110 protein-coding genes, 4 tRNA genes and 1 other RNA gene are annotated in these 107,384 nt (G+C 66.1%); 64 read left to right on the top strand and 51 right to left on the bottom strand.

Annotated elements, in window-relative coordinates; all coding sequences use genetic code 11:
* The 4 genes from ACU5AP_RS11070 to ACU5AP_RS11055 all read left to right on the top strand — a co-directional run.
* On the top strand, positions 1-512 hold a 512-nt coding region (locus ACU5AP_RS11070; RefSeq protein WP_446681245.1), incomplete at its 5' end, for a S26 family signal peptidase.
* A gap of 29 nt (positions 513-541) precedes the next feature.
* Positions 542-1,165, top strand: coding sequence for a lytic transglycosylase domain-containing protein (locus tag ACU5AP_RS11065; RefSeq protein ID WP_446681244.1), 624 nt, complete (start codon positions 542-544; stop codon positions 1,163-1,165).
* Positions 1,166-1,464: 299 nt separating this feature from the next.
* Entirely contained in the window at positions 1,465-1,701 is a 237-nt protein-coding gene (locus tag ACU5AP_RS11060) for a hypothetical protein (RefSeq protein ID WP_446681243.1), read from the top strand.
* A gap of 260 nt (positions 1,702-1,961) precedes the next feature.
* Positions 1,962-2,120 carry a hypothetical protein gene (locus ACU5AP_RS11055; protein ID WP_446681242.1) on the top strand — a complete coding sequence of 53 codons (159 nt, stop codon included), beginning with the start codon at positions 1,962-1,964 and terminating at the stop codon, positions 2,118-2,120.
* 53 nt (positions 2,121-2,173) lie between these two features.
* Here ACU5AP_RS11055 and ACU5AP_RS11050 read toward each other — a convergent pair whose 3' ends face one another.
* On the bottom strand, positions 2,174-3,394 hold the full coding sequence (locus tag ACU5AP_RS11050) for an erythromycin esterase family protein (RefSeq protein ID WP_446681241.1): 1,221 nt from the start codon (positions 3,392-3,394) through the stop codon (positions 2,174-2,176).
* Positions 3,395-3,847: 453 nt separating this feature from the next.
* Between ACU5AP_RS11050 and rlxS the strand changes: the two genes are divergently transcribed.
* The 17 genes from rlxS (at position 3,848) to ACU5AP_RS10965 (ending at position 21,126) form a co-directional block, all read left to right on the top strand.
* Positions 3,848-5,827: a relaxase/mobilization nuclease RlxS gene (rlxS, locus tag ACU5AP_RS11045; RefSeq protein WP_446681240.1), complete on the top strand. Its 1,980-nt coding sequence runs from the start codon at positions 3,848-3,850 to the stop codon at positions 5,825-5,827.
* A gap of 547 nt (positions 5,828-6,374) precedes the next feature.
* Complete coding sequence (locus ACU5AP_RS11040) at positions 6,375-8,408, top strand: conjugal transfer protein TraG (protein WP_446681239.1); 2,034 nt, start codon at positions 6,375-6,377, stop codon at positions 8,406-8,408.
* 76 nt (positions 8,409-8,484) lie between these two features.
* Complete coding sequence (locus ACU5AP_RS11035) at positions 8,485-8,760, top strand: HU family DNA-binding protein (protein WP_269297203.1); 276 nt, start codon at positions 8,485-8,487, stop codon at positions 8,758-8,760.
* 265 nt (positions 8,761-9,025) lie between these two features.
* Positions 9,026-9,427, top strand: a complete 402-nt coding sequence (locus ACU5AP_RS11030; protein ID WP_269297205.1) for a ribbon-helix-helix domain-containing protein — start codon at positions 9,026-9,028, stop codon at positions 9,425-9,427.
* A 38-nt stretch (positions 9,428-9,465) separates the two neighbouring features.
* Positions 9,466-10,431: a P-type conjugative transfer ATPase TrbB gene (trbB, locus tag ACU5AP_RS11025; RefSeq protein WP_253108930.1), complete on the top strand. Its 966-nt coding sequence runs from the start codon at positions 9,466-9,468 to the stop codon at positions 10,429-10,431.
* A complete protein-coding gene (locus ACU5AP_RS11020; RefSeq protein ID WP_253107886.1) occupies positions 10,428-10,748 on the top strand; it encodes a TrbC/VirB2 family protein in 321 nt (106 codons plus the stop codon). The genes trbB and ACU5AP_RS11020 overlap by 4 nt, the downstream gene beginning before the upstream one ends.
* Entirely contained in the window at positions 10,745-11,002 is a 258-nt protein-coding gene (locus ACU5AP_RS11015) for a VirB3 family type IV secretion system protein (RefSeq protein WP_253107885.1), read from the top strand. Before ACU5AP_RS11020 ends, ACU5AP_RS11015 begins: the two co-directional genes overlap by 4 nt.
* A complete protein-coding gene (trbE, locus tag ACU5AP_RS11010) occupies positions 10,996-13,470 on the top strand; it encodes a conjugal transfer protein TrbE (RefSeq protein ID WP_446681247.1) in 2,475 nt (824 codons plus the stop codon). The genes ACU5AP_RS11015 and trbE overlap by 7 nt, the downstream gene beginning before the upstream one ends.
* Positions 13,467-14,195 (top strand): P-type conjugative transfer protein TrbJ, encoded by a 729-nt coding sequence (trbJ, locus tag ACU5AP_RS11005; RefSeq protein WP_446681238.1) that lies wholly within the window; start codon positions 13,467-13,469, stop codon positions 14,193-14,195. Before trbE ends, trbJ begins: the two co-directional genes overlap by 4 nt.
* Positions 14,196-14,205: 10 nt before the next feature.
* A complete protein-coding gene (gene trbL / locus ACU5AP_RS11000; protein ID WP_446681237.1) occupies positions 14,206-15,561 on the top strand; it encodes a P-type conjugative transfer protein TrbL in 1,356 nt (451 codons plus the stop codon).
* Position 15,562: 1 nt separating this feature from the next.
* Complete coding sequence (trbF, locus tag ACU5AP_RS10995; RefSeq protein WP_253107881.1) at positions 15,563-16,327, top strand: conjugal transfer protein TrbF; 765 nt, start codon at positions 15,563-15,565, stop codon at positions 16,325-16,327.
* Complete coding sequence (trbG, locus tag ACU5AP_RS10990; protein ID WP_446681236.1) at positions 16,324-17,310, top strand: P-type conjugative transfer protein TrbG; 987 nt, start codon at positions 16,324-16,326, stop codon at positions 17,308-17,310. Before trbF ends, trbG begins: the two co-directional genes overlap by 4 nt.
* The gene (locus ACU5AP_RS10985) at positions 17,307-18,542 is read left to right on the top strand and encodes a TrbI/VirB10 family protein (RefSeq protein ID WP_269297217.1); all 1,236 of its coding nucleotides are present in this window, start codon (positions 17,307-17,309) and stop codon (positions 18,540-18,542) included. Before trbG ends, ACU5AP_RS10985 begins: the two co-directional genes overlap by 4 nt.
* Before the next feature lie 13 nt (positions 18,543-18,555).
* Positions 18,556-18,771, top strand: coding sequence for a DUF2274 domain-containing protein (locus tag ACU5AP_RS10980; RefSeq protein WP_200165115.1), 216 nt, complete (start codon positions 18,556-18,558; stop codon positions 18,769-18,771).
* A 1-nt stretch (position 18,772) separates the two neighbouring features.
* On the top strand, positions 18,773-19,111 hold the full coding sequence (locus ACU5AP_RS10975; protein ID WP_253107877.1) for a DUF736 domain-containing protein: 339 nt from the start codon (positions 18,773-18,775) through the stop codon (positions 19,109-19,111).
* Positions 19,101-19,361 carry a hypothetical protein gene (locus ACU5AP_RS10970; RefSeq protein ID WP_253107876.1) on the top strand — a complete coding sequence of 87 codons (261 nt, stop codon included), beginning with the start codon at positions 19,101-19,103 and terminating at the stop codon, positions 19,359-19,361. Before ACU5AP_RS10975 ends, ACU5AP_RS10970 begins: the two co-directional genes overlap by 11 nt.
* Before the next feature lie 211 nt (positions 19,362-19,572).
* Positions 19,573-21,126 (top strand): recombinase family protein, encoded by a 1,554-nt coding sequence (locus tag ACU5AP_RS10965; protein ID WP_269297222.1) that lies wholly within the window; start codon positions 19,573-19,575, stop codon positions 21,124-21,126.
* On the opposite strand, the gene ACU5AP_RS10960 is transcribed toward ACU5AP_RS10965, so the two are convergent.
* A tRNA-Asn gene (locus tag ACU5AP_RS10960) sits at positions 21,112-21,186 on the bottom strand. The genes ACU5AP_RS10965 and ACU5AP_RS10960 overlap by 15 nt on opposite strands.
* 111 nt (positions 21,187-21,297) lie before the next feature.
* Between ACU5AP_RS10960 and ACU5AP_RS10955 the strand changes: the two genes are divergently transcribed.
* The gene (locus ACU5AP_RS10955) at positions 21,298-22,107 is read left to right on the top strand and encodes a TrmH family RNA methyltransferase (RefSeq protein ID WP_088409771.1); all 810 of its coding nucleotides are present in this window, start codon (positions 21,298-21,300) and stop codon (positions 22,105-22,107) included.
* A 54-nt stretch (positions 22,108-22,161) separates the two neighbouring features.
* On the opposite strand, the gene ACU5AP_RS10950 is transcribed toward ACU5AP_RS10955, so the two are convergent.
* Positions 22,162-22,235, bottom strand: a tRNA-Cys gene (locus ACU5AP_RS10950).
* Positions 22,236-22,366: 131 nt separating this feature from the next.
* On the opposite strand from ACU5AP_RS10950, the gene ACU5AP_RS10945 reads away from it, so the two are divergent.
* From ACU5AP_RS10945 to ACU5AP_RS10935, 3 genes are all read left to right on the top strand, one after another.
* Positions 22,367-22,996, top strand: a complete 630-nt coding sequence (locus ACU5AP_RS10945) for a protein-L-isoaspartate O-methyltransferase family protein (RefSeq protein WP_088409770.1) — start codon at positions 22,367-22,369, stop codon at positions 22,994-22,996.
* 137 nt (positions 22,997-23,133) lie between these two features.
* Positions 23,134-24,708, top strand: a complete 1,575-nt coding sequence (locus ACU5AP_RS10940) for a TolC family outer membrane protein (RefSeq protein WP_003165133.1) — start codon at positions 23,134-23,136, stop codon at positions 24,706-24,708.
* A gap of 159 nt (positions 24,709-24,867) precedes the next feature.
* Positions 24,868-25,440, top strand: a complete 573-nt coding sequence (locus tag ACU5AP_RS10935) for a DUF2497 domain-containing protein (protein ID WP_446681235.1) — start codon at positions 24,868-24,870, stop codon at positions 25,438-25,440.
* Positions 25,441-25,475: 35 nt separating this feature from the next.
* Here ACU5AP_RS10935 and recG read toward each other — a convergent pair whose 3' ends face one another.
* On the bottom strand, positions 25,476-27,566 hold the full coding sequence (gene recG / locus ACU5AP_RS10930) for an ATP-dependent DNA helicase RecG (RefSeq protein ID WP_446681246.1): 2,091 nt from the start codon (positions 27,564-27,566) through the stop codon (positions 25,476-25,478).
* An 87-nt stretch (positions 27,567-27,653) separates the two neighbouring features.
* On the opposite strand from recG, the gene ACU5AP_RS10925 reads away from it, so the two are divergent.
* Positions 27,654-27,983: an FAD assembly factor SdhE gene (locus tag ACU5AP_RS10925; protein ID WP_446681234.1), complete on the top strand. Its 330-nt coding sequence runs from the start codon at positions 27,654-27,656 to the stop codon at positions 27,981-27,983.
* The gene (gene mfd, locus ACU5AP_RS10920; RefSeq protein ID WP_446681233.1) at positions 27,983-31,432 is read left to right on the top strand and encodes a transcription-repair coupling factor; all 3,450 of its coding nucleotides are present in this window, start codon (positions 27,983-27,985) and stop codon (positions 31,430-31,432) included. The genes ACU5AP_RS10925 and mfd overlap by 1 nt, the downstream gene beginning before the upstream one ends.
* A gap of 10 nt (positions 31,433-31,442) precedes the next feature.
* On the opposite strand, the gene ACU5AP_RS10915 is transcribed toward mfd, so the two are convergent.
* Positions 31,443-33,719 carry a spermidine synthase gene (locus ACU5AP_RS10915; RefSeq protein ID WP_128720126.1) on the bottom strand — a complete coding sequence of 759 codons (2,277 nt, stop codon included), beginning with the start codon at positions 33,717-33,719 and terminating at the stop codon, positions 31,443-31,445.
* Positions 33,720-33,792: 73 nt separating this feature from the next.
* On the opposite strand from ACU5AP_RS10915, the gene ACU5AP_RS10910 reads away from it, so the two are divergent.
* Together ACU5AP_RS10910 and ACU5AP_RS10905 are read left to right on the top strand one after the other, a co-directional pair.
* Positions 33,793-34,287 carry a CinA family protein gene (locus ACU5AP_RS10910; protein WP_198478703.1) on the top strand — a complete coding sequence of 165 codons (495 nt, stop codon included), beginning with the start codon at positions 33,793-33,795 and terminating at the stop codon, positions 34,285-34,287.
* Positions 34,284-34,529, top strand: a complete 246-nt coding sequence (locus ACU5AP_RS10905; protein ID WP_128720124.1) for a sulfurtransferase TusA family protein — start codon at positions 34,284-34,286, stop codon at positions 34,527-34,529. The genes ACU5AP_RS10910 and ACU5AP_RS10905 overlap by 4 nt, the downstream gene beginning before the upstream one ends.
* Here the strand turns inward: ACU5AP_RS10905 and ACU5AP_RS10900 are convergent.
* Positions 34,495-35,424 carry a YihY/virulence factor BrkB family protein gene (locus ACU5AP_RS10900; protein WP_312120892.1) on the bottom strand — a complete coding sequence of 310 codons (930 nt, stop codon included), beginning with the start codon at positions 35,422-35,424 and terminating at the stop codon, positions 34,495-34,497. The two genes, ACU5AP_RS10905 and ACU5AP_RS10900, sit on opposite strands and share 35 nt — an antisense overlap.
* 177 nt (positions 35,425-35,601) lie before the next feature.
* Here ACU5AP_RS10900 and ACU5AP_RS10895 point away from each other — a divergent pair, with 177 nt between their 5' ends.
* Positions 35,602-36,900: a diguanylate cyclase domain-containing protein gene (locus ACU5AP_RS10895; RefSeq protein WP_446681232.1), complete on the top strand. Its 1,299-nt coding sequence runs from the start codon at positions 35,602-35,604 to the stop codon at positions 36,898-36,900.
* 4 nt (positions 36,901-36,904) lie between these two features.
* Here the strand turns inward: ACU5AP_RS10895 and ACU5AP_RS10890 are convergent, their stop codons facing one another.
* Complete coding sequence (locus ACU5AP_RS10890) at positions 36,905-37,093, bottom strand: DUF4169 family protein (RefSeq protein ID WP_046652937.1); 189 nt, start codon at positions 37,091-37,093, stop codon at positions 36,905-36,907.
* Positions 37,093-37,686, bottom strand: a complete 594-nt coding sequence (locus tag ACU5AP_RS10885; RefSeq protein ID WP_128720121.1) for a glutathione S-transferase family protein — start codon at positions 37,684-37,686, stop codon at positions 37,093-37,095. The genes ACU5AP_RS10890 and ACU5AP_RS10885 overlap by 1 nt, the downstream gene beginning before the upstream one ends.
* Before the next feature lie 85 nt (positions 37,687-37,771).
* Between ACU5AP_RS10885 and ACU5AP_RS10880 the strand changes: the two genes are divergently transcribed.
* Both ACU5AP_RS10880 and ACU5AP_RS10875 read left to right on the top strand, forming a co-directional pair.
* Positions 37,772-38,005 (top strand): DUF2171 domain-containing protein, encoded by a 234-nt coding sequence (locus ACU5AP_RS10880; protein ID WP_003165122.1) that lies wholly within the window; start codon positions 37,772-37,774, stop codon positions 38,003-38,005.
* Between the two features lie 97 nt (positions 38,006-38,102).
* Positions 38,103-38,498, top strand: coding sequence for a YccF domain-containing protein (locus ACU5AP_RS10875; protein WP_046652936.1), 396 nt, complete (start codon positions 38,103-38,105; stop codon positions 38,496-38,498).
* Positions 38,499-38,561: 63 nt separating this feature from the next.
* Here ACU5AP_RS10875 and fumC read toward each other — a convergent pair whose 3' ends face one another.
* Positions 38,562-39,953, bottom strand: coding sequence for a class II fumarate hydratase (fumC, locus tag ACU5AP_RS10870; protein ID WP_128720120.1), 1,392 nt, complete (start codon positions 39,951-39,953; stop codon positions 38,562-38,564).
* A 105-nt stretch (positions 39,954-40,058) separates the two neighbouring features.
* Between fumC and ACU5AP_RS10865 the strand changes: the two genes are divergently transcribed.
* Positions 40,059-40,409 (top strand): RusA family crossover junction endodeoxyribonuclease, encoded by a 351-nt coding sequence (locus tag ACU5AP_RS10865; protein WP_125900891.1) that lies wholly within the window; start codon positions 40,059-40,061, stop codon positions 40,407-40,409.
* A 61-nt stretch (positions 40,410-40,470) separates the two neighbouring features.
* Here ACU5AP_RS10865 and ACU5AP_RS10860 read toward each other — a convergent pair whose 3' ends face one another.
* From ACU5AP_RS10860 to miaA, 4 genes are all read right to left on the bottom strand, one after another.
* A complete protein-coding gene (locus ACU5AP_RS10860; RefSeq protein WP_128720119.1) occupies positions 40,471-40,962 on the bottom strand; it encodes a hypothetical protein in 492 nt (163 codons plus the stop codon).
* 87 nt (positions 40,963-41,049) lie between these two features.
* On the bottom strand, positions 41,050-41,547 hold the full coding sequence (locus tag ACU5AP_RS10855; RefSeq protein WP_046652932.1) for an SspB family protein: 498 nt from the start codon (positions 41,545-41,547) through the stop codon (positions 41,050-41,052).
* Between the two features lie 133 nt (positions 41,548-41,680).
* Positions 41,681-42,049: a transfer-messenger RNA gene (gene ssrA / locus ACU5AP_RS10850) on the bottom strand.
* Between the two features lie 13 nt (positions 42,050-42,062).
* Positions 42,063-42,944: a tRNA (adenosine(37)-N6)-dimethylallyltransferase MiaA gene (gene miaA, locus ACU5AP_RS10845; RefSeq protein ID WP_128720118.1), complete on the bottom strand. Its 882-nt coding sequence runs from the start codon at positions 42,942-42,944 to the stop codon at positions 42,063-42,065.
* Positions 42,945-43,030: 86 nt separating this feature from the next.
* Between miaA and ACU5AP_RS10840 the strand changes: the two genes are divergently transcribed.
* Positions 43,031-44,098, top strand: coding sequence for an Mrp/NBP35 family ATP-binding protein (locus ACU5AP_RS10840; protein WP_003165115.1), 1,068 nt, complete (start codon positions 43,031-43,033; stop codon positions 44,096-44,098).
* Between the two features lie 11 nt (positions 44,099-44,109).
* A complete protein-coding gene (locus ACU5AP_RS10835) occupies positions 44,110-44,532 on the top strand; it encodes a universal stress protein (protein ID WP_446681231.1) in 423 nt (140 codons plus the stop codon).
* A gap of 2 nt (positions 44,533-44,534) precedes the next feature.
* Here the strand turns inward: ACU5AP_RS10835 and ACU5AP_RS10830 are convergent, their stop codons facing one another.
* Positions 44,535-44,855 carry a YbjQ family protein gene (locus ACU5AP_RS10830; protein ID WP_003165113.1) on the bottom strand — a complete coding sequence of 107 codons (321 nt, stop codon included), beginning with the start codon at positions 44,853-44,855 and terminating at the stop codon, positions 44,535-44,537.
* A 15-nt stretch (positions 44,856-44,870) separates the two neighbouring features.
* Entirely contained in the window at positions 44,871-45,398 is a 528-nt protein-coding gene (locus ACU5AP_RS10825; protein WP_128720116.1) for a dihydrofolate reductase, read from the bottom strand.
* Positions 45,399-45,453: 55 nt separating this feature from the next.
* Between ACU5AP_RS10825 and ACU5AP_RS10820 the strand changes: the two genes are divergently transcribed.
* The gene (locus ACU5AP_RS10820) at positions 45,454-46,053 is read left to right on the top strand and encodes a hypothetical protein (protein WP_128720115.1); all 600 of its coding nucleotides are present in this window, start codon (positions 45,454-45,456) and stop codon (positions 46,051-46,053) included.
* Here ACU5AP_RS10820 and ACU5AP_RS10815 read toward each other — a convergent pair whose 3' ends face one another.
* From ACU5AP_RS10815 to ACU5AP_RS10790, 6 genes are all read right to left on the bottom strand, one after another.
* The gene (locus tag ACU5AP_RS10815; protein ID WP_128720114.1) at positions 46,054-46,725 is read right to left on the bottom strand and encodes an aquaporin; all 672 of its coding nucleotides are present in this window, start codon (positions 46,723-46,725) and stop codon (positions 46,054-46,056) included.
* Between the two features lie 91 nt (positions 46,726-46,816).
* Positions 46,817-47,116, bottom strand: a complete 300-nt coding sequence (locus ACU5AP_RS10810; RefSeq protein WP_128720113.1) for a phosphoribosyl-ATP pyrophosphohydrolase — start codon at positions 47,114-47,116, stop codon at positions 46,817-46,819.
* A 15-nt stretch (positions 47,117-47,131) separates the two neighbouring features.
* A complete protein-coding gene (locus ACU5AP_RS10805) occupies positions 47,132-47,989 on the bottom strand; it encodes a thymidylate synthase (RefSeq protein ID WP_128720112.1) in 858 nt (285 codons plus the stop codon).
* Between the two features lie 124 nt (positions 47,990-48,113).
* Complete coding sequence (locus ACU5AP_RS10800) at positions 48,114-49,421, bottom strand: SH3 domain-containing protein (protein ID WP_128720111.1); 1,308 nt, start codon at positions 49,419-49,421, stop codon at positions 48,114-48,116.
* 78 nt (positions 49,422-49,499) lie between these two features.
* Complete coding sequence (locus ACU5AP_RS10795) at positions 49,500-50,048, bottom strand: DUF924 family protein (protein WP_128720110.1); 549 nt, start codon at positions 50,046-50,048, stop codon at positions 49,500-49,502.
* A 73-nt stretch (positions 50,049-50,121) separates the two neighbouring features.
* A tRNA-Pro gene (locus ACU5AP_RS10790) sits at positions 50,122-50,198 on the bottom strand.
* A gap of 219 nt (positions 50,199-50,417) precedes the next feature.
* Here ACU5AP_RS10790 and ACU5AP_RS10785 point away from each other — a divergent pair.
* From ACU5AP_RS10785 to ACU5AP_RS10770, 4 genes are all read left to right on the top strand, one after another.
* Positions 50,418-50,491: transfer RNA gene (locus tag ACU5AP_RS10785), tRNA-Gln, on the top strand.
* 203 nt (positions 50,492-50,694) lie between these two features.
* Positions 50,695-52,152, top strand: a complete 1,458-nt coding sequence (locus tag ACU5AP_RS10780; RefSeq protein WP_446681230.1) for an amidohydrolase family protein — start codon at positions 50,695-50,697, stop codon at positions 52,150-52,152.
* Positions 52,153-52,394: 242 nt separating this feature from the next.
* Positions 52,395-54,638, top strand: a complete 2,244-nt coding sequence (locus ACU5AP_RS10775) for a TonB-dependent receptor (RefSeq protein WP_164918022.1) — start codon at positions 52,395-52,397, stop codon at positions 54,636-54,638.
* Positions 54,639-54,736: 98 nt separating this feature from the next.
* Positions 54,737-55,471 carry a TetR/AcrR family transcriptional regulator gene (locus tag ACU5AP_RS10770; protein ID WP_003165040.1) on the top strand — a complete coding sequence of 245 codons (735 nt, stop codon included), beginning with the start codon at positions 54,737-54,739 and terminating at the stop codon, positions 55,469-55,471.
* Here the strand turns inward: ACU5AP_RS10770 and ACU5AP_RS10765 are convergent.
* The 3 genes from ACU5AP_RS10765 to ACU5AP_RS10755 are packed head-to-tail and all read right to left on the bottom strand — an operon-like array spanning position 55,468 to position 58,945.
* The gene (locus ACU5AP_RS10765; protein ID WP_128720107.1) at positions 55,468-56,838 is read right to left on the bottom strand and encodes an MFS transporter; all 1,371 of its coding nucleotides are present in this window, start codon (positions 56,836-56,838) and stop codon (positions 55,468-55,470) included. The two genes, ACU5AP_RS10770 and ACU5AP_RS10765, sit on opposite strands and share 4 nt — an antisense overlap.
* Positions 56,838-58,472 carry a class I adenylate-forming enzyme family protein gene (locus ACU5AP_RS10760; RefSeq protein WP_128720106.1) on the bottom strand — a complete coding sequence of 545 codons (1,635 nt, stop codon included), beginning with the start codon at positions 58,470-58,472 and terminating at the stop codon, positions 56,838-56,840. Before ACU5AP_RS10760 ends, ACU5AP_RS10765 begins: the two co-directional genes overlap by 1 nt.
* On the bottom strand, positions 58,472-58,945 hold the full coding sequence (locus tag ACU5AP_RS10755; protein WP_003165035.1) for a MaoC/PaaZ C-terminal domain-containing protein: 474 nt from the start codon (positions 58,943-58,945) through the stop codon (positions 58,472-58,474). Before ACU5AP_RS10755 ends, ACU5AP_RS10760 begins: the two co-directional genes overlap by 1 nt.
* 309 nt (positions 58,946-59,254) lie before the next feature.
* Between ACU5AP_RS10755 and ACU5AP_RS10750 the strand changes: the two genes are divergently transcribed.
* From ACU5AP_RS10750 to ACU5AP_RS10720, 7 genes are read left to right on the top strand one after another with little or no spacing between them, the layout of a single operon-like run.
* On the top strand, positions 59,255-59,347 hold the full coding sequence (locus tag ACU5AP_RS10750) for a potassium-transporting ATPase subunit F (RefSeq protein ID WP_157677928.1): 93 nt from the start codon (positions 59,255-59,257) through the stop codon (positions 59,345-59,347).
* A 16-nt stretch (positions 59,348-59,363) separates the two neighbouring features.
* Positions 59,364-61,076 carry a potassium-transporting ATPase subunit KdpA gene (gene kdpA, locus ACU5AP_RS10745; protein ID WP_128720104.1) on the top strand — a complete coding sequence of 571 codons (1,713 nt, stop codon included), beginning with the start codon at positions 59,364-59,366 and terminating at the stop codon, positions 61,074-61,076.
* A 13-nt stretch (positions 61,077-61,089) separates the two neighbouring features.
* Positions 61,090-63,156, top strand: a complete 2,067-nt coding sequence (kdpB, locus tag ACU5AP_RS10740; RefSeq protein ID WP_128720103.1) for a potassium-transporting ATPase subunit KdpB — start codon at positions 61,090-61,092, stop codon at positions 63,154-63,156.
* Positions 63,157-63,186: 30 nt separating this feature from the next.
* Positions 63,187-63,945, top strand: a complete 759-nt coding sequence (locus ACU5AP_RS10735; RefSeq protein WP_128720102.1) for a TorF family putative porin — start codon at positions 63,187-63,189, stop codon at positions 63,943-63,945.
* On the top strand, positions 63,945-64,535 hold the full coding sequence (gene kdpC / locus ACU5AP_RS10730) for a potassium-transporting ATPase subunit KdpC (RefSeq protein ID WP_128720101.1): 591 nt from the start codon (positions 63,945-63,947) through the stop codon (positions 64,533-64,535). The genes ACU5AP_RS10735 and kdpC overlap by 1 nt, the downstream gene beginning before the upstream one ends.
* A complete protein-coding gene (locus ACU5AP_RS10725) occupies positions 64,532-67,201 on the top strand; it encodes a sensor histidine kinase (protein ID WP_128720100.1) in 2,670 nt (889 codons plus the stop codon). Before kdpC ends, ACU5AP_RS10725 begins: the two co-directional genes overlap by 4 nt.
* Before the next feature lie 10 nt (positions 67,202-67,211).
* Positions 67,212-67,898: a winged helix-turn-helix domain-containing protein gene (locus tag ACU5AP_RS10720; RefSeq protein ID WP_003165028.1), complete on the top strand. Its 687-nt coding sequence runs from the start codon at positions 67,212-67,214 to the stop codon at positions 67,896-67,898.
* A 66-nt stretch (positions 67,899-67,964) separates the two neighbouring features.
* Here the strand turns inward: ACU5AP_RS10720 and ACU5AP_RS10715 are convergent, their stop codons facing one another.
* The 9 genes from ACU5AP_RS10715 to ACU5AP_RS10675 all read right to left on the bottom strand — a co-directional run bounded on the left by ACU5AP_RS10715 (position 67,965) and on the right by ACU5AP_RS10675 (position 74,981).
* Positions 67,965-68,351, bottom strand: a complete 387-nt coding sequence (locus ACU5AP_RS10715) for a copper resistance CopC family protein (RefSeq protein WP_128720099.1) — start codon at positions 68,349-68,351, stop codon at positions 67,965-67,967.
* 21 nt (positions 68,352-68,372) lie between these two features.
* Positions 68,373-69,773 (bottom strand): copper resistance protein B, encoded by a 1,401-nt coding sequence (locus ACU5AP_RS10710; protein WP_232623934.1) that lies wholly within the window; start codon positions 69,771-69,773, stop codon positions 68,373-68,375.
* Complete coding sequence (locus ACU5AP_RS10705; protein ID WP_128720098.1) at positions 69,770-71,554, bottom strand: copper resistance system multicopper oxidase; 1,785 nt, start codon at positions 71,552-71,554, stop codon at positions 69,770-69,772. Before ACU5AP_RS10705 ends, ACU5AP_RS10710 begins: the two co-directional genes overlap by 4 nt.
* 128 nt (positions 71,555-71,682) lie before the next feature.
* Positions 71,683-72,237, bottom strand: a complete 555-nt coding sequence (locus ACU5AP_RS10700) for an RNA polymerase sigma factor (RefSeq protein ID WP_003165025.1) — start codon at positions 72,235-72,237, stop codon at positions 71,683-71,685.
* Positions 72,238-72,244: 7 nt separating this feature from the next.
* Positions 72,245-72,685 carry a Spy/CpxP family protein refolding chaperone gene (locus ACU5AP_RS10695; RefSeq protein WP_003165023.1) on the bottom strand — a complete coding sequence of 147 codons (441 nt, stop codon included), beginning with the start codon at positions 72,683-72,685 and terminating at the stop codon, positions 72,245-72,247.
* Complete coding sequence (locus ACU5AP_RS10690) at positions 72,682-72,963, bottom strand: hypothetical protein (RefSeq protein ID WP_046652911.1); 282 nt, start codon at positions 72,961-72,963, stop codon at positions 72,682-72,684. The genes ACU5AP_RS10695 and ACU5AP_RS10690 overlap by 4 nt, the downstream gene beginning before the upstream one ends.
* Positions 72,964-73,114: 151 nt before the next feature.
* Positions 73,115-74,020 carry a copper homeostasis membrane protein CopD gene (gene copD, locus ACU5AP_RS10685; RefSeq protein ID WP_128720097.1) on the bottom strand — a complete coding sequence of 302 codons (906 nt, stop codon included), beginning with the start codon at positions 74,018-74,020 and terminating at the stop codon, positions 73,115-73,117.
* Between the two features lies 1 nt (position 74,021).
* Positions 74,022-74,384 (bottom strand): copper homeostasis periplasmic binding protein CopC, encoded by a 363-nt coding sequence (gene copC / locus ACU5AP_RS10680; protein WP_046652909.1) that lies wholly within the window; start codon positions 74,382-74,384, stop codon positions 74,022-74,024.
* Between the two features lie 291 nt (positions 74,385-74,675).
* A complete protein-coding gene (locus ACU5AP_RS10675; protein WP_433947327.1) occupies positions 74,676-74,981 on the bottom strand; it encodes a hypothetical protein in 306 nt (101 codons plus the stop codon).
* A gap of 186 nt (positions 74,982-75,167) precedes the next feature.
* Between ACU5AP_RS10675 and ACU5AP_RS10670 the strand changes: the two genes are divergently transcribed.
* The 4 genes from ACU5AP_RS10670 to ACU5AP_RS10655 all read left to right on the top strand — a co-directional run bounded on the left by ACU5AP_RS10670 (position 75,168) and on the right by ACU5AP_RS10655 (position 79,263).
* Positions 75,168-76,685 (top strand): recombinase family protein, encoded by a 1,518-nt coding sequence (locus ACU5AP_RS10670; RefSeq protein ID WP_446681229.1) that lies wholly within the window; start codon positions 75,168-75,170, stop codon positions 76,683-76,685.
* Positions 76,682-77,560 (top strand): plasmid partitioning protein RepB C-terminal domain-containing protein, encoded by an 879-nt coding sequence (locus ACU5AP_RS10665; protein WP_433942276.1) that lies wholly within the window; start codon positions 76,682-76,684, stop codon positions 77,558-77,560. Before ACU5AP_RS10670 ends, ACU5AP_RS10665 begins: the two co-directional genes overlap by 4 nt.
* The gene (locus ACU5AP_RS10660) at positions 77,561-78,454 is read left to right on the top strand and encodes a plasmid partitioning protein RepB C-terminal domain-containing protein (protein WP_433942277.1); all 894 of its coding nucleotides are present in this window, start codon (positions 77,561-77,563) and stop codon (positions 78,452-78,454) included.
* 350 nt (positions 78,455-78,804) lie between these two features.
* Positions 78,805-79,263 carry a hypothetical protein gene (locus tag ACU5AP_RS10655; RefSeq protein WP_433942278.1) on the top strand — a complete coding sequence of 153 codons (459 nt, stop codon included), beginning with the start codon at positions 78,805-78,807 and terminating at the stop codon, positions 79,261-79,263.
* Positions 79,264-79,315: 52 nt separating this feature from the next.
* Here the strand turns inward: ACU5AP_RS10655 and ACU5AP_RS10650 are convergent, their stop codons facing one another.
* On the bottom strand, positions 79,316-80,017 hold the full coding sequence (locus ACU5AP_RS10650) for a hypothetical protein (protein ID WP_433942279.1): 702 nt from the start codon (positions 80,015-80,017) through the stop codon (positions 79,316-79,318).
* Positions 80,018-80,174: 157 nt separating this feature from the next.
* On the opposite strand from ACU5AP_RS10650, the gene ACU5AP_RS10645 reads away from it, so the two are divergent.
* From ACU5AP_RS10645 to ACU5AP_RS10620, 6 genes are all read left to right on the top strand, one after another.
* On the top strand, positions 80,175-81,746 hold the full coding sequence (locus tag ACU5AP_RS10645) for a DUF2779 domain-containing protein (RefSeq protein ID WP_433942280.1): 1,572 nt from the start codon (positions 80,175-80,177) through the stop codon (positions 81,744-81,746).
* Between the two features lie 83 nt (positions 81,747-81,829).
* Positions 81,830-82,768, top strand: a complete 939-nt coding sequence (locus ACU5AP_RS10640; RefSeq protein ID WP_433942281.1) for a CsgG/HfaB family protein — start codon at positions 81,830-81,832, stop codon at positions 82,766-82,768.
* Positions 82,769-83,074 carry a hypothetical protein gene (locus tag ACU5AP_RS10635; protein ID WP_178823760.1) on the top strand — a complete coding sequence of 102 codons (306 nt, stop codon included), beginning with the start codon at positions 82,769-82,771 and terminating at the stop codon, positions 83,072-83,074. It begins immediately after the preceding gene.
* Positions 83,071-83,436, top strand: a complete 366-nt coding sequence (locus tag ACU5AP_RS10630) for a DUF4810 domain-containing protein (protein WP_178823757.1) — start codon at positions 83,071-83,073, stop codon at positions 83,434-83,436. Before ACU5AP_RS10635 ends, ACU5AP_RS10630 begins: the two co-directional genes overlap by 4 nt.
* Positions 83,436-84,116: a GNA1162 family protein gene (locus ACU5AP_RS10625; RefSeq protein ID WP_292033642.1), complete on the top strand. Its 681-nt coding sequence runs from the start codon at positions 83,436-83,438 to the stop codon at positions 84,114-84,116. The genes ACU5AP_RS10630 and ACU5AP_RS10625 overlap by 1 nt, the downstream gene beginning before the upstream one ends.
* Before the next feature lie 281 nt (positions 84,117-84,397).
* Complete coding sequence (locus tag ACU5AP_RS10620; protein WP_433942282.1) at positions 84,398-85,123, top strand: thermonuclease family protein; 726 nt, start codon at positions 84,398-84,400, stop codon at positions 85,121-85,123.
* Positions 85,124-85,264: 141 nt separating this feature from the next.
* On the opposite strand, the gene ACU5AP_RS10615 is transcribed toward ACU5AP_RS10620, so the two are convergent.
* The 8 genes from ACU5AP_RS10615 to ACU5AP_RS10580 form a co-directional block, all read right to left on the bottom strand.
* Entirely contained in the window at positions 85,265-85,933 is a 669-nt protein-coding gene (locus ACU5AP_RS10615) for a hypothetical protein (protein ID WP_178823753.1), read from the bottom strand.
* A gap of 25 nt (positions 85,934-85,958) precedes the next feature.
* Positions 85,959-87,962, bottom strand: coding sequence for a hypothetical protein (locus ACU5AP_RS10610; RefSeq protein ID WP_433942283.1), 2,004 nt, complete (start codon positions 87,960-87,962; stop codon positions 85,959-85,961).
* A 23-nt stretch (positions 87,963-87,985) separates the two neighbouring features.
* Entirely contained in the window at positions 87,986-89,521 is a 1,536-nt protein-coding gene (locus ACU5AP_RS10605) for a hypothetical protein (RefSeq protein WP_433942284.1), read from the bottom strand.
* Between the two features lie 9 nt (positions 89,522-89,530).
* A complete protein-coding gene (locus tag ACU5AP_RS10600; protein ID WP_433942285.1) occupies positions 89,531-89,989 on the bottom strand; it encodes a hypothetical protein in 459 nt (152 codons plus the stop codon).
* A gap of 550 nt (positions 89,990-90,539) precedes the next feature.
* Complete coding sequence (locus tag ACU5AP_RS10595) at positions 90,540-91,571, bottom strand: hypothetical protein (protein ID WP_446681228.1); 1,032 nt, start codon at positions 91,569-91,571, stop codon at positions 90,540-90,542.
* Entirely contained in the window at positions 91,568-92,221 is a 654-nt protein-coding gene (locus ACU5AP_RS10590; protein ID WP_446681226.1) for a hypothetical protein, read from the bottom strand. The genes ACU5AP_RS10595 and ACU5AP_RS10590 overlap by 4 nt, the downstream gene beginning before the upstream one ends.
* Positions 92,222-92,364: 143 nt before the next feature.
* On the bottom strand, positions 92,365-92,835 hold the full coding sequence (locus tag ACU5AP_RS10585) for a hypothetical protein (protein WP_446681225.1): 471 nt from the start codon (positions 92,833-92,835) through the stop codon (positions 92,365-92,367).
* 209 nt (positions 92,836-93,044) lie between these two features.
* Complete coding sequence (locus ACU5AP_RS10580; protein ID WP_446681224.1) at positions 93,045-93,449, bottom strand: hypothetical protein; 405 nt, start codon at positions 93,447-93,449, stop codon at positions 93,045-93,047.
* Between the two features lie 66 nt (positions 93,450-93,515).
* Between ACU5AP_RS10580 and ACU5AP_RS10575 the strand changes: the two genes are divergently transcribed.
* Positions 93,516-94,475: an HNH endonuclease gene (locus tag ACU5AP_RS10575; RefSeq protein ID WP_446681223.1), complete on the top strand. Its 960-nt coding sequence runs from the start codon at positions 93,516-93,518 to the stop codon at positions 94,473-94,475.
* A gap of 49 nt (positions 94,476-94,524) precedes the next feature.
* On the opposite strand, the gene ACU5AP_RS10570 is transcribed toward ACU5AP_RS10575, so the two are convergent.
* On the bottom strand, positions 94,525-95,499 hold the full coding sequence (locus ACU5AP_RS10570; protein ID WP_446681222.1) for an HNH endonuclease: 975 nt from the start codon (positions 95,497-95,499) through the stop codon (positions 94,525-94,527).
* A gap of 109 nt (positions 95,500-95,608) precedes the next feature.
* On the opposite strand from ACU5AP_RS10570, the gene ACU5AP_RS10565 reads away from it, so the two are divergent.
* Positions 95,609-96,301 carry an IS6 family transposase gene (locus ACU5AP_RS10565; protein ID WP_433942286.1) on the top strand — a complete coding sequence of 231 codons (693 nt, stop codon included), beginning with the start codon at positions 95,609-95,611 and terminating at the stop codon, positions 96,299-96,301.
* A 76-nt stretch (positions 96,302-96,377) separates the two neighbouring features.
* On the opposite strand, the gene ACU5AP_RS10560 is transcribed toward ACU5AP_RS10565, so the two are convergent.
* The 8 genes from ACU5AP_RS10560 to ACU5AP_RS10525 are packed head-to-tail and all read right to left on the bottom strand — an operon-like array spanning position 96,378 to position 103,343.
* Positions 96,378-98,066, bottom strand: coding sequence for a complex I subunit 5 family protein (locus tag ACU5AP_RS10560; RefSeq protein WP_165456313.1), 1,689 nt, complete (start codon positions 98,064-98,066; stop codon positions 96,378-96,380).
* Complete coding sequence (locus ACU5AP_RS10555; RefSeq protein WP_433942287.1) at positions 98,063-99,541, bottom strand: complex I subunit 5 family protein; 1,479 nt, start codon at positions 99,539-99,541, stop codon at positions 98,063-98,065. The genes ACU5AP_RS10560 and ACU5AP_RS10555 overlap by 4 nt, the downstream gene beginning before the upstream one ends.
* Positions 99,538-100,995: a complex I subunit 5 family protein gene (locus ACU5AP_RS10550; protein WP_089389411.1), complete on the bottom strand. Its 1,458-nt coding sequence runs from the start codon at positions 100,993-100,995 to the stop codon at positions 99,538-99,540. Before ACU5AP_RS10550 ends, ACU5AP_RS10555 begins: the two co-directional genes overlap by 4 nt.
* Entirely contained in the window at positions 100,992-101,300 is a 309-nt protein-coding gene (locus ACU5AP_RS10545; protein WP_198398662.1) for an NADH-quinone oxidoreductase subunit K, read from the bottom strand. The genes ACU5AP_RS10550 and ACU5AP_RS10545 overlap by 4 nt, the downstream gene beginning before the upstream one ends.
* Before the next feature lie 19 nt (positions 101,301-101,319).
* Positions 101,320-102,264, bottom strand: coding sequence for an MnhB domain-containing protein (locus tag ACU5AP_RS10540; RefSeq protein ID WP_088411790.1), 945 nt, complete (start codon positions 102,262-102,264; stop codon positions 101,320-101,322).
* A complete protein-coding gene (locus tag ACU5AP_RS10535) occupies positions 102,261-102,560 on the bottom strand; it encodes a cation:proton antiporter (RefSeq protein WP_088411788.1) in 300 nt (99 codons plus the stop codon). Before ACU5AP_RS10535 ends, ACU5AP_RS10540 begins: the two co-directional genes overlap by 4 nt.
* Entirely contained in the window at positions 102,557-102,844 is a 288-nt protein-coding gene (locus tag ACU5AP_RS10530; RefSeq protein ID WP_433942290.1) for a hypothetical protein, read from the bottom strand. The genes ACU5AP_RS10535 and ACU5AP_RS10530 overlap by 4 nt, the downstream gene beginning before the upstream one ends.
* On the bottom strand, positions 102,831-103,343 hold the full coding sequence (locus ACU5AP_RS10525; RefSeq protein ID WP_088411786.1) for a Na+/H+ antiporter subunit E: 513 nt from the start codon (positions 103,341-103,343) through the stop codon (positions 102,831-102,833). The genes ACU5AP_RS10530 and ACU5AP_RS10525 overlap by 14 nt, the downstream gene beginning before the upstream one ends.
* A gap of 176 nt (positions 103,344-103,519) precedes the next feature.
* Between ACU5AP_RS10525 and ACU5AP_RS10520 the strand changes: the two genes are divergently transcribed.
* From ACU5AP_RS10520 to ACU5AP_RS10500, 5 genes are all read left to right on the top strand, one after another.
* Positions 103,520-104,212 carry an IS6 family transposase gene (locus tag ACU5AP_RS10520; RefSeq protein ID WP_088411784.1) on the top strand — a complete coding sequence of 231 codons (693 nt, stop codon included), beginning with the start codon at positions 103,520-103,522 and terminating at the stop codon, positions 104,210-104,212.
* Positions 104,213-104,398: 186 nt separating this feature from the next.
* On the top strand, positions 104,399-105,382 hold the full coding sequence (locus tag ACU5AP_RS10515; protein WP_088411776.1) for a calcium/sodium antiporter: 984 nt from the start codon (positions 104,399-104,401) through the stop codon (positions 105,380-105,382).
* Positions 105,383-105,622: 240 nt separating this feature from the next.
* A complete protein-coding gene (locus tag ACU5AP_RS10510; RefSeq protein ID WP_433942291.1) occupies positions 105,623-106,315 on the top strand; it encodes an IS6 family transposase in 693 nt (230 codons plus the stop codon).
* Between the two features lie 58 nt (positions 106,316-106,373).
* Positions 106,374-106,817, top strand: a complete 444-nt coding sequence (locus ACU5AP_RS10505; protein WP_433942605.1) for a copper resistance protein B — start codon at positions 106,374-106,376, stop codon at positions 106,815-106,817.
* 20 nt (positions 106,818-106,837) lie between these two features.
* On the top strand, positions 106,838-107,218 hold the full coding sequence (locus ACU5AP_RS10500; RefSeq protein ID WP_242915554.1) for a copper resistance CopC family protein: 381 nt from the start codon (positions 106,838-106,840) through the stop codon (positions 107,216-107,218).
* Positions 107,219-107,384: the final 166 nt, after the last annotated feature.

The raw sequence follows: 107,384 nt of genomic DNA, 5'->3' as shown, positions 1-107,384 counted from the left end.
GCCGCGCGCGTCGCTGGCTCGGTGCGGCCGCCGCCGGGGCGGCGCTCATCGGCGTCGCCGCCGCGTTCGACTTCGGCGTCCGCCCCGCGCCGCGCCTCGTCTGGAACGCCTCAGCCAGCGCGCCGATCGGCTTATGGCGCATCGATCCGCACGCCGCCTACGGCGTCGGCGACATGGTGCTGGCGGCGACGCCCGCGAGCGTCCGCCGCCTCGCCGCCGAGCGCCGCTACCTGCCGACGAACGTGCCGCTGCTCAAGCGCGTCGCCGCCGCCGAAGGCGACCTCGTCTGCGCGCTCGGGCCGTGGATCTACGTGAACGCCCGTCTCGTCGCGAAGCGGCGCGAGGCGGACCGGCTCGGCCGACCGCTGCCCTGGTGGCGCGGATGTCGCCGCCTGAAAGACGGGGCGGTCCTCCTGCTGATGGACGCGCCGGACTCCTTCGACGGCCGATATTTCGGACCCGTCTCGCGCGCCGCCGTGATCGGAAAGGCGACCCCGCTGTGGCTGCGCTGAGGCTCGCCGCGCTCGCGCTCGCTCTCGGAATGACGCGTGCGCCCGCCGTCGCTGACCCGGCGCCCGACGTCCCCCCGGCCACGGCTGTCGCGACACCGCCCGCCGTCGCGCGCTGGACGCCGCTGATCCGCGAAGCCTCGCGCCGGTTCGGCGTCCCCGAGGCGTGGATCGCCGCTGTGATGCGCGCCGAAAGCGGCGGCCGGACCCATCTCGACGGGCGTCCGATCACCTCGCGCGCGGGCGCGATGGGCCTGATGCAGGTCATGCCCGGCACCTACGCCGCGATGCGCCGCCGCTACAGACTCGGGTCCGATCCGCACGATCCGCGCGACAACATCATGGCGGGGACCGCCTATCTGAAACTGATGCACGACCGCTTCGGCTATCCCGGTCTGTTCGCCGCCTACAACGCCGGTCCTGGCCGCTACGCCGAGCATCTGGCCACGGGGCGGCCGCTTCCGGGCGAGACGCGCGCCTATATCGCCCAGCTCGCCCGCGCGCCTGCGACACGCGAGATGCCGCCCGCCGTCCTGTCCGGCGAGAGCCTGTTCTTCGCGCTCGTCCGGCCTGAGGCGTCGACCTCCGCCCCGCCGGAGGCGACGGCGTCCGACAGTCTGTTCGCGGTGCGACGGCCGCTAGGCGACCGTCCGTAAGGGGAGGGTCGCGGTGGCGCGCGAATTTAACTGCGACGCCATTCGCGTCGGTCGGCGCGCCTCGTCGCTATCGGGTTGTCGACAATGGGATGCAGCCTCCGGCGCGGGGCGAGCCGACTCAAGGACGACGGGGCCCCACCATTTTTCCCGGCGGGCAGGCGTCGGCGCGCATCCGTAGAGCGCGGAGCGCGCCGGAAAAAATCGTTTCCCCCATCGCCGCTTCGCGGCCGCTGCGCGGTCCCTGACCCGGCCCTTCCGCTCCGGTCGCTGCATCCGTCAATCGGCGAAGGGAGACGGAGATGCCGAAGTCTGAAGAATATTTCTATGCCGACGAAGAGGGTCCGGTCGATCGCTTCGAGGTGCTTTCAACCGTGATCGACGAGCCGGGCGAGGTGGTGATGTGGTGCTGCACCGGCGCCTTCGAGAAGGCGCTCGCCGTCTTCGAGCTGCTCCAGCCGCATTGTCATCGGCTCGGCTACGAGAACCTCGCGCTGCTGGATGGCTGGAGGGACACGGTGGTTCGGCGCGGCGCATAAAGCAGGGCGGCGGCGCCCGTACTGGAGAGGGGGATGTCCGCTCAGACTCCCCCATCATCCGGCGCGGAGCGGGCCGCCTCAAGGACGACGGGGCCCCACCATTTTTCCCGGCGGACAGACGTCAGCCTTCCCGATCGAACGCCGGGCGCGCCGGGAAAAATCGTTTCCCCCATCGCCGCTGCGCGGCCGCTTCGCGGTCCCTGACCCGGCCCGCCCCGCGCCGGAAACCGCACCTGTCTTTCACTCGACAGGAGGTTCAAATGACCTTGGAACAGCATATCGAAGAACTGCGCGCCGAGCTTAGGGGCGTGCTTGATCCGCGCGAACTGCGTCAGATCGCGGCTGAACTGGAGGCCGCCGAGGCCCAGCGGGCGATGCTCGAAACGGCGTCGCTCAAGCTTCTGGAGCAGGGGCGATGACCCCTGCGACCGCGCCAGCGACCGGCGCGATCCTTGGGTCGGGAATGCGCCGGTCAGGCGAGCCCGCGCCCATCTCTTAGATAGATGGCGGCGTCATAGCCGCGCCCAAATGGCGCGTCGGCGGGATAGTTCAGATCGATCAGGCGCGATCGGAAGAAGTCCTCGTGCGACAGGTCGCGCAGGTCTAGGAGGGCCGCCTCCGCGTTCTTCTCCAAAAGCATGGCCTCTATCGAATCCGACGCATGGGCGGGCACGGGGCGGGTCACGGTGAAATCGATCTTCGAGCCTTCCAGCGCCTTGTAGAACAGGGCGCTGGTTTCACCTCGTCCCAAGGTGGTGGCGATGGCGCAAACCCGGTCAGGAAAGGTTCGGGAAGAGACGCTGCCGACGTAGGAGAGGGCGGCTTTCTGCGCCTCGCTCATCGTCGCGATCTGTTGAGCGGGGCCGGGGTCGCGAATGTCCAGATAGACCGTGGGGTCCTTGAGGATATGGTTGTTGTGCGCCCAGACAATGATTTTGCGGCCGGGGAATTTCTGCGTGACCAGCCATTCCAGGTTGGCGGCCATCGCCTCGTCTCTCGAGCGGCCCTCCCAAGCCACCCGGGCCCAGGCCGCCAGACTGAGCAGCTCGGCTTGGGCCTGTTCAACCGCATCGGTCGAGACGTTTTCCTGCTGAAGCGCAGCGATCATCTGATCGATCGAGGCGAAATAGCCCTCCTGCAATTCCTTTGGCGGAGGGACGGCGAACTCGGCGGTTTGCAGCGCCGCGTAGCCGTCGGCGAAGGCCTTGAACTGTTCGTCGGAGAGGTTCGCCCCGACGGTGGAACGGAGAGCCGCCGTCAGGTTTTCGCGGGCCATTTCGCCTTTCAAGCGGCAGTCGAAACCGCACACATCGAGGTGGCCGCCCTTGGCGAATACGGCTTCCACATAGGTCCAAAGGCCGTCGACGGCCGGGGCGCGGCCCCAGAAATCGTAGAGGTTGCCGTCCGCGAACGGCCGGATTTGCGCCGGCTCGCTTATCGCTTCCCAGCCGCGGGTGAGCGACCAGAAGTCGGCCTCGAATGCGAGGACGTCGAAGCCGAACCGACGATGCAGGAGCTCAACCAGACGGCCCCGCAGCCGGATCGAACTGCCGTCGCCATGGCTTGGCTCCCCCAGCATGACGATATCGCGATCCCCGATGACCGCAGCGAGAGCCTCTACAAGCTTCGCATCCTGCCCGAGATCTTGGGCCGCATCGAAGGGCAGGGCGGCTTCCGCAAGCCGGGACGCCACTCCGCCGTCGTGAGCTGATGCAGGCCAGGCCAGCGAAGCGATGCCCGCCGCCAGGAACCCAAGGGATGTCTCGCGTCGCGTAAAAATGGACTACCCTCCTAGGATGCTGCAACCCTCGTAGGGGCGAAGGCCGGATTCGGGCAAGCGGCCGCAACCGCCCGGAATTTCAGTCTGACGGCACGGGGCGGGGCATCGGCCTTCATCGGCGCGGGTGCATCAAGGCGTGCAAGGCAAGATAAAACAACAGCGCCATCTTTTCGGGATGGCGCTGCAAGTGATTGTCTGCACATCGTTTTTTCGAGGGCCGAATAGCGCCATGCCCGGCGCGATGGCGCCATTGGGCGCTGAAAGCCCGCAAATCCGGGCTTTGCGATGGCGCCAATAGGCAAAGGCGTTCGGCCGCGCCATGTCGGGGGTTCGGGCGAGGTTTCGCGCCCGCCGAAAGGAGCCGCCATGTCGAACGACGACGATCTTGAACCGCGCCTCGGCCGCATCCGCTCGCTTGGGAAGGCGCGGGCGCGAAGCTATGTCGGCCGCGTCGTGAAGGCGGCGAACCTGGCGCGCGGCGGCGCAGCGTCAGGGCGGGGCAGGCGCGGTTTCTCCGGCGCGCGGATCGGGCGCGGCGCAGGCGTCGGCCGCGTCCTCGCCTCACGCGACCGCTTTTCGGCGCTGCGTCAGCGCCGGGTGATCATCAAGTCGCGCATCGTGCGCCTCGACGGTCCCAAGGGACTCGCTCCGGCGCTCGCGCACCTGCGCTACGTCGAACGCGACGGAACCACGCGGGACGGGGGACCGGGCCGTCTCTATTCGGCGGACGCGGACAGTGTCGACCGCCGGGCCTTTCTCGACCGTCAGGACGGCGACCGCCACCACGTGCGCTTCATCGTCTCGCCAGAGGACGGCGCATCCTACGACGATCTCAAGTCCCTGACGCGCCGCCTGATGGCGCAGGTCGAGATGGATCTCGGGACGAAGCTCGATTGGGCCGCGGTCGATCACTTCAACACCGCCCATCCGCACACCCACATCATCGTGCGCGGGAAGGACGATCGCGGGAAGGACCTCGTCATCGCGCGCGACTATCTCTCGCAGGGAATGCGCGAGCGCGCCGCCGAACTCGTCTCGTTCGACCTGGGTCCGCGCAGCGACATCGAGATCGCCGACCGGCTTCGTGCGGAGGTGTCGCAGGAGCGGCTGACGAGCCTCGACCGGCGGCTCCTTCGCGATCCCGACGCCGGGGGCGTCGTCGTCGCGTTCGAGCGCGATCCGTTCCAGCAGACCTTGCGGGCGGGCCGATTGCAGACGCTCGGTCGGCTGGGCCTGGCGCGCGAGCTGGGGGCAGGACGCTGGACGCTCGCGCCGGACAGCGAGGAGACCTTGCGGCGAATGGGCGAACGCGGCGACATCATCCGCACGATGCAGCGCGCCTTCACCGTCCATGGCGTCGAACGTCCGGGCCTGGACGCCGTGATCGCCGAGCCGTCTTCGATGCAGCCGATCGTCGGACGGGTGATCGAACGCGGCCTGTCCGACGAACTCAATGATCGTCACTACCTGATCATCGACGCCGCCGACGGCCGCATCCACTATGTCGACATCGGACGGGGCGAGACGACGGAGAGACTTCCAGCGGGCGCGGTCGTACGCATCCGAGCGACGCCCACGGACGCCCGCGCCGCCGACCGCACCGTCGCCGAGATCGCCGCGGCGAACGGAGGCCGCTACAGCGTCGACCTTCATCTCCGTCACGACGCGTCCGCGACGCAGGATTTCGCCGAGACGCATGTTCGCCGGCTCGAAGCCATGCGCAAGGCCGGCGCCGGAGTCGCGCGCGAACCCGACGGCCGCTGGTCGATCGCGCCCGATCATGTCGCGCGGGCGGCGGCGTTCGAAGCCGAGCGCGCCAAGGCGGCGCCGGTGGTCGTCGACACGCTTTCCAGAATCCCGCTCGAACGACAGGCCGGTTTCGAAGGCGTGACTTGGCTCGACCGCGAACTGGTCGCGTCCGCGCCAGAGGCGACGCGCGACGCGGGGTTCGGGCGGGAGATCGCAGCGGCGAAGGCCCGCCGGATGCGTTGGCTCGTAAGGCAGCAGTTGGCCGAGGAGGATCAGGGCAAGATCGTCTATCGCCGCGACATGCTCGCCCAGCTCAGGCGGCGCGAGATGAGCCGCGTCGCCGGGACCCTCTCGGACGAACTCGGTCTCGGCTATGTCGAGAGCCGGTCGGGCGACTGGATCGAGGGCGTCTACCGTCGTCCGGTCGACCTGGCGTCGGGGCGCGTCGCGCTGATCGAAAAGTCCCGCGAGTTCACCCTCGTGCCCTGGCGGCCGGTTCTCGACCGCCATGTCGGCCGCATGGTGTCGGGCGTGATGAAGGGCGATGGCGTCAACTGGACGATCGGGCGCGGGCGCGGCGGGCCGTCGATCACCTAGACGGGAGGTTATGCGCTGATGAGTGACTGCAAGAGGGCGGGCGCCTACCTCGCCTTGGCGCGCGACTATGCCGAGGCAGCGGGTGTCGTCGTGGCGAAGCGGTCTGATCTGCGCTCCTGCTGGCACCTCGTCGCCCATGCCCTTGAGTTGGCGCTCAAGGCCCAGATTTTGCGCAGCGACTGCGACGAGGCGTGGCTGATGTCGTCGGTCGGCCATAATCTGGAGAAGGCCATGCGGACAGTCTTGCGAAGCGGAGCGTCGTCTCCGATTCCGCGAAGTCGCTCGCTTGATCGAGGCGCTCGACGTTCCCCATTCCAGACAGGAACTGCGCTATCCCTCTCTGCTTGCGTCTCCCGTTCCTGCCGCGCCGGCGGCCGCCCACGCGGCGCTTGCCGGGCTTTTGGAGATCGTAGCGGTTCATGACCGGATGGGCAGCCGGGCGCGTCCGTGCGCTTGAATGCGGATAAACGGCCTAACGATCCGATCCGCATGATGGGAGTCTCGCCTCGCCGCCCGCGCGCGCGTTCGCCGGCGGCGGAGAAACGCCGTGACCCCTACCAAACTTCTCGTCGGCCAAATCCTCGTCTGCTTCGGCATGGTGATCCTGGGCGTCTGGGCGGCGACGCAATGGGCCGCCGCGATGCTCGGCTATCAGCCGCAGCTCGGTCCGCCGATGCTCACCCTGCTCGATGTTCCGGTCTATCGTCCCTGGGCGCTGTTCGGCTGGTGGTTCCACTACGAGGCCTATGCGCCCGACGTCTTCGACAAGGCGGGGTTGCTGGCGGGGGCCTCAGGCTTCCTCGCTTGCGCCGCTGCTGTCGCTGGCTCGCTCTGGCGCGCCCGGCAGAACCGGAAGGTCACGACCTACGGCTCCTCCCGCTGGGCCACGCACAGCGAGATCGCGCGCGCCGGATTGATGCGGCCGTCCGGCGTCTTCCTCGGCGTCAAGGACGGCGACTATCTGCGCCACGACGGTCCTGAGCATGTGATGGCCTTTGCGCCCACCCGTTCGGGCAAGGGCGTCGGCCTGGTCGTGCCCACCCTGCTATCGTGGACGGGTTCGGCGGTCATCCATGACATCAAAGGCGAGAACTGGACGCTCACCGCGGGATGGCGGGCTCAATTCTCGCATTGCCTGATGTTCAACCCGACCGATCCCCGCTCGGCGCGCTACAATCCGCTGCTGGAAGTCCGCAAAGGTCCCGACGAGGTGCGGGACGTTCAAAACATCGCCGACATCCTCGTCGATCCGGAAGGAGCGCTCGAACGGCGCAGCCACTGGGAGAAAACCAGCCACTCCCTGCTGGTCGGGGCGATCCTCCACGTCCTCTATGCGGAGGAGGAGAAGACCCTCGCGCGTGTCGCCAGCTTCCTGTCCGATCCTCAGCGCAGCTTCGCTCACACCCTGCGCCGGATGATGGAGACCAACCATCTCGGCGTCCCTGAAAATCCGATGGTTCATCCCGTCGTCGCGTCGGCGGCGCGGGAGGTGCTGAACAAGTCGGAGAACGAACGCTCGGGCGTCCTGTCCACGGCGATGTCGTTCCTCGGCCTCTACCGCGATCCGGTCGTGGCGGAGACGACCTCTGCCTGTGATTGGCGCATCGCCGACCTTGTGGACGCAGCTGCGCCGGTCTCGCTCTACCTCGTCATACCGCCGTCGGACATCAGCCGCACCAAGCCCCTCGTCCGTCTGATCCTCAACCAGATCGGACGGCGTCTGACCGAACGGCTCGAGGGCGATCCGAAGAAGAGCCGGCGGCACGACCTGCTGATGATGCTCGATGAGTTTCCCGCTCTTGGGCGGCTGGACTTCTTCGAGACGGCGCTCGCCTTCATGGCCGGCTACGGCATTCGCGCCTATCTGATCGCGCAGAGCCTCAATCAGATCTCCAAGGCCTATGGCGAAAACAACGCCATCCTCGACAACTGCCACGTCCGCATCGCCTTCAGCTCAAACGATGAGCGGACCGCCAAGCGGATATCCGACGCGCTCGGCACCGCCACCGAGCTGCGCGCCCAGCGCAATTACGCCGGCCACCGCCTCGCACCCTGGCTCAGCCATGTCATGGTCAGCCGGCAGGAGACAGCCCGTCCGCTGTTGACGCCCGGCGAAATCATGCAGCTTCCGCCCGCCGACGAGTTGGTGATGGTGTCCGGGCTCGCGCCGATCCGGGCAAAGAAGCTCCGCTACTATGAGGACCGGAATTTCAAGTCACGGGTTCTGCGCCCTCCCGAACTCGCGGACGATGGATATGCCGACCGCCCCGCTGCGCGTTCCGACGATTGGGGCGGTCAGGTGCGTGAACCGCATGTCGCGCTTGTCGCTCCCGATGAGGACGAACTGATCGCAGCGATCGCAGGAGAGGGGGGTCTTCAACAGCAACGGCATCCGGGCCTTGCCGAGGAAGGCGCCGACGCGACGCGGGAGCCCGAGATTCACGACGCGGCTGCGACCGGCGAGGACGACGGCGACCCGGCGCTGGATCGGCGCGCGATGACGGCGCTGAGCAATGTCGCTCGCGCTCACGCGATGAATGAGGCGACAGGCAAAGGAAACGACCTGCTGCCCGATTTCTAGAACGCCGTATTTCACGCGTGACGATGACCGGAGGTCACGCTACGCGAAGCGTCTCAACAATCCTCTGGAGACACCAATGAACAACAGCGACCTGGCCGACAAGATCGCGGCCGAGCACGGGACCTCGAAAGCCGACGCCCGGAAAATCGTCGACGCGGTTTTCGCCGCGATCGCCGATGCGGCGGCTGGCGGCAGCGAGATTGCATTGAACGGCTTTGGCAAGTTCAAGGTGAAGGACAGCCCGGCGCGCGAAGGCCGCAATCCGGCGACGGGTGAAACGATCAAGATCGCCGCGTCGAAGAAGCTGACTTTCGCGCCCGCGAAAGCGGTCAAGGACAAGCTGAACGGCTGACCTCAACGGAGCGCGCGCCATGTGCGCGCGTTCCGTCAAAGATGATTGCGTGAGCTGAAAAACCCGTTGCTAGAGTTGATCCCGCGCGCTGTCATCGACTGCGTCCGTGCATTTGAGTGAGAATAACGGGGGTAACGGCCTGAGCCGCCTCGCCTGATCTTCGCTGTCGACCCGTCGCGCGTCGCGACGGCCGACGGACGAGGCTCATGATCAATCGTGCCAAAGGCGCCCAAGTCAGCCGGTTTCCGACCCCGGTGGAACGGGCATGAAGCCGCGCCACCACGTTTATCTCGACGCCGAACTCACTGCCGAACTCGATCGGTTGGCGAAGGCCCCCGGAACCTCGAAATCGGCCATCGTCGCGGGCGCGTTGCGCGAGCATTTCCGCCGCCGTGGAATGCGCGAGGTCGACGACCTGCTGAAGGCGCGCCTCGACCGGATGTCGGCCGATCAACGACGTGTCGCCCGCGACATGAACGTGCTGCTGGAAAGCGTCTCGCTCTTCCTCAGCTTCCAGTTCAGCCTTACCGCGCAGATTCCCGAGCCGGACGCGGCCGCCCGCGCGGTCGGGCGCGAACGCTTCCAGAAATTCATCGATCAGGTTGGGCGACGGATCGCCGGGACTGAGACTAGCGACATGCCGACCGTCCAGGAGGACGCGGCGTGACCGGCGCCAATCCCGTCACCTTCGGCCGACGCCGCGCCATGCTGCGTACCGCGATGGGGCCAGCGATCGCCGAAGCACTGGCCGATCCTGTGGTCATAGAGATCATGGTCAATCCAGACGGCGCGTTGCGGCTGGATCGGCTGGGCGAAGGCCGCACCGACACCGGCGTGAGGATGACGCCGCAGGACGTCGAACGGATTGTCCGTCTCGTCGCCGATCACGTCCGTGCGGAGGTCCATCCGAACGCGCCCATCGTCTCGGCCGAACTTCCGACGTCGCCCGACGGGAGTGGCGGCGAACGGTTCGAAGGTCTTCTCCCTCCGATCGCCCCGGCGCCCTGTTTCGCGATCCGCAAGCCCGCCGTGAAGGTCCATCGCCTCATCGACTATATCGCTGACGGGATGCTCGCGCCGGTCCAGGCCGACGTCCTTCGGCGCGCGGTCGTGGACCGCAAGAACATTCTGATCGCCGGCGGCACCTCGTCAGGAAAGACGACCTTCGCGAACGCGCTGCTCGCCGAAATGGCCGGGCTCGACGAACGGATCATCCTCATCGAGGACACCCGCGAGCTGCAATGCGCGGCGGCGGACACCGTCCCGCTGCGCACGCGACCTGGCGTCGTCGGCATGGCCGAACTCGTGCGCTCGACCCTTCGCCTTCGGCCCGACCGGATCGTAGTCGGGGAGGTGCGGGGCGCCGAAGCGCTCGACATGCTCAAGGCCTGGAACACAGGCCATCCCGGCGGGATCGCCACGCTGCACGCCAACTCGGCGCACGCCGCGCTTTACCGGCTCGAACAGCTCGTCGCCGAAGGCGTCGTCACGGTGCCGCGCCGTCTGATCGCCGAAGCGATCGATCTCGTCGTCTTCATCCGCGGTCGCGGCGTCGGACGGCGGATCGAGACCGTCGCCGAGGTGACCGGCCTCGACGGCGACGGGGCCTACGCCGTGACCGACCTCAATCCCCCTCAGCTCAAAGCCCTTCTCAGAGGAGAACTCCCATGACGCCTACCGTGCATCCGCGCCTGTCCGCCTCGGTCGTCCTGGCCGGGGTCCTGATCCCGGTCGTCGCTCTCGCGGCAGGCTCCGGCATGCCCTGGGAAGAACCGCTCCAGAAGGTGCTGGAGTCGGTTCAGGGCCCGGTCGCCAAGATCGTCGCGGTCCTCATCATCATCACGACCGGGCTCGCCCTAGCGTTCGGAGAAACCTCAGGCGGTTTCCGCAAGCTGATCCAGATCGTGTTCGGCCTGTCGATCGCCTTCGCCGCCTCGAGCTTCTTCCTGTCCTTCTTCTCTTTCGGCGGCGGAGCGCTCATCGCATGAGCGTCGAGGGCTTTGAGGTTCCGCTGCATCGCGCGCTGACCGAACCGATCCTGCTCGGCGGCGCGCCGCGCGGCGTGGCGATCCTCAATGGAACGCTCGCCGCCGCGATCGGGCTCGGTCTCCAGCAGTGGATCGCCGGCCTCATCATCTGGCTCGTCGGACACAGCCTCGCAGTTTTCGCCGCCAAGCGGGACCCGGACTTCGCCGCCGTCGGCGTCCGCCACCTTCGGCAGAAGGGGTGGTGGTCATGCTGAACCTAGGAGAATACCGCCGCACCGCCGACCTTCTCGCCGATCATCTGCCCTGGGCGGCCCTGGTCGCGCCCGGCGTGGTCCTCAACAAGGATGGGGCGTTCCAGCGCACCTTTCGCTTTCGAGGTCCCGATCTCGAATCCGCGACGGAGGCCGAACTGGTTTCGGTCTGTGCACGGGCGAACAACGCCTTGCGCCGGCTTGGCTCGGGCTGGGCGCTGTTCTTCGATGCGGTCCGCGTCGAAGCGCTCGGCTACCCCGACAGCGCCTTTCCCGATGCGGCGTCCTGGCTGGTGGATGAAGAGCGGCGGGCGCATTTCGATGGACGGCGCGGGCAGCATTTCGAGAGCCGCTTTCATCTCACGCTCTGCTACTTGCCGCCCGCCGATCAGGTCAATCGCGCGGAGCGCGCGCTTCTGGAGCGGGACACCCCGGACGTCGGCCGCGATTGGCTTCAAGAGCTGCGGGCGTTCGTCGCCGAGACCGATCGCGTCCTCGATCTCCTCTCCGGTTTCATGCCGATGGTGCGTGGCCTTGATGACGCAGAAACGCTGTCATTTCTCCACGCGACGATCTCGACGCGGCGGCATCCGATCGCCGCACCGTCGACACCGATGCATCTGGACGGTCTTCTCGTCGACACCCCTCTGTCGGGCGGCATCAAGCCGATGCTGGGCGACGAGCATCTGCGGACCGTCACGATCCTGGGCTTTCCCAACGCGACCCGTCCCGGCCTGCTCGACGCGCTCAATCATCAGGACTTCGCCTATCGTTGGGCGACCCGCTTCATCTGTCTCGACAAGACCGAGGCGAACAAGGCGCTGACCAAGATCCGGCGCCAATGGTTCAACAAGCGCAAGTCGATCGCGCAGTTGATGCGCGAGGTGATGACCAACGAGCCGGTCCCGCTGACCGACACCGACGCCGACAATAAGGTGGTCGATGCGGACCTTGCCTTGCAGGCGCTTGGCGGCGACCATGTCGCCTTCGGCTATCTGACCACGACCGTCACCGTGTCCGACGTCGATCGCGGCGCGGTCGAAAATAAGGTCCGCATCATCGAGCGGATCGTCAACGGGCTCGGCTTCACCTGCATCCGCGAGTCCGTCAATGCGGTCGAAGCCTGGCTCGGAAGCCTCCCCGGCCATGTCTATGCCAACGTCCGTCAGCCGCTCGTCCACACGTTGAACCTCGCCCACCTCATGCCGTTGTCCGCGGTCTGGGCCGGGCCCGTTCGAAACGTCCACCTCGACGGTCCGCCGCTTCTCTATGCGGAGACCCGCGGAGCGACGCCGTTCAGGCTGTCGACCCATATCGGCGACGTCGGCCACATGCTCATCGTCGGGCCGACCGGCGCGGGCAAGTCGGTGCTGTTGGCGCTGCTCGCCCTACAGTTTCGCCGCTACGCCGGATCGCAGGTCTACATCTTCGATAAGGGGCTGTCGGCGCGGGCGGCGACGCTGGCGATGGGCGGCGACCATATCGCGCTCGGGGAGGGGGACGCGCTGGCCTTCCAGCCGCTCTGCAACATCGACGACGACGCTGAACGCTCGTGGGCCGCCGACTGGATCGCCGAACTTCTCAGCCATGAGAAACTGATCGTGACGCCCGAGCTGAAGGAAATGCTCTGGTCGGCGTTGACGAGCCTTTCCAGCGCGCCGCCGGAAGAGCGGACGCTGACAGGGTTGTCCGTCCTGCTGCAATCGCAGGCGCTGAAATCTGCGCTCGCGCCGTGGACGTTGGAAGGGCCGTTCGGACGACTGCTCGACGCCGCCGAAAACCGGCTGACCCTCGCCGACGTCCTGTGTTTCGAGACCGAAACCCTGATGGACACGCCCAGCCTTGTCCTGCCGGTGCTGAGCTATCTCTTCCACCGCCTGGAAGCCCGGTTCGACGGTCGTCCGACCCTGCTCATCCTCGACGAAGCCTGGGTCTATCTCGATAATCCGACCTTCGCCCAACGCATCCGCGAATGGCTGAAGACGCTCCGAAAGAAGAACGTCAGCGTCGTCTTCGCCACGCAGTCTCTGGCTGACATCGCCGACAGCAGCATTGCGCCGGCCATCATCGAAAGCTGCCCGCAACGCATTTTCCTGGCGAACGACCGGGCCGTCGAGCCGCAGTCCCACGCCGCCTATGAACGCTTCGGCCTGAACGAGCGTCAGGTCGAACTCATCGCCCGGGCGACGCCCAAGCGGCACTATTATCTCCAGTCGCGCGGCGGAAACCGGCTGTTCGAACTCGCGCTCGGCCCGGTCGCGCTCGCGCTTTGCGGCGCGTCCGACCCCGCGACCCAGGCCTTGATCGACGCTCTAGTAAGCGACGCGGCCCTGAAAGACGCGGGACCCGAGGCATTCGGCGCGGCCTTCCTGCGCGAGCGCGGCCTTCCGTGGGCCGCCGACCTCCTCAGCGATTATCCCGGCGCGGCGTCTGCCGAGCCATTCAACCAGCAGAAGGAGCCGACCTCATGAATTCCCGCCCCCTCATCGCCGCCGTTCTGGCCTCGACCGTCGCCGCCGGCGGCGCGCTCGCGCCGGTTTCGCCGGCCCACGCCCAGCTCAAGGTCTTCGACGTCACCAACTACAGCCAGAACGTTCTGACGGCCGCGCGCACCCTCCAGCAGATCAACAACCAGATCACCGCGCTTCAGAACCAGGCGACCATGTTGCAGAACCAGGCGCGCCAGCTCCAGCGTCTGGACTTCTCTTCGCTGGACCAGCTCACGCGTTCCATCGAGCGCATCGACGGCCTGATGGCTCGCGCCGAAGGCATCGCCTTCGACGTCGCCGCCACCGACGCGACGCTGCGCGAACAGTTTCCGCAGACATTCGATCGAAGCCTCAGCACCGACCAGATCGTCCAGCAGGCGCGCGCCCGGCTCCAGTCGTCCTTGCAGGGCTATCGTCAGACGATGCGCGTTCAGGCCCAGGTCGTCGAGAACGTCCGGGCCGACGGCGCCTTGCTCACCGATCTCGTCGCGCAAAGCCAGGCCGCGACCGGCGGCTTGCAGGCGCAGCAGGCCGGCAATCAACTGACGGCGCTCGTCGCCCGTCAGCAGCTTCAGCTTCAGTCGATGATGGCTGCGCAGTATCGCGCCGACGCCATCGAACAAGCGCGCCAGCGACAGGTCATGGAAGCGGCCCACGAGCGGACCCGGCGGTTCATCGGAACCTGCCCCGCCTATACGCCGCAATAGGCCGCGCACTATGGACCCGGCTCCGGACCTCAACATCATCGACCGCTTCCTGGCGGCCTTCTCGCAATACATCGACAGCGGGTTCGGCTTGCTCGGCGGCGACGTCGCCTTTCTCACCACCATCCTGATCGGGCTCGACATCACGCTGGCCGGCCTGTGGTGGGCGATGGACGCGGACAAGGACGTCCTGGGCCGGTTCCTGAAGAAGATTCTCTATGTCGGAATCTTCGCCTTCATTCTCGGCAACTTCCAGCAACTCGGCGACATCGTCTTTCGTAGTTTCGCCGGGCTCGGCCTCACCGCGGGCGGCGGGACGATCGGCCCCGACGACTTGCTGAAGCCGGGTAAGCTCGCTGCCGTAGGCTTCGACGCCGCCAAGCCGATGCTGACCGCGATCAAGGACATGCTCGGCTTCCCCGCCTTCTTCGGCAACGCCCTGTCGATCCTCGTGCTGTTCGTCGCTTGGCTGGTGGTGGTGCTGGCCTTCTTCATCCTCGCGATCCAGCTCTTCCTCACGATCATCGAGTTCAAGCTGACGACGCTGGCGGGTTTCGTGCTCGTGCCGTTCGCCCTGTTCAACAAGACGAGTTTTCTCGCCGAGCGGGTGCTCGGCAACGTCGTCTCGTCGGGCCTTAAGGTCATGGTGCTTGCCGTCATCGTCGGCATCGGCGGCGGCTTCTTTGAAATGTTTCTCTCCGCCGGGACGGACGAGCCGGACGTGGCTTCGGCGATGACGCTTGTTCTCGCCGCTCTTTCGCTGCTCGGTCTCGCCATCTTCGGACCGGGCGTCGCCTCCGGCCTCGTGTCCGGCGCGCCGCAACTCGGGGCGGGCGCGGCGGTCGGCACGGTCGCGGGCGCCGCTCTCCTCGGAGCCGGCGGCGCCGCGCTCGGCGCACGGGCGCTCGGCGCTGCGGCGTCCGGCGGCATGGCGAGCCTTCGCGCGGGAACCGCAATGGGCTCGGCGGCTCGCGCCTCTTACCAACTCGGTCAGAACGCCGCCGGAAAGTCCACCATCGGAGCGGGCGCGTCAGGCGTCGCTCGCGCCGCGGCGGGAGCGCTGAGGCAGGGCGCCCGGAACGCCGGATCGCGCCTTTCGCAGCCGTTTCGCGAGAGCGCCCAGAGGGGGCAGGACGCGGCGTGGAACGCGATGAACAGCGCGCGGCCCGCTGGCTCCGCCTCCGGCGCAGCCGTCCCAGGCGGGAGCGCCGGCGCTCATGCCGACACATCCAGCGCTCCGGCCTGGGCGCAGCGCATGCGTAGCGAACAGGCGTCCCGTCACCGAAGGCACATGATCGCGCAGGCCGTGAAGGACGGCGACCGTCCGGGCGCGCCCGCCAATCCCGACCTCAGTCAGAAGGACGATTAGCATGAAATTCAAGCGCCCCATCCAACGCTATGGCCGGACACCGCAGCCGGAAACGCCCTACCAACGGGCCGGTCAGATGTGGGACGACCGGATCGGCTCCGCCCGCGTTCAGGCCCGCAACTGGAGGCTGATGGCCTTCGGCTGCCTCGTGATCAGCGGCGGCCTCGCGGCCGGCAATGTCTGGCAGTCGACCCAGAGCCGCGTAGCGCCCTATGTGGTGGAAGTCGATCGGCTGGGCGAGGCGCGGTCGGTCGCGCCCGCCGTCCAGAACTATCGTCCGACCGATGGCCAGATCATCTGGCACCTCGCGCGCTTCGTCGCCAACGTCCGTTCCGTCTCGACCGATCCGGTGTTGGTCAAGCAGAACTGGTTGGAGGCGTACGACTTCGCCACGGACCGCGGGGCGCGGTTTCTCAATGAATACGCCCGCACCAACGACCCGTTCGCCATGATCGGCGAGCGCAGCGTGTCGGTGCAGGTCACGAGCGTCGTGCGCGCATCGGATTCGTCGTTCCAGGTGAAATGGGTCGAGCAGACCTATGAGCGGGGCAGTCTTGCCAGGACCGAGCGCTGGACGGCGATCCTGACGACGGTCTTTCGCGCGCCGAAGACAGCGGACGCGCTTCGCAAGAACCCTCTTGGTCTGTTCGTCAACGCGATCGACTGGTCCCGCGAACTCGACACGACCGCGGCGACGCAGTCGCCGGTCGGAGCGGCGCCGTTTCCCAACCCTTCCATCGCCGCCCCTGAAGGAGATACGCCGTGATCCGTTTGCCGCTTGCAGGGGTCTCCGCCCTGGCGCTCGCCGCGTGCGCGGGGAAGACCCCGCCGCCCGCCATCGCCTACGACCCCGTCGACTTCCAGCCCGCCGTCGTCGCGGCGGAACCGCCGACCCCGGTCGAGATCGTAGAAACCCCGGTTCCGTTGCCGCTGCCGGGCCAACTACAGCCTGCGCCTTCCGCGCGCCGCGAGACCGGCTCGCCCACGGCCAGCGTCGAGGCCGCAAACCGCGCCGCGACGCAGGAGCCGTCGCGCGCGGGCTACGTCAACGCCGTGCAAGTCTACCCTTGGACCGAGGGGGCGCTCTACCGGCTCTACGCCGCGCCGGAGCGAGTCAGCGACATTGCGCTTCAGCCGGGCGAGGAGCTGATCGCGGTCTCCGCCGGCGACACTGTGCGCTGGGTCATCGGCGATACGGTGAGCGGGGCCGGCGACCGTCGGCGGGTGCATGTTCTGGTCAAGCCCTTCGCGGCAGGGCTGCACACCAACATGGTCATCACCACGACGCGTCGCGCCTATCACCTCGCGCTCGAAAGCACCGATGCGACCGCGATGGCGGCGATCTCCTGGACCTATCCGCAGGACCGGTTGTTGGCGCTGCAACGGCGAAATGATGCGGCCGCGGCGGCGCAGACTATCGCGCCCGCTGTCGCCGTCGAGAACCTGCACTTCCGCTATGCAATCACCGGCGATGCGCCGCCGTGGCGGCCGCTCCGCGCCTGGGACGACGGGGCGAAGGTTTATATCGAATTTCCGGCCCGACTCGATCAGGGCGAGGCGCCGCCGCTGTTCGTCGTCGGCCCGCTCGGCGACGCCCAACTCGTGAATTACCGGGTCAGCGGACACCATTACATCGTCGACCGGCTGTTCGCTGCGGCGGAACTGCGCATGGGCGAAGCGCCGCAGGAGGTCGTGCGGATTACCCGAACCGATGGCGATCAGCGGCGTGGCCGGAGGGCGTCGCGATGATCGACGAGCCCGACACGCCCCGGGCGACCCCGCCTCGTGAAGGTGCGCCCAAGTCGTCACCCGACGCCTTTACCTTGCGCGCCGCGCCGCGCCGCATCGTCCGGTTCAAACGCAGCGTCGTAATCGGCGGCGCCGCGGCCGGGGCGGCGGTGATCGCCGGCGTTGCCTGGCTCGCGCTGGGGCCAGCGACGCTTCGGGTCGCAGAGCCCGTTGACGAGCCGGTCGTGACGGATCGCCGCGCAACCGCCGACGCCGTCGCGGACCTCCCAGGCGACTACGGCTCCATACCGCAACTCGGGCCGCCGCTTCCGGGCGACCTCGGACGGGCGATCCTTGATGACGAGCGCGTGGGAGGCCGCGCGTCCCTCGATGAGGAAGCGCCGCCGCTATCGGCGGAGGAACAGGCGCTGGAGGCGGAGCGTCAGCGTCAGGCGGCGCAGGCGGGCCAGGCCCGCGAGTCCGGCGTGATGGTGCAACTCGCGCGTCAGGCTCCCGCCACGGCAGAAGCCGCCCAGATGGGGGCGGTCACGGCGGTCGCCCCCGCCGGGGCAGGGGAGGGACAGCCTGGCATCGATCCCCAACGCGATCCGAACGGCCAGCAGCGCAAGATCGATTTCGTGGCGCAAGGGCCGTCCTCGACGATTAACCCGCATCGCATTCAGGAGCCGGCTTCGCCCTATCAGATCATGGCCGGCAGCGTCATCGCGGCCAGTCTTGTCACGGGTCTGCGCTCCGATCTCCCTGGCTTCGTCACCGCCCAGGTCACGGAGAACGTCTATGACACCGCGACAGGCCGCATCCTGCTTATCCCACAAGGCGCGCGGCTGATCGGCGCCTATGACAGCGTCGTGGCCTTCGGTCAGAGCCGGGCGCTTCTGGTCTGGCAGCGCATCATCCTGCCTGACGGCGCTTCGATTCAGCTCGACAACTTCCCTGCGACGGATGCCGCGGGCTACGCCGGGCTCGCCGACAAGGTGGATTTCCATACATGGCGACTCCTCAAGGGCGTCGCGCTTTCCACCCTGCTCGGGGTCGGAACGGAGCTGACCATCGACGGCGAGAGCGACCTCGTCCGGGCCATCCGCGAGTCGACCCAGCAGTCCAGCAGTCAGGCCGGGCAACAGATCGTCACCCGGAATCTCGACGTCCAACCCACCATCACCATCCGCCCCGGATTTCCACTGCGCGTGATCGTCCACAAGGATCTCGTGCTGCGTCCGTGGGCCCGCTGAGAGGAGAGACCCAATGCTGAAGCTCGGCAAACTGCCTGATCGGACGCCGATCAAGCTCACCATCACCGTGACGCCGGACCTTCATCGGTCGCTGGCCGACTACGCCGCCGTTTATCGCGAGGCATACGGCGACAAAGCCGAAACCGCGGACCTTATCCCGGCGATGCTCGAAGTCTTCCTCGCCGGCGACAGGGAGTTCGCCAAGGCGCTGAAGGCGAAGGGAGGCTGAGATGGGCGTCATCGGAAAGTTCAAGCCGACCAAGCAGGGCGGCTGGGAAGGCCGCATCGAAACCCTCCTCATCGACCGGAAAATCAGGTTCGTTCCGAACGACGACCGTCGAAACGACAACTCGCCGGACTATGTCGTCATGCTCGGCTGGTCGCGCGTCGGCGAGGCCTGGAAAGCGACGTCGCGGGGAGAGAATCCGCGAGACTATCTCCGCGTTCGGTTGAACGACCCCTGGTCGGAGCCGAAGCGTGCGACCCTGTTTCCAGCGCCGGACGGCGCCACCGCCGAGCTGGTCTGCAGCCGCCAGCACCGGATGCGGGATTGGGACGATGAACCCTGACCGCCGCTCTGTGTCGTCCATCCCGAAGAAAGACGTTCGTCCGTCGCGGCGCGGCGGCCACTTTTCCGCGGATCTCGCGCGTGACGCGCAAGCGCACTTCCAGAAGCAGTCGATAGGGGAAGTTTCAGAAGTCGAGGCGCGGGCGATGCTCGCCGATCTGACGGACTTCTTTCGTATCCTGATCGAATGGGATTCGAAGCGTAGAGCAAAGCCTGGACGGTCTATTCCAAAGTCACGCAAGAAGGAGTGATGAGACGGATCACGCCCTGGTGTCGCGTTGCAGTAAATTTTCGCATGTAATTGAAATGTATAGCAACATTCTTAGGTTTGTGAGTTATTTGCTTGATTGGTTCTGCTGGGTCGCTAGGATTCTGCGTCCGGCGTTGTTGATGCTCCTTTCTGGATTGAGCCGTTGCCGCGCCGTTATCGCCTTTGCTCGGCGACCTTAGCGGGAGACAGATATGGCCAGTCGGAAAGTCGCGCGTTCTGCACCAGTTATCGAGATAAGACGGGCTGTTATGTATGCTCGTGTTTCATCGAAGGAGCAGGATCGGGAAGGATTTTCCATCCCGGCTCAAACCAAGCTGATGAAAGACTACGCCGATGCCAACGATATTCAGGTGGCGCGGGAATTTGTCGACGTTGAAACCGCCAAGAAGAGCGGGCGCACCAGCTTCAACGAAATGCTGCAATACGTTCGCCGGCACCCTACAGTTCGGACGCTTCTGGTCGAAAAGACCGACCGACTCTATCGCAATCTCAAGGATTGGGTGACGGTCGACGACCTCGACATCGAAATTCATTTCGTAAAAGAGGGCGTCGTCCTCTCGCAGGACTCCCGCTCTTCAGAAAAGTTCATGCACGGCATCAAGGTGCTGATGGCGAAAAACTATATCGACAATCTGTCGGAAGAAACCCGAAAGGGCATGTTGGAGAAGGCCGAACAGGGCCTGTGGCCGACAGTCGCACCGATCGGCTACCTGAACGTCGAAGGTCCGAACGGTAAGAAGATCATCACCATCGATCCGGCGCTCGGTCCGCTCGTTCAGCGCCTATATGAGTGGTATTCTACGGGCCAATACTCGCTAAAGGACGTTTCCAAGAAGGCTCGGCAGGCTGGCCTGACCTACCGGAAGAGTGGCGCTCCCATAGGCGTAAGCACGGTCCATACGATCCTGCGGAACCGAATTTATACCGGCGCCTTCGAATGGCTGGACAAGGTCTATCAGGGCTCCCACGCGCCGTTGGTTTCCGAGGACCTTTGGGGCGCGGTCCAGGATGTCCTAGATGGGCGCAAGGCGGCCAACATTCGCGCCAGCGTAAACGACTTTCCGTTCACCGGCATGATGACGTGCGGTCATTGTGGTTGCGCGATGGTCGCTGAGATCAAAAAGCAGCGATACATTTATTACCACTGCACGGGCTTCAAAGGAAAATGCGGCGAGCCGTATGTCCGCGAGGAGGTGCTGGAGCAGCGATTCGCCGGACTGTTGCGGCAACTGCGATTCGATGATGCTGCTTTTGAACTGATCCAACGCGCCTTGCGCGAAAGTCTCCAGGATGAAACCCGCGAGCGTAGGGCGGCGATTGAGCGGCTCCGCGGCGAGGCCGATCGGCTACAGGCTCGCATCGAGCGAATGTACGAAGACAAACTCGACGGGGTGATCTCCGACGACTTCTATCGCCGGATGCAAATCGTATGGCGCGAGGAGCGGGATCGTTGCCTGAAGGACATTGAGCGGCACCATAGCGCTGATGACGAGTATATCGATAACGGGATTGCGCTGATCCGTCTCGGACGGGAAGCACACGATCTCTTCGAGCGGGCCTCCGCTTCAGAGAAGCGAAGGGTGCTGAATCTCGTACTTTCGAACTGCTCCTGGGCCCATGGAGAGCTTACGGCAAAGTTCCGTCAACCATTTGATTTGTTGTCGGAAACCATCGCCCAATCCACCCTCCCAAAGAAGGGGGAAACGGGCGATTTGCCCGAAAATGAGAAATGGCTCCGCGGGTAGGATTCGAACCTACGACCAGCCGATTAACAGTCGGCTGCTCTACCACTGAGCTACCGCGGAACATCCCCTCGGGGGAGGCCGGCGTATAGCAGCGCCTTTTCGATTCACGCAACTGGTAAAAGACAGAAATCGCCAAATTTTTTCGCAAAGCCCTGCGCTACAAGGCTCCGCATGACTCCAATCCATGTGAACGACCCTGATGATCCGCGCATCGCCGCCTTTCGCGATGTGAAGGAGCGCGATCTGACCGGGCGGCACGGTCTGTTCATCGCTGAGGGCGAGGTGGTGTTGCGCGTGCTGGCGTCCGAGGCGTCGCGCTGCACGCCCGTATCCATTCTGATCGCCGAGAAGCGCCTGGAGAAGCTGCGGGAGGTGCTGGAGCGTCTGCCGGGCGACGTGCCGGTTCATGTGGCGTCGCAGGCGGTACTGAACGCCGTGGCGGGGTTTGATCTGCATCGAGGCGTCCTCGCCCTGGGACGCAAGCCTGAGCCCGTCGAACCGGACGTTCTGCTGGACAACCTGCTGGAGCAGGCCGTGGTGGTCGTGGCGTGTGGAATCGGCAATCACGACAACATGGGCGGGCTGTTCCGCAACGCCGCCGCCTTTGGGGTCGGAGCGGTGCTGCTGGATCGGACCTGCTGCGATCCTTTCTATCGCAAGGCGATCCGGGTCTCGGTCGGCGCCGTGCTGCGGACGCCGATGGCGACGGGGCTGGATGCCGAAGCCATGGTCGACCTGTTGCAGGGCAAGGGGTTCGAGGTGCTGGCTCTGGCGCCCTCTGCGGAACAGACGCTGGCGGAACTGAAGCCGGGCAGGCGCACGGCCCTTCTGTTGGGCAGCGAAGGGCCGGGGCTGCCGCGGGACATCATCGCGCGCTGTCGTCCGGTGGGCATCCGGATGGCGGGGGGATTCGATTCGCTGAACGTGGCTGCGACCAGCGCTGTCGCCCTGCATCATCTGACGACTGCGGGAGCGGATTAGGTCCGAAAACAAGAAAGCCGCCCCGAAGGGCGGCTTTCTCGATGTTCATCGCGATGGAGGCCTGACCGGGAATCGAACCCGGGTGCAAGGATTTGCAGTCCTCTGCGTCACCACTCCGCCATCAGGCCGTGACCCCGTATCGGTGGGGCCCCGCCATCGCGAGGGCCGTCAGCTATCAGATCGGATTGTCCGCTGCAACGCACGGACCTATAAGCGCGTCACATTTCTTCGCCTGAGCCGACCTGAAGGACTTCGGATTATGGATTTCGCCGCCGCCCGCAAGGTGATGCTGGACTCGCAGGTCCGCGTGAACGACGTCACCGACCGCCAACTGCACGCCGCCATCGGCGCTGTGGAGCGCGAGCGATTCTGCGCCGCCGACCGCGCTTTCTCGGCCTATGCCGACGTTGAGCCGGAAATCGCGGGCGACCGTCGTCTGATGTTGCCGCGCGATGTGGCCAAGCTGTTGCAGGGCCTGGACGCCCGCGCCGGTGAAAGGGCCCTGGCGATCGCCGCGCCGTACGCCGCCGCCGTTCTGGCGCACATGGGCCTGTCGGTGACGGCTCAGGAATCCGACGCGGCCGTGTTCGATGTGGTCGGCGCCGCCTTGGCCGAGGCTGGGGTCGAGACCGTGGTTGCGCCTCTGAGCCAGCCGCAGGGTGAGGGCTATGACCTGATCGTCAGCGAGGGCGCCGTGATCGAGCGTCCCGAATCCTGGATCGCGGCCCTGCGTCCCGGCGGTCGTCTGGCTGTGGTGGAGCGCGACGGCGCCAGCGGCGCGGCTGTGCTCTATGTTCGCGGTCGTGAAGGCGTTTCGCGGCGCGAGCTGTTCGACGCTGCGCCTGAGTTGCTGGCGGAAATGGTCCCGGCGCCTGCGTTTGCGCTCTAAGGCCATTCGTGGCGACGGAAGGGGCGTCGCGCTGCGTGAAAAAAACTTAACTGGCGTCGGGCGGGCCTAGCCTCCAACTACGCGGATACAAGGCACTACAGGCGCGCCGGATGGGGGCGTCAGGCAGGGACAGGTTCATGTTGAAACGCTCGCGCGCGCTCGCTTCGGTCGCACTGGTCGCATTGACGATGGGGGCGACGCCGGTCTTCGCCGAGTCGTTGCAGGAGGCCATCGGTCTGGCCTATCGCACCAACCCGACCCTGCTGGCGCAGCGGGCGAATCAACGGGCTCTGGATGAGAGCATCGTCCAGGCGCGCGCCGGCCTGCGGCCGACCATCAACGCTTCGGCGGGTGTCGATTACAGCCGCACCCGCACCGATCGTGTGACGACGACGATCCCTGGTCAGACCTTCCCGATCGACACCAACGGCGACGGCGTGCCTGACGCCACCGGCACGCTGCCGGGCAGCAGCAGCACCAGCGGCGGGACGATCGAAAGCGACGGCGCCAGCGCCAGCGTCAGTCTGACGCAGAACATCTGGACGGCCGGACGCGTGTCGCACGGCATTTCTGCGGCCGAAGCCAATGTCCTGGCCGGCCGTGAGAATCTGCGTCAGGTCGAGCAGCAGGTCATGGTGACGGTCATTCAGGCCTATGCCGATGTCACCCGCGATCTGGAGATTTTGCGCATCCGCCAGGAGAACCTGAAGGTGTTACGTCGCCAACTGGATGAATCGAACGCTCGATTCGAGGTCGGCGAAATCACCCGCACTGACGTCGCGCAGTCCGAAGCTCGTCTGGCGCAGTCGGAATCCGATCTGGCCAGCGCTCAGGCGCAACTGTCCGTGTCGCGCGCGGCCTACGCCGCCGTCGTGGGACAGGCGCCGTCCAACCTGCAGACGCTGCCGACGCTGCCGGGCCTGCCGACCGATTTCGACGCAGCGATGGACGTCGGCCTGGCCGAAAACCCCGGCGTGCTCGCCGCTGTTCACGCCCAGCGCGCGGCCGAGGCCAATGTGGCGGCGGCGCGGGCGGAGTATCTGCCTTCGGCGCGCCTGAACGCCTCCTATGGCGGGACGGCCAATGATCTGTCGGGCTTGGACCTGGGCGATCGCACCAGCTTTACGGCCGGCGCAACCGTCTCCGTGCCCTTGTTCACCGGGGGGCTGAACCGTTCGCGCGTCGCCCAGGCCCTGGAGCGCGCCAACGCCGCCCAGATCAACGTCGAGGGTGAACGTCGTACGGTTCTGCAATCGGTGAGCTCGGCCTATGCCCAGAGCGCTTCGGCGCGTTCCAGCGTTCAGGCTGGCGAACAGGCGGTGCGCGCCGCTTCGGTGGCGGCCGAGGGTGTGCGCCAGGAGGCTCAGGTCGGCCTGCGCACCACCCTGGACGTGCTGAACCAGGAGCTTGAACTGCGCAGCGCGGAAGTCGCCCTGACCAGCGCCCGTCGTAATGAGTATGTCGCCCAGGCCCAGCTTCTGGCGGCCATGGGCCGTCTGGGCGGCCCCAACCTGGATCCGACGATCGAAGCCTATGATCCGTCTGACAACTATCGGGCGGTACGCAATCGCGGCGCCCTGCCTTGGGATGGCGTGATCGAGGCCATCGACCGCGTCGCCGCCCCGGCGACGACGCCCGCCGTCGATGTGGAAGATGCGCCTGTTGATCGTCAGTTGAAGGGTGAAGTCGTTCGCACTGCTCCCCAGGGCTGAAGGCTGATCGACAAAACGTCCGTTGATTCCGACGGGCGTTGATGCGACGACAGGATTCAAGGGGGAGGCGAGTCTGACGGCTCGGTCCCCATCGTCGCCTGCCTAGTCCGCATCGGTTGGCGAGTGTCCCCGTTCGAGCGCCCAGGTTGAGGTTCCGACATGACCGAACAAGCCGCCCAGGAACCGACGATGGAAGAGATTCTGGCGTCGATCCGCCGGATTATCTCTGAAGACGACGCTCCGGCCGAAACCGCCCCTGTGGCGGAAGCGGCTCCCGAGCCCGCGCCGGAACCAGAACCCGTCGTCCCCGCGCCCGAGCCCGCGCCGATCGAAGACGAGGTGCTGGAACTGACCGAGCCCTATGAGGCGCCGGCAACCGAAGCCATCGGCGATCTGGACGTGGCGGACGCTGCGCCGTTCCCAACCGAACCCGCGCCGGCGGCGACGCAACCCGCGGCCGTTGCGGCGGAGGCCGAAACCCTGGTCGGCGAAACCGCCGCAGCCAGCGCGGCCTCGGCCTTCGCCGGTCTGGCCGCCAGCTTCCAGAAGCCCGAGCCTGCGCCGGTCGCTTCGGCCGCCGACATGAACTTCATGAGCGGCAATACGGTCGAGGCCATGGTCCGCGAAATGCTGCGCCCGATGCTGAAGGACTGGCTGGACGCGAACCTGCCCGCCATCGTAGAGGCGCAGGTCCGAAAGGAAGTCGAACGCATCGCCCGCAATGCAGGCTGATCGCTTCGAAACCTCGCTGAGTTTTACGACGCCCCTCAGTCCGCTGAGGGGCGTTCGTTTTTCCAGTCGAACAGGGCCTCCAGCAGACGCACGGCCTGCCCGCGCTCGCTGGTCAGATCAGGGTCGCGGCCCAGCAACAGACGCGCATCGTCCGCTGCCGCCAGCAACAGCGAGCGATGCCGGATCGGGTCGGCGAAACGATAGGCCGGAAAACCGCTCTGTTTCAGGCCCAGCGGGTCGCCGCCGCCGCGCAGGCGGAAGTCTTCTTCCGCGATGACAAAGCCGTCCTCGGTGCGGCGCAGGGTCTCCAGCCGTTCCTTCGCCGTCTCGCCCAGAGCGCCATCCTCGCCGCCGTACAGCAGGATGCAGGAGCTGGCCTTGGCCCCGCGCCCCACGCGCCCGCGAAGCTGATGAAGCTGCGCCAGACCGAAGCGGTCGGCGTGTTCGATCACCATGATCGAGGCGTTGGGCACGTCGACGCCGACCTCGACCACGGTCGTTGCGACCAGGACAGGCAGGCGGCCGTCCGCGAACTCGGCCATCACCGCTTCGCGCTCGGCGCCCGGCATCTGGCCGTGAGCCAGACCGACCTCGGTCCCCAGAAGTTTACGCAGGTCTTCCGCCCGATCCTCGGCGGCGGCCAGGTCGATGGCTTCGGATTCCGCCACCAGAGGACAGATCCAATAGGCCTGGGCGCCTGCCTGAACCGCCGCCTTCAGACGCTTCGCCACCTCGCCGATGCGCGCCAGCGGCAGGACGGCCGTGGTGACGGGCGTGCGGCCCGGCGGTTTCTCCATCAGGCGGCTGACTTCCAGCTCGCCATATTGGGTCAGTTCCAGCGTGCGCGGGATCGGCGTCGCCGACATGGTCAGCAGATGGACGCCGCCCAGAGCCGGATCGCCCTTGGCCTGCAACCGCTGGCGCTCGCGCACGCCGAAACGGTGCTGTTCGTCGATGACGGCCAGCGCCAGCCGGTGAAACTGCACCGCGTCCTGGAACAGGGCGTGGGTGCCGATGGCGACCTGCGCCTCGCCGGACGAGAGGGCCGCCAGCTTGCCGCGCCGTTCGGCCGTGGTATCGCGTCCGGTCAGAAGCAGGCTGCGGACGCCGGCCTGGTTCAGCAAAGGCGACAGCTTGTCGTAGTGCTGGCGCGCCAGGATTTCGGTCGGCGCCATCAGGGCGGCCTGGAACCCATTGGACGCCGCATCGGCGAGGGCCAGGGCCGCGACGGCGGTCTTGCCCGACCCGACATCACCCTGCAGCAGCCGCCCCATCTGCTCGCCGGAAGTCAGGTCGGCGCGGATTTCCGCGACGGCCTGCTCCTGCGCGCCGGTCAGAGTGAAGGGTAGGGCGGCCAGCAACAGGGCGGACGCATCGCCCGGCATGATGCGGGCGGCGGGCGTGATCTGGCGAGCGCGGCGGCGACGGGCCAAGGCCAGCTGGTGCGCGAACAGTTCGTCATAGGCCAGACGCTGGCGCACGGGCGTATCCGGCGTCAGATCGGCCTCGTTCGTCGGGGCGTGCAGGGCCTCCAGCGCCGCGCGCCAGCCGACCCAGCGCCGCGCCGCCAGCCAGTTCGGCTCCTGCCATTCCGGCAGTTCGGGGGCGAGCGCCAGCGCGCCCTGCGCCAGCTTGCGGATCTGCCGCGAGGTTAGTCCCTGCGTCGCCGGATAGACGGGTTCGGACAGCGGAATCTCATCCGCCTTCTCGATGGGCAGGATGTAGTCGGGGTGGGCGATCTGGACTTCGCTGTTGAAGCGCTCGACCTTGCCCGTCACCAGACGGCGCGACCCGCGAGGGGCCAGGCTCTCGATATGGCGCGGCGATCCGGCGAACCAGATCAGGTGGATGAAGCCGGTGTCGTCGATGGCGCGCACCTTGATCGGCGCGCCGTGCTTGTGCGGCGGGATCAGGCGGTCGATCGTCACCTCGAAGACGCCGATCTCGCTGTCGACGGCCTCCATCGCCGTGGTGCGGCGGCGCTGGATCACGCCGCTGGGCGACAGGAACAGCACGTCGCGCACGAGCGGACCCGCCACCTTCTGCACCAGAGGCGCGCTGCGCGGCCCTACGCCTTTCAGCGTGGAGACGTCGGCGAACAGGGGAAAGAGAATCTCGGGCCTCATCATTGGACAGCATAGCTGGCGAAGCGGCGTCTGGAACGCTATCTGATCGGCCTCTTACCGAAGTGAACGGACAGGCAAGGAAACCGCGTGGCCGATATCGACGCACGTCCCGAGGACGCCCTGAACTCTGACGACCGCAAGACGCGCCTGGGCCGCATCGCTTTCCGCGCCTGGCGCCGGGGCTTCCGCGAGGCGGACATGGTGCTGGGGCCCTTCGCCGATCAGATCGCGCCGACGCTGGAAGACGACGAACTGACCGAGTTCGAGCGCCTGCTGGATGAAGAAGATCAGTATCTCTACGCCTGGATCATCGAGCGCGAACCGACCCCGCCTGAGTTCGACGGCCCGATGATGGCCCGCATCCGCGCCTTCATGCGCGCCCATGTCGCCGCCGAAGTGGCCAAGGGCATCGGTTGATGGACGCGGCGCTGGCGCGGACTGACGCAGAACTGGGCGGCGCGCCGGAAGGGCTGGACGCCCTGATCGTCGCCGAGCGGATCAAGGCCCAGGGCGGGACCGCTTTGTTTATCGCGCGCGATTATCAGCGCACAGGCAATTTCATCCAGGCATTCCGCTTCTTCGCCAAGGATATTGAAGTTCTTGAATATCCTTCGTGGGATTGCCTGCCTTACGACCGGCTGAGCCCGACGGCCTCGGTCGCCGCCCAGCGCATGGCGACTCTGACCCGATTGGCGACGCGCGATCCAGCGGACCGAACGCCGCTGCTGGTGGTCGCCACGGTCGCGGCCGCCGCCCAGCGCACGCCGCCGCGCAGCGCCGTGACCGGCGCCGGTTTCGCGGCCAAGGTCGGCGCAGATCTCGATACGGCCGCTCTCGAGCGCTACGTTGCGGCCAACGGCTATGTACGCGCCTCGACCGTGTCGGAGCGCGGCGAATACGCCATTCGCGGCGGGGTGATCGATGTCTTCCCGCCGGGATTCGAGGAGCCGGTGCGCCTCGACATGTTCGGGTCCGAGCTGGAATCGATCCGCGCCTTCGACCCCGAGACCCAGCGCTCGACGCGCCAGTTGAAGGCTGTCTCTCTATCGCCCGTGTCCGAAGTGCTGATGGATGCAGATTCGATCTCGCGCTTCCGCAGCGGCTATCTGAACCTGTTCGGCGCGCCGGGCGATGAGCCCATGTACGCCGCCGTCAGCGAGGGTGCGCGCCGTCAGGGCGTCGAGCACTGGCTGCCGCTGTTCTACGACCGGCTGGATACGCTGTTCGACTATCTGCCGGATGCGGCGCCGGTCTTCCTCGACAGCCAGACGGACCAGGCGCGCGCAGAACGCTGGAATCTGACCGTCGACGCCTATGAGGCGCGCAAGGAGGCGGCGCGCGGCAAGGGCGGGGCGGCCTATCGCGCCCTGCCGCCCGCGCGGCTCTATCTGGATGAGGGCGACTGGAACAGCGCCCTGGCCGGTCGCGCCGTGCGCCGCCTGTCGCCCCTGGTTGCCGGTTCCGGCGAAGACGCAGGCGGTCGACTAGGCCGCAGCTTCGCCGCCGAGCGGTCGCAGGATAGCGTCAACCTGTTCGCCGCCGTCGCTCAGCACGCCGAGGCGCTGAAGGGGCAGGGCAAGCGCGTCCTGTTCGCTTCATGGTCCGAAGGCTCGGCCGAACGCCTAACCGCCATGCTGGGCGATCACGGCCTGACGCACGTCGTGGCGGTGCGCGACTGGGATGATGTGCAGGGCGCGCCGGACGGCATCTATCTGCGCGCGGTGCTGCCGGTCGAGCATGGCTTCGTCACTGACGATCTGGCCGTCATCTCCGAGACCGACATTCTGGGCGACCGCCTAGCACGGCCTAAGCGCAAGCGGCGGGCGTCCAACTTCCTGGCCGAGGCTTCGGCCCTGACGGCGGGCGATCTGGTGGTTCACCTGGATCACGGCATCGGCCGCTATGAGGGCCTGCGGACGCTGGAGATCCAGGAGGCGCCGCACGACTGCCTCGAACTCCTCTATGCGGGTGAGAGCAAGCTCTACCTGCCGGTTGAAAACATTGACCTTCTGACCCGCTACGGCACGGACGCCGAAGGGGTTCAGCTGGACCGTCTGGGCGGCGCGGGCTGGCAGGCGCGCAAGGCCAAGGCCAAAGAGCGCCTGCGCGCCATGGCTGAGGGGCTTATCGCCCTGGCCGCCAAGCGGGCGCTGCGCGTGTCCGACGCCATCACGCCGCCCGCCGGCCTGTTCGACGAGTTCTGCGCCCGCTTCCCGTATGAGGAGACGGACGACCAGTTGAACGCCATCGGCGACGTGCTGGAAGATCTGGGCAAGGGCACGCCGATGGATCGTCTGATCTGCGGCGACGTCGGCTTTGGCAAGACGGAGGTCGCCCTGCGCGCCGCCTTCGTTGTGGCGATGACTGGCCAACAGGTCGCCATTGTCTGCCCGACGACCCTGCTGGCGCGTCAGCACTTCAAGACCTTCTCAGAGCGCTTCGCCGGCTGGCCGATCAAGGTGCGCCACCTGTCGCGCATGGTCACGGCCAAGGACGCCAACGAGACGCGCGCGGGGCTGAAGGACGGCAGTTTCGAGATCGTCGTCGGCACCCACGCGGTTCTGGCCGATCAGGTCGGCTTCAAGGATCTGGGCCTCGTCATCGTCGACGAGGAGCAGCACTTCGGCGTCAAGCACAAGGAGAAGCTGAAGTCCCTGCGGGCCGATGTTCACCTGCTGACCCTGACGGCCACGCCGATCCCGCGCACGCTGCAGATGGCGCTGTCCGGCATCCGCGAGATGTCGATCATCGCCACGCCGCCGGTCGATCGTCTGGCGGTGCGGACCTATGTCACGCCGTGGGATCCGGTGCTGGTGCGCGAGGCCCTGCTGCGCGAGAAATATCGCGGCGGTCAGGCCTATTACGTCGCGCCGCGCCTGAAGGATCTACCCGACATCGAGCGGTTCCTGCGTGAACAGGTGCCTGAGGTGAAGTTCGTCGTCGGCCACGGCCAGATGAGCCCGACCCAGCTGGAAGCGGTCATGAGCGCCTTCTATGATGGCGAATATGACGTGCTGGTCTCGACCACCATCGTCGAGAGCGGCATCGACATTCCGACAGCCAATACGCTTGTCGTGCATCGCGCGGACATGTTCGGTCTGGCCCAACTTCACCAGATCAGGGGCCGGATCGGCCGGTCCAAGGCGCGGGCCTTCGCCTATCTGACGACCGATCCGACCAAGCCGCTGAGCCTGTCGGCGGAACGCCGTCTGCAGGTGTTGCAGTCGCTGGACAATCTGGGCGCGGGCTTCCAACTGGCCAGCCACGACCTGGACCAGCGCGGCGGCGGCAACCTGCTGGGCGACGAACAGTCGGGCCACATCCGCGAGGTTGGCGTCGAACTGTATCAGCAGATGCTGGAAGACGCCGTCGCCGAACTGCGCGAGCAGGGCGAGGCGGCGCCGGATCGTGGCTGGTCGCCTTCGATCAACGTCGGCGCGGCCGTATTGATTCCAGAGGATTATGTCCCAGACCTGAACGTCCGCCTGAGCCTGTATCGCCGCCTATCCGACGCCGAGAAGATGGAGGACCGCGAGGCCATGGCCGCCGAGCTGATCGACCGGTTCGGCCCCCTGCCGGACGAGGCGCAGCAGCTTCTGCGGATCGTGGGGATCAAGGCCAACTGCCGCACGGCCATGATCGAAAAGATCGACATCGGGCCTAAGGGCGCAGTGCTGACTCTGCGAAACAACACCTTCCCCAACCCGATGGGGCTGGTGGGCCTGATCCAGAAGAATCACGCCTTCTGGAAGATCCGGCCGGATCAGAAGATCGTGGTGAAGGGCGATTGGCCCACGCCGGAGGATCGACTGAAGGTCGCCGAGCGAATCACCGCCGACCTGGCGCGGGTGGCGGGGGCGGCCTAGCCCCCGCGCCTCAGCCGACGCGGGCCTTCATGCTGCGTATCAGGGCGTCGAACAGGTTGACGTAGTCGTCGGTCCACGGCCGCACCTTGGTCGGCTCCAGCTTGCGCCAGCGGCCGTCAGCCTTGAAGTCAGCCAGCCCCTCGGCGGTTGGCGAGATGACCAGGGCCTCGGTCGAGGCTTCGGCCATCAGGGCGGCCTCTGGGTTCTCAATATAGACCTGATGCAGTTCGGCTGCGCCCAGTTCGCGTGCGGCCGCGACGGCAGGCAGGGTGATCTCCAGATTGCGGTTGGACAGGTGCAGCACAACGACGCCTGTGGGCTTCAGCAGCTTCAGATAGCCTTCGATCGCTTCGCGGGTCAGCAGATGGGTCGGCACGGCGTCGGACGAGAAGGCGTCGATGACCAGGAGGTCATACGTGCGGCGAGGCTCCTTGTTCAGCGTCAGCCGCGCATCGCCCAGCACCGTGCGGATCGGCCCGTCGGCGCAGTCCGAGATGAAGGTGAACCAGTTCGGATCGCGCGAAATGCGGTCGACCATGGGGTCGATCTCGAAGAAGGACATCTGATCCGTGGCGCGCTTGTAGGCGGCCATGGCGCCGGAGCCCTGGCCCACCACGCCGATGACTGCGGCCGGGCCGCGGGCCTGGATCAGTTCGGCCGCCTGGCCCAGGGGCGTGGTGCGGGCGTAATACATGGTCGGGGCGCAGGCGAAGTCCGGATGGCGGGCCTGGGCGCCGTGCAAGGTGGTGCCGTGCATCAGCACATGGATGTCGCCGCCCAGCTTGGGGTCGGGCGTGACCGCCACACGCATGACGCCGAAGAAACTGCGCTCGGACAGGCTCCAGTCATAGCCGCGGCCGATGTAGTGGGCGGACAGGGTCATGGCCGCGACGACAGCCGTGAACATGAGCACTCGATCCCGAACCACGAAGGCGAGAATGGCGGCGACGCCCAGAATGATCTGCGCCGTCGTGGTCAGGCCGAAATCGCTGAAGGCCGTTCTCAGAGACGGGTTGTAGCGCAGCATCTCGAACAGCAGGGGGACGAAGACGGCGGTCGCCAAACCGGCGGCCATCAGCCAGATTTCATGTTTGGCGGGACGATCGCCCAGCCAGGGACGGGCCAGGCAGACCAACACCATGACCAGCGGATATTCCAACACCGTCTCGAACACGACCGGCGCGATCAGGGCGGTGAAGGCGCCGCCCAACACGCCGCCCAGCGACAGCAACAGGTAGAATTCCGTCAAGCGGTCCGGCGCTGGCCGTCGCGCCGCCATCTGTTGGTGGCACATCAGGGCGGTGAAGAAGAAACCCAGAAGGTGAAGGCCCAGCAGCGCCAGCCACTGGCCGGTCGTCATCCCGACCAGGGCGGCGATCAGCACCGTGAGGAAGGCCTGCAGCATCAGGGTGATGTGCAGGGGAATCCACGGCTTCGCCTGGAAGGCGATGACGAAGGTCAGCAGATAGAGGGCTAGGGGCGCGACCCAGAGGAAGGGAGCGGAGGCCACGTCCGTCGAAAGGTGAGCGGTGACGCCCAGCATTAGGCTGGATGGAGCGGCCGCGAGCAGGACCAGCACCACCTTCCGACGCCAGGGAATGGGCGGGCTGCGTTCAGCCGCCTTCTGGGGCTGAGTGATGCTCGCCGCGCGCGGCATGAGGATCGCAAGGCCCACCAGCATGATGGCGAAGACGCCATAGCCCACGGTCCAGCCCCATCTCTGTCCCGACAGGGAGGCCAGCGGCTCGATCAGGGCGGGATAGGCCAACAGGGCCAGGAAGCTTCCCAGATTGGAGGCGGCGTACAGGACATAGGGGTTGGCGCCGTCGGGGCGTCCTGCACGGACGCGCGCATACCAGGCCTGCAACAGGGGCGCCGTGGCTGACAGAACGGCGAACGGGGCGCCGACCGACAACGCCAGCGCGCCGAGCAGCCAGCCGATCGGCGCGGCCGGGTCAGGATCGCCCAGGGCCTGGGTGATGCTGAGCGGCAGGAAGAGGGCTGCGGCCGCCAACAGCACCAGGTGGATCACCGCCTGCGCCCGTATCGACGGGATGCGTTGCAGCAGGTGGGCGTAGAGATAGCCCGCCAGCAGGGCCGCCTGGAAGAAGACCATGGCGGTGTTCCACACCGACGGCGACCCGCCCAGCAGCGGCAGCACCAGCTTGGTCGTCATCGGTTGAACGACGAATACCAGGCTGGCCGAGGTGAAGACGGCGACGGCGAAGGCCGCAGGTGTTATCGCATCGACCTTGCGATGCGCCGTCGTCAGAGTTTGATCGGTCATTCGCTGCTTTCGACGTCGGGCGGCTGATTCCGTCCGGTGAGGCTATGACGACTCGTGGACGGAGCGAATTCCTATGTTGCCGCAGGATATCGAGGCGATCGCCGAGGCTGTGATCCGTCGGGCGGAGGCGAAGGGCCTGATGATCGCCACGGCTGAAAGCTGCACGGGCGGGCTGGTGTCGGGCGCGCTGACGGCGATTGCAGGCTCGTCCGCCGTGCTGGACCGCGGGTTCGTCACCTACAGCAACGAGGCCAAGGTCGAGATGCTGGGCGTGGGCAGCGATCTGTTGGCGAGCTTCGGCGCCGTGTCCGAATCGACGGCCCGCGCCATGGCTGAAGGCGCCGTGGCGCGCTCGCGGGCCTCCATCGCCGTGTCTGTGACGGGCATCGCGGGCCCTGGGGGCGGTTCGCCGCAGAAGCCGGTAGGGCTGGTGCATTTCGCTGCGCACGGCCCCAACGGCCGCACCGTGCATCTGGAGAAGCGTTTCGGCGACATCGGCCGCGACGCGATCCGGCTGGAAAGCGTGCGGACGGCCCTGGGGCTGCTGACGGACGCCGTGTCGGAATGAGCGAGGCTGTGATGACGGTGGACGCGCGTGGCCACAAATGCCCGGTGCCCAGCCTGCGCCTACGCAAGGCGCTGGAGGGACGAGAGGCGGGCGTCCGGCTGACCCTGCTGGCCACGGACGCCATGGCGCGGATCGACGTGCCGTTCCTGATGCAGGACCTGGGCGGCCGCGTGGTTCAGATCGACGAGACGGACGGCGTCCTGAGCATCACTGTCGAGACTGGCGCCGCTCTGACAGATTGACGACGGTCTCGGGCAGGGCGGCTGGCTCGGGCGGAACCGCGCGGGTCTCCCATTCGATCTCCAGTTCCGTGGCGAAGGCCCCGCCGTAGAAGACGGCGTTGACGTTCCATGACAGCCAGATCAGCAGCACCACCACGGCGCCGACCGAGCCGTAGGTCGCGCCCAGGTGGACGATCTGCTCGACATAGATGGTGCACAGCCAGGAGAAGAAGGTGGACATGACCGTGGCCACCAGGCCGCCGATGATCGCCGCCTTCCAGGCGACGCGCTTGGCGTGGGCCATGGCGTAGCGGTAGAGCATGGTCAGCCCCAGCCATAGACCCAGGGCGGGCCACAGGCCGTCCAGCGGCAGGGCCAGCCAGCCGACGGGCTGATCGGCATAGGCGTGCTCCATCAGGCGTGACGTCACCACGGCGCCCGACACGATGGTGAACAGCACGAAGGCGGCCAGCGCGACCAGGAAGGCCAGCATGTTGAACTTGAAGAAGCCGAGCGGGTTGGTCTCGTCGTGGATCAGGTTCAATCCGGCCAGCAGGGCCTTGAACCCACGGTGCGCCGCATAGGCGCCGATCACCAGGGCGATGGCGCTCTGGGCCGAGACGGTGCGCGCCGAGGCGTTCGCCAGGCGATCGATCTCATTCAGAAACAGGGTGCGCGCGGCCGAAGGGATGACGTCCGCCAGGGCGGCGGCCTGCTCGCTGACCTGTCCGATGGTCAGAACGGCCTTGTAGAAGCCGATCAGGATGGCGATGGCCGGGAACAACGCCAGCAGGGCGAAGAAGGACACGCCGCCCGTATAGAGCATGACGTCGCGACCCCAACTGCGGCTGAAAGCCCGAGTCATCAGGCGCAGCCAGAGCCGGGGTTGGGCCGTGATCGGCTTGGAAAAGGTCAATCGGCAGTCTCGATCGTCAACGAAGGGGGCGGATTAACCCCATTCGCAGCAAGGTGAGAAGTCCCAATGTCGTCATCGGATGATCAGCCTTGCCCATTGCGGGCCTCGTCGGCGCCGGTATCATGGCGGTTCTGGAGCGGTCGCGGGGGCGAGCCGCCCAGGCCAAGGAGACAGTGTTTGGAATCTGATCCGCGCGTTCTGGTCGTCGCCGACGCTGACGATCAGCTTGGCTCGCTTTGCGAAGGACTGGACCGACTAGGATGGCGTACCGTGACGGCGCGCTCGCTGAATGCAGCGCTTCTGGCGGTGTCGGACCTGCCTGTGGATGCGGCCGTGGTCGAGTTGAAGAGCCTGGCTGAAGGCGGGCTGGAGCGCCTGCGCAGCGCCGCCGCCCCGCGTTATCTGTCGATCCTGGGTCTGGGCGCTGCGTCAGATCCTGGAGGCGATGGATGCGATCTGGTTGTGTCGACCCATCCGCATCCTTTGCAGACGGCCTTCCGGTTGGAGCAGTTGACGCGCGCGGCGGTGGCCGAGGAAGAATTCAGGCTGCGTCGTGCGACGTTTGCAGGGCACGGCGTCGACCTGCCTGAGCCGACGATGGGCGACACGCCGTTGCAGGTTCTGACGGCGGGTGCGGCCGACCGCCGTTTCCTGGCCCTGTCCAACGCCCTTGCGGCGGCGGGCGCAGAGGCTGTGGCGGCGCCGACTCCCTACACGGCCTTCGACTATCTGCATGAGCGAGCGTTCGACGCCGCTGTGCTGTGGGGCGATCGGGACCATGCGCCGGCCTTGTCGATCGCGGCGGGCATGCGTCGCAACACGCGCCTCTATCATATCCCCCTGACCCTCTATCTGCGCGAGAAGGTCGAGCCTGATCTGGCTGCCTTGTTTGAACGAGGCTTCGCAGACGTCGCCGCCGCAGAGACTTCAGAGGAGGAAGCGGCCGAGCGGGTGCTGGCCCTGGCGCGCAATCATCGCCGTCGGCAGGGCTTGAGACGGGCCCTGGACGCCGTACGCGGTTGCGACCTGATGGACCCTGAGACCGGACTGTTCAGTCGCGACCTGTTCGCGGCGCATTTGGCGCGCATCGCCAAGGGCGCGCGTGAGCGGAACCGACGCCTGTCCGTGTGCGTCCTGCGCGTGCCGAATAGCGAAACCATGGCGGCGGTCCGTGCGGGCGGCTGGCTGGAGCGGGCCATGCCCCAGATCGGCGCCATGGTGTCGCGCCTGGTGCGGGTGGAGGACACGGCCGCCCGTCTGTCGTCGGAAACCTTCGCCCTGGCCTTGCCCGCGACGGATCACGCTGCGGCGCGGCTGACGGCGGAACGGATCGCGGCGGTGATCGCCTGCACCGCCTTCGACGCGGGGCCGAACCGCTCGCCCTTCGTGGTGGAGCTCGACGTCGGCGTCGCCGAGATGCAGCCGGATGAAACGCCGGCCGCCTTGCTGGAGCGCGCTTCGGCCCAGGTGTCGTGACGGTCTAGGCGTCGGCGTCGTCGTCCAGTTTGTGACCGTCCAGGCGGGCTGCGTCGCGGTCGCGTTCGGCCTTGGCTGCATCACGTTCGGCGCGGGTGCGTCCAAAGGTCAGGCGGTTGGCTTCGGCCGTCCGCTTGGCGGCGGCCTTGTCGCGGGCCTTTCGCGCCTTGTTCAGGTTGACGATCTCACCCATCAGATATGACCGTCCGGGCTGTCCTTGGCCCAGGCGCGCTTCAGCGCCGGGCGGGCGCCGATGCGCTGGACATAGGCGTCATAAGGCTCGCCCGCAGGCATGGCGGCGCGGAACCACTGCAGCAGGCTGCCGAACAGGATGTCGAGGGCCGAGAAGTCGCCCAGGATGTAGTCGCCGCCCTGGATCGCCGTGCGCCAGCGCCGGTCCAGTTCGGCATAGGCGGCCTTCTGCGTCTCGTTCCAACCGGCGGGCGGACTGGACGTCAGCACCGTCTCCAGCACATTGTTGTAGAGGCCCAGCCACGACAGATATTCCGCCCGGCGCGGATCGGCCGGTCCCGGCGCCAGGCCTGCCTCGGGGTGGCGATCGGTCATGAACAGGAAGATCAGCACGGATTCGATCAGCACCTGGCCGTCGATCTCGAGCGCCGGGGCCTGCTTCAGCGGATGGGGGTTGGCCGGATCGGTTCGGCCCTGGCCCTCTCGCCGCAGAATGTCGACGTAGTGGATGCGATAATCGGCGCCCAGTTCCTCCAGCAGCCACAGAAGGCGGGTCGAGCGGGACTGCGGCGCGTGGTGAATGATCATCGACATTGTGAACTTCCTCGCCTGGCTTTGCGGTGAACCCTCTAGCGGCCAGGCCGTTCCGAGGCGGTCCCCATAGTAACGGAGAGCGTCAATGATAAACGCCTCGATGATCAAGGAACATCAGGAAGTCGTCGGTTCGGACGGCCGCCATGTCGGCCGCGTCGATCATGTGATGGGCGACCAGATCGAGTTGGCGAAGCTGGATCTCGGTTCAGGCTTCAAGCACCATATGATCCCTGTCAGTTGGGTCACGCACGTGGACGAGCACGTCCATCTGAACATGACCCAGGACGAAGCCAAGGCGCGCTGGACCGAGAAACACTAAGGCGTCGCCTTACCGCGATTTCATCCCGGGCCCCGCTGCAATCAGCGGGGCCTTTCGCCATATGAAGAGGGTTGATTGACGCTAAGGAGCGACCGATTTGATCCGACTGATCCTGAACCTGCTGTGGTTCTTCCTGGGCGGGTTCGCCTCAGGCCTGGCCTGGCTGTTCGGCGGGCTGTTGCTGGCCTTGACGGTCGTAGGCCTGCCGTGGGCGTTTTCGGCGTGGCGGATCGCCAGCTATTCCTTCTGGCCGTTTGGGCGCGAGATCGTCTGGCGCGATCCGAACCCGGCCGATCTGGGCGCAGGCTGTCTGGGCGTCGGGCTGAATGTGATCTGGCTGGTGCTGGCGGGCTGGTACATCGCCTTGGCGCATATCCTGATCGCCGTCCCGCAGTTCGTCAGCCTGATCGGCATTCCGTTCGCGTTGAAGAACGTCGAATTGGCTAAGCTGTCGCTGGCGCCCGTGGGGCGGACCATTCGCGACAAGGACTGAGCATGAAAAACGCCGGCCGGGGCGAACCCGGCCGGCGTCTTCATGTCTGGCGATAAACGCGGCTTACTGCGGCGAGATCATCTTCTCGGGACGAACGTATTCGTCGAACTCGGCGTCTGTCAGATAACCGCCGCCGACGGCTTCCTGGCGCAGGGTGGTGCCGTTCTTGTGCGCCGTCTTGGCGATCTTGGCGCAGGTGTCGTAGCCGAGCTTGGCGTTCAGGGCCGTGACCAGCATCAGGCTGTTTTCCAGGCCGTGCTTGATGTTGTCCTCGCGCGGCTCGATGCCGACGACGCAGTTGTCAGTGAAGCTGATGGCCGCGTCGGCGACCAGGCGCACGGACTGCAGGAAGTTGTAGGCCATCACCGGGTTGTAGACGTTCAGCTCGAAGTGGCCCTGCGAACCGGCGAAGGAGATTGCGGCGTTGTTGCCGAACACCTGGGCGCAGACCTGGGTCAGGGCTTCGCTCTGGGTCGGGTTGACCTTGCCCGGCATGATGGACGAGCCCGGCTCGTTTTCCGGCAGCGACAGTTCGCCCAGACCCGCGCGCGGGCCCGAGCCCAGGAAGCGGATGTCGTTGGCGATCTTGAACAGCGAGGCGGCGACCGTGTTGATCGCGCCGTGGGTGAAGACCATGGCGTCGTGCGCGGCCAGGGCCTCGAACTTGTTCGGCGCCGTGGTGAAGGGCAGGCCGGTGATGCCCGCGATCTGGGCCGCGACCTTTTCAGCGAAGCCGATCGGAGCGTTCAGGCCGGTGCCGACGGCGGTGCCGCCCTGGGCCAGCTCCATCAGGCGCGGCAGGGTCAGTTCGATGCGCTCGATGCCCATGGCGACCTGATGGGCGTAGCCGCCGAACTCCTGGCCCAGCGTCAGCGGCGTGGCGTCCTGGGTGTGGGTGCGGCCGATCTTGATGATGTGGGCCCAGGCCTTGGCCTTGGCGTCCAGGGCGGCGTGCAGATGCTTCAGGGCGGGGATCAGGTCGTTGACCACCTGCTCGGCGCAGGCCACGTGCATGGCCGTCGGATAGGTGTCGTTCGACGACTGGCTCATGTTGACGTGGTCGTTGGGGTGGACCGGCTTCTTGGAGCCCATCTCGCCGCCCAGCATCTCGATGGCGCGGTTCGAGATCACCTCATTGGCGTTCATGTTCGACTGGGTGCCCGAACCTGTCTGCCAGACGACCAGGGGGAAGTGGTCGTTCAGCTTGCCTTCGATCACTTCATTGGCGGCGGCGATGATGGCGTCGGCCAGCTTGGGATCCAGCTTGCCCAGGTCGCGGTTGGTCTCGGCGGCGGCGCGCTTGACGATGCCCAGGGCGCGCACGACCGGCAGGGGCTGCTTTTCCCAGCCGATCTTGAAGTTGCCGAGCGAACGCTGGGCTTGGGCGCCCCAATAGCGATCGGCGGCGACCTCGATGGGGCCGAAGGTGTCGGTTTCGATACGAACGTTGCTCATGTGCGCGGGACTCGTCTCTCAGGCGTGGCGGGAAGATGCCGGGCGGTGTAGCACGCAGGCGCGGCGGGGCAAGGCGAGCCGCACTTCACGAAAGGCGGACGGCGCGTGGACGGCTGGATCGGAACCGGAAAGGTCAGGGCGCGCGAGCAGGGCGAGGCGGTCGAGATCGCCATCGACGGCCTGACCACCCAGGCCAAATACTACAAGCCGCTGGTCTATGAGTTCATGCGCAAGGAATGGACTTCGCGACCATCGTGGGGCGACTATGTCGTCGAGATCGTGATGGAGCACGTCGGCGACCCGCCATGGATGGACCTGGACAACCTGGCCAAGGCCCTTCTGGACGCCATCAAGGGCTATCTGTTCCACGACGACAGCCAGGTCGCCCGCCTGCTGGTCGAGCGCCGCGAAGGCGAGCGCGAGCGCATCACCATTCGAGTCTTTCCCCGCAAATAGAGCCACGAAAATAGGGGCCGCGCCGGGCGCGACCCCTATCTAAGGTCAGTCTAGAAGCGGTTCAGCCTGCCGCGTTCGAGATCAGCGTCTGTACGTCTTTCGGCTTGGCGATGTTCGAGCCGGCGGTCTTGTAGGTGGTCAGCTTGCCGCCTTCCCACAGGCCGACTTCCAGCGCCTTGGTCGCCGGGTCGATCAGCAGATAGGCCGCGTTGACGCCGCCCTCATGCTGCTTGTTGCCCGAAGTGAACAGGACGGCGCCGTCTTTTTGCAGCGGCGCTTGGGTCTGCATATTGGTCGTCAGGACGTCGAACTTGTCGCCCAGCAGCGTCTTCAAATCAGCCGTGATCGCGCTGTCTTCTAGAAGCTTGGTCTCGTTGGGATACTTGCCGATCTGGGTGTTCAGGGCGTTCCAGTCAGCAGCGGCGGTTTCAACGGTTGCGGGCGCGGCCTCGGTCGAGGCGGTCGGGGTTTCCGCCGGCGGCGTCGCTTCAGGCTGGCTGCAGGCGGCCAGCGTCAGGGAGACGGCGGCGGCGGACATGAGAGACAGACGCATGGAAGCGACCTCGCTTAGGTAAGGAAGGGGAGGTTACGGCAACGCTTATCTGCAGCCAAAGGTTGCGCGCCCTTTGGCGCGAAGACGTTATTTCTTGCGGAACTGGTCCAGCGAAACGACCTTCGGGCCGTCGTCGTCCGAGGGTGGAGGCGGGGCGGCGTCCGGGTCGCGCGCCGGCGGCGACAGGGGCGCGATCTCGGCCTCGACGATTTCCGGCTCGTCGAACTGCAGCAGGAACTGCACGCTGGGGTCGTAGAAGCGGACCACGGCGCTGTAGGGCACGGTCAGCACCTTGGGCGCGCCGCCGAACTTCAGCATCACCGAAAACAGGTCAGGCTCTACCGCCAGATCCCAATATTGGTGTTGCAGCACCACCGTCATCTCGTCCGGGTATTTGGCCAGGACGTCCGGCGGGACGCTGACGCCGGCGCCGCGGGTCTTGAAGGTGATGTAGAAGTGGTGGGCGCCGGGAATGCCCTCGGGCTCAGCCGCGCGCTCAAGCGCCAGGCGGATCACGCCGCGCAGGGCGTCCTGGGCGAGTTGCTCATAATGCATCTCGTCGACAGGGGGAGTTTGATCCGTCATCGGCGCCTCAAGAAAGGGGAACGCGCGACTGTTACCCGCCCAAGGCGAGCGACGGAAGACGCAGAGTCGCCTGCGGCAAAGGAATTTCGATGTCGGGACAAGCGCCGGGATTCTGTCGCCAGACTCCTAAGGAAGTGGGGGGCTTCTGTTGCCAGGCGCCCCCCGGGCCCCGCCTAAGGATCTGAACCCCTAGGACTTAAGTGTTCGAAATCAACCGAACCGCATTACGCGGCGAGGCGGACTTCTCCAGCGAAGTTATCGTTCGCAGTTAGATAAAGGCCCGATACGGTGGGCCAGGACGAGCGAAAGCAATCCTCTTTACACGTCCGTCGATGCTAGTCGGCCCCATGCTGCCTCCGCCGATAACGCGGGGAAGAAGTTGGTGGAGCCGCCGGGAATCGCACCCGGGTCCGGTCCGCTTATTACAGGCGCGTTTATCGCCATAGCTCGGGCGAACCCGAGCAGGATCAATATAGTATGGGCGACGCGGCCTTCCAAGGGGCTGGCGAAGAAGTTCAGGCGAAACCGGGGTGGCGGGGCCAATCCCTCTGCTGGTTGCGGAACCAGGTCAACTGACGCTTGGCGTAGTTGCGGGTGGACTGCTTCACGGCGTCGACGGCGTCGCCCAGCGACAGTTCGCCCCTTAGATGCGCCGCCAGTTCGCGCACGCCGACCGCCTTCATGGCGGGTAGGTCCGGGTCCAGATCGCGGGCGACGAGGGCGCGCACCTCGTTCAGCGCGCAGTGCGCCATCATCAGATCCACCCGAGCGTCACATGAGGCGTAAAGACGATCGCGCGACGGCTCCACGACGAGGGTATCGTAGCTGTCGGGAGGCAATAGCGGTCGGGTGTCGGCCTTCCAGGCGCTGAGCGCGCGGCCGCTGGCGCGATGCACGCTGAGGGCGCGAACCAGACGCTGCCGATCGCCGGGAAAGACGGCGGCTTCGGCGACGGGGTCGACTTCGGCCAGGCGGCGACGGAAGGCGGTTTCGCCTTCAGCGTCGAACTCGGCCTGAACGGCGTCGCGAGTTTCGACCGGTATGGGCGGAATATCGGCCAGCCCCTTCGTCAGGGCGTTGAAATAGAGGCCGGTGCCGCCGACCAGCAGGGCGGGGCGACCCTCAGACGCCAGTTCGGCCAGCAGGTCCATGACAGCCCGATTCCACCGACCGACTGACCAGGCGTCGGCGGCGTCAGCGACGCCGTAGAGGCGATGCGAGACCGCAGCTTCATCCTCAGCCGACGGGCGGGCGCTCAGCACGCGCAGGTCGGCGTACAGCTGTTGGCTGTCGGCGTTGATGATGACGGCATTCGTTTCGCGCGCGCGCTCCATCGCCAAGCGCGACTTGCCTGAGGCGGTGGGGCCGGCGATCAGGGTGACGAGGGGCTGGGACAAAGGATCAACTCGCGAACGGACGCTTAGGGCGATAGAACGCCCGTCACCGGCCCGGCAAGTCCGTCGAGCCACAAGGAGTCTCCATCGTGACCGACCGCGCCGCCGTTCTCGCCGCCCTCGACGCCGTGACCGACCCGAAGTCGGGCCAGGGGCTGGCGACGGCCGGGCTGGTGCAGGGGCTGGTTGTGGCCGACGGCCGCGCGGGCTTCGTCATGGAAGTTCCAGCCAAGGAAACGGCGCTGTACGCCCCCGTGCGCGACGCGGCCGAAACGGCGCTGAAGGCGATACCGGGCATGGAGCGCGTGTCGGTCGTCCTGACCGCCGAGGCTGTGGCCGCCGCGCCGCGCCGTACGGCGGGCCTGTCGAAGGCCGCGACCGATCAGGGGCGGCCCAAGGCGCCGGTCCCGACGGATCGCCCTGCCCATGTGAAGCGCGTCCTGGCCGTGGCCAGCGGCAAGGGCGGCGTTGGAAAGTCGACGGTTGCGGTCAACCTGGCGGCGGCGTTGGCGGCGCGCGGCCTGTCGGCCGGGGTGTTGGACGCCGATGTCTATGGCCCGTCCTTGCCGACCATGCTGGGCCTGTCGGGCCAGCCCGCCTATGAGGACGGGGCCATGGTCCCGCATACGGCGTACGGCTTGAAAGCCATGTCGGTCGGCCTGCTGACCAAGGCCGAGGACGCGATGATCTGGCGCGGGCCGATGGCGTCGCAGGCCATTACCCAGATGCTGACCCAGACGCGCTGGGGCACGGAAGAGCAGCCGCTGGACGTCCTGGTCATCGACCTGCCGCCGGGCACCGGCGACGTACAGCTGACCCTGATCCAGAAGACGCCGCTGGATGGGGCGGTGATCGTCTCGACGCCGCAGGAAGTGGCCCTGGCCGATGCGCGCCGGGCGCATACCCTGTTTGCAAAGGTCGGCGTGCCGACCCTGGGTCTGATCGAGAACATGAGCGGCGAAGTATTCGGGACCGGCGGCGCCGAGGCCGAGGCCGCGCGCCTGAATGCGCCCTATCTGGGCGATCTGCCGCTGGACGGGGCGATACGCCGCGCGGGCGATGCGGGGCGGCCATTGGTCGCCGCTGACCCGCAGCATCCGGCGTCCGGCCGTTTCCACCAGATCGCCGCGCAGGTCGCTGCGGCGCTGGGTCTCTGAAGGAGAGGGTGATGGCGGAACAGGAAACGTCCGTCGTCGTCTGCGGCATCGACGGCAGCGCGCACGCCGAAGCGGCCGTGCGTCTGGCGGCGCAACTGGCCAAGGCGAAGGGCGGCAAGCTGGTCTTGGTGGCGGTCAATCCACTCAGTTCGGCCAGCGGCCACCCCGACATTCGCGCCTGGAAGGTCGAGGAGCAGGAGGCCATCCTAGCCCGCTCGACAGCCGAGGCCCGCCGTCACTGCGAATCGGTCGAGGCTGTGACGATCGAGGGTCATGATGTCCCTGACGCCCTGATCGCCGCCGCCGCTCAACTGGGCGCGGACCACATCGTCGTGGGTACGGGCGACCGCAAGGGCCTGGTCAACTGGCTGATGGGTTCGACCGCCAAGGCCGTGGCCGCCCGCGCGCCGGTCAGCGTGACGATCGCCCGCTAGCTTCAGACGGGTTCGACCACCACGGCGGTGCCGTAAGCCAGAACCTCGGTCACGCCGGGCATGATTTCATTGGCGTCGTAGCGCATGGCCAGGATGGCGTTGGCGCCGATCTCCTGCGCATGGGCGATCAGGTCGTCATAGGCTTCCTGCCGCGCCGCCTCGGCCAGTTTGACGTAGGCGCCGACCTTGCCGCCGATCATCGACTGCACCCCGCCGATGGCGTCGGAGATGACGTTGCGCGAGCGCACGGTGATGCCGCGCACCACGCCCAGTTGACGCACGACGCGATGACCGGCCAGGTCATTGGTGGTGGCGACGATCATTCGGCTCTCCTTGATTCAGCGACGATCCAGAACGGTGAAGGCGAAAGCGTGGTCGTCCTTCTCGCCCGCTTCGTGCGGTTCGAACGCGGTGCGGACGAAGGCGGTTTCGTCGAAGGGCGGGAAGACGGCGTCGCCTTCAGGCTCGGCCTCGACCTCGGTGATGTAAAGACGCTTGGCGCGGGGCAGGGCGGCGGCGAAGATCGCCGTGCCGCCGATGACGCAGACTTCGTCGACGCCGTCCTCCGCCGCCTGTTCACGCGCGATGGACAGGGCCTCGTCCAGGGTGGCGCAGACCACGGCGCCCTTGGCCAGACCGGCCTCGGCGTAGGATTCATCCTTGGTCAGGACGATGTTCAGGCGGCCGGGCAGGGGCTTCAACGGCAGGCTCTCCCACGTCTTGCGGCCCATGATGCAGGGCTTGCCCACGGTCACGGCCTTGAAACGTTGCAGGTCCGAGCGCAGTCGCCAGGGCAGGTCGCCGTCGCGACCGATGACGTCGTTCCTGGCGCGGGCGACGACGAGGGCGATTGAGGGAACGGCCAAGCTGGTTTTCCGTTGAGGTTGGAACTTTGCATGTCAAATGCCCCCGGAGCCTCGTGTGAACAAGTACGCCAAACCGTTGATCGTCGGATTCGTCGTCCTGTTGACCGTTTCCTTCGGTATCGGTTTCCTGGGAGGAGCTGTCGGGGCGGATCTGGGCGTGCTGCCGATGATGGCCGGTCTCTTCGCCGGCGCGTTCACCGCCTACATCATGGCCAATCTGGCGGGAAACCGAGCCGGCGTCGCGGCGTCCGAAGCCGATCGCGCGGCGGCGGCCAGCCTGACGCCGCCTCACGGCAAAGCCCTGGTCATCGTCTATCGCGAAGGCTTTGTGGCCATGGCTGCGGGCATGAACCTGGCGCTGGATGGTCGTGAATTCGCCCAGATCAAGGGCGGCAAGTTCACCGCCCTGGCGGTCGATCCGGGCGAGCATGAGCTATCGGCCGGCTTCGGCGGCCTGGCCGGTCCTCAGAACAACGCCGCGGTCGTCAGTTTCGTCGCGCGCGACGGTCAGGCTTTCGCCTATCGGGCCACGGTGTCGATGGGCGCGGTCAAAAACAGCGTCGTGCTGGTGCCCGCGCCCGAAGACAAGGATGCGCTCAGCGCCAGGTTGGCGCGCATGCCGATGACGGCGCCGGACAGCGCCGCCTCGACCTGATCAGGCGTCCGGCTCTAGCAGTTTCGCACGGAACAGCAGGCCGCCGATCACCGCGCCGATCGCCGGGGCGACGAAGAAGACCCAGACCTGGCTCAGCGCTTGGCCCCCGACCAGCAGGGCCGGGCCGAAGCTGCGGGCCGGATTGACCGACACGCCCGTCACCTGGATGCCGACGATGTGGATGACGGCCAGGGTGATGCCGATGGCGACCCCGGCGAAAGCGCCGTGCCCCTTGGCCCCTGTCACGCCCAGGATGGCGATCAGGAAGATGGCGGTCGCCACCACCTCGAAAACCAGGGCCGCGTGCAGGCCGTACCCGCCCGGCGATCCGGCGTCGAAGCCGTTCTGGCCCAGGTGGGCGAAGCCCGTCTTGGCGATCATGCCCAGGATGGCCGCGCCGATGATCGCGCCGATGAACTGGGCGATCCAGTAGACGACCATGTCCTTGGCGCTTATCCGTCCGGCGACGAAGGCGCCCAGGCTGACAGCCGGATTGACGTGGCAGCCCGACACCGGCCCGATGCCATAGGCCATGGCGACGATGGCGAAGCCGAAGGCCAGGGCGATGCCCAACTGCCCGACGTGATCGAACCCGCCCAGCACGGCGGCCCCGCATCCGAAAAGCACCAGAACCAGCGTGCCGACCAGTTCGGCGGCGAACTTCTTGACCATGAAACCCTCCCGTTTCCAGTCACCGCCTGGTGGCGGATCGCAAAGAGGGTGCGCTTAAAAAGCCGAATTCGCCAGTCGACGTTACGTGAGTTTACGTATCCGCCTTCAACCAGCGCAGCCATTTGCGCTGCATGGCGGCGTTCAGGTCGACGCCGGCGCGGTCGCAGTAGATCAGCAGCATGCCCAGAACGTCGGCTGCTTCGTCGGCCAGGGCCCGAGCATCAGCGGCGCCGCGCGCCCGTTGGGTCAGGCGCAGATGCTCGGCGGTCAGTTCGCCCAGCTCTTCCTGCAGCTTCAGCAGGGCCCAATCGCGATCGCGGTCGATGGAATGTTCGCGCGCATAGATGTCGGAGATGCGCAGGACATCCGCCTGGAGGTCGGTGAGTTTCATCGGGATCAGGCCGCCTTAGACGGCGACGGCGGCCTTGATGTGAGGCCAGGACTGGTAGTCGTTCAGCACGAAGTCCGATAGCTCGAAGCCGAACAGGTCGTCCTTGTCCGCCACGCTCAAGGTCGGCAGGGGCAGGGGAGCGCGGCTCAGTTGCAGCTCAGCCTGTTCCAGGTGGTTCAGATACAGGTGGGCGTCGCCGAAGGTGTGGACGAAATCGCCCGGCTCCAGCCCCACGACCTTGGCCAGCATGTGCGTCAACAGGGCGTAGGAGGCGATGTTGAACGGCACGCCCAGGAAAACGTCGGCCGACCGTTGGTACAGCTGGCAGCTCAGCTTTCCGTCAGCGACGAAGAATTGGAACAGGCAGTGGCAGGGCGGCAGGGCCATGTCGTCCACGTCGGCCGGGTTCCAGGCGCTGACGATGTGGCGGCGGCTGTTGGGATTGGTCTTGAGGCCGTGCACTAGCTTCTGGATCTGGTCGATGCTCGCGCCGTTGGGCGCGGCCCAGGAGCGCCACTGCTTGCCATAGACGGGGCCTAGGTCGCCGTCGGCGTCGGCCCATTCGTCCCAGATGCTGACGCCGTTGTCCTTCAGCCAGGCGATGTTGGTCTCGCCGCGCAGGAACCACAGCAGTTCGATGAAGATCGACCGCGTGTGCAGCTTCTTCGTCGTCAGCAGGGGGAAGCCCTTGGACAGGTCGAAGCGCATCTGGCGCCCGAAGACGCCCAGGGTGCCGGTGCCGGTGCGGTCGTCCCGCCGTACGCCGTTGTCGAGAATGTCCCGCAGCAGGTTCAGATACTGCCACTCAGGATGATCGGCAGGCGCGGCCGCCGTACGAGTTTCGAGATCAGCAAGGGCGACGGCGGCGTTCATGGGAAGAGAGGATGCCGCTGATTCGGCGCCGACGGCAGGCGCCTGATTCGCTTGCTCACAGAAAAGAGAAAGCGCCCGCCGATCGAACCGGCGGACGCTTTGCTAAAGGGCGGCAGCGATGTGGTCAGCGTGCGGGCGCCAAACGCTCGTTCTGCACCCAGCCGATGTTGTCGTCGCTATCCAGCACCTCTATCCAGCCGCCGCGCTCCTTTCCGGTGGGGAACACCACCTCGCGCGCGGCCAGAGGCCGAATGGTCTCGCCGTCAGGGGCGGCGCGCAGGATCGTCGGCAGCGCCAGGCTGCGGCTCGACATAGACGGACGCTCGGCATAGCGACGGCGGTCGTCTTCCTCTCGGCGGATTTCTTCGCGAATGCGGCGACGCTCGGCTTCGCGCTCGCGCTCGGCCCGTTCCAGTTCGCGGCGTTCTTCAGCCGCCACGCGACGCGTCTCCGCTTCGCGGTTGGCGGTTTCAGCGGCGATGGCTTCACGGTTGGCGCGGGTGACTTCCGGAATTTGGGAGCCGGTGCCGCCCAGGCTGGTCACCAGGTCGGCATACCCGCGCACCATGGCCAGGGCGATGATCTTGCCTTCTTCTTCGCTTTCATATCCCGCGCCGACGCGGCCGCCGAAATGATTGTCGCGGATACGCAGGCTGCGCAGGTCGCCTTTGTTCGCCACGGCGCGCGTGTTGCCGACCGTTTCAGCCAGAGGCACGCTGGCCAGGGAGAAGACGACCTGGGCGTCTTCCTTGCCGCGTCCGATGTCCTTCTTGAGATCGCGAATCCGTTCGACCGTATTGGCGTTCAGGGAAGGCGCCGGTCCCTGAGCGGCTTGCCCGCCTTGCCCGCCGAGGACATTTCCGGCCATGTTCGTGGCGGCGTTCAGAGCCTGCATCTGCAAGGGGTTGAGGCCGGCGCCGGCGCCCAGGCCGCCAAAACCTCCCAGGCCGCCGCCCATTTCCCCGCCCGTCGCCGCAGCGAGGCCGGCGGTGAGCAGGGCTCGGCCGCCGACCGCCGCCAGGGAACCGAGCAGGCCAGACCCGCGGTCGTTGTCGGTCGGCTCGATCGGATTCGCCAATTCGGCGACCAGAACGAAGTCGGCGGTGCGAACGCGGGCGCCGCCGCCAAGGCTGCGCTCACGCTCCACCAGGTCCATGCCCGGCCCGCGCTCGATCAGGGTGAAGCAGCCGGATTCACGAATTACCGTGCGCAGCAGTTGGGTCGGCGCCCCCAGGCCCATTTGATCGAACAGGACGCTTTGTGTTTCGGCGATCGCCACCGTGCCCAGGTTCTGAGTGCAGCGCGGCGCCTCATTGATGACCTGAGTCGTCTCCGCATTTCCGCGACGACCGAAAATCTGTGCTTCAGCCGGTGTGGTGAGGGCTGCAATGAGAGCCGAGGTCGCCGTCAGGGCGAGAGCGTAGCGATTCATTATGTCTTCGGCTGGCTGTTGAAGAAGCCTGGGCCTTAGCTTCACCATACCCGTAAATCAACCAACGCTCTGCGGGCGCTATCCGGAAAAACCTCCGGCATTTAAGAATTCCAGCTCCTGGGACGTGCTGTCCCGACCCAGGCAATTGTTTCTGTGCGGAAAACGGCCGAAGCGGGCGACGATCTCCCGATGGATGACGGCGAACTTGTAGGTCTCGGCTTCTTTTTCCGGGCTTAACAGGCGCAGCAGCCGCTCCTGATCCGCCAATGATTCAGAGTGCATCAGTGGCATCAGGATAAAAGAGCGTAGGTCCGGGGCGACCTTGCGATCATGTCCGCGATAAATCGCATCTTTTGAGAATTTCAGCGCCAAGGGATCGGTCGCGAACATGTGGGCTGTATCGCGAAAGGCGTTTCGCGGCAGCTGATCCAGCAGGATGATCAGAGCCAGGGCGGCGTCGGGCGCTTCGATCCAATGATCCAGTTCGCGGCGCGCTGCGGCGTAGTGCGTGTCGCAGCAGCGATCAGAGAAGGCCCGATCAAAGGCGACGTCCTTGGCGAACCATTTCTCCGGCCCGGCGTCAGACCAGAAATCCAACACTTCAGAGGGGGTAAGGCGTTGTGTCATCCTGCAAACCTAGCAGCGACGCGCGAAAAGGCACGGCCTAGGCCGTGTCATTCGCTTAACAATGTAAGAAAGATGGTCGGAGTGATAGGATTCGAACCTACGACCCCCGCGTCCCGAACGCGGTGCTCTACCAGACTGAGCCACACTCCGACTTTCGCAGATCAAACGACCTGTGGGCCGCCATCTGCGTCGAGGAGGGGGCTTATAGCCATGCCGACCGGCCCTCGCAAGCGGGTAAATGAGGCTCTCGAAAAAAGTCTCGGGTCGATGAAAATTCTTTCGTTTTCAGGTGTTGCATCCCCCGGAGCCTTGGCGTAGATGACCGCCCTCGCCGCGACGCACAGCGCTCGGCGGGAAACACCGGACCGCTGGGGAATGGTGTAATGGTAACACTACGGTTTTTGGTACCGTCATTCTAGGTTCGAGTCCTAGTTCCCCAGCCATCGGTTTTCGCTGAAGAAATCGCCCTTCGGGGCGTTCCTCCAAACATCACGATCGCAAGCTCCGCCGCGCTGGACGCACGTCTTCGTCTGCGAATTGCCGCGACCGATGAAATGCCCCCGATCGTTTGCGGAATCGAAATAGCGTAGCCGTTCCTATCGCGTTGGCATGCGGCCATGGCCGCTCGATTGGTGAGGATGCGCTCTTGAAGACTTGGTTCGGCGGAATCGCACAGCAACGGCCTCTGCAACATGGCGCGACCTGCGCCTGTCATTCTCCCCAGGCGCAGAAGCTGCTGGCCCGTATGGAAGCGGGCATGTCGCGACGCTCTATTTTGGCTGGCGCGGCGGCGGGCTTCGCCACAGCCGGGCTTGGCGTCGCTTCGCCGGCGTTCGCTCAGGCGTCGACCAAGCCGCGCCTGCTCGCCAATGTGCGGATCTTTGATGGGGCGAGCGCCCGTCTGATCGAGGGCCGCAACGTCCTCATCGTCGGCGACATGATCCAGGCGCTGGTTCCCGCAGGCGAGATTGTCGCGGACGCCGATGTGGTGGATTGCGGCGGACGTGTCCTGATGCCGGGCATGATCGACGCTCACTGGCACGCCATGCTGGCCGGCATTTCTCAGATGGCCGCAATGACCGCCGATATTCCCTATCTGCACCTCGTGGCGGCTCAGGAGGCGGAGCGCACTGTGATGCGGGGCTTCACGACCGTTCGCGACATGGGCGGCCCCAGCTTCGCGTTGAAGCGCGCCATTGATGAAGGCCGTTTCGCCGGGCCGCGCATCTATCCGTCGGGTTCGATGATCTCTCAGACCTCGGGGCATGGCGACTTCCGGATGCGGGCTGACTTGCCCCGAACGGCCCAAAGCACGCTCAGCGTTGCAGAGCAGGCGGGCATCGCCGCCATCGCCGACGGCGAGGCCGAGGTGCTGCGTCGCGTGCGCGAACAGCTGATGCTCGGCGCTAGCCAGATCAAGATCCACGCAGGCGGCGGCGTCGCCTCGACCTATGATCCGGTCGACGCCCTGCAATATACGGAAGCCGAGATGAAGGCGGCGGTGGCCGCCGCTACGGATTGGGGCGTCTATGTCTGCGCCCACACCTATACGCCGGCAGGCATCCAGCGGGCGGTCGCCTGCGGAGTGAAGTCCATCGAGCATGGACAGATGGCGGACGAGGAGACGGTGCGGCGCATGGCGGACGCCGGCGCCTGGTGGAGCATCCAGCCCTTCCTGGCCGACGAGGACGCCAATGTTTACCCCTCGCCTGAGCAGCGCGCCCAACAGCAGATCATCGCTGAAGGCACGGCTCGCGCGATTGAATGGGGACGCAAGCACAAGGTGAATATGGCCCTCGGCACCGATATCCTGTTCAGCCCGAAGGGCACGACGACGCAGGGCAAGCAGTTGGCCAAGTTCGCGCGCTGGTACGGCGCCGCCGAAGTGCTGCGGATGCTGACGGACGGCAACGCAGAGATCCTGAAACTATCAGGTCCGCGCAATCCCTATCCGGCGAAGCTGGGACGCATCGAGGCCGGCGCCTATGCGGACCTGCTGGTGGTCGAAGGCGATCCGCTGGCGGACATCTCGGTGATCGCTGACCCGGACCGGACGATGAAGCTGATCATGAAGGCCGGGCGCATTCACAAGAACACGCTTTGAGGCGACGCCTGATCGAGTCGGCGGGCGTGCAGCGCCTTTCGCGAACTGAAGGGGAGGGTGTGCGCGCCCTTTTCCTTTCCCGCGGTCAAAGCCGCAGCCATGCCCGGTAAGCTCTGCCTACAAGTTTATGGGACTATTTCGGGAGCGCGCGAACGCATTGACAGCGGTCGTTGAATGCGTCGTATATGAATATGGCCTCATATTTAATTTCAACGACACATAGAGGCGAAGGGGAAGATAGCGTGAAGAAGAGCAATCTATTCGGAGCGGTATGCACTGTGGCGCTCGCCGTGGCGGCGAACGCCCAAGCCCAGTCGGAACCTGCTTCGGACATCGCAACTGTCGAAGAAATCGTGGTGACGGCGCGTCACCGCGCCCAGAACCTGCAGGATGTGCCGATCTCCATCACCGCCTATTCGGGCGAAAATCTGGACCGGATGAACGTCAACAACGTGCTGGAGCTGAGCGGCCTGGCGCCGGGCCTTCAGGTGCACGGCGGGGACTCCTCAGTGGCGCCTAAGGTCTATATCCGCGGTGTCGGCTCGAACGACTTCAACCCGACCAACCCCAGCCCGACCGCCGTCTATGTGGATGGCGTGATCCGCGGCTCGTCGATCATGCAGTTGGATTCCTTCTTCGACCTGTCGCAGGTCGAGGTGCTGCGCGGACCGCAGGGCACGCTGTTCGGCCGCAACACCACGGGCGGCGCCCTGAACATCACCAGCCGTCGTCCGACGGATTACTACACGGCTGATCTGACCGCCCGTTACGGCTCACGCGAGCGGATGGAGTTGGAAGGCGGCGTCGGCGGCCCGGTGATCGAGGATGTCCTGGCCTTCCGCGCGGCGGCCAACTACGTCCGCGACGACGGCTATACGAAGAACCGCCTGACCGGGAACAATGTCAACGACACCGACCGCTGGGCTGCGCGGATGTCGCTGCTCTACACGCCCAACGATCGCGTCGAAGTGCTGGCTCACATCGGCGGCGGCAACAGCCGCAACGGCGCCCTGCAGGGGCAGGCGAGGGGACTGATCCCCAACACTGCAGCCGCCACAGGGCCGGACGGCTGGTGCCTGCCCAGCTTCTACGGCACTTCGGCCTGCACTGACGCGTTGGGCTATGTCGACACCGATGGCGATCCCTACGCCGGCGACTATTCGATGGAAGGCCGCGACAGGCTGAAGCTGTTCAACGCCGATGTCACCACCACGGTCGATCTGGGCGAGCTGTCGCTGGTGTCGGTGACTGGCTTCGTCAACGCTCGCCATCGCGACGACGAGAACACGGATTCCGGCCCGAACAATCTGATCAAGGGCTTCTATCGCGTCGATCAGGACCAGTTCACCCAGGAGTTCCGTCTGCAGTCCAATAGCGGCGGTCGCTTCGACTGGGTCGCGGGCGTCTTCTACATGAACGACAGCCTGAAGTCGGACAGCGCCTTCGAGATCGGTCTGGACCTGCTGAATATGCTGCCGGATCCGATGGACGGCGTCGCCATGGGCGTGGGCACTGTTTCCTATCCGCACAGCCTGAAGACCGAGAGCTACGCCGTCTTCGGCGAGGTCGACTACAAGCTGACCGAGCGCCTGTCGCTGGTCGCGGGCCTGCGTTGGTCGCGTGACGACAAGACCATGGACTACCACAGCCGCTTCACCGAGGCGGGCGTGACCCTGGTCGACTTCCATGGCTCCAAGTCGTTCGAGAGCATCTCGGGCCGCGCCGTGCTGAACTATGACATCAGCGACAACTCGCGCGCCTATGTCAGCTACAACCGCGGCTATAAGAGCGGCGGCTTTGCGGGAGGCATGATTACGGACGTGCAGGATCTGGGTCCGTATGACGACGAAGTGCTGAACGCCTATGAGGTCGGCTTCAAGAGCGAGCTGTTCGGACGTCGCGCGCGCCTGAACGCGGCGGCCTTCTACTACGACTATCAGGATCTGCAGGTTTACAGCTACGTCGTGCGCGGCCCGACCAGCGTGCCGATCCTCGACAACGCCTCCGACGCCGTCATCAAGGGCGCGGAAATCGAGCTGACCGTCGCGCCGATGAAGGGGCTGGATATCTCGCTGGGCGCCGCGGTGCTGGACAGCGAGTACAAGAACTACATCTCGGTAGGCGAGGACTTCTCTGGCAACCGCCTGCCGACCGCGCCGGAGTTCACCTTCAACGGTGCTGTGTCCTATCAGCACAGTCTGGCGGACAAGGGGGATCTGCTGATGACCCTGTCGGGGTCGTATCGTTCGAAGTTCTACTTCAGCTCGGGCAATGTAGAGCGGCTCAGCCAGGACGGATATTGGACCGTAAACGGCGAACTGGGCTGGGCTTTGCCGGACGGCAAGACCGAGGTCGGCCTGTGGGCGCGCAACCTGACGGACGAAGTCTATCAGCGCGGCATCGTCAACCTGGAGGCCCTGGGCATGGACCGGGTGTCGATGGGCGAGCCTCGCTCGGCTGGCGTCTATCTGCGTTTGCGTTACTAAGGGACGCTTGGCGGCGTTCGGCCTGGTCGGACGCCGCCGGTTCTTGATCGAAACGACGGGCTGGGGCGTGATCCGACCTCGTCGCAGACGAGGCGTTGATGCAACTGCAGAGCTATTCCTCCTATCTGGCCGCCGAGCTGCGGGACAATCCGCCGCGTCAGAAGGGCCAGCGCACGCGCGCACGGCTTTTGCTGGCCGCAGCCCAGGTGCTGGAGGAGCGTGGTTTTCACGCCATGCGCGTCGGCGACATCACAGCCCAGGCCGAAGTCGCCGAAGGCTCCTTCTACGTCTACTTCAAGGACAAGACCGAGATTTCCGTCGAGGCGTTGGCCCGCTTCTTCGATGACTATGTCGCCAAGGCGATGACGCCGGCGTCAGGCGATACGCCATTCGCTCGGATCCGTTCGACTAACCGTCTGTGGTTCCGGGTCTGTCGGGCGAATCCCGGCCTCATGAAGTGCGTCTTCCAGGTCGGCGACTATGTTCCCGAATTTCTGCAGATCAGCCAGAAGATCAACCGCCGCTGGGCCGAGGTCGTGGCCGAGAGCATCCAGCGTCGCCGCGCCGAGGATGACCCGGACGCCGTGCGCCTGGCCGGCTACATGCTGGTCGCCATGGCGGACGAAATCGCTCGCAAGATGATCGTTCTGCCGGATGAATCGTTCATCGAGGTCTTGGCGCGCATGGGAGCCGACGCGGACGACACCCTGTCGGACGCCGTCAGCGTGGTCTGGCACCAGTTGGCCTATGGCGACGCGCCTGCCAGCGACGACCTGCCGGAAGCGGCCGTCAGACTGGCCGGCTTCCTGTCGCGGTCGCGGCCCGCCGTTTAGAGCGGTTGGCCCTGACGGCGACGCAGGCGATCCAGCTTGAACAGCAGCGGCGCGCTGCACGCCAGCATGAGCGCCGGACCTGTCGCGAACAGCAGGGGAATGGCGGCTAGAGCCGAAGCCGGCTGCGCCTGCCCCCCTGAGACATAGCCCGCGAGGCCCAACAGCACCCCCGCGGCCGCGCCGCCCAGGGCCAGACCCAGCTTTTCACCCGAGACCCAGACGGCCGTCAGCAGGCCGAGATTGGCTTCAGCCTCTTTCTGATCGCGGGCCGCGACCACGCTTGGCATTAGGGCGAACGGCAGGACATAACACCCCGCCTGACCCAGGCCCGCCAGGGCGGCGACGGCGGTGGCGAGGGCCACATCGCCCGGCCCGCACCAGACATAGCCCAGGGTAGCCAGAGCATAGGCTGTGGCGGCGCCGATCGCCGCACGTGTCGCGCCCAAACGGTCGGCGATCTTGACCCACAAGGGCATGGCCGCGACCTGAACGACGGCTCCGGCCAGGAACAGTTGCGCCAGCACGCCCGAAGACGCCTGGATCTGATAGGTGACGGCATAGGGCATCATCGCCGACTGGGCGCCCATGGCGACTGTCTGGAAGGCGTAGCCGATCCACAGGAAGCGATAGGCTGGATTTCCCAGGGTGGCGCGCACCCCGGCCGCCAGCGCCTTGGCCGGCTTCAGCGGCGCGCCGAAGTCGCGTTGGCGGTCCTGTAACTTCCAGACCGCGCGCAACGACCCCAGCAGGGCGCCGCCCGCCATCAGCGCCAGCAACAGACCCATGACCGCATAGCCGGGACGGCCGCCGCCCGCCATTTCGACCAACATGGGCGACATCCCGCCCGCGACCATCAGGCCGAACGCCAGGAAGCCGACGCGCCAGGCTACGACACGGGTCCGGTCCTGCTGACGTCGCGAAATCTCGCCCGGCATGGCGGCGTAGGGGATGGAGAACAGGGCGTAGGCCGTCGTCGCCGCCATGTAGGCCGCCATGACCCAGATCACGGCGCCGAAGCCGGTCAGGTGCGTCGGCGGGGCGAACATGGCCGCGAAACCTAGTGGAAACAGGGCCGCGCCCGCCGCCATCAAGGGCCAGCGTCGCCCCATCCGCCCGCGGAGTCGATCTGACCACAGGCCCACGACAGGGTCGAACACGACTTCCCAGATCTTCGGCAGCAGAAGGACCACGCCCGCCGTCGCCGCCGGCACCGCCAGGGTGTCAGTCAGGAAGTAGAGCAGCAACAACTGCGGCGTGATCAGGAAACAGGCCAGGCCGATATTGGCCAGGCCATATCCGGCCAGCAGGCGAGGGCGCAGCGGCGTCGCTTGCTCCAGGGCGTTCGGCGTCTTGACGGCGGCGTCCATTAGTCCTCCACGGCCAGACGGCGCAGCGCCATCTTGTCCACCTTGCCGACCGGCAGACGCGGAAGGTCCGGCTCGATCACGAAACGCTTGGGAATCTTGTAGTTGGCCAGTCGCTGGCGGCAATGAGCCTGAAGCTGAGCGGCGTCGACGCCGGCGCGGGCGATCACGAAGGCGACGCCCACCTCGCCCCAGACAGGATCGGGAATTCCCACGACAGCGGCCTCGGTGATGGCGGGGTGGCCTTCCAGCGCGATCTCGATCTCGCGTGGATAGACGTTGTAACCGCCGGATTTGTACATTTCCTTCAGCCGTCCGGTGATGCGCAGACGGCCGTCGTCCAGCCAGGCGCCGACATCGCCAGTGCGGAACCAGCCGTCCTTGGTGAAGGCGTCGGCCGTGGCGTCAGATCGGTTCCAGTAGCCGAGGAACAAGGGCGCGCCCCTGGCCTCGATCTCGCCGTCGACGCCGGCGTTTTCGACCAGCGAACCGTCTTCGGCGCGCAGGCGGACTTCATAATGACGGGTCGGCCGTCCGACCGAGGCCGTAGCGAAGACGACGTCCGCATCATCCTGAACCGTCATGTCGCCGGTGGCGGCGATGGGGCCGCAGGATTCCGTCAGGCCGTAGTTGGTGCCCATGCAGGTCGCGACGGGGATCAGAGCCTTGATCGTCGGCGCAGGCATGGCCGCTCCGCCCCAGAAGACGCGCCGCACAGCCGACAGGTTGGTCTGGGCGAAGGCGGAATGAGCCACCGTCATCTCGAACACGGACGGAACCGTGCCCCACAGGGTGACGCCCTCCAACGCCATCGTGTTCAGCCCCGTTTCGACGTCGAACTGTTCCAGAAAGGCCAGCTTGCCGCCGTTGACCAGAACCATGGCGGTGATGTCGCCGACGCAGCCGATGTGGTTGATCGGCAGGTAGTTCAACATGCACAGCGGTTCGCCGCGCAAGGGTTCGCCCTGCTCCAGGGCGGGAAGGATCAGTCCTTCATGATGCAGGACCGCGCCCTTCGGCTTGCCTGTGCTGCCTGAGGTGTAGACGATCAGGCAGGGATCGCGCGTCGAAACGGACCGTTTCCGCTCCGTCAGGGCTTCGTCGGGCACGGCCTCGCCCTGGGCGACATAGACGCTTAACGGCAGATGGGCGCGGGCGTCCAAGTCGTCTTCGCCGATCAGGACCAGATCAGCCGACACTTCCGCCGCCAGGGCTTCCAGATCCTCGACGTAATCTCGTCCAGCCACACGGCGACGCCCGATGATCAGGCGCGGCGCGCAGTCGCTGACGACATAGGCCAGTTCTTCATAACGGTAGCGAGGGTTCAATCCGACCCAGATAGCCCCGACCGCGGCCGTGGCCAGGAAGACGGTCAGAAAGTCAGGGGAGGGCGGGGCCAGCATGGCGACGCGATCGCCCTTGCCGACGCCGGCGGCGATCATGGCGCGGGCGAGGGCGTCCACGCCGTGCGCCAGCTCCGCATAGGTCTGAACCTGACCGTCCAGCGTCGCCGCCGGCGCATCAGGCGTCTGCTCGCCATACCAGGCGGCGTAGTCGGAAATCAGCGTCAGCAGCGGCGAATCTCCTACCGCCGACGCCGTGCTGGAAGGCATCAACCGCTGCTGAGCGCTGGACATCAGGCCCTCGTTTCGACGCTGTCAGGCACCCAGACGCTGAGCCAGGTCGCCACCAGGGCAGGGCGCTCGCCGCCTTCGATCTCGATCACGGCGTCCATGGAGCGGCGCACTCGTCCAGCCTCATCCGTATGCTCCGGTCCCTTGACGAAACGGCCCCGCACGCGGCTGCCCGTCGGCACCGGCGCGACCAGACGCATACGATCGAATCCATAGTTCAGGAAGTAGCCGCCTTCAGGCTTGAAGTCGCCGCCGGCGCCTTCGATCGCTTTCGCGGCGAGGTGGGTCAGCAGGGACACCGTCAGGAAGCCAAAGGCGATCGTGCCGCCGTAAGGCGTGTTGTCCTTGGCCCATTCGGGGTCGTTGTGAAAGGGATCGCTGTCCAGGGTGGCGCGACCGAAATCGTCAATCATGGCCTGCGTCACCTCGACCCACTCCGAGACCATCTCCGAAGCGTGTTCAACCGCCTGAACCATCACTGAACCCTAAAATTGAAGATGACCTCATATTCACAGTTTTGGAGGGTGGTGCAAGGGGTTTAGTCGCGGCCGCCGATGATGGAGCGGATCAGGGCAAGTCGCCTGTTCTGAAGCCCCTTCGGCCTTGATGCTTTATGCGCGCCTTATGCGGGGAGCGGCTTTCCGAATGGCCCGCTTACGCCCTGAAAGCGTCTCTTCCGGCCCTAACTGAGCTGGAGGTATCGGCATGGCCGATGTGATTTTCGTGACGATCGGCGTTGGAGCCTTCGTGGCCTTCGCCGTCCTCGCCATTGTGTTGAGGAGGTTGTGACCGTGTGGCTGAACGTCCTTTGGGGCGTCGGCGCCCTGGTCATCGCCGGCTATATGGTCGCGGCCCTGCTGCGGCCCGAGCGGTTCTGAACGGAGCCGCCTTCTCATGAACATTCAAGGATGGGCGGAGATCGCCCTGACCCTCGGCCTCGCCGTCATGCTCGGCTGGCCGATCGGGGTCTATATGTCGCGTGTCTGGAACGGCGAACGTACTTGGCTGGACCCTGTGCTGAAGCCGGTAGAGGGTCTGTTTTATCGCGCCGCCGGGGTTGATCCGACGCGCAGTCAGGGCTGGCTGGGCTATGCCGGCGCCTTGCTGGCGTTCAACCTGGCGGGCTTCCTGCTGCTTTACGCCATGTTGCGCCTGCAGGGCGTCCTGCCGATGAACCCGCAGGGGTTCGACGGGGTCAGCCCGCACCTGGCCTTCAACACCGCCGTCAGCTTCGTCACCAACACCAACTGGCAGAGCTATAGCGGCGAAACCACCGTCTCGACCTTCAGCCAGATGGTCGGACTGACGGTGCAGAACTTCGTCTCGGCCGCCACCGGCGCGACCATCGCGGCGGCGTTGGCGCGCGCCTTCATCGCCAGTCGCGGCGAGGGCGTCGGCAACTTCTGGGCCGATCTGACGCGCACCAGCCTCTATGTCCTGCTGCCCATCGCCTTCATCGTGGCCGTGGCTCTGGCTGGTTTGGGCGTGGTGCAGTCGCTGGCGGCCTCAGCCCAGGCGACGACGCTGGAGGGCGGATCGCAGACGATCAGCCTGTTCCCGACCGCCAGCCAACTGGCCATCAAGCAGTTGGGCATCAACGGCGGCGGCGTGTTCGGCGTCAACTCGGCGCACCCGCTGGAGAACCCGACCCCGCTGACCAATCTGATCACGGCGATCAGCGTGAACGTCCTGGGCTGGGCGGCCTTCTTCGCCTTCGGCCGCAGCGTCCTGGCCAAGAAGGACGTGCGCGCCCTGGTGGTCGCGGCGATCCTGTTGCTGGGGGCGGCGGGTTCGGCCCTCTATGTCATCGAAAGCCAACCTGCACCCGCTCTGGTCGCGGCCGGCGTCGATACCTCCGCCGGAAACATGGAAGGCAAGGAGGTCCGCTTCGGCGTGCCGTCGTCCGTCGCCTGGGCGGCCCAGACGACAGGCGCCTCGAACGGGTCGGTCAACTCCATGCACGCCAGCTATATGCCGCTGGGCGGGGCGGTGACGATGTTCCTGATGCAGTTGGGCGAGATCCTGCCCGGCGGGATCGGCTCGGGCGTCGCGGTCATGGTGCTGATGGCCATGCTGGCGGTTTTCGTGGCGGGCCTGATGGTCGGCCGCACGCCGGAATACCTGGGCAAGAAGATCGAGGCGCGCGAGATCCAGTTCGCCATGCTGGTGGTGCTGGTCGTGCCTTTGTCGGTGCTGGGCTTCTCGGCTGCCGCAGCGGTCCTGCCCGAGGCGTTGGCCAGCCTTTTGAACAAGGGACCGCATGGCCTGTCCGAAATCCTCTACGCCTATACCTCGGCGACGGGGAACAACGGTTCGGCTTTCGGCGGATTGAGCGCCAATACGCCGTGGTGGAACACCACCCTGGGTCTGGCCATGCTGCTGGGGCGGTTCGTGCCCGCCGTCGCGGTTCTGGCCGTGGCTGGGGCGCTGGTCGCCAAGCCCCGCCTGGCGCCGTCGGTCGGCACCCTGCCCACGCATGGCCCGCTGTTCATCGGCCTGTTGATCGGGGTGATCCTGATCCTCGGCGGCCTGCAGTTCTTCCCCGCACTCTCCCTGGGACCGATCGTGGAGCATTTCGACATGCTCCAGGTCACGGCCCGGTTCTGATCGGATATCCGTCATGACCCAAGTCACGCTCGATCCGTCGAGCTCCCGATCTGCTGCGCCCATCGCGGGCGGCCTGAACGGGGCCATGCTCGGCCGGGCGCTCGGCGACGCCGTCGTCAAGCTGAACCCGACCAAGCTTCTCAACAACCCGGTGATCTTCGCCACCTGGATCGTCGCGGCCCTGGCCACCGTCTCAGCGGTCGCCGCCGTGGCGACGGGGCAGGCGGCGGGCTTCGCCGTCCAACTGGCCCTGTGGCTGTGGGCCACGGTGCTGTTCGCCAACGTAGCGGAAAGCATCGCCGAGGGGCGCGGCAAGGCGGCGGCCGACAGTCTTCGCGCCTCACGCGTCACTACCAAGGCCAAGCTGATCGTCGACCCTGTGACGGGCACGGTCGTCCCGACCCCGGCGCATGAGCTGGAGATCGGCGCGATCGTTCTGGTCGAGGCCGGGGATGTCATCCCCTCGGACGGCGAGATCATCGAGGGCGTCGCCTCGGTCAACGAGGCCGCCATCACCGGCGAAAGCGCGCCCGTCATCCGCGAAAGCGGCGGCGACCGCTCGGCCGTCACAGGCGGCACCACGGTCGTCTCCGACTGGATCAAGGTGCGCATCACCTCGGCCCCCGGCGCGACCTTCCTCGACCGCATGATCGCCATGGTCGAGGGGGCGGACCGTCGCAAGACGCCGAACGAACTGGCCCTGTCGGTCCTGCTGGCCGGTCTGAGCCTGATCTTCCTGATCGCGGTCGCGGCCCTGCTGGGTCTGGGCGCCTATTCGGGCATCAAGCTAGACCCCATCGTCCTGGGCGCCCTGTTCATCACCCTGATCCCCACGACGATCGGGGGCCTTCTGTCCGCCGTCGGCATCGCCGGCATGGACCGGTTGCTGAAGGTGAATGTTCTGGCCACCTCGGGCCGCGCGGTGGAGGCGGCAGGCGACGTCGACACCCTGTTGCTCGACAAGACCGGCACCATCACCTTCGGCAACCGCATGGCGACCGAGGTCATCCCCGCGCCGGGCGTCCGTCTCGAAGCGGCTATGCGCGCGGCGGTCATGGCCTCATTGGCCGATGAGACGCCTGAGGGCCGCTCCATCGTCGAGCTGGGCCGCAACGCCGGGGTGACGGGCGACATGCCTGCCGGGGCCAAGACCATTCCGTTCACCGCCGTGACCCGCCAGTCGGGCCTCGAAGCGGACGGCCGCTCGTGGCGCAAGGGGGCGGTGGACGCCGTGCTCAAGGCCCTGGGGCTGGCCGAGGCTGAGGCCCCCGCCGAGTTCCGCGCCGCCGTGGACCGTATCGCCCGCTCGGGCGGCACGCCTCTGGCTGTGGTGGAGAACGAGGCCCTGGTCGGCGTCATCCACCTGAAAGACGTGGTCAAGCCGGGGGTCAAGGCGCGCTTCGCCGATCTACGCCGCATGGGCCTGCGCACCGTCATGATCACCGGCGACAACCCGGTGACGGCGGCCGCCATCGCCTCCGAAGCCGGGGTTGACGACTTCCTGTCCGAGGCTACGCCCGAGGACAAGATGCGCCTGATCAAGGCGGAGCAGGCCAAGGGGCGTTTGGTCGCCATGTGCGGCGACGGGGCCAACGATGCGCCCGCTCTGGCTCAGGCCGATGTCGGCGTAGCCATGCAGACCGGCGCCCAGGCCGCGCGCGAGGCCGGCAATATGGTCGATCTGGACTCGGACCCGACCAAGGTCATCGAGATCGTCGAGGTCGGCAAGCAATTGCTGATCACGCGCGGGGCCCTGACCACCTTCTCCATCGCCAACGACGTGGCCAAGTATTTCGCCATCATCCCGGCGATGTTCGTGGTCGGCCTGCCGTCGCTGGCGGCGCTGAACGTGATGAAGCTGTCCAGCCCGGAAAGCGCCATCCTGTCGGCGGTCATCTTCAACGCCCTGGTCATCGTCGCCCTGATCCCGCTGGCGCTGCGTGGGGTGAAATACCGCGCCGTGGGGGCGGGCAAGCTGCTGGGCCGCAACCTGCTGATCTACGGACTGGGCGGTCTGATCGCGCCCTTCGCCGGCATCAAGCTCATCGACATCGTCATCTCCGCCCTCGGCCTGGCCTGAAGCCGACCCTGAGGCGCAAGGAAAACCACTATGCGTAAACGCAAGAAACTCGACGGCTCGGACCTGAACAACGCCCTGTTGGGCGGGGCCTGCCTGATCGCCGTCATCACCCTGGGCCTGTGTACGGCGCCCACGGACGCCAAGGCTCAGGACGTTGCGAAGGGCGCCCGTCCCGAGATCGCCTTCAACGCCGCCATTGGATCTGACTACGTCTTCCGGGGCGTCAGCCAGAATGACGGCGACCCGGCGATCTCAGCCGGGGTGGATGTGACGCAAGGTCTCTTCTACGCCGGGGCCTGGGCTGGGAACGTATCTTTCGCCGGAGACGCCGACACCGACGCCGAGATCGACCTCTACGCAGGCGTCCGGCCCGCATTCGGCGGCTTCGACTGGGACTTCGGCGTGGTCGGCTATGTCTACGCCGGCCAGCCGGACGGCGCAGACTATGATTATGTGGAACTGAAGGCCGCCGCTTCGCGCGCGGTCGGCCCGGCGACGCTGGGCGCTGCGATCTACTATTCGCCGGACTTCTTTGGCGCGTCCGAGGACGAGGCGACCTATGCCGAGATCAATGCGGCGATCAGCCCGGCCGACAAATGGACGCTCTCGGCGGCGTTGGGGCGCCAGTGGGTGTCGTCTGACTTCGACTACACGACCTGGAACCTGGGCGCGGCCTATCAACTGACGGAGCGGCTGGGCCTGGACGTCCGCTATTTCGACACCGACGAGCACGGCTTCGGCTCCGCCTATGACAGCCGCGTCGTCGCCAGCCTGAAGGCGAACTTCTGATGCTGAACTATATTCGCCCGGCGATCGTCATGATCGCCCTGTTCACCGGCGTTCTGGGCGTCGGCTATCCGCTGGCCGTGACGGGGGTGGCCCAGGCGGCCTTTTCGGATCAGGCGAACGGCAGCCTGGTACGCGACAAAGCAGGGCAGGTGGTCGGCTCGGCCCTGGTCGGCCAGACGTTCGCCGCGCCGGGGTATCTGCACCCCCGGCCGTCGGCGGCGGGGGACGGTTATGACGCCGCCGCCTCGTCCGGCTCCAACCTCGGCCCGTTGAACCCCGATCTGATCGCGCGGGTGAAGACGGACGCCGACGCCTTGCAAAGCGAGGCGGGCGCAAAGGCCATCCCCGCCGACGCCGTGACGGCCTCTGCGTCGGGTCTCGACCCGCATATCTCTCCGGCCTACGCTGAGCTTCAGGCCGCTCGCATCGCCAAGGCGCGCGGCGTAGGGGAGGGGCAGGTGCGCGAAGTGATCCGACAGCATGTCGAGGGCCGCACGTTCGGCGTGCTGGGCCAACCGCGCGTCAATGTGCTGCTGACCAATCAGGCGCTGGATGCTCGCCTCGGTCTTCTGACGACTGAGGGCGGATGACGTCGCCGATTCTCTCTACGGATCAGGCCCCGGCCGCCCCGCGAAAGCGTGGGCGGCTGAAGGTCTTTCTGGGCATGTCGCCAGGCGTCGGCAAGACCTATGAGATGCTGCGCGCCGCCCGGAGACGAAAGGCCGAGGGCGAGGACGTCGTCGTCGGCGTGGTCGAGACCCACGGCCGCAAGGAGACGATGAGCCTGCTGCGCGGGCTGGAAGTGATGGCCCGTAGGCCCATCGCCTATCGCGAACGGACCCTGCTGGAGTTCGACATCGACGCGGCCATAGCGCGCCGCCCGGACCTGCTGCTGGTCGACGAGTACGCCCACTCCAACGCGCCGGGTTCGCGCCATCCGAAGCGGTGGCAGGACGTGGAGGAGATACTGGAGGCCGGGATCGACGTCTGGACCACATTGAACGTCCAGCATCTGGAAAGCCTGTCGGACGTGGTGCTGCGCATCACGGGCGTCCGCCAACGCGAGAGCGTGCCCGACAGCGCCCTGTCGCGCGCCGACGACATCGAGCTGGTGGACATCACCCCCGAGGAGCTGCGCAAGCGTCTGGCCGAGGGCAAGGTCTATGTGCCCGAGACGGCGCGGCTGGCCTCGGACAACTTCTTCAAGGTCGAGAATCTGACGGCCTTGCGCGAACTGGCCCTGCGTCGCGCGGCCCAGACGGTGGACGACCAACTAACCGCCCGTCTGCGCGAACAGGGCGCGGCCGGGCCGTGGGCGGCGGGCGAGCGCATCCTGGTCCTGGTGGCGGGCGACGCCATGGCCGGCCCTCTGGTGCGGACAGGGCGGCGCATGTCCGACATGATGATGGACGCGCCCTGGACCGTGGCTCATGTCGATCGGCCGTCTGGTGCGCGCCACGGCGTCGGCTCGGCGGGCAAGTTGTCCGATGCGCTGAAACTGGCCGAGCAACTGGGCGGGCGCACTGTGGTTCTCAGCGGCGACGACGTGGTGCGCGCCATCATGGATCACGCTCACAACAACCATGTCACCCAGATCGTCCTGGCCAAGGGACGCGACAGCCGCCTGTCCGAATGGCTGGGCCGGTCCCTGGCCGCCGAACTGCTGCGTCAGGCGCGGGGCGTGGCCGTTCACGTGGTCACCGACGAGGTCGAGCCGGAACCGAAAGCGCCGAAAGACGTGCGCCTGAACCTGGCCGGAGGGTGGCGCGGCTACGCCGTCGGCGTAGCTTGCGTCATTGCGGCGACGGGACTGGCCCTCTTGCTGGACCGGACCTTCGAACGTGTGGACCTGGGCGTCATCTATCTGACGGCGGTGCTGGCTGCGGGCGCCCTCTATGGGCTGCGACCCGCGCTGGCGGCGGCGACTGTCGCCTTCCTGACCTACAACTTCCTGTTCCTGCAACCGAAGTTCAGCTTCGCCATCGGGTCGCCGACGGACGTGCTGACCCTGATCGTCTTCTGGGGCGTCGCCTTGACGACCGGCGCCTTGGCGGGCCGGGTGCGCGAGCAGGCCAGGGCGGCCCAGCGCCGCGCCTCGGCGGTGTCCGCCCTGCTCGCCGCCAGCCAGCGTCTGACCGGCATCGGCGACCGGGGCGAGGCGGCGCGCATCCTGGCTGAACAGACGGCCGCCGCCGCCGGCGCCGGGGCTGTGGTGTTGCTGCCTGTCGAGAACGAATTGACCCTGACGGCTGGGGCGCCGGGCAAGCCGGAACTGGACGCGGAGGCCATGGCCGCCGCGCGCTGGGCCTGGGAAAAGGGCGAACCCGCCGGCCACGGCACCGGCACCCTGCCTCAAGCGCGGTGGAGCTTCCGGCCGCTTCAGGGCGTGCGCGACCGCGCAGGGGTGGCGGGGATTGAGGCGGCGGCCCTGTCGCCGGGCTCTGACGAGGAGAAACTGGCCCTAGCTCTGCTGGACCAGGGCGCTGTGGCGGTCGAGCGCGCCGATCTGGCCGGTCAGGCGGTAGAAACCGAGACCCTGCGCCGTACGGACCGCTTCCGCGGCGCGCTGATGAACTCAGTCAGCCATGATCTGAGAACGCCGCTGTCGACGGTGCTGGGGGCCTCGACCACCCTGATCGACCTCGGCGACAAGCTGAAGCCCGCCGTCCGCGCCGACCTTCTGCTGTCGATCCGCGAGGAGGCCGAGCGTCTCAGCCGCTACGTCGGCGACCTGCTGGACATGACCCGGCTGGAGGGCGGCGGTCTCAACATTCGCGCCGACTGGGTCGACGTGCGCGACGTGCTGAACGCAGCAGGCAAGCGCGTGGCGCGACGTCTGGGCGAGCGTAAGCTGGCCCGCGACTTCCCTGCCCAACTCAGCCTGGTCATGGTCGATCAGGGGCTGCTGGAACAGGCGCTGGTCAACATCCTCGAGAACGCCATCGCCTATAGCCCTGACGGCTCGACGGTCGAACTGGCCGCGTATGAAGATCGGGGCGCCGTGGTCATCTCCATCGAGGACGAAGGCAAGGGCATCCCCACCGCCGAACTGGAGCGGGTGTTCGACAAGTTCCGCCGCATGGAGGAGCCGTCGGACCGCACCAAAGGGGCGGGGCTAGGCCTGGCTATCGCCAGGGGCTTCGTCGAAGCGATGAACGGACGCATCGCCGCCGCCAGTCCGATCCAGGACGGAAAAGGCACCCGCATCCTGATCAGCCTGCCCAAGGCCGTCGTCACCCACCCGAGCCTGCTTTAAGGTCTGTCGCATGGCCGCCGTTCGTCCTCAGATTCTCGTCATCGACGACGAGTCCCAGATCCACCGCTTCCTGTCTCCGGCGCTGGACGCCGCCGGTTATGAGCCGCGCCGTGCTGACAGCGGGCAGGAGGGCCTGCGCGGCATCGCCCTGTGGAGTCCCGACGCCGTGGTGCTGGACCTGGGTCTGCCCGATATGGACGGCAAGGACGTGCTGGCCCGCGCCCGGGAATTCTACGCCGGTCCCATCATCATCCTGTCGGCGCGGGACAAGGAGGCCGAGAAGATCGCGGCTCTTGATCTGGGCGCCAATGACTATGTCGAGAAGCCCTTCGGCGTCGGCGAACTTCTGGCCCGGCTGCGCGCCAATCTGCGTCAGGCGCCGCGCGCCGAGGCGGCGGGGCCGCTGACGGCGGGCGAGGTGGTCATCGACCTGGAGCGCCGCAACATCACCCGCGCAGGCGAAGCCGTTCGTCTGACGCCCAAGGAGTATGATGTCCTGGCCCATCTGGCGCGCAATGTCGGCAAGGTCGTCGGCCACCGCGACCTGCTGACCGCCGTCTGGGGCAAGGCTCACGCCGAAGACACCCAATATCTGCGGGTCGTTATCGGACAACTGCGCCAGAAACTTGAGATCGACCCTGGGCAGCCCCGAATGATCGCCACCGAGCCTGGGGTCGGCTATCGGTTGACGGATTGAAGTAGGCTTCGGTCGTGGTGCTGGTTCTTCGTCAGCCCCACGACCTAGAGGCCTTGTCGAAGCCTTTTAGTGGACCATGAAGCGGGTCGAGCCGTTCATCCGATGGCCGTCAGGCCCTTCGGCTGTCCAGGCCGCCGCATAGTTGCCTGGGGCGAGGCGAGGCAAAGGCGCGCTGACGGTTCGAGCGGCCGGGGCCGACGGCGCCGTGACCGTGATCGGCGCTCGCCCCTGGGTCGTCAGGGTGACGGTCTTGAGCGTCATCGGATGGGGAAAGGTCACGCTGAATCGTTCCGGCGAACCATGCGTCATGGCGCCGTCGGCCGGGCTGGTGACGATGCCCGAAGCCTTCGCTTGCGAGCCGCCATGTCCGGCATGGCCCGCGTGCGGGTCTTGAGCGGCGGCCGCGCCGGCCAGCGAGGCCAGCGCAGCGGTGAGAACCATTGTCTTCAGCATGACCAATCTTCCCTTCAGATCTTAGAACCAGGCCTTGATGCCGACCACGAAGCGCGTGTCTTCGGGATCCTGGCCTCTGGCCTTGGCGTAGTCGGCGGTGTCGCCCAGCGAACGGGTCCACTCGACGCCGACGTAGGGGGCGAACTCCTTGCGGATTTCATAGCGCAGGCGAAGACCGGCGGTGACCGACGTCAGGCCCGAGCCGATCTCGAGCTCGGGGATGTCGCTGGCCGACAGAGCCACTTCGATCGCCGGTTGCAGGATCCACTTCTGGGTGATGCGCTGATCGTATTCGGCCTCGGCACGGGCGGTCAGGTCGCCCTCGGTCGAGAGGAAGGCGGCCGCGCTCATCTCGAACCAGTAGGGAGCCACGCCCTGAACGCCGACGGTCAGGTGGGTGGTGTCGTCGCCGTCCGGACGGAAGTCCTGGCGCACGCCCGCCTGCACGTCCCAGAAGGGCGCGATGGCGCGGCTGTAGAGAGCCTGAACCTCGGCCTCGTGAAGCTTGCCGTCGATCTCGCCTTCGCCCTCGGTCTTCCACCAGAAGCGGTTGATGTCGCCGCCGGTCCAGCCCTGGGCGCCCCAGCTGTAGCCGTCAGCGCCGTCGCCGAAACTGGCCTCGATGGAGTCGATCAGCACGGCCGTCGTGCGGATGTCGCCGTTCTCGACCAGAAGTTGCTTGCGCGAAGCGGCCATGACCGCCGGGTCGAACAGCAGGTCGGCGGCATGGGCCGGAGCCGAGCGAGCGGCGGCCGGGGGCGGGGTCTCGACCATGCGGCCGCCGACGGCGTCCACGCTGGTCGGTATGTTCGGCCCGCCGCGCGCGGCGCTCATGTCATGACCGGCGTGGGGATCGGCCTGGGCGGCGCCATGACCTGCATGGCCGCTCATGTCGTGACCTGTGTGCGGATCGGCTGGGGTCGCCTGGGCTGGAGCCATGGCGTGGCCCGCATGGGGATCAGCTGCGGGAGCGCCGTGCCCTGCGTGGCCGCTCATATCGTGACCGGCATGCGGATCGGCCGACGCGGTGTTGTGATCTGCGTGCGGGCCAGCTTGGGCGGCGTGGGCCGGAGCCATGTCGTGACCCGCGTGGGGATTCGCCGGGGCCACCTGGGCCGGAGCCATGTTGTGGCCGGCATGGGCATCAGCCGGAGCGGCGCCGTGCCCGGCGTGACCGCTCATGTCATGACCAGCGTGCGGGTCAGACTGAGCGCCGGAGGCGGCTCCATGCATGGGACAGGGCTTGCCCTCACGCATCATGGGGCAGTCGTGCGCGGGCTTGGCGGCCGAGGGCGTCGCCTGTGCGGCGGGAGCCGCTGCGGGAACGTGAGCCGCATGACTGGCGTGGCTCTGGGCCAGGGCGGGACCGCCCGCAGCCAGCATCAGGGGCGCGAGCGCCAGGGAGAGGGAAAGAGACTTCACGAGGCGGCTCCAGCCAGCGGGCGAACGGTGACGACGTTGAACATGCCCGCGTGCATGTGCATCAGAAGGTGGCAGTGGAAAGCCCAGTCGCCAGGCGCGTCGGCGGTCAGGTCGAAAGTGACCTTGCCGCCCGGCGCGACGTTGACGGTGTGCTTGAGCGGCTGATGGCCGTCGTGGCCGTTGACCAGCTCGAAGAAGTGGCCGTGCAGGTGGATGGGGTGGGCCATCATGGTGTCGTTAACCAGGGTCACGCGCACACGCTCGTTCAGCTCGAAGCGGATCGGTTCGACCACCTCCGAGAATTTGCGGCCGTCAAAGCCCCACATGAACCGCTCCATATTGCCGGTCAGGTGGATCTCCATGGTGCGCGATGGCGCGCGAGTGTCCTTGTTCGGCGTCAGCGAGCGCAGGTCGGCGTAGACCAGCACGCGGTGATCGACGTCATCGAGGCCCTGCGGCCGGTCGGCCAGGCGGTTGGACGGGGCCGGGGCGATGGCGTCCACGCCGACGCCGACGGCCATGTCGGCCGGGGCGTTATTCGGATCGCGCATGCTCATGCCCGAATGGTCCATCGGCGCAGCGGCCGCCGCGCCTGCCGCCGCCCCATGGCCTATGGCCGCGTGGTCGGCGCCCGCGGCGCCGTGCGCGCTGTGATCCATGCCGCCCATGCCCATGTCTTTCATGGTCAGGTTGGGCACCTTGCGCAGCGGCGGGACTTCCGCCGTCATGCCCCGGCGCGGCGCCAGGGTGGCGCGGCCCATGCCCGAGCGGTCGATGGCTTCGGAGACGATGGTATAGGCGCGGTCCTCGGTTGGGCGGACGATGACGTCATAGGTCTCGGCGACCGAGATCTGGAACTCGTCGACTTCGACCGGGCGGACGTTCTCCCCGTCGGCCTGGACTACGGTCATCGGCAGGCCAGGAATGCGGAAATTGAAGATCGACATGGCCGAGGCGTTGATGATGCGCAGACGCACGCGCTCGCCCGGTCGGAACAGGCCGGTCCAGTTCTCTTCCGGACCATGGCCGTTGACCAGATAGGTGTAGGTCGTGCCGTTGACGTCCAGGATGTCGCGCGGGTCCATCCGCATCCCGCCCCACATCCGGCGCTCGGCGGCGTTCATTCCGTCCGAACCGTCCAACAGACCGGCCAAGGTCGTCTTCTGCATGTTGAAGTAGCCGGGGCTCTTCTTCAGCTTGTCGAGGATTTCATGCGGATGCAGGAAGCTCCAGTCCGACAGGACCAGGACGTGTTCGCGGTCATAGGCGACCGGATCGGCCCCCGCCGGGTCGATGACGATGGGGCCGTAGTGGCCCATGGCCTCCTGAAGGCCCGAGTGGCTGTGATACCAATAGGTGCCCGACTGCTTGATCGGGAACTCATAGACGAAGGTCTCGCGCGGCTTGATGCCGGGGAAGCTGACGCCGGGCACGCCGTCCATCTGGAAAGGCAGCAGCAGGCCGTGCCAGTGGATCGAGGTGTCCTCGTCCAGATTGTTGGTCACCGACAGGCGCACGTTCTGGCCCTCGCGCATCCGCAGCAGGGGCGCGGGCAGCAGGCCGTTGACCATGAAGGCGTGGCCGGTGCGGCCGCCGACGGTGAAGCTGGCGTCACCTACGCTCAGGTCGATGTTCGGTCCGGTCAGCGTCGGCAGGTCGGCCCGCAGGCCGGGCGATCCGGTCTGCGCCCAGGCGGGCAGAAGGCCCTGCAGGCCCAGAATGCCGCCGCCCAGGGCGGCGCCTCGCAACAGGGTTCGACGGTCCAGTGATGTTGTCGCCATGAAGTCCAAGTCTCAAAGAGGCCGTTCGCCCGTAAGGGCGCGCGGGGAGGGGTCTGATCGGGATACGCAGGCGAAACGGCCGCCCCTTGCATCACCGTTGCGGCAGGGCGCCGCAGCATGCCGACGCCTTAGCGCGCCAGGGTCTGGTTTAACTTCTGCCTGGCGCGGGCGATGCGGGTCTCGACCGCCTTGGGCGTGACGCCCAGTACCTCGGCGATCTCGGCGTGAGAACGACCCTCAAGCGAGGCCAGCAGAAGCGGCGCCTTCAGATTGTCGGGCAGCGCGGCCAGGGCGCGATTCATCTCGTCCATGCGACGGCGGTCGTCCAACTGGGTCTCGGCTTCCGGCGCATCCTCGCCCACGGCCATGGCTTCGGGCGTGTCCAGCCCCATGACGCCGCGCACGATGCGCCGCACCGTTCGCTTACGGCCCCAGTCGCGGCACTTGTTGATGGCGATGGAGCGCAGCCAGGTCGCGAAGGGCCGCGTCGGGTCATAGCGCCGGATGGCCAGCCAGGCCGAGACATAGGTTTCCTGCAGCAGGTCGTGCGCCTCGTCTGTGTCGCCGACATATCGGCGAACGAAGCGATAAAGGTCGCCGCTGGTCGCCGCCATGAGGGCGGTGAAGGCTGTGCGGTCGCCACGCGCCGCGCGCGCCTCGTCTGTATCGCCCTCGACCTCCACCTCGGCCTTACCGAGGCTCTTGCGTAAGGGCGCCGGCGATTTCCTTGTCGAAGATGCGGGCCTGTTCCGGCGTCAACACCGCGCGCATCTCGAACACATGGGCGATGGTGGCCTTCTGCAAGGCGCCCATGGCGTCGTGGAAGTGGTCGACCGCGGCGCGGACCTCGGGGCTGTCGCCCTTGCTGGCGGCGATGGAGTCGGCCAGTTCGCGATTGGCGGCGCGGACATCGGCCTCCAGCGCGTCGCGCTGGACGGCGAAGCTCGCCTCGATCTGGTCCAGGCGGGCGTCTTGGTCGGCGGTCAGGTCCAGTTTCTGGTGCACGATGTCGTGCACGCTGGGGGTCTCGTGCTGCTTCATCATCCAGCCGGCCGCCAGCCAGGCGGCGCCGCCGCTGGCCAGGGCGGCCAAGACGACCGTCAGGGCGATGGACTTCCAGTTGGCGCTCATCCGCCGACCTCGAAGCGGGTCATCGGCGACAGACCAGCGGAGACGCTGAAAACCTGGATGTCCGACCGACCAGGCTTGAATGCCTGGCCCAGCATGCCGCCGTTGGTCACGCCGACCAGCAGGGCGACAGCCATGACGGCCAGGCGCACCTGGCTCATGCGACGCTGCTCCTGCCGCTCTTCGATCCGGCGCCAGACCCGGTTCTCCAGGCCCGCCAATCGTGAGGTCTCATCGGTTGAAGGCGGCGTCGCCAGCATGCGTTCCATGTCGTCTGTCATTCTGCGCCTTTCGCGGGCTCGATCCTTCATACGCGAGGCGACGCGTCTTCCCTTGGAAAGGAGCGCGTCGAACGGGCATGGTTCCGATAATGGCAACCTACGCCAAGTGGGGGGCGTGGCGAAAGATCGCGTCACGACCCAGGCTCGACGCCTAGAGGGAAGCGGGGGGCGGCTGGACGCCCATCACGGCGACGACAGCCAGGATCGCCAGCGCCATAGCGAACTCGATCACCAGGCTCTTTTTCAAATGCGGCATGGCCTGGCCCGCATCACGAGCCATCAAGGGCGCCAGACGGAATCGGTTGGCGGCCGCCAAACAGACCATCAGGCCAAACAGCGCCAGCTTGATCATCAGCAGGACGCCATAGGGGCTGGCGGTCAAACTCAGCGCTTTGGAGACGCCGACCAGATAGGCGCTGTTGATCAGCCCCGTCACGACCAGGGCGCCGACCGCCGCCGTACCGACCCCGGCGAATCCGGTCAGGCTGCGCGCCACGCCGGCGTCCCAGGCGGGATCGGCTGACGGTCGCCGCACGATCAGGACGGCGAAGGCCGCCAGGGCGCCGACCCAGATGGAGGCCGCTACGGCATGGGTGATGTCCGAGGCCAGGTGGATCAGATGTCCCGGCCCTTGCGTCGCTGCGCCGTGGCCGGTCCAGGCGAAACTGGCTGAGACGACGAGACCCAGCAGCGCCAGCACGCTCCACGCCAGCCGACCGGGACGCAGCAGCAGCGCCAACGCCAAGGCCAGAGCCGCCGCGAACATCCGCACGACCAACGCCTTGCCCAGCCCCATGCTCGTGACCATGAAGCCCAAGGCTTCCGGCTTGAGCGCTTCACTTAGGGAGCCCGCCATCATCGCGGTTTGAGCCAGCAGGGCACCGGGCGCGGCCACCATCAGGACTGCTGCGGCCCAGGCTATGGTCGGACGCGGCCAACGCAAGTTTAGCGGTCCGACCGCCCGCGCGCTGTAGAGCATAAAGGCGGGCAGGCCGAGCAGCAGCGCCCCGACGGCGTATTGCACCCCGCGCAGGACGACGATCCAGATCTCGACCATATCAGCGCACGGTGAAGTCGTAGCTGCCGGTCATGCGGTGCCCGTCGGTGGAGGCGATGCGCCAGTTGACGACATAGGCGCCAGCCGCAAGCGGACGCGCCAGGGTTCCCGTGATCGTCTTGCCGTCCTGGCTGACCTGGGTGCGAACCGTCGCCTTGGCGCCGGCGGCGTTGACGACGTCGAAGCTGGAGAAGGCCGGAGCGACGCGGTCGCTGAAGGTCAGGGTCACGACACGCGGCGATGCGACGGCCGACTTAGCCGCCGGCGTGGCGCTGACCAGGCGAGCGTGCGCCGCAGCCGGCGCCGCCGACAACAGGACGGCGGCAGAGACGGCGATGAAGGAAAGGGGATTCAAGGTGGACATGATCGTCTCCAGAGGGAGGCCGTTGAGGCTCTGAAGACAACTACGGACGAAACGGACGGCGCCCTTAAATGTCCGGTGCGGTGGAAAGACACTCCAACAGTCGTGTTGTGGGGAAACATCGCCGCCTGACGTGCATCGCTCAAAAAGCACGCAGAATGTAGGGCGATGAACGTGGCGGTGCTGCCAGTCCAATGCGAACTTGTCTCCACAAGAACTGCGCCTAGAAGGCGCGCGTCGGGTGCCCATAGGTCGCGCCATGGGACTGCTTCCTCCGAGCCGAAGTGGCGGTATCTATCGAGAAGGGGCTTCGTCGATCAGATCGAGGAGCAGCTTCAAACGCTCTCGCAGCGCCGGCACGTGAACGCCCGACAAGGCGGACCTTCGTCCTGAAAGCGCCAAGACGGTTTCGAACACGGCGTCCGAGGCGCGGATCAGGGACACGAGGTTTTCTCCGCTCGGGCCGTTGCGGCCTTCGAACCAGTTCCGCACGGCGCGTTCATTGGCGCTCGTAATCCGTCCGACCTCTTTTCGCGCTGAGGGCGTTGCCCCCCACTCACGCCGCATGGCCGTAGCGATCTGCTGCGGGAAGCTCTCCATCCTACGCCTCTTCCGTGTGAAAAGTTTTTCCTGTTTTGGACTGAACTTTTCAGTCCAATTTCTGAAACGACTTTCACGCCGAAGGGCGCTTACGGTGTCGGTCTAATCGTGCGGCCAAGGCGGCGAGCGACTTGTAGGGCGATGGAGCGATCGAGCGACCACGGCGGAGGTGTTGGCGGCAAGCTGATGCGTGCGGCTGAATACGTGCGCATGTCGACCGAGCACCAAAAATACTCCACCGAGAACCAGTCGGAAGCGATTGCGGCCTACGCCGCACGACGCGGCTTCGAGATCGTCAAAACCTATGTCGATGCAGGTAAGAGCGGTCTAAAGCTGGATGGGCGCGCTGCATTGCAAGGCTTGATCGCCGACGTGCGCAACGGCGTCGCCGACTTCGACGCCGTCATCGTCTACGACGTCAGCCGGTGGGGTCGATTTCAGGACGCGGACGAGAGCGCCTACTACGAGTTTATCTGTCGAGAGGCTGGCATCGCGGTGCACTATTGCGCCGAGCAGTTCGAGAACGACGGCAGTCTTAGCGCGACCATCATCAAGAGCATGAAGCGCGCGATGGCCGGCGAGTATAGCCGCGAGCTGTCGACCAAGGTGTTCGCCGGCCAGTGCCGGTTGATCACCCTCGGGTTCCGTCAAGGCGGACCGGCGGGGTTTGGACTGCGCCGTCAGCTGGTCGACGAGTTCTGTCGCCCTAAAGGGGAGCTGGCGCGTGGCGAACAGAAGAGCCTGCAAACGGACCGCGTGATCCTGACGCCGGGACCGCCGGCGGAGGTGGAGGTAGTGCGCCGCCTCTACCGGATGTTCGTCGTTCAGCGTCGTTCGGAAAGCGAGATCGCCGCCGTGCTCAACGCGGAAGGCGTAATGACCGATCTCGGACGGCCATGGACGCGATCGACGGTCCACCAGGTGCTGACCAATGAAAAATACATCGGCAACAACGTCTACAATCGACGCTCCTTCAAGCTGAAGGCCAAACGGGTTTTGAACACGCCTGACATGTGGGTGCGCAAAGACGGCGCTTTCGACGGCATCGTCGAGCCCGACTTCTTCGAAGCGGCGCAGCGGATCATCCAGGACCGCAGTCGGCGCTTCTCCGACGAGGAGCTGCTCGGCCAGCTGTCGGCGCTTCTGGAGCAGAAGGGCTGGTTGTCGGGGTTGGTGATCGACGAAGTCGAGGGCATGGCGTCGAGTTCGACCTTTCGTCATCGATTCGGCAGCCTGGTGCGCGCTTACGCCTTGATCGGCTACGCGCCGGCGAAGGATTTCCGCTACATTGAAACCAATCGCGCGTTGCGCCGCCTCCATCCGGATATCGTGGCCCAAGTGATCGCCGAGGTTGCGAAGGCCGGAGGGACGGCCGAGCGCGACGACGCCACCGACCTGATCACCGTCAACGCCGAGTTCACCGCCTCCATCGTGCTCGCTCGGTGTTGCGAAACCGCTGCTGGAGCGCTGCGATGGAAAATCCGCCTGGATCAAGGGCTCCGACCGGACATCACCATCGCCGTTCGGATGGAGGTCGGGAATGCGGAAATCCGCGACTACTACCTTCTGCCCTGGATCGAGGGCGGCGCCGATCCCAGCCTCAAGCTGTCGCCGGAAAACGGGGTGCGGTTGGACGCCTTTCGTTTCGACGACTTGGACGGATTTTACGACCTCACGCGTCGGACGGAGCTGCGAGCGGCATGAGTGATGTTCCCGATATCCTGATGATCCCGGTGAGCGCCATCACCGTTCTCAATCCTCGGGCGCGCAACAAGCGCGTGTTCCAAGAACTCGTGACCAGCATTGAACGGTTGGGCTTGAAGAAGCCGATCACGGTCAGCCAACGCCCCGGACGATCTCGCTATGATCTCGTCTGCGGGCAAGGAAGGCTGGAGGCCTTCATGGCGCTTGGCCAGGAATCGATTCCCGCTGTCGTGATCGACGCCGCCGAAGACGACTGTTTCGTCATGAGCCTGGTCGAGAACTTGGCTCGGCGACAACACACGCCGCTGGAATTGGTGCGCGCCATCGGCGCCCTGCGCGAGCGCGGCTACGGCCATGGGGAGATCGCGGCCAAGGTCGGCTTCAGCCGCGAATATATCTACGCCATCTGTTTCCTGCTGGAGAACGGAGAGGAAAAACTGATCTCTGCAGTGGAGCGCGGGGTCATTCCGCACACCATCGCCATGGAGATCGTCCAAGCCAAGGAAGGTGATGTTCAGCAGGCCCTTGCCCAGGCCTATGAAGACAAGTTGATCCCTGGAAATCAGATCTTGGCGATCCGCCGCATCATCGAACAACGCAACACCAGCGGAAAGGGCATGAACCCGCGCAGCCGTGGGGTTCGCCCCACTCAGCCGGCCACGCCGGAATCGCTGATCCGCACCTTGGAGCGCGAGACAGAACGTCAAACGGCGTTTGTTCGGCGGGCGGGGCTGACACGGTCGCGTCTCGACTTCGTCGTCAGCGCGCTTCAACACCTCCTGGCCAATGACCTGTTCGTCGCCCTGATGCGGGCGGAAGGATTCAACACCCTGCCGACCGCCTTGGCGGCGCGCATTGGACGGGAGCGCCTCTAGATGGAGCCGGTCCGGATCGCCTTTGAGCCGCGGGTTCGCGTGCTGTCGTTAGACAAGCTCCTGCCATCCAAGATCTTGCCGGCAGCGGTCATGGAGTCGGTGAAATACAAACGGATCGCCGCGTCTGTCGCGGAGGTCGGCGTGGTGGAGCCCTTGGTGGTGGCTCAGGCGGGCGCCGACGGCCTCTACACCCTGCTCGACGGCCATGTCCGCTTGAGCGTGTTGCAGGCCGGGGGAGAAACGGAAGCCCGTTGCGTTGTGGCTGCGGACGACGAAGCCTTCACCTACAACAAACGGGTCAATCGTCTGGCTCCGATCCAAGAGCATTATATGATCGTCCGCGCGATCGAGCGGGGCGTCTCTATGCAAAAGCTGGCGCGGGCGCTGAATGTCGATGTGGCGGCCATCCGTCAACGGCGACATTTGTTAAGCGGCATCCATCCCGACGTGGCCGAACTGCTGAAGGACAAGCCGGTCGGGATCAACGCCTTCCAGAAATTGCGGAAGATGAAGCCGATCCGCCAGCTGGAGGTCGCGGAACTCATGGTGTCGGCAAACAACTATAGCGCCAACTACGCCAAGGCCCTTTTAGTGACGACCCGACCAGCGGACTTGGTCAAACCCGATGCAGTGAAGAAGGCCGCCGGCGCCGACCATGTCGAGAGGGAGCGACTGGTGCGTGAGCTGGCGGTGGTGACCCACGACTATAGAGAGCTGGAGATTTCTTACGGCGACGACGCCTTGTTGCTGGTGATCGCAGCGGGCTTCCTGGAGCGTCTGCTGTCTCGGCGGCCCATCGAGCAGTTCTTGGCGACCGGGCATTTCGAGATGCTGGAGACCTTCCGGGGCGTCATCGCCGCCGTTTCGCTTGAGGCTTCGCCGGCGGCGGCCTGAGCGCCGGGATCAGGGGACCGGGACCCTTCAAGCGCCGGGACCATCGGAGAAGCCGTCGCGTGGGGCGGATCGAGGATGGCGGCGGGGATGACGGCGAACCCGTTCGGAGCCCGCTAGGCCGATCGCGATCAGATCGGTTGTCGATGAGAGGCGGCTGGGATGCGCGCGACGCGCGGCGCGTTTCGGCCGCCCTTACGGCCGTGAGGTCGGCTGACTTTTCTCTGGCCGCAACCGTTATTTCGCGGCCGGGGTATTCACAACCTTAGTCGGAGCCGCGACGATTGGGTCCGGTCGGCAAGGCGCATCGGGGGCGGTGCGCACTATGCGGACGCGTTTACGCTGGGGGCGTGATGAGAAGAGAATACTCGTTTGAAGAGCGCTATCAGCGGGCGTGTCTTCGCGCTGCGATGAATATTCGCGGACTATGGGAGGAGAAGGGGAGTTCGGACACGCGCTTGATTGAGGGGCTGCTTCTCCCCGACGAGTTCACCGTGGTCGGACAGTCGCATGCGTTCGACACGAAAGGGCGACGTGAGCACGTTATTCCTCGGCTCGTTGTGATCAAAGAAGTCCACGACATGCTGGAGCGCGGTGCGACGGATGCTCAGATCGCGGCCTTTATCCGCGATCACGTGAAGATCGTTAGGATCTCCGCCGAAGAGTGTTTGAGACTCGACCGAAAGGATCAGCTGGATTTGCGTCAGCGCATGCCGATGGGGTGGGCGTTCGGCGATGACATCTATGCGAGGCTATCAGCGGCGGACATCGAGTGGGTGTCGATGAACGGAAGCGAAGCTCCGCCGGGATAGAGTATGGTCCTACCGTTGCCTTGGACGACTTTTGCGCGTGGCGCTGCTGGATCTAGTCGGGACTGCTCGCCTTGAGCGCCGCGATGAACTGAGGGGCGGCGCCGGCCTCCTGGGCAAGGGCGACGACATTGGCGAAGTGGTCGCTGAGGGAGAACAGGTCAGGCTCGATCAATGCGCCGTTGTAGACGTCCCAGACTTGGCCGCCCTGATGAAAGAGGCCGCTGTAGCGCTTGAAGGGGCGGCCGAAGCCCGGCGCGCCTTCAGCGAAGCAGTCTGTCGATTTGGAGACGCCCTTCAGCAACATTCGTTCGTCCTGATGGAATGCTGTGGCGACGGTGTGGTGCATCACCCATGCAAAAGTCGGCATGAGTTCCTGTTCTTGGCCGCCCTTGCGCACCTCAAGCCAGCGCATCGAGAGAACATTGACTGGCACGGTATGCTCGATGTGCACGGTTTGGCCGCGCTTTTTACCGATGCGTTCATCGCTCGGAAGTTGGATGAAGGCCTGGGTTCGGTAGAGCGCGCCCGCGCATTTTCCGGCCGACGAGCTTTCCATAGCCATCCAGCCAAACCGGTCGTGAAACTTGCGAAGATCGTTGCTGATCGCCTTCTTGTCCGTCGGGCCCTTGGCTAGTCGATCAAGCTGAAGGAAGCGGGCGACGCAGGGGTTTGGCGTTTTGGCGAAAACGCGTTTCCAAGTTTCAAGAAGCTGAGTGCGCTCGTTCGGAAGCGCGGTTGAAAGGTCGTCGGTCACATCATCCCCCTGAGCGTTAGGTTGCTGAGTGACGTAACCGGGTTCTGTGCCCCGTCTAGCCTTTGGCTCAATCGTGCGACCGAAACTGGCGTATCTGTGTGTTGCTACTGGGCTCTGGAAGAAGGCGCGCGCGGCGCCGGGGCAGGGAGGCGAAGACATGGACCAGGCTATGGACGCCGTCTCTGGCGGGAGCGTCGTCACTTTGGTGCGCGGCGCGCGTCGCTACGGATTGTCGAAATCGAAGATCGCGGCCTTCGAGCAGTGTCCGCGTAAGCTCTGGCTGTCGAAGCACAGGCCGGAGGCGGCCCTGGTCGACGACGGGGCTGAAGCGCGATTTGCGACCGGCCATGAAGTCGGCGAAATCGCCTGCGGCCTGTGGCCTACGGGCGTGATGGTCGAGGCCGAACCTGATCTGGCCGCGGCGGTGGCGCGCACGCGCACCCTCATCGATGAGGGCTGGTCCGAGCCTATTTTCGAGGCGACATTTGAGCACGACGGCGTCCTGGTTCGGGTCGACGTGCTGTTGCCTATGCGGGACGGATGGGCGATCGCCGAGGTGAAGAGTTCGGCGGGGGTGAAGGACTATCATCTCGGGGACCTGGCCACCCAGGCGTGGGTGGTGGCCCGGTCGGGGACGCCTGTGCCGTCGGCCTGCATCCGCCATATCGACAGCAGCTTCCGGCTTCAGCGCGAGGGGGACTACGCGGGTCTTTTCCGGGATGCGGAATGCCTGGACCTCTTGGCCGATCTGATCGCGGATCGCGATGCGATCGTCGCTAGAGCCCGGGCCGTTCTCGCCGGCGATGAGCCCGATGTCAGAGCTGGCGAACATTGCGCCCGTCCGTTCGCTTGCGAGTTTTCGAGCTATTGCGCCCGCCATGATCCTCCCGGCCCCGATTGGCCCATCAGCCTGCTGCCGCGGACTGGAAGGGCCATCGCCGCGCGTTGGGCCGAGGAGGGCCTGTTCGACCTGAATGATCTCAAGCCGGGCGTCCTGGCCAATGCGGTGCATGAACGCGTGCGTGAAGCGACTGTGACGGGAGAGGCCTATCTGGATCGCCAAGGGGCGATCGAGGCGACGAAGGGGTGGGCCTGGCCGCGCGCCTATCTTGATTTCGAGACCATTGGACCGGCCGCGCCGCGGTGGGTCGGTTGCAGACCGTTTCAGCAGATTCCGTTTCAGTTCTCGTGCCACATCGAGGCCGAAGGCGGCGAGATTATTCACACGGGCTTCCTGTCGATCGACGGCGGAGATCCGCGGCGCGCCTGCGCCGAGGCCCTGGTCGTTCAGTTGGGCGCCGAGCGCTGCGGCGCGATCATCGCCTACAACGCCGCGTTCGAAAGACGCTGCGTTCGCGACCTGGCCGAGGCCTTCCCGGATCTGGCGCAGGCTCTGATCGAGATCGAGGCCAGGATCGTGGATCTGCTGCCGGTGACGCGCGAGGTCTATTATCACCGCGACCAGAGGGGGAGTTGGTCGATCAAGGCGGTCCTGCCCACGATCGCGCCTGATCTCGCCTATGACGATCTGGAGGTGAAGGACGGCGGCGCGGCCCAGCAGGCCTGGTTCGAGGCGGCCAGGGCCGAGACGAGCAATACGCGCCGGGACCAACTCAAGGCGGGGCTGGAGACCTATTGCGAGCGCGACACCGAGGCGATGATCGTCTTGCTGCGGCGACTGACCGGCGCCGGGCGGGTCGACGGGCCGGGGGTGGGGGCGAGGCCATGATCGGTGAGGGGTGTTACGGACAAGGCTTGCCACTCTCAGCAGTGCTATGGCACAGCGATCATTGCTACTTCGGGGGGCTAAAAATGACAATCTATCAAAAGGTTTGCGTCGCATCCGCGGCGCTGGCCTTGACGGTCGGCGCAACCTGGGCGCCGCCCGCCTTGGCGACCGACATGGCGGCGCAACAGGCTGAGACCGTCCAGCGTGCGGGTCTGAAACGGCGCGTGGCCGTCGGGCGCTTCACCAACAGCACGCCTTACGGCCGCCTGCTGCAATCGCCGGGTCAGGCGGATCCGATCGCGACCCAGGCCAGCGACATGCTGGTCAACGCCCTGACGTCCTCGCAGCACTTCTTCGTCTTCGAACGGGCGGATCTGACGGCGCTGAACGCCGAGCGCCTGATTTCGGAGGCGACGGCCCAGAATCTCGTGGGCGTCGACGCCCTTCTGTTGGGTTCGATCACGCAGCTGGGCCGACGCAACGAGGGCAAGCAGGGCTTCTTGAACTCCCAGCGTCGCCAGGCGGTCAACGCCACGGTCGAGATCCGTCTCGTCGATGTGCGCACGGGGCGGGTCTTCTTCTCGACCTCGGGCTCGGGGGAGGCCACGACCGAGACGGGTGAAGTCGCTGGTTTCGGCACCCGTGCGGGCTATGACTCGACCTTGAACGATCGCGCCGTGGCCGCCGCCATCGCCGACACCATGACCAATGTCATCAATCAGTTGCAGCAGCGGGCCTGGTTCACCGACGTCCTGCGCGTATCGGGCGAGACGGTGTTCGTGAGCGGCGGCGCTAGCCAGGGTCTGCGCGTCGGCGACCGCTTCCGCGTCGAGACCCCGGGCGAGACCGTGGTCAGCGCCCAATCCGGCCTGCCCATCACCCTGCCTGGGTCCGTCGTGGCTGAAATCGAACTGACGGGCTTCTTCGGCGACGCCCCGGACGCGGAGGGCTCGACCGCCCGTCTGGTCAGCGGCGCCCTGCCTCAAGACATCACTGGCCTGCGGGTCACGGAGATCAAATAGATGAGACTGAAGACACTGGCCCTCGTTGCGCTATGCGCGGCGATGGCGACGGGCTGCGTGCAGAACTACGCCGAACGCGAGGTCGCCCAAGGCGCGGCGGCGGGCGTGCTGGTGGTGACCAACGCCCCGCCCGAGGCGCGCCTCATCGTCGATGGACGCGATCTCGGCGCCGTGGCCCAGTTCGAGGCGGGCGCGCCCCTGACCACGGGACGTCACGACATAGCCATCGAAAACGGCGGACGTCGCCTGCACGCCCAGGCGGTCTTCGTGTCCGCCGGCGCGCGCGTCGCGGTGACGGTCCCATGAGGCGCCTGGTATCGCTCGCGGCCCTGGCCGCCCTCATGGCCGTCGCGGCCTGCGCCCCCACGAGCCGTTTTGAATGGGGCGCCTATGAGCCGGCCCTCTACGCCTATTCGCAAAGCCCCGAGCGACGCGACGTCTATCAGACGGCGCTGGAACAGGCGATCGAGCGCGGTCGTGCGCGCGACGCCGTGGCGCCGGGTCTGCTGGCCGAGTTGGGCTATCTCCATCTGGAAGCGGGCGACGCAGCGACGGCGCTGAAGCTGTTCCAGGAGGAGCGGACGCGCTTCCCGGAGTCGGCCCAGTTCATGGATCGGATTATTCAGAAGATCGACGGCGGGACGGCCGTGGCCGGAGGGGGCAACTGATGCGACGTTCAACACTCATCGCCGCAGCGGCGGCCCTGGCCGGCTGCGCTGCGCTTTCCGCCTGCGTCACCGCGCCGACCCCCAAGAGCTATGGGGCTCTGAGGGCGGCCAATCCTCGCAGCGTTCTGGTCGTGCCGGCGCTCAACTCCACAGTGAATGTTGATGCGGCCGATTATTTCGTCTCGACGATTTCTCGTCCGGTCGCTGAGCGCGGCTACTATGTCTTCCCCGCCCACATGGTGAAACGCCTTCTGGACGACGAAGGCCTGTCTGACGCCGGCTTGGTGCACCAGGCTGACGCCTCTCAGTTCGGAGGCCTGTTCGGCTGCGATACGGTGATGTTCGTGGAGATCCAGAAGTGGGAGTCTCAATATATCGTCATTTCGACCTCCACTAATGTGGAGTTCGACTATACGCTGAAGAGCTGCCGCACGGGCGAAACCTTGTGGTCTAACAGCCAGGCTCTGTCTTACAGTCCTCAGGCGTCGAGTTCGGGCAATCCGCTTGCTGATCTGCTGGTCCAGGCGATCGCTGCGGCGGTCGAAAAGGCCAAGCCCAACTATATTCCTCTGACCCAGCAGGCCAACCTCTTGGCCACCCACGTGGCGGGGCAGGGCTTGCCGGCGGGGCCCTATCTGCCGGCCCAGCATCAGGCCGATCAAAAGACCTTCCCCAACTAAGGAAGGGCAGGGCCGATCCATGCGGATCGGCCCGCTCGTTTCAACCTGGATTTCGCCTGCGTGGGGCTGGGGCGACTGAGTTCGCCGTGTCTGGCTGCCGGCTTTAGGCGACGTCTAAGCCAGGCTGGAGGAGAGCGTGATGAGGCCAGCATGCGTCTGCGCGCGGCTGAGCCTTTAGCGCCAGAGCGTGTCCAACGGCGTCTCGTCGATTTCATTGTCTTCAGGCGTTGGTGACCGCCACAGCCTGGATCGCCGTCTTCGGCCGCCGATAGGATAGAGGCATGCAGTTTTGGACAGCGACGTTCCGTAGGTCTGGGACGGGATACGTGATTTCCCATATAATTGCCGTTGCGGCCTTAGTTCTTGCGGCGTGCGGGGCCAGTCCTGCGGTCACGTCGAGCGACTCGGCGCCGATGGTTGTCGATGGCGACACCCTGACGATCGATGGCGAGAGGATCAGGCTCTGGGGCGTGGATGCGCCCGAACAGGACCAAACCTGTCGCCGCCACGGTCAGGATTATCGCTGCGGCGAGGTCGCCAGTCAGGCGCTGCGCGAATGGATCGGCCAGAGCGCGGTTTCCTGCGTTGAGGTCGAGAAGGATCAATACGGCCGCAGCGTCGCCCGGTGCGCCGTTGACGGTCAGGACATCGGCGCTTGGATGGTGTCGCAGGGTCTGGCTCTGGATTATCGGCGCTATAGCGCCGGGGTCTACGCCCGGGATGAGGCGTCGGCGCGAGCGGCCGCGAGGGGCCTGCATGCTGGGACGTTCGAGCCGGCGTGGGCGTGGCGAGCGGCGCGCCGGAATGACCGTCCAGAACAGGCGCCGCCCCAACCGGCTTGCGCTATTGAGGGCAATATCAACGCCAAGGGCGCGCGCTACTATCATGCGCCGGGCATGCGGTCTTACGCCCGCACGCGGATCGACGAGACGGCCGGCGAGCGCTGGTTTTGTTCGGAAGCCGAGGCCCGGGCGGCGGGGTGGGTTTCAGCGCCGGGTCGTTCCTAATCCTTCTCCTCGGGCGACTGTGCACGGGGCCATGGGGGCCCGCAAAGGTGGGGCAAAAAGAAACTCCGACGCTGGGACGTCGGAGTTGATGCAGGGCGAATGCGCGCCGGACGACCCGGCGTCTGTTTTTGAGGTGATCGTTTAGAGATCGACGGGTCGGGCGCTGGACGCGGTGGCGTCGGCGGGGACTTCGACGCCGCCGCGGCTGAGCAGGGTGCGCATGGGGCCGACCATCGAGCGCGTGGCTTGGACCTGGTCGCCCAGCAGGCCGGCGGCGGCGCGCAGGCTGCCCAGCTTGGTAAGCTGCATGGGGTTGGACTGCAGGCCGCTGATCAGGCTTGGCGCCTGCTGACCCAGAGCGACGTTGCGCATCATGCCGATGGTGAAGTTGTAGGCCGCGTTGACCATCAAGGCGCGCTGTTGGGCGTTGGCCGCGTCGTACTTCGCCTGCCAGGCCGCCGCATCGGCGGCATTGGCGTTGACGGTGGCGACATCCGCCTCGAACTCGGCCTTGTGAGCTTGGAGGTCACGCGGTGACGACGCCCCCTCGATGGCCGTGATGCGGGCCTTGATGGCGTCACGGTCGGCGTCTTGCGATGCGGCGGCGGCCAGAAGCGCCGCGGAGGTCATGACCAGCTTGGTGGTCTCGATCGTCTCGCTCAGAAAGGCGTCCGGGTCGCCGGCCGAGGCACTCGCGCCGCCGGGCGCGAGCTTGCGCAGGGCGCCCAGTTGGGCGTGGGCCGAAGAGGCGACGCCGGAGGCCGCAAGGGTGGCGGCCACAGCGACGGCCAGGAGGGACGAGGTCTTCATGGAAGTCTCCAAGTGAGGTTTGGGTTTAGGGGGCGGGGGTCAGGGCCTTGGCCGCGCGCAGGGCGAGGTCCGAGGCGAAGTCGGCCAGGTCGATCTGAACCGAAAGATCCTGATGCGCGGCGTCGGCGTCAGCCGGGACGGCGGTGGCGGTGAGGGTCTGCTGCAGGCCTTGGGCGCCGACCCTTTGATCGTTCCGCTTCAGAACATAGCCGACCGTCAGGTCATAGGTGTTCTGGACGAAGCTCTGACCCGAGCGCTTCTGCCCAGTCTGCGTCAGATTGTGAACCGCTTCGAAGCAGAGGTTGGCGGGGCGAGCCGTCAGAGCCTTGACCTCACGGTAGTCCGGAGAGAGCGACGCGAGCGCCAGAGGCGCAGCTTCCTCGGCGAAGCGCGACGCCTGGACCGCGCCGGGGAAGCCCGCGGCGAAGCGATTGAAGCTGAGGGCCTGGAACAGAGGCTGTTCCGCGCCGCGGAAGGCGACGGCGGTCGCGCAGGGGGCGTAGCGGAAACGCGATGCGGAAAGCGAGCCGACCGTGTCCTGAACGACTTGATCGCCTCGGCGAACCCGGGCGACCTCGACGCCGGATTGTCGCGCCTTGGCGACGCCGTCGCCGAATTCGACGACTTCCAGCGCCGCCACCGGCGCCCAGACCTCGCCCTGAACGCCGGAGACCCGGCCGATGGCGCGCACGACGTGGGCGTTCTGGCCCAGACCGAGGGCGCCGGCCGGGTCGGTGATCACGACCTCGCCGTCGTCGGCCGAAGCGACCGCCAGTCGTACGCGAGACGGCGTGAAGCCGGCTTTGAGGACCTGAGCGGCCTGTCGCATGGCGTTGCGGACGGCCACATCCCGGCGCTGAGCGGTCGACGGCGCCATGCCGTCCGTGATCTCGTCGATCTGCTGGTCCTTGCCTTCGACGGCGAAGACCACGCGGCCGTCATGATCAATCACCTCGAGGAAAACCCGGGCGTCTTGAACGCGGCGCTCGACGCTGGGCACATTGGTGGGCGCTTGCAAAGGCTCTAGCGGTGCGACGGTGAGGCGCAGAAAGTAGTCGGGCAGGGCCGGCGGACGGCTTTCGACGCCCGCGGCGGTCAGCTGCGGCGCGCGGATGGCGGATGCCGCGGGATTGATCGGCATGAGGGCGAAGCCGCCGGCGGCGGCCAAGGCTTCTTCCATGATGGCGGCGGCGTAACCGGGCGGAACGTCGGGCGCGGTGTCCGCCACCACCACCAGCAGGGAGGGACGGGTCAGGGCATCGAGGGGTTGGGCCACATAGCGCGACAGGCTCTGCCCCACGCTGAGCGTATCCAGAGCCGGGGCCACCAGGGCGTAGTGGGCGTCGGCGAAGACCACGCGGGCGTCGGCGCCGATCTGGTCGCCGGGCCGCAAGCCCTTCTGCAGGCCGGCGTCGACAATATAGAGGTCGCCGTGGCGACCTCGAACCTGAGCCGTGACCGCGCTCGGTTGGAAGCGGGCCTTGGCCTCATCGACCAGGCGCACCAGGGCGGCGTCGAAATGGCGGTCGAACTGAGCCGCCGCTTCCGCCTGATAGGTGTTGCGCCCCATCAGGCCCTGGACGTTGGTCGAGACCGTGTGGGCGAACATGACCTCGCCGGTCAGGACATTGGTCATCAGCAGGGTCGCCGTGATCGGCATGTGGGCCTCGACCACGCTGGGACGCGGCACGGTCCATAGATCGGCGCGCGACACATGCAGGGAGGCGACCAGGGTGCGCGACATGAGGGTCTCGCGCGTCATCCCTGAAGGCGGCGGGGTCGAGAGGTCGCGCGCCACCTGGTCCTCGCCGAGGCGGTCGGCGATCAGGGCGTCGAAGCGCTGGCCCCAGTACTGGCGCCGGTCGATCGGCGCGAGCTTGTCGCACAGAGCCGGTGAAATCAGATTGTCCGTTCGGCCCGAGGTTCCGCAGGCGGAGTCCTCGGGCCCGAACAGACCTGGGATCGGGTGAAGGCGAAGGCCGCTCTCGCCGGCCGACGCGACGGTCGGCGCGGCGACGGCTGCGGCCAAGAGCCAAGACGCGAGGCGCGACATTAGCAGCCGTTCAGGCAGAGGATGACCTGCTGGGGCGCCGTTTGCGACTGCATGGCGGCGAAGGCGGGGTTGCCGCGCAGGCGTTGGAACAGGGCCAGGTGCAGCGGCGTGGACCCCGAATATTTGACGTGGATGTTGATCTGACGCGCGTCCTGTCCAAGGAAGGCATGCTGATCGACGCCTGGGATGGCGCCGAGCGCGTCCAGGAGATCGGCCTGAACGCCCATGTTCAGGTCGTTTCCGCGCAGCGTCAGGGTGTATTCGGCAGGGGCCGACGCGGACTGGACGGCTGAGGTTTGAGCGCGACTGACATTGCGCCATTCGCGTTGGATCTGCGGGCCGAGGGCGGCCGCGACCTGGCTGGCCAGAACCGCGGTCAGGCGGTTTTCGCAGTCGGAACTGTTGCGGCCGACGCCGGTCGCTTCGCGGAAGGCGGAGCCGACGTTCTGGCCGGTGGCGGTGCTGTAGGCGTCGGCGTTGAAGGCGCCGGTGCATTCGACCTCGCCGGTCGCGGGGTGGCGGCCGCCATGATTGATCTCCAGGGCGCCCGACATGAAGAAGGGCGCCGACTGGCTTTGGGCGTACTGGAAGAAGGCGTTCAGCTTGCCGCTGGCTTGCAGCTCGGTGAACAGCGGGGTCGGGCCGGGCTGGAAAGCCGCCATCAGCGGCGTGACGCTGGCGGTGCCGATGTCGTAGTTGACCAGGCCTTCGGTCAGAGCCGAGACGGCCGCGCGGCCGGTGGCGCTGTTGGCGGCCGACTGGAAGGTGATGCGCTGACGGAAGCGCACATCGTCATGGGTGCTGGCCTCGATATTGGTGCGGTCGATCAGCGCGGTGTCGCTGGAGGAGGCGGAGGACGAACGCGAGCGCTGGGCGCTGGAGCTTCTGCCCGATCCGCTGACGGCGACCGAGCCGCCCCGACCGCTTGCCGCGCCGGCGTAACGGCCTTGCGAGGATTGGCCCGATGCGGACGAGGACGACGACCCGGAGCGTTCGCGGTTGCTGTAGGCCAGGGCCGATTTGTCGCTGAAGGAGGAGCCGCTGTCGCGATCATATTCGGTGACGATCTCGGCCGGTTGGCTGAAGTCCGGCGCCACGCCGATGGCCTCGTCGATCATGACCACGATGCGTTGCTGTTGACCGCCGCCGCGGCGCGAGGAGGAGGCGAGGCCCAGATCATCCAGAGCGCTTTGGAACCATTGACGGTCGATGCTGGCCGACAGGGTGACGTTGAAGGCGTTGCCGACCCGTTCGGAGGAGCGATCGACGATCATGTCGTTGCGGATCTGGACCGCCAACTGATCGACCATCTCCGGCGTCAGTTCGCCCATGCGTTCGGCGCCGAGGACCTGGCGGGCGAAGGCGCGGACCACATCGGCCTTGGCCAGGGCTTCGGCCTGGGCCCGCACGGCGTTCGCGTCGCGGGTGACCGGCGCGGAGCCGCTGCCGGAGACGACGTTGGACGTTTGGGCGAAGGCGACGGAGCTGATCGCCGCCAGGGCCACGGCGGCGAAGCAGGAGGTTTTGAAGGTCATGAGAAACTCTTAGGGACGGGTGTCGAGGACGACGTCGCCGGCGCGGATGACGTCGCCATTGGCGCTTTCGATGATCTCCACGTCGCCGGCGCGGATGCGGCTGGTCGGCGCAGCGGGCGCCTTGCCCGCCCGGCGCGGGCGGTAGGCGGCGAGCGCCTGATGGTCGCGCACCGTGTCAAAGGCGGGGTCCGCGAGAAGGGCGCCGACGTCGGGCAGGCCAGCGGCGACCGCGCGCTGCAGGGCGGCGGCGGACGCTTCCGCGTCGCCGAGGCGCGCCTGGGCGCGGGCGGCGGCGGCGTGCAGGCGGGCGTCGCCGGGGTATTGCGCTTGCGCCTCAGCGGCCAGGCGGGCGGCTTCGCCGTAGTTCATGCGCGCCAGACTGTCGTCGATCGCGGCCAGGCGGCTGTCGGCGTTGGCCTCGGCCGCTTCAGAAGCGGGCGGCGCCTCGGGCTTGTTGCAGGCCGCCAAGCCGAAGGACGCGAGCGCCGCGGAACAAAGGAGCGTCGGAAGAGAGAGACGAAACGCCATGGACAGCTCAAGATCCTCTTGAAATTGCGGCGTTCTTAGCGCGGCCGCGACGAAAGCTTCGCTTTAAAGTCTTAGCTTGGCGTTATCGCGACGATCAATGTTCTTTAAAACTTGTCCACGGTTTCGGGGCCTGGCGGAGGGGCGCAGACGGCTGTCCGGGCAGGGGCGCTGTCTTCCGCAGCGGACGGTCCTTGGTCACAGCGGGATGAAGGTCCGCCGCTTCCAGACCGTGGCTTCGCGGGCGATCAGGGCAGCCTTTCGACGCGCCGTCGCCGGATGAAACAGAGCCGCGTTCGGTGACAAGGGCGGCCGCCCGGCCTCAAAAAAGGGGCGGCTCGGGCGCGGGCCCGACAAGGGGGGGCGCTGGACGCCGCAACCGAACCGCCCGGCCAGGCTTGAGCCGTGACAAGCGATCAAGCCATGGAACGCGGCGCCGCGCGACCCCTAAAAATCGAGGTTCTTTCGAGGGGCGCGGCGCCCGCCCTGCGCGTCAGCGGTCGGCGAGCATCACCAAGACGGGCGTTTCGGTTTCGGCGCGCACCTGGGCCAGCCAGTCGCGGGGCGTGACGCCCCTCTGCTCGAGGTCCGCCAGGGGCGCTGCGCGGGTTAGGGCGGCGGCCTCGCGCTGGCGCATTTTGCGCACCGTGTCGCGCACCGCCTCGTTGGCGCGGGCTTGCGCCAGAGCCCATTGGCGCGTGCCGGGCGGCGCATCGCTCTTCCTTTGTTCGATCCGGCTGAGATCGGCCAGGCCGAGGCCGCCGGTCAGCCGCTCCAGGCTTCGGGCGCCGTCGGCCGCCGCCTCGCGGGCGGCCTGGGTCTCGTTGCCGGCGATCAGGGCCGAGACGCGAAGGGCGGCGGTGAGCGCCAAGGCGTCCAAAAAGGGATCGGCGAGCGCATAACGTCGGGCGTCGCCGGCGAGCATGCGATCGGCTCGCAGTTCAAAGCGCGCCTGGTGGTGCAGCGCGGCGCGCGCCACCTCTCGCCAGCGGCTTTCCGCGGCGGCGTCCGACAGGCGCCACGCCTCGTCCGCGCTTCGCGCCAGCGCCTGGATTTCGACGAACTCGAGATCGACGGCGTCTTGCTGGATCTGGTCGATCTTGCTGCCGACGTCGGCGATTTGGTCTGACAGCGCGTCGACCGCTTTGCGCACCGCCTCGATCCGCGCCGACATGACGGCGAAGCCGACCAGGGACACGCCGAGACCGGCGGCGCTGACGGCGAGGTTCGCCGCCCCCAGGGTTTGCAGCACGGCCATGCCGGCCTCCAATCGCTTGACCCCGGCGCGAATGAGCTCGCCTTGGACCAACTGGCCCAGATCGGCGGCGATGCTGACCGGGGCGAGGACGGGGTTTCCGCTCTGAAGCGCGCGTGGCGCCGCTTCTTGCAGAAAGCCGACGATCCGGCCGTTGGCGGCTTGGCGGATCGTGGATCCAAACAGGCGGTACTCGCCGGTCGCCAGGCCGTGCAAAAGAGGGCCGGGAATCTCCCGCAGCAAGAGCCCGCCGATCGCGCCGGCGATCATGACAAGCTGACTCGGCTAGCGTGGGCGGTTTCGTCAATCAGGCCGATGAGCTGCGAGAGCGGGTCACAGCCCGCCTCGTCGTTCATCCAGGCCCGCTCGAGCCGCTTGGCCGCGGCCGCCCGCAGCCGGTCGACCATCTTCAGCCTTTCAGTGACGAGCTGGTCCGCCGCCGCGCCGGCGCTGTCGATCACCCCCGCCGCCTGCTTGCGCAGGCGGCTCGGCAGGTCCGTGAGCCAGGCGGACGGGGCCACGGCGGCAGGGAGCGAGGCGGCGGGCGGCGCGGGGGTCTCTTCGCTCGCCGGCGCCGAGGCGGCCTCGAGCGTCGCCGAAGCGGCGCTCGGAAGATCGAGCTTGGCGTCGCCAAGGCCCTGGGACAGCGTCGTGAGGCGCTCGGAGATGGCGACCAGCTCTTGCGCGGCCGCAGACAAGAAGTCCGGCAGAGCCTGGTCCAAGGCCGCCGTCATCAGGGCGTCGATGCGGGTCGTGGCCAAGGCCGACGGGAAGAAGGCGTCGCGGGCGGTGGCGTCGTGAAGATCGCGGTCAAAGGCCGCGCGGGCGTCGACGGCCTTCAGGTTGAACAGCGCCGCCGCGGCCGTCATCTGCCGGTCGCGCCATTCGGCGACGGCTTGCCTTTGATAGCCCAGGTCCATCTTCTCTCCCCCTCGACGATTAGGACGTGTCGAACCTTCGCCATAACGGGGATTCGCGGGGGCGCAACCGGGCGCCGCTCGGGCGGGGCTGCGGCCCAGGCGGCATAAGATCTGTTAGACGCGCCCGGTTCGTCTCTCCCCGGTCAGCGGCCGGGCTGCGTCGAGTCCCCGATCGACGAGAGGCGCGCGAACGGCGCTGCGCCGTTCCGCAGCGGATTCCTCGCCGCGGCCTGATCCAAGGCCCAGCTCCGCCAATCGGCGTAGTCCGCCGCGGCCGCCGCCGCCGAGCCGTCCGCGGCGGCGACATAGGCCCGGATCGCCTGGGCCTGCGCATGGCGCTCGGCCTGGGCGACGAGCCTCGCCGACAGCGCCGTTTGCGCTTCGCGATAGGCCCGGCGCTTCTGGCGGGCCGTCTCCGCCGCGGCGCGCCGCTCGGCCTCTAGCGCCCGAAGACGCCGCCGCTCGGCCAGTTCCGCCAAACCCGCCTCCAGACTGGCGACGATGGCCGGCAGCTGCGCCTCCAACGGCGTGGCGCGCTCGTGGAATTCCGTCGGAACCGACAGAGCCTCGCGGATCTTGCAGACCAGATCGCCGGCGGGAACGGTCGCGCGCACCGTCGGACGCTCTGGCCGCCAGCGTCGTTCTTCGGCGGTGGCGGGGCGGGACGCGACCTTGCGACGCTCATAGAGGGTGAAGGTCAGGGTCTCGCCGTTCGCCTTGACGGTCAGCCCTTCTGGGCCGCAGGCGACCTCGCATCGGCGGCGCGCCAGCGCCGTGAGCAGGGCACTGGTGAGGCGCAGACGGCGTTGAGCCAGAGGCGCGCTCAGATCCGCCAGCCCCTCCAGGCCCCAACCCCCCCGGCGATGCCGGCGGCGGTCTCGGCGTTGTCAGCGATCCAGCGGCGCACGATCGGATGGGCGCGGCGCAGGTCGCCCGGGACCGGGATGGCTTCGGCGTCCGTCGCGGCGGGGGCGGGCGGGCGCTTCTTCGGCGGGGCGATCACCACCTGCTCGTCGCCGGGGCGCGGCGGCAGAGGCGGGCGCGGCGGGGTCGGCTTGCCGTGCTGCCGCTTGGCCCAATAACCGCGCGGCGGGACCGGAACGCCGGCGACGCGGCAGGCCTTGGCCAGGCCGACGTCGGACACCTCCAGGCTCCGCGCCACGGTGCGGATCGGTTCGGTCCAGACGCGGTCGTAAAGATCTCGGCGGGTGAGGACGTGGTGCGGCATGGCGGATACCGTTCGGTGAGACTCGGCGGCTAGCATGGGACGTCAACGCCGCTCGGGGGAAGATTGATGGCCATCACCACCACGCCAGGCTACGTCAATGGTCGGGGCCAGGTCGTCCTCGGCCCCACGGGGCGGCCTGGGACCGACTACGGGCAGAGCATCTATGTCTTGTCCTGCGGGCGGTGCGCCCACGTCTACGGCGCCAACGGCTCCGATATCCATGCGCGACGCTGCCCAAACTGCGACGGCGGCGCGCCGGGGTTCGACGTCTCAGCCGAAGACGTCCTGGAAGCTGGCGCCCCGGCGTCGCGCGCCCGCAATCCGAACTGGACGCGCGACGAGCTGATCTTGGCGTTGGATCTCTACTTCGATCACCCCGCCGCGGATCAAACGCATCCGGAGGTGAGGGCGCTGTCGGCGCTGTTGAACCAATTCTGGGCGCAGGTCGGCGGCGCGACCTCCGCCACGCTGCGCAATCCGTCCGGGGTGTCGATGAAGCTGAGTAATTTCCAGCGGCTGGATCCGACGTTCCAAAGCCGCGGGAACAAGGGCTTGGCCAATGGGGCGCAGCGTGATGTCGAAATCTGGGACGAGTTCTCCGGCGATCGCGCCCGCCTCAGCGCCGTGGCCCTGGCCATCAAGGCGGCCCTCGCCCAATCCCCGGGTCTTGTGACGCAGGCGGACGATGAAGAGGCGGAGGCGGCCGAAGGCGCTGTGCTGACCCGCCTGCATCACTATCGCGAACGCGATCGGGGTCTGGTCAAAAAGCGCAAGGCGCTGGCGCTGAAGCGCCATGGGCGTTTGGCGTGCGAAGCCTGCGATTTCGAGTTCGGCGTCGCCTACGGACCGCGCGGCGACGCCTACATCGAGGCCCATCACACCCAGCCGCTGGAAACGCTCGATCCGAGCCAGCCGACCAAGGTCAGCGATCTGGCCCTCCTGTGCGCCAACTGTCATCGGATGGTGCACGCCAAAAGGCCGTGGCTGTCGCTGGCGGAATTGAAGGCGCTGATCGCTGATCGCTGATCGCTGGGCGCTGCCGCGAGGAAGGGGGCGACGCGGGCTTCGCCGGCGCTCAACGACGTCCGGCGGCCATCTCGCTCCGTCGGGTCAAAGCCCCAATGCTGGGGGCGTCGCTCATCGCGCTCGGGGCTCGAAGCGGCTTGCCGTGGAGCGAGCCATACTCCGTCGTCAGCAGGCGCTCCGCCACCACGACGGTTCGGCTCATGGGATCGATGGTGATGAGGCCGCAGTCGAACAGGGTGTGGATGTCGGCGCGCAACAGGAGGCCATTCTCGGTCCGGTGGGTCTCGGGCCCGAGGTAGGGCACGATATGCGCCGCCTCCAGCACGTCTTTGACGTCGCAGTCGGTGACCGCGCACCGGCCGCCATAGGCGCGCAAGAGGGCGTCTCGGAAAGCCTTCTGGCCTCGCCTTTGGGCGATTTCTCGCAACACGCGGTCCCGCGCGTCCTGAAGGTTCGCCGGGTCGAATGCGTCATCGCTCGCATGCTCCGGCGGGATCATGGCCGAGGGCGGGGGACCGGCGGCCAGGACGAGGGCTGCGGCCTGCTCCGCACGGATGGGATCGCCGCTGGCCTGAGCTCGGATCTGATTGGCGTCGAGGATGTCGCTTGTCGCGACGTCATCGATCAGGCAGGCGTTTTCTGGATCGACAAGCCGTGAAAACCGGATGGTCGCCATGGGCTGCACCTTGCCGTTTCCAGCGTCACGCATGGTGGGCGCCTCCAGGATGCGGCCCTGGCCAAAAATGACCTTTGGCCCGGGGCCTTGTTTCAGCAGCCAGACGGGGTCGCCAATGGCGGCCTTACGAAATGATCGAAGCCGCCAAGGCTCATCGACATAGCCCTGCGCCTTTAGCGTTTCCACCATCCTCACGAGGTTTTCGTGAGGCCAGCCCGAGGCCTTCCACGTCAGGAGGAAGGCCGCCGCCGCTTCGGGCGTTTCAACAGCGGCGGAGACTTCAAACCCCAGTTCCTCCAGCGCCTTCATGACCGTGGCGCGGCCGCCGCTAAACTCCGCCGCGGACATCGGGCCCAGGTCAGGCCGAGCGTAGCCGTGCGCCGCGCGGTGCTGTCAGTCTAACGCTAAAGGTGCTCCACCTAAAAGGTGGCAAGCCACTGGTGGAGTAGGCATTTCTATGAAGCCCTTATCGTTTAAGCGACATCGTTTTCCAGCTGAGGTGATCCGTCATGCCGTGTGGCTGTACTTTCGTTTCAACCTGAGCTTCCGTGATGTCGAGGAGTTGATGGCGCAACGCGGAATCGACGTGAGCTACGAAACGATCCGGTGCTGGACGATCAAGTTCGGGCCTTTGATTGCACGGCGGCTGAAGAAGCGACGTGGGTCACCCACAGGCCGCTGGCATCTCGATGAGATGGTTTGCAAGATCGGTGGCAGACGTATGTATCTGTGGCGCGCTGTTGATGATGAAGGCGAGGTTCTAGACGTCATCGTCCAGCGTCGGCGGGACACAGAAGCGGCTTTGAAGCTGATTAGACGTCTTATACGTAACCAACCTGTCGAGCCGGAAACCATCACAACGGATGGGCTGGCATCCTACGGTGCGGCCCTCGATCCGTTGGAACTACGGCATCTTCATCGTCCCGGTCGACTGCGTGATAATAACCGCGTTGAGAATTCTCACCTGCCGATCCGGCGACGAGAGCGGCAGCAGCAGAGGTTCAAATCCCAAGCCTCAGCCCAGAGATTTCTCACCACCCACGCGGCGATTTACAACACCTTCAATATCCAGCGCCATCTCATCAGCAGATCCACACTTCGTCGTTTTCGCGCCGATGCGGATGCCGCTTGGATGGCGGCGGTAGCCTGATATTTTGCAGGGTTGGGGGCTTTTTGAATGTGCTCAGTTAACCTGACGGTTCCGACTAGTTTCGCACGCGGCGCCGTCAGGTAAGCGCAGCGAACAGGCCCAGCGCAATCAGTATAACGGCGGCCGACGTGGCCGCACGATCGTTGATCAGCCGTTCCAGACGCTCAAGCCCCTCGGCGATCTCCGCCAAGAGCTGCCCGTTTTCGCCCGGCCTCTCCGATCGGCCCGCCAATGCGGCTGCCCGGGCAACGGCGGCTGCCCTCGCGCTGAGCCGGGCTGCCGGGCCGAGCAGGTCGCCTTCGGCCAGCGACGGGGCGCGCAGTCCGGTTCCCAACGCGGCGATGACGAGAACTGCCGCGAGCCCAAGGGGCCAGGCGCTGATGCCGAGCGCCAACAGGTCAATCGCCTCGTAGGGCGCATTGCCCGTTGCCCGGGCATAGAGTGACCACGGCAGGCCAAGCGCGGCGGCTGACAGCGCTACCAGCGGCACGACCATGAGACCGGGCGGGCCGCCAGATTTTGCAGGCGCGGGAAGGGTGAAAAAGTAGCGCACCAGCAACAGCCCTGAGGTCAGCGCCGAGAGGCCGATTAACGTCGCGCCAAAGTCGCCTGCGGGACCCTTGATCGCCGATTTCACAAGCGCGCCGGCGGTTAGCGGCAACCCGGCCACCGACAAGGCGGCCATTGCCAGTGCCGCGATCACCAAGCCCCGCGCCACGCCCCGAGCCTTGCCGACCACGCCGACGCCCAGGAACAGCGCCCCCTTGGCCAGCCCGTGATGCAGCGCATAAAGCGCTACCGCCGGCAGAACCGAAGCCGCCGGCAGGCCCGCCGCCAGCGCCGCGCCCATCACGCCCATCAGAAGCCCCATCTGGCTGACTGTTGAATAGGCCAGCACCGTCTTTGGATTGCCCTGCATCGCCCCGTAGAGCGCCGCCGTGAAGAGCCCGCCGAACCCCGCAAGAGCCAGCAGCGTTCCACTGATCGGCCAGGCGCTGCCCCAAGGCAGAAATGTGACCAGCCCGAAGATGCCCGCCTTCACGATGGCGCCAGACAGCACCGCCGAGGCCGGGACCGGCGCCGCCGGATGTGCCACCGGAAGCCAGACATGCAGCGGGACCAATCCCGCCTTGATGCCGAAACCCGCAATCAGCAACCACAGCACCAGCGGGTCGGCCCCCGGGTCGGCGAGCCTGTCGCGAACCCCCTCTATGAGGATCGTTCCCCCTGCCGCATGGGCGATCATCATGAAACCGGCCAGCAGCGCGGTTTCGCCGACAACTGCAAGGATGATGTAGACCACGCCGGCCCTCATCGACGCGGGTTTGCGATCGTGGATCACAAGCGGATAGGCGGCCAGCGACACCAGCGCGAAGGACACGTAGAAGGTCGCCAGATCCGCTGCCAGAAACACACCCAGGTTTCCAGCGAGTACCAGCATCCAGAACAGGGCAAAGGTTTGCGCGCGGGAATCGCCGCGCATGTACCGCAGGGCATAAACCCCAGCCCAGAACCACAGCAGCGCGGCGCCGCCCAGAAACAGCACCCCCGTTTCGGTCAGTCGGAGTCCGCCATCGAGCAGTACCCCAGGCACGCTCAGGGTCTGGTCTCGCGGCGCCAGGAACACGGCGGCGAGTGCCGGGAGCGGCCCAAGCGGCAGCGCCAAAAGCATCCTCGGCCCCAGCTTCGGCAGCAGGCACAGAAAGGCGAGAAAGAGTGGCCAGAGGATCACGACCAACAGAAGAAGGCTGGGTGCGATTGTCATTTCAGATAGCCACTCTCGGCGATCAGCTCGGCCCATTTCAGCGGGCTGAACGGAAAAGTCGCAAAGGCTCCGGCCGCCAATGTTATCAGGGCGGTCACCGCGGCGGGGAGGACCAGCATCCTGTTCCACGCGCCGTCCAGTTCGCGTACCGGCGCCAGCTCCTTCGATGGCGGAAGCAGCCAGGCGCGGTAGAGCAGCGGCAGGAAGTAGAGCGCATTCAGAAGTGACGATCCCGCCAGAACGGCGATGACCCAACTCGCCTCGGACTGCAGCCCTCCCATCCCCAGGTACCATTTCGAGATGAAACCTGCGGTCGGCGGAATGCCGATCATGCCGAGCGCGCCGATGCTGAAGGCTGCCATTGTCACCGGCATCGCCCGCCCGGCACCGTCGAGATCCGCCACCAACTTGATCCCCATCCGGTTGTCCAGCGCCCCTGCGCACATGAAAAGAGTGATCTTCATGATCCCCTGATGCACCAGATGCACCAGCCCGCCGATGATCGCGAAGGGGCCGATCAGGCTGGCCCCGAGAATGATGTAGCTGACCTGGCTGACCGTCGAATAGGCCAGCCGCTTCTTGATGTCGGTCTGCATCACGGCGCGGAACGAGCCATAGAGGATGGTCGCTCCGGCCCACAAGGCAAGCGGCGTGCCGAGGCCAAGCTCCGATACCGTATCGATTCCGTAAACGTCGTAGATCATCCTCAGGATCCCGAACGCGCCGGCCTTGACCACGGCCACGGCGTGGAGCAGCGCGCTCACCGGAGCGGGCGCGGCCATCGCCTCGGGCAACCATACGTGGAACGGGATGAGCGCCGCCTTCACGCCGAGCCCGCCGATGCAAAGGATGAAGATCAGCGTGAGTTCCAGCCGCGGGATCCCGGTCAGATCAGGCGGTGCCGTGAACTCGATCGTGCCGACGAGCGACTTCAGCCAGACGATGCCCGCCAGAAAGGCGGCGCTGCCTGCCAGCGTATAGATCAGGTAGATGCGCCCCGCGCGGAGGGACTTCTCGTCACCCTTGTGGACGACCAGCGGCCACGTCGCCAAGGTCAGGAGTTCATAGAAGAGGAAGAAGGTGATCGCCGTGCCAGAAATGGCCACTCCGGTCGCCGATAGGACACAGAGGTTGAAGAATCCGAAGAAGCGCCCCAAGTGCGGTCCGCGCTTGAAATAGGCGATCGCATAGACGGTGGTTATCAGCCACAGGAAGGCAGAGAGAGTGACAAACAGCAATGAAAGTGAATCCGGCCGGAGGATGAATTCGTGTCCCGGCAGGAATTCGTAGCGCCATTCCGTGATCGTGCCCTCGCGTGCTGCCAGCAGCAAGGCGCCCACGAGCGCCAGCTTGCTCAGGGCGAAGCCGATGTTGATCGCGTCGCGCCAGACCGCGAGGCGGTCCGGCAGGGCAAAGCTGATCAGCGCCGGAACGATTGTCAGCGAGACCAGCAGCAGGGGTAAAAGACTGTTCACGGGACCTCCCCAACCGCAGCCGCCGGAGGCCCTGCCTGGGACACCCCTGCAGAGATATCGACCATCGCTTGTCCGGCGAACCCCAGCGACACTGCCAGAAGCCCCAGCGCCAGCGGAGCGGCGGTTTGCAACGTGTCCTTTGCCTCGGTAACCGGTGTGTCTCTGCCGGCGAAGGTCCTGGATAGCGGATTGAATAGGTAGACTGCGGCCATCAACCCGCCAACGAGCAGGATGGCGGCCTGGAACACGGCGCCTTGCTCCAGCGCAGCCTCGAGCAGGAGGAACTTCGCTATGAAGCCGGCCGAGGGCGGCAGGCCCATCAATGATATCGCGGCCAGCCCGAAGGCAGCCACCGTCAGCGGCATTACCCGCACAAGGCCACTAAGGTCCTCCAAGCGGTGGCCGTTCACCGCCTTGAGCATAAGCCCGGCCGCGAGGAACATCGCAGCCTTCGCAAGCATGTGGGCTATCGCATGGATTGTCATTCCGGCCCAAGCCCGGTCGGACCCTGCCGCTGTCACGACAAGCGGAAAAGCCAGCAGCAGATAGCCGATCTGCGCCACGGTCGAATAGGCCACGAGGGCTTTCAGGGTTTCCTGCCGGATCGCCTGGATCGAGCCGTAAAGTACCGCCAGCGCACCGAGCCAGCCAAGCACATCGAGTGCCGCAGGGGCTACGATGGCCGGGAAGGCCTCGAACCAAAGGCGCAGCAGGATCACGAATCCTACCTTGACGACAATCGCGGAGAGCAGGGCGCTGGCGGGTGCGGGTGCTGCGGCATGGGCTGGCGGCAGCCAGCCGTGCAGCGGAAAGACCGCCGCCTTGATCAGCAGTCCCGCCGTCATCACCGCCAGTGCGACCTTGGTCGCAAGGTCCGGCCTCGCTGTCCCGGCCAGCAGTGTGATGTCCACTGTCGCGTAATTGGCAAACAGAAGCGCGACGCCTAGCAGGTAGGCCAGCGATCCGACCAGCGCGACCACGAAGTACTGCAGCGCGGCGCGCAGCGAGCCCATCGCCGCCATCGCCACCGCGGCAAGGCTGACCATTTCCAGCGCGACATAAAGATTGAAGAGATCGGTGGTCAGGAATCCAGCATTTGCTCCGCCCCACAACAGGTAGAAGAGCGGCCAGAAGGCATAGCCGTGGGCGGTCTCCGACCCGCTCGGCCCGGGCGCGAATTCGCGCAGCGCGTACAGTCCAATGATCGAAGCGCAGGCTGACGTGGCTGCCACCAAAAGCTGTGCCACCCCATCCGCACGCAACAGGATTCCCAGCGGCAGGTTCCAGTCACCCACTATATGGGCGGTACCCTCTGGCAGTAGCAGCAGCCACACCGTCAGACCCGCCATGACCGGAATTGCCGCCAGTAGCAATAAGCGTCCCCGGCTCCCAAGCAGCACCGCCGCGATCATCAGAGCGAGGGGCACTGCGACAAGCAGGTCAAGCGGGCTCATGCACTGTCGCCGGTCGCTTCGACCGCCGCGGTGTCATCTCGTGCCCGCTCCTCCTCGGCCACGCGCACAACCAACGCAGCACCGAAAGCGGTGAGCGCCACCGCGACGACGATGCCGGTGATGACCAGCGCCTGCGGGAACGGATCGGTCGAAGCGGTGCCGCGCCCGAGTCCACCGAGGATCAGGAAGATACCGGCACCAACCACATTGACGGCCAGAAGCTGACGCAACGGATGACGCAGGGTCACGATGCCGTAGAGGCCGAGCCCCACCAATGCCGCCCCTGTTAGCGGGTAAAGATGCATTAACGTTGGCATGCAGTAGTCAGCTCCTATGATCCGGCGCTACCGACCGACCCGCCAGTAGCAGCGCGAGGGTCGCGCCGATCGACAGCGCAAGGCTGTACTCGATCGCGACGATCATGGCCTTCGCGAAGCCTGGCGGATAGAACAGGAATCGGCCCAGTGCGATTCCCGCCAGGCCGATGATGAGAAAGACCCCCGGGCCAAGCACAAGCACCGCGCGGAGAATGCTGTTGTCGGCCCGCGGCCATGCGACCGCTCCGCCGATCGCGGCGATGATCAGACCGCCGGCAAGCACGGTTCCGGCCTGAAACGCTCCACCCGGAAAGTCCGACCCGGCCCAGACCAGATAGGCCGCCATCACCAGCGCCAAGGGCAAGAGCAACCGTCCGAAGGCCTGAGCGACGCTTCCCCCCCCGCTTTCCGCCAGGTTCAGTGACGCGGGCGGGCGCGGCCATGCATTTCCCGGGGCGAGCGACCAGACTGCGACAAGCGCGCCCAGCAGGACGAATGTTTCCAGCAATGTGTCATAGGCCCGGAAGGCCAGAAGCACGCCAGTCACCGGGTTCTCGATGCCAAGCTCCGGCAGCAGCGCGGCGATTGGCCCGCCCAAGTCGTCTGCGGGCGCGACACTCAGGACCGCGGACCCAACCAGCGCCGTCAAACCAGTGCAGGCCAACACCGCGCCGGCACGTAGCCAGCCGGGCGTCTCGGCGCTGACCAGATCGTCACCAAGCGCCATCAGCCGTTGCCGCGTCAGTATCAGCAAAACTCCGGTGATGCCCGCGCCGATGGCGATCTCTGCCATGGCGACATTGACTGCGTTCATAGCCAGCCATGCCAGTCCGAGCAGATTGCCGAAAACGATGAAAAAAACGATTGCCGCCAGCGCGTTGTGCGTGAGAAGCGCTGCGGCTGCAGTACCGACGATCATCAGGCAGAGGATGAGGTCGAATGCCAGCGTCATCGGTCCGTGCCCCGCTCGGCCGCAGTCTTCGCGCGGCGCGCCATCAGTTGTGCGGTCGCTCCGGCGGCCATGAGCGCGAACAGCCAGACGGCGGCGATCTTGAAAGCGACAGCCACCGAACCCCAGTGCAACGCGGCGGCAAGCGCCACGAAGCCCAGACCGACGTTGTCGGCCTTGGTAAGCGCGTGCAGCCTTAACTCGGCATCTTGAAACCTGAGCAGCCCCAACGATCCGGCCGCATAGAAAAAGACACCGATGTAAAGAAGCGCAGGGACCAGGTAATCGGCCAATGTCATGGCTTTGGGTCTCCGGGCTCGTCCGCATCACTCTGGCCGTCCCGCACAAAAACGAGAATTGCCACCGAGGCCAGCACTGTGCCAACCAAGGCCGCATCCAGCATCGAAGCGTCGTCCCTGGCCGCGCCCAGCGTCAGCGCCACGCCGACCCCGCTGGTCGCGACGAGTTGCGCTGCCATTACGTGGTCGATCGCCCGTGGCCCGAACCAGGCACGAAAAAGCGCCAGCGCCAGCGTGAGCAGAAGAACGACGGCGGCGACCATGAAATGGTCAGCTGCGTCCACGATTTTCTCCTGCGTAGCGAGGGGTAACGACAGGCATACCAAACAAGCGTAGCACGCGGCGTTCTTCTGCCTGAAGGCTGCGCAGGTTGAAATCTTCGGTGTCAAGCATGTGAACCTCCAACGCGCCATTGCGGATCCCTGCGGCCAATGAGCCAGGCAGAACGCTGACGACCCCGCCAAGGACGGCATTCACCTCAGCGATATTCGTCAAGAGCGGCACCCGGCGCCAGCCGGGCCGGACGGGCAGACGTGGGTCGAGCACTCGCCGCGCGACGTCCAGACCACCTAAGAAGCCGCGGAGCAGGAGGTGCGGCACGTACAGGACCGCCCACCACAGCCGAATCCCCGGTTGTGTCGCCGGGTAAAGCGCAAGGCTGATTGAGGTTGTCAGCAGGACCGCTGGCGCCCCGTAGTACAGCGCATCCATTGCGCCCCCTGTCAGCGCTAGCCAGAACGTTGAGAAGGCCACGAGGCGCACTGATGTCGCAAGCATTTTCATGCTCTAATCCCCACTATCTCATCTAACTGGCTCACGGCCGCCAAATCATGATGCGTGGATTTTGTTTACTGTAGTTGTTGGCCGAACGATAGGGCTTACTGGTGCGGTGCTGTCAGTCTAACGGTAAAGGTGCTCCACTTCGAAGGCTGCAAGCCATTGGTGGGGTGGGCGATTTTATGAAGCCTCTATCTTTTAAGCGACATCGTTTTCCAGCTGAGGTGATACGTCATGCCGTGTGGCTGTACTTTCGTTTCAGCTTGAGCTTCCGCGACGTCGAGGAACTGATGGCGCAACGCGGAATTGACGTCAGCTACGAAACGATCCGGTGCTGGACGATCAAGTTCGGGCCTCTGATTGCACGGCGGCTCAAGAAGAGGAGAGTGCCTCCGACAGGCCGTTGGCATCTCGATGAAATGGTCTGCAAGATCGGAGGACGGCGCATGTATCTGTGGCGCGCGGTTGACGACGAAGGCGAGGTTTTAGACGTCATCGTCCAGCGCCGGCGGGACACAGAGGCCGCGCTGAATCTAATCAAACGTCTTTTACGCAAACAACCTGTCGAGCCGGAAACCATCACAACGGATGGGCTGGCATCGTACGGTGCGGCGCTTGATCAGTTGGAACTGCGGCACCTTCATCGCCCTGGCCGGCTACGAGACAATAACCGCGTTGAAAACTCGCATTTGCCGATCCGACGACGAGAGCGACAGCAGCAGAGGTTCAAATCCCAAGCCTCAGCGCAGAGATTTCTCACAACCCACGCAGCTATCTACAATACCTTCAACATCCAATGCCATCTGATCAGCAGACCTACACTTCGTCGCTTTCGTGGCGATGCGGATGCTGCTTGGGCGGCCGCTACCATCTGAAAATGAGCAGGGTAGGGACTTTTTTTGCCAATGCCTAATTAACCTGACGGCACCCGCACGACTACAATGGAAGCTGTCGGGGTAGAAGCACAAGGCAGGCGATGCCCCGGCACAACCCCAGTGACAGCCGCAGGGCATCACCCTACTGATCGACGCTAATTTCCCGACAAAGGTTGCTGTCACATCATGCTTGCTGATGCATTTTTCCTGTTGCTGGGCCTTGTTCTGCTGATTGCAGGCGGCGACCTGTTGGTCCGCGGTGCCGTGCGGATTGCCGAAAGACTGAGTCTGTCACCGATGCTGATCGGCCTGACAGTTGTGGGCATGGGCACTTCTATGCCTGAACTTGCCGCAAGCGTGCAGGCCAGCCTTGCCGGATCACCAGGGATTGCCATCGGCAATATCGTTGGATCGAACATTGCCAATGCCCTGTTGATCCTCGGAATAGCTGCACTGATCACACCCATCGCGGTAAAAACCCGTACCCTTTGGCGCGATGGCGGTATTGGCACCCTCGCCGTTCTGGCCTTGCTCGCCGCCGGCGCGACTGTTGGCCTCTCCCGCGAGGCTGGCATCATCTTCCTGATCGCGATGGGAGGGTATGTTTATTATGCCTACCGCCAGGAACGATTGGGAGCGCCCCATAGTGCCGCTTATGATCGTGCCGTGGCGATGGAAGAAATCGACCCGGCCCTGATCCCGCAGGAGCAATCCGGCGGGAGGCTCTCGGTGGCCATTCTCCTTTTTCTGGTTGGTCTCGTATTGATAGTGAGCGGCGGATCGCTTTTGGTGGATGGTGCCATCAAGATTGCAGAGCAGCTCGGAGTGAGCGACGCTGTCATCGGTCTGACAATCGTGGCGGTTGGAACGTCCTTCCCGGAGCTGGTCACCTCTGCCGTGGCTGCCTATCGCAAGGAAGGTGACATTGCTCTGGGCAATGTCCTCGGCTCCAACATTTACAACATCTTGTTTATAGGCGGCATCACTGGCGTGGTGGCTCCCACCGAAGTACCTGCCAGCATGATGGCCTTTGACCTCCTGTTGCTGGTGGCGGTGTCGCTGGTTGTCATGGTTTTCGCCTTCTCCGGAGGCCGGTTGAGCAGAAATGAAGGCTTCGCCCTCGTCGCATCTTACGCTGCATACACGGCCTATACGGTCGGCATGTTCTGACAGCCGGCACATCTTTGCTGGGTGGACCCAGTCATCCGATGAATAATCTCCAGAAAGCGGTCAGTAAGTATCTGCATAAATAGGCTTTTATGGCTGGACTTATATGATATTTTAGTCGTCGCCTTCGCCATTTCAGGAGGATGTGATGGCGACTACTGCTGATGATGACGGGTGCTGTCAGTCTAACGCTAAAGGTGCTCCACTTAGAAGGCTTCAAGCTATTGGTGGAGAAGGCGTTTTATGAAGCCGCTATCGTTTAAACGTCATCGCTTTCCAGCCGATGTGATCCGCCATGCCTTGTGGCTGTACTTTCGTTTCAGCCTAAGCTTCCGCGATGTTGAGGAACTGATGGCGCAACGCGGAATTGACGTCACCTATGAAACGATCCGGTGCTGGACGATCAAGTTTGGGCCATTGATTGCAAGGCGGTTGAAGAAGCGACGTGGGTCACCCACAGGCCGTTGGCATCTCGATGAGATGGTTTGCAAGATCGGTGGCCGACGTATGTATCTATGGCGGGCGGTCGACGACGAAGGCGAGATTTTAGACGTCATCGTCCAGCGCCGGCGGGACACAGAGGCGGCTTTGAAGCTGATCAGACGTCTTTTGCGCAACCAACCTGTCGAGCCGGAAACCATCACAACTGATGGACTGGCATCATATGGTGCGGCGCTTGAACAGTTGGAACTGCGCCATCTACATCGCCCTAGCCGGCTACGTGATAATAACCGCGTTGAGAATTCTCACCTGCCGATCCGACGACGAGAACGGCAGCAGCAGAGGTTCAAAACTCAAGCTTCAGCCCAGAGATTTCTCACCACCAACGCGGCGATTTACAACACCTTCAATATCCAGCGCCATCTCATCAGCAGATCCACACTTCGTCGTTTTCGCGCCGATGCGGATGCCGCTTGGATGGCGGCGGTAGCCTGATATTTTGCAGGGAAGGGGTACTTTTGACTGGACCCAGTTAACATGACGGCACCGCGCCATCGCCCCCTTCTGGGACGTTCAAGCGGGCGTGAGGCAGGACTTCCGCCCCGACGGCGACGACACCACCTATCTGACCGTCGGCGTTCAGGGCGTCGCCCCCTATTGGTTCGAAATGAACGCCGCCGCCTTCCTGTCGACCGAAGGCGACCTGACCGCCCGTGCCGAGGTCGAATATGACCAGCGCATCACCCAGAAGTGGATCGTTCAGCCGGCCATTGAAGTGGCGATGTCGGCCAGCGACATTCCAGAACTGGAGATCGGTTCGGGTCTGACCTCGGTCACGGCGGGCCTGCGCCTGCGCTACGAAATCCGTAAGGAGTTCGCGCCCTACGTCGGGGTCGAGTGGAGCCGGTCGCTGGGCGACACCGCCGACTACGCCAGGGCGCGTGACGAGGATGCCGAAGATGTTCGCCTGATCGTCGGGATCAAGGCCTGGTTCTAATCGAGGATATTGGACTCATTATGCGTATTTTCGTTCTCACCGCCGTTCTGACGGTCGCCGGAGCCGCCGCCGCCCAGGACCCGCACGCCGGCCACGCCGGGATGCAGCAGTCGACCCTGGCTCCATCGGGCATCGTCACCACGCCCGCCGACGGCGCGATGACGAATGGGTCACCGGAACGCTTCAGTGCGACCTTCCCGCACCCCATGATTCTTAAGACCGTCACCCTCACCGCCGAGGGCCAGGCGCCGATCGTGGTCGCAGCCCCGCCCGCGCCCGCCGCCGCGATTGTCAGCGTCGCCTTGCCGCTTCTCGCCCCGGGGGCCTACACTGCCGTATGGACCGCCGAAGCCCCGGACGGGCACAAGATGTCCGGCTCCATCAGCTTCATGGTTCACTAGGATCAACAACTGTCGGCCCGACATCGGGTCGGGGGCCGGATCGATCTACGATTGGAAAGGGGCGGCTCATGGCCGAGTCGAAACACAACGCATCTGCTGGACCTCATGGGTCCGCAAGTCATGCACAGCACGGGCCGGACGGAATCTCCGACACGGCCGTCGATCC

The sequence above is a fragment of the Brevundimonas sp. RM1 genome, from assembly GCF_052907225.1.
This window is presented reverse-complemented; position numbering and strand designations above follow the sequence as displayed.

Bases quoted from the DNA above. Each gene is read 5' to 3' on its own strand.
- recG (WP_446681246.1), bottom strand. From the start codon at position 27,566: ATGAGGCCCGAGATTCTCTTTCCCCTGTTCGCCGACGTCTCCACGCTG.
- ACU5AP_RS10540 (WP_088411790.1), bottom strand. From the start codon at position 102,264: ATGACGCTGGCATTCGACCTCATCCTCTGCCTGATGATCGTCGGTACT.
- ACU5AP_RS10965 (WP_269297222.1), top strand. From the start codon at position 19,573: ATGGCCAGTCGGAAAGTCGCGCGTTCTGCACCAGTTATCGAGATAAGA.
- ACU5AP_RS10970 (WP_253107876.1), top strand. From the start codon at position 19,101: ATGAACCCTGACCGCCGCTCTGTGTCGTCCATCCCGAAGAAAGACGTT.
- ACU5AP_RS10945 (WP_088409770.1), top strand. From the start codon at position 22,367: ATGGATTTCGCCGCCGCCCGCAAGGTGATGCTGGACTCGCAGGTCCGC.
- ACU5AP_RS10675 (WP_433947327.1), bottom strand. From the start codon at position 74,981: ATGGAGAGCTTCCCGCAGCAGATCGCTACGGCCATGCGGCGTGAGTGG.
- ACU5AP_RS10625 (WP_292033642.1), top strand. From the start codon at position 83,436: ATGCGACGTTCAACACTCATCGCCGCAGCGGCGGCCCTGGCCGGCTGC.
- ACU5AP_RS10655 (WP_433942278.1), top strand. From the start codon at position 78,805: ATGAGAAGAGAATACTCGTTTGAAGAGCGCTATCAGCGGGCGTGTCTT.
- ACU5AP_RS10550 (WP_089389411.1), bottom strand. From the start codon at position 100,995: ATGAGCCCGCTTGACCTGCTTGTCGCAGTGCCCCTCGCTCTGATGATC.
- trbB (WP_253108930.1), top strand. From the start codon at position 9,466: ATGCTGCGTACCGCGATGGGGCCAGCGATCGCCGAAGCACTGGCCGAT.
- ACU5AP_RS10715 (WP_128720099.1), bottom strand. From the start codon at position 68,351: ATGCTGAAGACAATGGTTCTCACCGCTGCGCTGGCCTCGCTGGCCGGC.
- ACU5AP_RS11055 (WP_446681242.1), top strand. From the start codon at position 1,962: ATGACCTTGGAACAGCATATCGAAGAACTGCGCGCCGAGCTTAGGGGC.
- trbJ (WP_446681238.1), top strand. From the start codon at position 13,467: ATGAATTCCCGCCCCCTCATCGCCGCCGTTCTGGCCTCGACCGTCGCC.
- ACU5AP_RS10905 (WP_128720124.1), top strand. From the start codon at position 34,284: ATGAGCGAGGCTGTGATGACGGTGGACGCGCGTGGCCACAAATGCCCG.
- ACU5AP_RS10590 (WP_446681226.1), bottom strand. From the start codon at position 92,221: ATGGACCTGGGCTATCAAAGGCAAGCCGTCGCCGAATGGCGCGACCGG.
- ACU5AP_RS10980 (WP_200165115.1), top strand. From the start codon at position 18,556: ATGCTGAAGCTCGGCAAACTGCCTGATCGGACGCCGATCAAGCTCACC.
- ACU5AP_RS10770 (WP_003165040.1), top strand. From the start codon at position 54,737: ATGCAACTGCAGAGCTATTCCTCCTATCTGGCCGCCGAGCTGCGGGAC.
- ACU5AP_RS11015 (WP_253107885.1), top strand. From the start codon at position 10,745: ATGAGCGTCGAGGGCTTTGAGGTTCCGCTGCATCGCGCGCTGACCGAA.
- kdpC (WP_128720101.1), top strand. From the start codon at position 63,945: ATGCTGAACTATATTCGCCCGGCGATCGTCATGATCGCCCTGTTCACC.
- ACU5AP_RS10535 (WP_088411788.1), bottom strand. From the start codon at position 102,560: ATGACATTGGCCGATTACCTGGTCCCTGCGCTTCTTTACATCGGTGTC.
- ACU5AP_RS10500 (WP_242915554.1), top strand. From the start codon at position 106,838: ATGCGTATTTTCGTTCTCACCGCCGTTCTGACGGTCGCCGGAGCCGCC.
- ACU5AP_RS10735 (WP_128720102.1), top strand. From the start codon at position 63,187: ATGCGTAAACGCAAGAAACTCGACGGCTCGGACCTGAACAACGCCCTG.
- ACU5AP_RS10890 (WP_046652937.1), bottom strand. From the start codon at position 37,093: ATGGGTGAGATCGTCAACCTGAACAAGGCGCGAAAGGCCCGCGACAAG.
- ACU5AP_RS10880 (WP_003165122.1), top strand. From the start codon at position 37,772: ATGATAAACGCCTCGATGATCAAGGAACATCAGGAAGTCGTCGGTTCG.
- ACU5AP_RS10580 (WP_446681224.1), bottom strand. From the start codon at position 93,449: ATGCCGCACCACGTCCTCACCCGCCGAGATCTTTACGACCGCGTCTGG.
- kdpA (WP_128720104.1), top strand. From the start codon at position 59,364: ATGAACATTCAAGGATGGGCGGAGATCGCCCTGACCCTCGGCCTCGCC.
- trbL (WP_446681237.1), top strand. From the start codon at position 14,206: ATGGACCCGGCTCCGGACCTCAACATCATCGACCGCTTCCTGGCGGCC.
- ACU5AP_RS11065 (WP_446681244.1), top strand. From the start codon at position 542: ATGACGCGTGCGCCCGCCGTCGCTGACCCGGCGCCCGACGTCCCCCCG.
- ACU5AP_RS10755 (WP_003165035.1), bottom strand. From the start codon at position 58,945: ATGGTTCAGGCGGTTGAACACGCTTCGGAGATGGTCTCGGAGTGGGTC.
- ACU5AP_RS10725 (WP_128720100.1), top strand. From the start codon at position 64,532: ATGACGTCGCCGATTCTCTCTACGGATCAGGCCCCGGCCGCCCCGCGA.
- ACU5AP_RS10635 (WP_178823760.1), top strand. From the start codon at position 82,769: ATGAGACTGAAGACACTGGCCCTCGTTGCGCTATGCGCGGCGATGGCG.
- mfd (WP_446681233.1), top strand. From the start codon at position 27,983: ATGGACGCGGCGCTGGCGCGGACTGACGCAGAACTGGGCGGCGCGCCG.
- ACU5AP_RS10935 (WP_446681235.1), top strand. From the start codon at position 24,868: ATGACCGAACAAGCCGCCCAGGAACCGACGATGGAAGAGATTCTGGCG.
- ACU5AP_RS10805 (WP_128720112.1), bottom strand. From the start codon at position 47,989: ATGAACGCCGCCGTCGCCCTTGCTGATCTCGAAACTCGTACGGCGGCC.
- ACU5AP_RS11020 (WP_253107886.1), top strand. From the start codon at position 10,428: ATGACGCCTACCGTGCATCCGCGCCTGTCCGCCTCGGTCGTCCTGGCC.
- ACU5AP_RS10565 (WP_433942286.1), top strand. From the start codon at position 95,609: ATGAAGCCCTTATCGTTTAAGCGACATCGTTTTCCAGCTGAGGTGATC.
- ACU5AP_RS10645 (WP_433942280.1), top strand. From the start codon at position 80,175: ATGGACCAGGCTATGGACGCCGTCTCTGGCGGGAGCGTCGTCACTTTG.
- ACU5AP_RS10670 (WP_446681229.1), top strand. From the start codon at position 75,168: ATGCGTGCGGCTGAATACGTGCGCATGTCGACCGAGCACCAAAAATAC.
- ACU5AP_RS10640 (WP_433942281.1), top strand. From the start codon at position 81,830: ATGACAATCTATCAAAAGGTTTGCGTCGCATCCGCGGCGCTGGCCTTG.
- rlxS (WP_446681240.1), top strand. From the start codon at position 3,848: ATGTCGAACGACGACGATCTTGAACCGCGCCTCGGCCGCATCCGCTCG.
- ACU5AP_RS10570 (WP_446681222.1), bottom strand. From the start codon at position 95,499: ATGTCCGCGGCGGAGTTTAGCGGCGGCCGCGCCACGGTCATGAAGGCG.
- trbE (WP_446681247.1), top strand. From the start codon at position 10,996: ATGCTGAACCTAGGAGAATACCGCCGCACCGCCGACCTTCTCGCCGAT.
- ACU5AP_RS10915 (WP_128720126.1), bottom strand. From the start codon at position 33,719: ATGACCGATCAAACTCTGACGACGGCGCATCGCAAGGTCGATGCGATA.
- ACU5AP_RS10605 (WP_433942284.1), bottom strand. From the start codon at position 89,521: ATGACCTTCAAAACCTCCTGCTTCGCCGCCGTGGCCCTGGCGGCGATC.
- ACU5AP_RS10795 (WP_128720110.1), bottom strand. From the start codon at position 50,048: ATGACACAACGCCTTACCCCCTCTGAAGTGTTGGATTTCTGGTCTGAC.
- copC (WP_046652909.1), bottom strand. From the start codon at position 74,384: ATGTCCACCTTGAATCCCCTTTCCTTCATCGCCGTCTCTGCCGCCGTC.
- ACU5AP_RS10665 (WP_433942276.1), top strand. From the start codon at position 76,682: ATGAGTGATGTTCCCGATATCCTGATGATCCCGGTGAGCGCCATCACC.
- ACU5AP_RS11035 (WP_269297203.1), top strand. From the start codon at position 8,485: ATGAACAACAGCGACCTGGCCGACAAGATCGCGGCCGAGCACGGGACC.
- trbF (WP_253107881.1), top strand. From the start codon at position 15,563: ATGAAATTCAAGCGCCCCATCCAACGCTATGGCCGGACACCGCAGCCG.
- ACU5AP_RS10815 (WP_128720114.1), bottom strand. From the start codon at position 46,725: ATGGTCAAGAAGTTCGCCGCCGAACTGGTCGGCACGCTGGTTCTGGTG.
- ACU5AP_RS10885 (WP_128720121.1), bottom strand. From the start codon at position 37,686: ATGTCGATGATCATTCACCACGCGCCGCAGTCCCGCTCGACCCGCCTT.
- ACU5AP_RS10955 (WP_088409771.1), top strand. From the start codon at position 21,298: ATGACTCCAATCCATGTGAACGACCCTGATGATCCGCGCATCGCCGCC.
- ACU5AP_RS10690 (WP_046652911.1), bottom strand. From the start codon at position 72,963: ATGACAGACGACATGGAACGCATGCTGGCGACGCCGCCTTCAACCGAT.
- ACU5AP_RS11060 (WP_446681243.1), top strand. From the start codon at position 1,465: ATGCCGAAGTCTGAAGAATATTTCTATGCCGACGAAGAGGGTCCGGTC.
- ACU5AP_RS10705 (WP_128720098.1), bottom strand. From the start codon at position 71,554: ATGGCGACAACATCACTGGACCGTCGAACCCTGTTGCGAGGCGCCGCC.
- ACU5AP_RS10835 (WP_446681231.1), top strand. From the start codon at position 44,110: ATGGCGGAACAGGAAACGTCCGTCGTCGTCTGCGGCATCGACGGCAGC.
- ACU5AP_RS10985 (WP_269297217.1), top strand. From the start codon at position 17,307: ATGATCGACGAGCCCGACACGCCCCGGGCGACCCCGCCTCGTGAAGGT.
- ACU5AP_RS10515 (WP_088411776.1), top strand. From the start codon at position 104,399: ATGCTTGCTGATGCATTTTTCCTGTTGCTGGGCCTTGTTCTGCTGATT.
- ACU5AP_RS10975 (WP_253107877.1), top strand. From the start codon at position 18,773: ATGGGCGTCATCGGAAAGTTCAAGCCGACCAAGCAGGGCGGCTGGGAA.
- ACU5AP_RS10940 (WP_003165133.1), top strand. From the start codon at position 23,134: ATGTTGAAACGCTCGCGCGCGCTCGCTTCGGTCGCACTGGTCGCATTG.
- ACU5AP_RS10560 (WP_165456313.1), bottom strand. From the start codon at position 98,066: ATGACAATCGCACCCAGCCTTCTTCTGTTGGTCGTGATCCTCTGGCCA.
- ACU5AP_RS10545 (WP_198398662.1), bottom strand. From the start codon at position 101,300: ATGCATCTTTACCCGCTAACAGGGGCGGCATTGGTGGGGCTCGGCCTC.
- ACU5AP_RS10575 (WP_446681223.1), top strand. From the start codon at position 93,516: ATGGCCATCACCACCACGCCAGGCTACGTCAATGGTCGGGGCCAGGTC.
- ACU5AP_RS10810 (WP_128720113.1), bottom strand. From the start codon at position 47,116: ATGAAACTCACCGACCTCCAGGCGGATGTCCTGCGCATCTCCGACATC.
- ACU5AP_RS10695 (WP_003165023.1), bottom strand. From the start codon at position 72,685: ATGAGCGCCAACTGGAAGTCCATCGCCCTGACGGTCGTCTTGGCCGCC.
- ACU5AP_RS11030 (WP_269297205.1), top strand. From the start codon at position 9,026: ATGAAGCCGCGCCACCACGTTTATCTCGACGCCGAACTCACTGCCGAA.
- copD (WP_128720097.1), bottom strand. From the start codon at position 74,020: ATGGTCGAGATCTGGATCGTCGTCCTGCGCGGGGTGCAATACGCCGTC.
- ACU5AP_RS10800 (WP_128720111.1), bottom strand. From the start codon at position 49,421: ATGAATCGCTACGCTCTCGCCCTGACGGCGACCTCGGCTCTCATTGCA.
- ACU5AP_RS10615 (WP_178823753.1), bottom strand. From the start codon at position 85,933: ATGAAGACCTCGTCCCTCCTGGCCGTCGCTGTGGCCGCCACCCTTGCG.
- ACU5AP_RS10630 (WP_178823757.1), top strand. From the start codon at position 83,071: ATGAGGCGCCTGGTATCGCTCGCGGCCCTGGCCGCCCTCATGGCCGTC.
- ACU5AP_RS10855 (WP_046652932.1), bottom strand. From the start codon at position 41,547: ATGACGGATCAAACTCCCCCTGTCGACGAGATGCATTATGAGCAACTC.
- ACU5AP_RS10910 (WP_198478703.1), top strand. From the start codon at position 33,793: ATGTTGCCGCAGGATATCGAGGCGATCGCCGAGGCTGTGATCCGTCGG.
- ACU5AP_RS10510 (WP_433942291.1), top strand. From the start codon at position 105,623: ATGAAGCCGCTATCGTTTAAACGTCATCGCTTTCCAGCCGATGTGATC.
- ACU5AP_RS10760 (WP_128720106.1), bottom strand. From the start codon at position 58,472: ATGTCCAGCGCTCAGCAGCGGTTGATGCCTTCCAGCACGGCGTCGGCG.
- ACU5AP_RS10860 (WP_128720119.1), bottom strand. From the start codon at position 40,962: ATGCGTCTGTCTCTCATGTCCGCCGCCGCCGTCTCCCTGACGCTGGCC.
- ACU5AP_RS10525 (WP_088411786.1), bottom strand. From the start codon at position 103,343: ATGAAAATGCTTGCGACATCAGTGCGCCTCGTGGCCTTCTCAACGTTC.
- fumC (WP_128720120.1), bottom strand. From the start codon at position 39,953: ATGAGCAACGTTCGTATCGAAACCGACACCTTCGGCCCCATCGAGGTC.
- ACU5AP_RS10620 (WP_433942282.1), top strand. From the start codon at position 84,398: ATGCAGTTTTGGACAGCGACGTTCCGTAGGTCTGGGACGGGATACGTG.
- ACU5AP_RS10720 (WP_003165028.1), top strand. From the start codon at position 67,212: ATGGCCGCCGTTCGTCCTCAGATTCTCGTCATCGACGACGAGTCCCAG.
- kdpB (WP_128720103.1), top strand. From the start codon at position 61,090: ATGACCCAAGTCACGCTCGATCCGTCGAGCTCCCGATCTGCTGCGCCC.
- ACU5AP_RS10765 (WP_128720107.1), bottom strand. From the start codon at position 56,838: ATGGACGCCGCCGTCAAGACGCCGAACGCCCTGGAGCAAGCGACGCCG.
- ACU5AP_RS10660 (WP_433942277.1), top strand. From the start codon at position 77,561: ATGGAGCCGGTCCGGATCGCCTTTGAGCCGCGGGTTCGCGTGCTGTCG.
- ACU5AP_RS10830 (WP_003165113.1), bottom strand. From the start codon at position 44,855: ATGATCGTCGCCACCACCAATGACCTGGCCGGTCATCGCGTCGTGCGT.
- ACU5AP_RS10595 (WP_446681228.1), bottom strand. From the start codon at position 91,571: ATGATCGCCGGCGCGATCGGCGGGCTCTTGCTGCGGGAGATTCCCGGC.
- ACU5AP_RS10520 (WP_088411784.1), top strand. From the start codon at position 103,520: ATGAAGCCTCTATCTTTTAAGCGACATCGTTTTCCAGCTGAGGTGATA.